Raw genomic sequence first — 115,343 nt, forward strand, 5'->3', positions numbered from 1 at the left:
CGGGCACGGGTTTGCCGTTATTTACCTGATCTCACATAAACTTGTGAAAAAGTCACTTGATGACGGTTATCTTGTAGGCTCCCGTGGTTCCGTAGGATCATCATTCGTCGCAACGATGACGGAAATTACGGAAGTGAATCCGCTGCCCCCGCATTATGTTTGTCCGACATGCAAAAAATCGGAGTTTTTTGATGATGGATCGGTAGGGTCCGGATTTGATCTGCCGGACAAAGACTGTCCGGACTGTGGCATCCCGTACAGAAAAGACGGACACGACATTCCATTTGAAACATTCCTTGGCTTTAAAGGAGATAAAGTACCGGATATTGATCTAAACTTTTCTGGCGAGTATCAGCCGCGGGCCCATAACTATACGAAAGAGCTGTTCGGCGAAGAGTATGTCTATAGAGCAGGAACGATCGGCACAGTGGCGGAAAAAACAGCGTATGGATACGTGAAAAAGTACGCAGAAGAGTATACAAAGCAATACCGAAGCGCTGAAGTGGATCGTTTAGTTTCGGGCTGTACGGGTGTCAAACGGACGACAGGCCAGCATCCCGGCGGTATTATTGTTGTTCCTGATTACATGGACATATATGACTTTTCTCCAATTCAGTATCCGGCTGATTCCGATAAATCAGAGTGGAAAACAACACACTTTGATTTTCATTCAATACATGACAACTTGTTGAAACTCGATATTCTTGGGCACGACGATCCAACGGTCATCCGCATGCTGCAGGATTTATCCGGCATTGATCCAAAAACAATTCCGACTGATGATCCGGAAGTAATGAAAATTTTTAGTGGGACGGAATCACTTGGTGTAACGGAAGAGCAGATTATGTGCAAAACAGGTACGCTTGGCATTCCGGAATTTGGCACTCGGTTCGTTCGTCAAATGCTTGAAGAAACAAAACCAACGACATTTTCAGAACTTGTTCAGATTTCCGGTCTGTCGCATGGAACGGACGTATGGCTGGGCAATGCCCAGGAATTAATTCAAAACGGCATCTGCGAATTGTCTGACGTAATCGGCTGCCGCGATGATATTATGGTGTATTTAATTTATCAGGGACTCGATCCGGCATTCGCCTTTAAAATCATGGAATCCGTCCGTAAAGGAAAAGGGTTGTCTGACGAAATGGAAGAAGAGATGCGTAAAAATGAAGTGCCGGAATGGTATATTGATTCATGTAAAAAAATCAAATACATGTTCCCGAAAGCCCATGCTGCCGCGTACGTGTTAATGGCTGTTCGTATTGCATACTTTAAAGTGCATTTGCCGTTATTATATTACGCTGCATACTTTACAGTACGGGCAGAAGACTTTGAAATTGACGTGATGTCGAGAGGATCTGCAGCGATTAAAGCATTATTGCAGGAAATTAATTCAAAAGGGCTTGATGCTTCACCAAAAGAAAAGAACTTAATGACTGTTCTCGAGCTAGCCTTGGAAATGGTAGAACGCGGCTTTACATTTAAAAAAGTCGATCTTTACCGGTCAAGTGCTGATGAATTCATCATTGACGGTGATTCACTTATCCCGCCGTTTAACGCTCTTCCTGGTTTAGGAACGAATGCGGCGAAAAATATTGTCGCAGCGCGGGGAAATGGTGAATTTTTATCAAAAGAAGACTTGCAGCAGCGTGGAAAAGTGTCGAAAACGATTATGGAATATTTGGAGAAAATGGGCTGCCTTGATGCGCTGCCTGACCAAAATCAGCTGTCGTTATTCTAATGTGCTGTTTGCAAAAAGGGCCTTATTATGGTAGCCTTAAAGATGGAAATTGCATGATAACTCTCTTCGAAAGAGTGGGCCGCCCCCACTCTTTCGTGTTTGTTGCGGGGATGTTCCGAAACAAATTTTTTCATGCGGGAGGATAACACATGAGTAAAATCATCGAGACGGTAGAAAAAATCGCTTTGCCAATCATTGACGAATTACATCTTGAACTCGTTGACATGGAGTACGTAAAAGAAGGAAAAAACTGGTTTTTGCGTTTGTACATTGACAAAGAAAACGGCATTGACATTGAAGAATGTGCGGTTGTAAGTGAACGATTAAGCGAGAAACTGGATGCGCTTGATCCGGACCCTATTCCACACAATTATTTTCTGGAAGTGTCCTCGCCTGGCGCGGAAAGACCACTGAAGAAAACACAGGATTTTGAACGCGCTGTCGGTAAGTATGTCAATATAAAGCTATATGAACCAATTGATGGAGAAAAAACGTATGAAGGCACACTGCTTTCATTTGATGGTGAAGAGTTAACAGTTGAATATGCGGTGAAAACACGCAAGAAACAATTAACTGTTGCACTTTCTAAAGTGGCAAAAGCGCGCTTAGCCGTCACATTTTAAAAAATTTAATAAGATATTTACGTAAGGAGGCTTTTGGCCAATGAGCTCAGAGCTATATGATGCCCTTCTTTATCTTGAAAAAGAAAAAGGAATTGAACGAAATTTATTAATTGATGCAATTGAAGCGGCACTTGTTTCCGCATATAAACGAAATTTTAACCAGGCGCAAAACGTTCGGGTAGATTTAAATCTTGAAGGCGGTTCGATGCGTGTGTTTGCCCGCAAAGAAGTTGTGGACGAAGTATTTGATTCACGCCTTGAAATTGCCGCACCAGATGCTGCGTTAATTAACCCGGCTTATGAAATCGGGGATATAGTTGAAATGGAAGTGACTCCGAAAGATTTCGGCCGTATTGCAGCGCAGGCGGCAAAGCAGGTTGTTACACAACGTGTACGCGAAGCGGAACGAGGTATTATTTATTCTGAATTTATCGACCGCGAAGAAGATATTATGACAGGCATTGTTCAGCGTCAGGATGCACGTTTTATATATGTGAGCCTTGGTAAAATTGAGGCGCTGCTGCCGCAGTCAGAGCAAATGCCAAACGAAACATATAAGCCTCATGACCGGATTAAAGTTTTTATTACGAAAGTGGAGCGGACGACAAAAGGGCCGCAAATTTTTGTATCTCGTACTCACCCAGGGTTATTAAAGCGTTTATTTGAAATTGAAGTTCCGGAAATTTTTGACGGTACGGTTGAAATTCGCTCTGTATCACGTGAAGCAGGGGACCGTTCGAAAATCTCGGTTCATGCGGAAAATCCGGAAGTGGATCCGGTCGGTGCATGTGTCGGTCCGAAAGGAAACCGCGTTCAGGCGATTGTGAACGAGTTAAAAGGTGAAAAAATTGATATCGTCAAATGGTCCGATGATCCAGTTGTTTTCGTTGCGAACGCACTCAGCCCGGCGAAAGTTGTCGAAGTAAGCGTGGATGAAGAAAATAAAGCCACTACCGTGATCGTTCCTGACTATCAATTATCCCTTGCAATTGGAAAACGCGGTCAAAATGCACGTCTTGCTGCAAAATTAACCGGCTGGAAAATCGACATTAAAAGTGAAACAGATGCACGCGCGGCAGGCATTTATCCATCTGAAAACAGCAAGCTGAATGACCAGGATGATGAGTTTGAGTCTACTAATGACAACCTTGAAGATTTCTTTTCAGAAGAAATCGAATAAGGAGGGACAGCGATGCCTGTACCGAAAAAAATCCCGCTCCGTAAATGTGCGGCAACGGGAGAAATGAAACCGAAAAAAGAAATGATCCGAATCGTACGTTCAAAAGAAGGCGAAGTATCTGTCGATCCGACTGGTAAAAAATCTGGGCGCGGAACATATGTCTCTAAAACGAGAGAAGCGGTGGAAACGGCAAAGAAAAAAAATGTTCTTGCCCGTCAGCTTAGCGCAGAAGTACCATCGTCTATTTACGATGAACTGCTGGAATTCATCACAAAGGACGAAAAATAAAATGGCTGGACCCAAATGGACATCCTTTTTAGGACTTGCAAACCGGGCCGGTAAAATTATTTCCGGTGAGGAATTAACCGTTAAAGAAATTCAGCGCGGCAATGCAAAACTCGTGATTTTATCAGAGGATGCATCGCGCAATACAGAAAAGAAAATTACCGATAAGGCTGCTTTTTACCGCGTACCGGTCAGGCGTATACAAGACCGGGAGGCACTGGGTCAGGCGATTGGCAAAGATGCCCGTGTCGTCGTGGCCGTAACGGATGCCGGATTCGCGAAAAAGTTGAAGGCACTTATCGACGGGGAATGACCAAAAAAAATGGTCATGACAAGGAGGCTATTCAAACTTGGATAATAAATCGAACAACCAACAATCAGCGAATAAATCATCAAGTAAGCCGGCACAAAACCGTGGACCGGCAAAACCGAAACCAACAGGTTCAAAACCAGGCGCACAGCAAAAGCAAGGAGGCGGCGCACGCGGCGGCTCGAAGCCTGGACAGCGCGGAATTAATGGCGGACCGCGTGGGAAAGGCCGTTCAGGCGGACAGCGTAAAGGAGCTCCAAAACCGCAGATGCCGGTGAAAAAGAAAGAAATCCCAGAAAAAATCGTATTCTCAGGTTCATTGACAGTAGCCGAACTGGCGAAAAAAATGAACGTTGAACCATCAGACGTTATTAAAAAGTTGTTCATGCTTGGTGTTATGGCGACAATCAATCAAGAGCTTGATAAAGACGCGATTGAACTAGTGGCAAGTGAGTTTAATGTCGAGGTAGAAGAAGAAATTTTAATTGATAAAGCGGACCTTGAAACGTATTTTGAAGATGAAGATGCAGAAGAAAATGCAGTTGAACGTCCGGCAGTCGTAACGATTATGGGTCACGTTGACCATGGGAAAACAACGCTTCTTGATTCGATTCGCAACACGAAAGTGACAGAAGGCGAAGCAGGCGGCATTACTCAGCATATCGGTGCTTACCAGGCTGAAACAAATGGCAAAAAAATTACGTTCCTTGATACACCGGGACATGCTGCATTTACAACGATGCGTGCAAGAGGCGCAAAAGTAACAGATATTACGATTCTTGTAGTCGCAGCGGATGATGGCGTTATGCCTCAGACAGTTGAAGCGATCAACCATGCGAAAGCAGCGGAAGTGCCCATTATTGTAGCTGTAAATAAAATCGATAAGCCGGCAGCAAATCCGGATCGTGTTATGCAAGAGTTGACAGAACACGGCCTTGTTCCTGAAGCGTGGGGCGGCGAAACGATTTTTGTTCCACTCTCGGCTAAGAACGGTGAAGGTATTGATACGTTGCTTGAAATGATTCTTCTCGTTGCAGAAGTAGAAGAGTTAAAAGCAGATCCGAAGCGCAAAGCAATGGGTACAGTAATTGAAGCTGAACTTGACAAAGGCCGTGGTTCCGTTGCGACTTTGCTCGTTCAAAATGGTACGCTGAATGTCGGCGATCCAATTGTTGTCGGCAATACATTTGGCCGCGTTCGCGCCATGGTCAATGATATTGGCCGCCGTGTCAAAACAGCTGGTCCATCGACGCCGGTTGAAATTACGGGTTTGAATGAAGTGCCACTTGCAGGCGACCGTTTCGTAGTATTTGAAGACGAAAAAACAGCGCGTCAAATCGGTGAGTCACGAGCGCAGGAAGCTTTGCTTGCACAGCGTTCAGAAAAAACAAAAGTAAGCCTTGATAATTTGTTTGAACACATGAAGCAGGGTGAAATGAAAGATTTGAACATCGTCTTAAAAGCTGACGTACAAGGTTCTGTCGAAGCTGTAGCGGCAGCTCTTCAAAAAATTGAAGTAGAAGGCGTCAACGTGAAAATCATCCATACAGGTGCTGGTGCAATTACTGAATCTGATATTATTCTAGCTTCTGCATCAAACGCAATTGTCATCGGATTTAATGTACGGCCTGATGTGAATGCGAAGCGTACGGCTGAAGCTGAGGAAGTAGAAGTGCGTCTTCACCGCATTATTTATAAAGTAATCGAAGAAATTGAAGCAGCGATGAAAGGTATGCTTGATCCGGAATTTGAAGAAAAAATTATCGGCCAGGCAGAAGTTCGTCAAACATTCAAAGTATCCAAAATCGGTACGATTGCCGGAAGCTATGTAACAGAAGGAAAAATTACACGCGATTCCGGCGTGCGGTTAATCCGCGACGGCATCGTCATTTTCGAAGGCGAAGTCGATGCTTTGAAGCGATTTAAAGACGATGCAAAAGAAGTAGCGCAAGGTTATGAGTGCGGAATTACAATTCGCGGTTTCAATGATGTAAAAGAAGGAGATATTATTGAAGCGTTTATCGAACAGGAAATCGAGCGCAAATAACCTTTCGTTTTAAGGGGTGGTATACATGACAATGCGTTCAAATCGTGTCGCAGAACAAATGAAAAAAGAATTGACGGATATTTTAAGCCGGAAAGTAAAAGATCCGCGTATCGGTTTTTTAACCGTAACGGATGTAGAAGTAACAGGTGACTTGCAGCAGGCAACGGTATATATAACGGTGCTTGGCGGTGAAGATGAGCGTGAAGGAACATTAAAAGCACTCGCAAAAGCGAAAGGCTTTATCCGTTCTGAACTTGGTCAGCGAATCCGACTTCGCAAGACGCCGGAGCTTATGTTTGAATTCGATGAATCCGTAGCATATGGAAACAGAATTGATTCTCTCTTAAGAGAAATTGGTGATTCAGACGATCCGTCCTAAAAAAATGAGATGCCATGACAGCAGCGGACCAGGTCTGCTGTTTGTCTGGCATCTTTTTTTATGAACAAGGAGGAGTAAAAATGAACGGAATTTTACCGCTCTGGAAAGAAAAAGGCATGACATCACACGACTGTGTTTTTAAAGTACGCAAAATATTGAAAACAAAAAAAGTCGGGCATACCGGCACGCTCGACCCCGATGTGGAAGGGGTATTGCCCCTTTGCATTGGAAAAGCGACTCGTCTCGCTGAATATATAACAGAGAGCGGAAAAATGTATGAAGCGGAAGTCACAATTGGCGTTTCAACAGAAACAGAAGATGCATCCGGTGCGGTTATTGAAATAAAAAAAGTGGAGACACCCATTACCGAAGAACAATTGCTGCCGGTATTTGACCAGTTAACAGGCCGAATTGAGCAAACACCGCCCATGTATTCTGCTGTAAAAGTGAATGGAAAGCGCCTTTATGAATATGCGCGTGCGGGCCAGACCGTAGAGCGCCCTTCTAGAATCGTAACCATTGATCATATTGAACTGGTCAGCAGCATTACACACGATGAAGACACTGCCCGTTTTACCATTCGCGTGGCGTGTGGAAAAGGGACATACATCCGAACGCTTGCGGTTATGATCGGTGAAGCTCTGGGCTATCCTGCTCATATGTCGAAACTTGTACGCACAAGTTCAGGCGGGTTTTATAAAAAAGACTGCGTGACATTGTCAGAGCTAGCTGAAAGAACACCGGAAGACGTGTTAAAACCGGTCGAAATTGCGGTTTCTCATTTGCCCAAGTGGGACGTAAATGATACAGTAGCAGTAATGATAAAAAATGGGGCAGTACTCCCGGTGCCTTCTGACTGGCCGGACGGGGAAAAAGAAACAGCGGTATTTTTGAATGGACAGCTGCTGGCGATTTATCAACTTCATCCGGAAAAAAGAGGGAAAATGAAGCCGGTTAAAGTAATGCCAGACTGAAAGAGAGACAGGTGTCAAATTATGGAGATAGTGATGCTGCGTCATCCGCATGAACAAAAGAGAGAGCGCTTTGAGCCAATGGCACTCGCGCTCGGTTTTTTTGACGGCGTGCACAAAGGACATCAAAAGGTTATTTCAACTGCCAAAAAAATCGCTGACCAACATGGATGGAAAAGTGGAGTCATGACGTTTGATCCGCATCCATCCGTCGTACTCGGCCGGAAACACAGGCATATTCGCCATATTACGCCCCTTGAGGAAAAGAAACGATTAATTGAGGAATTCGGTGTCGATTATTTGTTTATTGTCCGTTTTACATCGGATTTTGCCGCACTTGAGCCGCAGCAGTTTATAGATGAATACATTATTGGACTAAACGTTCAACATGTCATCGCTGGATTCGACTATACATATGGCCGGCTTGGAAAAGGGACAATGGAAACAATGCGATTCCATTCACGCGGGCAGTTCGAATATACAGCAGTGAATAAACTTGAATTTGAAGAAGAAAAAGTAAGTTCGACAAAGGTGCGTGACCGATTGTCAAACGGGTTAGTCCGTGATGCATCTGACCTGCTTGGCCGGCCATACAGAATGCGGGGGACGGTTATTCATGGCGATAAAAGAGGACGGAAATTAGGTTTTCCGACCGCCAACATTGAACCAGATGATTCGTACTTTTTGCCTTTGACAGGTGTATATGCGGTGAAAATGCGTGTACAGGATAAGTGGTTTGAAGGAGTGTGCAATGTTGGCTATAGGCCGACGTTTAAAAGCCCGGACAAGCCTGTTTTATCAATTGAAGTGCATATTTTTCAGTTTAATGGAGATATATATGGAGAAGAAGTAGATGTAGACTGGTACATTCGCCTTCGGGGAGAACAAAAATTTAACGGGATTGAAGAACTATCCGCTCAAATTGAAAAAGACAAGCAGTCTGCCATCCGTTTCTTCGACAAAACTCCTTGACCAAAGTAAATAAATTTCGTATAATGTACAGTGCTTAACATTTTGAACCGCTGCTTGGCATAGCGAGTCTCCAACGCATGCTCGGCTGACGGGGATGAAACAAATTAAAGGAGGAAGCAAAACAATGGCATTATCACAAGAACGCAAAAACGAACTAATACAGGAGTACAGAACGCATGAGTCCGATACTGGATCTCCAGAAGTGCAAATTGCTGTATTGACTGAACAAATCAACACTTTGAATGATCATTTACGCACGCATAAAAAAGACCATCATTCACGTCGTGGTCTTTTGAAAATGGTAGGTCGTCGCCGTAACTTGCTTACGTATCTTCGTAACAAGGACGTTGCACGCTACCGCGAGTTGATCCAAAAACTCGGTTTGCGCCGATAATTCACGATGAAGCGGGATTTTTCCCGCTTTTTTGTTAGGAAAAAAAACGTTTTTTAAATAAGAGAGGTGCAAATAAATGGAGCAGGGAAAACAAGTATTTTCCATGGATTGGGCAGGGCGTGAGCTGACTGTCGAAGTTGGACAAATCGCTAAGCAGGCCAATGGATCAGCGTTAATTCGCTACGGTGATACCGTTGTATTAAGCTCTGCAACTGCCTCAAAAGAAGCAAAAGCAGTAGATTTCTTTCCATTGACGGTTAACTATGAAGAACGCCTTTACGCGGTTGGGAAAATTCCCGGCGGATTTATTAAACGCGAAGGCCGTCCAAGTGAAAAAGCCACATTGGCGAGCCGCTTAATTGACCGGCCGATCCGTCCACTTTTTCCGGATGGTTTCCGTAATGAAATTCAAGTGATCAGCATGGTGATGAGTGTTGACCAAAACTGCTCATCTGAAGTCGCTGCGATGTTTGGTTCGTCTCTCGCACTTTCTGTTTCAGACATTCCGTTCGAAGGTCCGATTGCCGGTGTACAAGTAGGCCGGATTAACGGAAAATTCGTCATTAACCCAACTGTTGAACAGGCGGAACTAAGTGACATCGATTTGACGGTTGCCGGTACGAAAGAAGCGATTAACATGGTCGAAGCAGGTGCCAAAGAAGTTCCAGAAGAAGTGATGCTTGAAGCGATTATGTTTGGCCATGAGGAAATCCAACGATTAATTTCATTCCAAGAAGAAATTGTCGCAAAATGCGGAAAAGAAAAGCGCGAAGTTGAACTGTATGAAAATGACAAAGAACTCGAAGCGAAAATCCGTACAATGTGCGAACAGGACATGATTCAAGCAATTCAAACCGCTGAAAAGCATGCGCGAGAAGAAGCGATCAAAGAAGTAAAAGACGCTGTTAAAGCAGCACTTGAAGCAGAAGGTGCGGAAGAGGCACTCCGTGAAGCATCGGAAATTCTCGACAAAATTGTTAAAGAAGAAGTACGCCGTTTAATTACGGTGGAAAAAATTCGTCCGGATGGCCGTAAAATAAATGAAATCCGTCCGCTTGCATCGGAAACAACATTGCTTCCGCGCACACACGGTTCCGCTATGTTTACACGTGGACAGACACAGGTGCTGAGCATTGCGACTCTAGGTGCTTTAGGCGACGTTCAAATTTTGGACGGACTCGGTGTGGAAGAGTCTAAACGTTTTATGCACCATTACAATTTCCCGTCCTTCAGCGTAGGGGAAACACGTCCGCTTCGCGCGCCAGGACGCCGTGAAATCGGTCACGGTGCTCTAGGTGAACGTGCGCTTGAGCCAATAATCCCGGATGAAAAAGACTTCCCGTACACGATTCGTCTCGTGTCAGAAGTTCTTGAATCAAATGGTTCATCATCACAGGCAAGTATTTGTGCAAGTACGATGGCAATGATGGATGCGGGTGTGCCGATTAAAGCACCTGTTGCAGGTATCGCAATGGGTCTTGTGAAGTCAGGCGAACACTATACAGTCCTTAGCGATATTCAAGGCATGGAAGATCACTTGGGTGACATGGACTTTAAAGTAGCTGGTACAGCTAAAGGTGTTACAGCGCTTCAAATGGATATTAAAATTGATGGCTTAAGCCGAGAAATTTTAGAAGAAGCATTGCAGCAAGCAAAAGAAGGAAGAATGCATATTTTAGAGCATATGCTGTCTGTCATCGACACGCCGCGTGCTGAATTGTCTGCATATGCACCAAAAATAATGACAATGACGATCAATCCTGACAAAATTCGCGATGTCATCGGACCAAGCGGGAAACAGATCAACAAAATCATTGAAGAAACGGGCGTTAAAATCGACATTGAACAGGATGGAACAGTCTTTATTTCATCCATTAATCAAGAAGACAATGAGCGTGCTAAGAAAATCATTGAAGACATCGTTCGTGAAGTTCAAGTTGGCGAGCTTTACATGGGGAAAGTAAAACGAATTGAAAAATTTGGTGCATTCGTTGAATTGTTTAAAGGAAAAGACGGACTTGTACACATTTCTGAACTAGCTGAAGAGCGCGTCGGCAAAGTGGAAGACGTTGTGAAAATAGGCGATGAGTTCCTTGTAAAAGTCATCGCGATTGATAACCAGGGACGTGTAAACGTATCCCGTAAAGCGGTTTTGAAAGAGCAAAAAGAAAAAGAAGAAGCGGCAAAACAGTAATTTTTAAAAGCGTTGATCTCTTTTGCAGATCAGCGTTTTTTTCTGGCATAAATGTGCTACATATGCTATTGTTATTCATTGGTATAACGAAAATGACATCCTGGTGAAACAGAATTAGGGGGACTTGATTACCTTGATAAAACGATTTACATGTAATAATGGTGTTACTATAGTGACGGAAGAAATTTCAACTGTTCGCTCGGCAGCAATCGGTATTTGGATTGCGACCGGTTCACGGGACGAATCTCCGGAGCTAAATGGTATATCCCATTTCCTTGAACATATGTTCTTTAAAGGGACAGATACATTAAGTGCAAAGGAAATTGCTGAAAGTTTTGACAGCATCGGCGGTCAGGTTAATGCGTTTACGTCAAAAGAATATACGTGCTACTATGCAAAAGTGCTCGATAATCATGCCGATCATGCATTAAATGTACTGTCAGACATGTTTTTCCATTCTAAATTCGAAGAAGAAGAGATGGAGAAAGAAAAAAATGTCATTTATGAAGAAATTAAAATGTATGAAGATGCACCTGACGATATTGTCCATGACTTATTAAGCAGAGCAGCATTCGGGAATCATCCGCTTGGTCTGCCGATACTAGGAACAGAAGAAACACTCGCTTCGTTTACACGTGATACGTTAAAGGACTATATGTATAACATGTATACTCCGGACCGAATTGTTATTTCCATTGCCGGAAATATTGATGAAGAGATTGTCCGCAAAGCGGAAGCGCTTTTTGGTTCATACACAGGTGGAAAAGCGCAGTCTATGGCCGCACCGGTTCATTTTTTCCACGAGAAAAAGTCTCGCTCAAAAGAAACAGAGCAAGCACATTTGTGTCTAGGATTTGAAGGCATTCCAATTGGAGATAAAGACATTTACAACTTAATTGTTATGAACAATATTATCGGCGGCAGTATGTCGAGCCGTTTGTTCCAGGAAGTACGTGAAGAGCGGGGTCTTGCTTATTCTGTTTATTCCTATCATTCCTCATATAAGGATACCGGCTTAATTACATTTTACGGCGGAACCGGTGCCGGTCAGCTCGATGAATTGTACGAAACAATCGTCAATTCCATCAAGCTTGTGAAAGAAGAAGGCTTTACCGAAAAAGAACTGTATAATAGTAAAGAGCAGTTGAAAGGCAGCTTAATGCTGAGCCTGGAGAGTACAAACAGCCGGATGAGCAGAAACGGGAAAAATGAGCTGCTTTTAAAACGTCACCGTTCACTTGATGAAATTGTTTCACTTATTGACAGTGTAACGAAAGACAGCATTGATCAGCTGGGCAGACAATTATTCGATAAACCATTTTCGGCATCATTGATCAGTCCTGATGGCAAATGGCCGACATCAGCAACAATCTGAATCCGCTAATTGCGGGTTCTTTTTTTATAGCATAATAAAGGCACAGGGAAATAAACGTTTCATACAATAAAAAGAATACGTCGCAAATGGAGGAGATGAAGATGAACGCAGTTATATTTGGCGGGGATGCAAGGCAATTGGAAATCAGCCGTATACTGTCAAAAAACGGTTATCACGTTTGGATGATTGGATTTAATCATATTGAGAAAATAGACCATGCTGAACAGGTACATGTTGATAAACTGGAAAATCTTCCGATTGATCTATTCATTTTGCCTGTATCGGGTGTTAAAGAGGGCGGGGAGGTTGAATCACCATATGCCGGCGATCCGCTTCTATTTACGAAAGAGATCGCATCACTGCTGCCGGAGAGATGTATCATCATAAGCGGCATCCATACCCCAGAACTCACTGATATTGTTAAGCGTGAAATTCTCTATTTATTTGACCGTGAAGATGTCGCGATTCATAACTCAATTCCAACAGCAGAAGGGACGCTTTTGCTGGCGATAATGCACACACCGATTACGATCCATCGCTCAAATGTCGTCGTTGTCGGTTTAGGACGGGTTGGCTTGACAACAGCCCGGCTTTTCCAGCAAACGGGTGCTTTTGTCAAAACGGCAGTAAGAGAACCTGGGAAATTTGCCCGTGCAATTGAAATGGGGCTTGAGCCTTTTTATATGGAGGAACTCAATACTCATATTAAGAATGCGGATATTATCATCAATACGGTACCGTCACTTGTTTTAACAAAGGACGTCATTCAAAATATGAAAAAAAAGAGTTTGATCATTGATCTCGCTTCACAGCCTGGCGGCACAGATTTTGAAGCGGCGAAAAAAGCAGGTATTCAGGCCATTCATGCACTTGGTCTACCAGGGAAAACAGCGCCTGAAACGGCCGGGAAAATACTCGGTCATGTCATAGTCGATGCTGCACGTGAATGGAAAAGGGAAAGGGGATTATAAATAGTGGAACTGTCTTTAACAGGACGCCGAATTGGCTTTGGGTTGACAGGCTCTCATTGTACATTTGAGGAAGTGGTCCCAATCGTCTTAAGGTTAAAAGAACTCGGCGCGAATGTCGTTCCGGTTGCGACTGCAACCGTTCAAAAAGAGGCGAGCCGCTTTGGATCGGCTGGCGAGTGGCTGCAAAAAGTGGAAGAAGCAGCCGGGAAAAAATCGATCGTGACGATACAAGATGCAGAACCGCTCGGTCCAAAAGAACCGCTTGATTGTATGGTTATCGCGCCAATGACAGGAAGTTCACTCAGCCGTTTTGCCAATGCTAACACGGATTCTCCAGTTTTAATGGCGGCAAAAGCAACTCTCCGTAATGGCAGACCGGTTGTCCTTGCAGTATCGACAAATGATGGACTCGGGTTAAACAGCCATAACATTTTTAAACTGTTAAATACAAAGAACATTTTTTTCGTTCCTTTCGGACAGGACGATCCTTTCAAGAAACCGAATTCACTCGTTGCCAAAATGAACCTCATTCCAGAAACCGTTGCTGCCGCACTAAACTACCAGCAACTTCAGCCGCTGTTAAAAGAAAACTAACACAGCTCCCCTTAAATTCCGTCTTTTTTATCGAACGAATGATTTTCTTCTTTTATTCATCCTTTAATGTGTTAAAATAATGCTATTAATAGTATCGAGATACTTATTTTCACTATTAGCTATTATTCGACAACGTATCACATACGTAAAAATGAATCACTTATTCTGGAAGGGGAAGATTTACATGAGTAACAAAGGTTTTCACGTAGCCGTCGTAGGTGCGACGGGAGCGGTCGGGCAGCAAATGCTTAAAACACTGGAAGAGCGCAATTTTCCGATTAAGAAATTGACGCTTCTTTCTTCCGCCCGTTCAGCGGGAAAAACCGTTTCATTTAGAGGCGAAGACGTAACGGTACAGGAAGCAAAACCGGAAAGTTTTGAAGGGATTGACATCGCATTGTTCTCAGCCGGCGGCAGTGTATCAAAGGCACTTGCTCCTGAAGCAGCAAAGCGTGGTGCTGTGGTCATCGACAATACAAGTGCATTCCGCATGGATCCGGAAGTTCCGCTAGTTGTACCTGAAGTGAATAAAGAAGATTTGCGCAGCCATAAAGGCATCATTGCCAATCCAAACTGCTCAACGATTCAAATGCTCGTAGCACTAGAACCGATCCGTCAAGCTTATGGCTTGAAAAAAGTGATCGTGTCAACGTACCAGGCAGTGTCCGGTGCGGGTGCACAAGCAGTAGAAGAGCTTTACAATCAAACAAAAGCAATCATTAATAACGAATCATTCGAACCGAAAATTTTGCCGGTTGGAAGCGATAAAAAGCACTATCAAATCGCTTTCAATGCGATACCGCAAATCGATAAGTTTGAAGATAATGGTTTTACATTTGAAGAAATGAAAATGATTAACGAAACGAAAAAGATCATGCACATGGAAGATCTTCCTGTTGCAGCGACATGTGTGCGTTTGCCTGTTGCAACGGGTCACTCTGAATCACTTTATTTTGAAACAGAAAAAGGCGCTCTCACAGCTAGTGACATTCAAGGTCTGCTGAAAGATGCACCGGGTGTGGTCCTCCAAGACAACCCGGCAGAGCAAGTGTATCCAATGCCTGCGGACTGCGTTGGCAAGAATGACGTATTTGTCGGCCGCATTCGGAAAGATCTTGATACAGATAACGGTTTTCATATGTGGGTTGTTTCTGATAACTTGTTAAAAGGCGCAGCCTGGAATTCTGTACAGATCGCTGAAACATTGATCGAAATGGAGATTGTTACAGAAAAATAAACGGCTGCCATTCTTCTAAGAAGAGGTTAGGTGTTCAATGTGAAAATCATCATCCAGAAATTCGGCGGCACATCTGTTCGTGACGAACAGTCAAGGCTCAGTGCACTTGTCCACGTGCAGCGGGCCGTTCGTGAAGGTTATAAAGTAGTTGTTGTTGTCTCCGCTATGGGAAGAAAAGGGGATCCATATTCAACGGATACATTACTTTCTCTTACCGGAGGAGAAGAAAGCAAGCTGACAAGAAGAGAAAAAGACCTTCTAATGTCAGCTGGCGAACTGATCTCCAGTCTTGTTTTTTCAAACATGCTAAAAGAAAACGGGCTTGTATCAACAGCTTTAACCGGCGGGCAAGCAGGATTTGTAACGGATCATGAACACATGAACGCCAAAATAATTGAAATGAGGTGTACGCGCCTTCTCAAAGAACTGGAAACGAACGATGTAGTCGTTGTAGCCGGTTTTCAAGGGGCATCCAAGTCAGGTGAAATTACCACGCTTGGCCGGGGAGGCAGCGACACATCATCAGCAGCGATAGGCGCAGCGGTAGGCGCTGACTTTATTGATATTTTTACTGATGTGAACGGTATTATGACGGCGGACCCGCGCATCGTTCAGAATGCGCGTCCGCTTTCTATCGTGACATATACGGAAGTATGTAATATGGCGTATCAAGGGGCAAAAGTGATTCACCCGCGCGCAGTGGAAATTGCGATGCAGGCGAAAGTACCGCTCCGTATTCGTTCGACATATACAGAGGAAACAGGCACGCTTGTGACGTCTTCAACGGATGAAAATCACGGTTCTGACATGCGTGAACGTACGGTGACCGGGATTGCTCATGTAACCGGTATAACACGGATTAGAGTCCAGACGACTGAACAGGCACTTGTTTTTCAACTTATGGCGGCTGAGGGAATCAGCGTTGATTTTATAAATATTTCAGAGGATCGGATCACATATACCGTCCCGTCCGCCGATGCCCGCCGCGCGAAACAGAAACTAATGGACAACGGCTACACACCGATTATGGAATCGGACTGTGCAAAAGTTTCTGTTGTCGGCGCAGGCATGACAGGCGTGCCAGGTGTAACGTCTAAAATTGTTACCGCGCTCTCAGCTAAGGGTATTAACATTATGCAGTCAGCAGACAGTCATACGACAATCTGGATTCTTGTCAAAGAAAAACAGATGCCGGCTGCAGTCAACGCACTTCACGATGCATTTTTATTAGAAACAATAGACGAACAGGCTGAATTGAATGAGGAGGCCGAGACTACAGGAGGCGAATACAAATGATTTCTTTCGGCCGGTTGTCAACGGCAATGGTTACGCCGTTTGATTCAAAAGGAAACATTGATTTCGATAAAACAACCCAACTGATTGAACATTTAATTCAAACCGGAACGGACTCGCTCGTTGTGGCAGGTACGACCGGTGAATCACCGACACTTACTTCAGAAGAAAAAATAGCTCTTTTCCGTCATGCAGTAAAAGTGGCTGCAGGCCGTATCCCGGTTATTGCCGGAACGGGCAGCAACAATACAAGAGCATCAATTGAAATGACAAAAAAAGCGGAAGAAGCAGGTGTTGACGCGATTATGCTCGTCGCACCTTATTATAATAAACCGAATCAGGAGGGACTATTTCAGCATTTCAAAACGATCGCTGAATCGACTAGTCTTCCGATCATGATCTATAATATCCCTGGACGCACGTCCATCTTAATTGAACCGAAAACAACTATTCGTCTCGCAAATGAAGTACCTAATATAATAGCGACAAAAGAAGCGAGCGGCAACATCGATATCATCACAGAAATTTTGGCTAATACAGCTGATGACTTTCTTGTCTACAGCGGCGATGATGGCTTGACACTCCCTGTGTTGTCAGTTGGCGGCTCAGGTATCGTTTCAGTCGCATCTCACGTGGCTGGAAACGAAATGAGAAAAATGATTGATTCGTTTTTTGAAGGTGACGTACAAACAGCCGCAGTCATTCATCAAAAACTTCTCCCGCTATTCCGCGGACTATTTGCCGCGCCGAACCCGGTGCCGGTGAAAACAGCTCTTCAAATAAAAGGGCTGGATGTTGGCAGCGTCCGTCTTCCGCTTATTCCGCTAACAGAAGACGAACGAACAACATTGTCGACATTGCTTTAAACAAAAAGCCGGTTTTGCAGATTTTTTCTGTAAAACCGGCTTTTTTTTATTCATGTCAGATAGTATTGGCTTTACTTTTCTCCATCGATTATAATAGACGTAAGTGTATGGAACGGGTTTGTTAAATGTTTAGGAGGAAAATATTGTGAGCAAGAAAGTAAATGAACTGATTAGAATCATTCCGCTCGGTGGAGTCGGTGAAATTGGCAAAAACATGACGGTCGTGGAAGTGGATCGCGATATTTTCGTGATTGACACTGGACTCATGTTTCCAGAAAACGAAATGCTTGGCATTGATATCGTTATTCCGGATATCACATATTTAGAGGAAAACAAAGATCGGGTCAAAGGAATTTTTTTAACACACGGGCATGAAGATGCGCTCGGATCGCTAGGATATGTATTGAAAAAAGTAAAAGCGCCAGTATATGGAACGAAATTGACACTAGCGCTCGCGAAAATGCGTCTTCGGGAAGAAAACGTGAAGGAAGATGTGAAGTTTTATACGGTTCATTCTGATTCAAGGCTTCGTTTCGATCATTCAGAAGTCACGTTCTTCCGCACAACGCACAGCATTCCAGATTCTGTTGGGGTAGCCATTCATACGTCAGAAGGCGCCATCGTACATACGGGTGAATTTAAATTTGATCAGAGTGCAAAAGGACACTACGCGCCGGACATCAGCAAAATGGCCGCGCTTGGTAAAAATGGTGTGTTTGCTTTATTATCTGATTCCACTGAAGCAGAGCGCCCAGGACATACGACTTCTGAAGATGTGATTGCTGCGCAGCTATCTGATGCGTTTCACTCAGCGAGAGGACGCATTATTGTCTCATTATTTGCGTCCAACTTAATCCGTATGCAGCAAGTATTCGATGCCGCGCATGAAAACGGCCGAAAAGTGGCTGTAAGCGGCAAAAGCATTCAACGTGTAAACGACATTGCCATTCGGCTAGGTTACCTTCATGTTGAAGAAGACATTTTAATTAACTTAAATGAAATCAGCAAATACCCGGATCACGAAGTAGTTATTTTAGCAACTGGTGTACAGGGAGAACCGATTGAAGCACTGCAAAAAATGGCGAAAGGCACAAACCGTCATGTGAAAATTAAAGAGGGGGATACGGTTTTAATTACAGCGACCCCTTCAGCAGGGCTTGAATTGCTTCTAGCAAAAACAGTGAATTTACTGTACCGTGCAGGAGCAAATGTGTTGACTGGCAGCCGTCGTGTTCATGTTTCCGGCCATGGTTCCCAGGAAGATTTGAAATTTATGCTGAACTTGATGAAACCGAAATATTTCATACCGGTTCAAGGTGAATACCGGATGCTTAAAACCCATGCGAAACTTGCCGAAATGACAGGTGTGCCGAGTGAGAATATTTATATTCCGGAAAAAGGCGATGTCATTGAATTTAAAAATGGCGGAATGCGTCCGGCGGGCAGGGTTACAGCCGGAAATGTTTTGATTGATGGAATTGGTGTAGGGGATGTCGGAAACATTGTTCTTCGTGACCGGAAATTACTGTCACAGGATGGTATTTTTACCGTTGTCATTACATTGAGTAAAAAACAGAAAAAAATAGTAGCGGGTCCAGAAATTATTTCGCGTGGTTTTGTTTATGTTCGTGAGTCAGAAAAATTGATAGAGGATTCAGTGAAACTTGTTACAAATATTGTTGAAAAAAATCTTGCAGGGGAATCTTTTGAATGGTCAGGTATTAAACAAGATATTCGGGATCAATTAAATTCATTCCTGCATGAAAAAACGAAAAGACGCCCTATGATTTTACCAATCATCATGGAAGTGTAATGGATCGTGTGTTCGATTAGAATATGGTATAATTGGAAAGCAGCCAAGAGTAGGCTGCTTTCCATCTGTTTATAGATCAAAAAACAAGGGTGATTGAATTGGTACAAAAAAAACGCAAAAAAACGACACGGCGCCGAACAAATAAAGAAAAAGCCCGGATTGAATCGTTTAAGCTGCAAGGAGCAGGTGCTGTCATACTCGCTGTTTGTACGATTGGAATGATCGGTACAGGAATGGCAGGGAGAATGGTGAAACATGCTTCTTCATTTTTCTTTGGAAATCTCTATATGGCTGGATTAATCGGTATAGCAGGAATGGCTGTATACATGGTGATTAAACGGCGGCGCCCGCCCATATGGAAAAGAAGTATTTTTGGTTTATTGCTTATTATCGCAAGCATCCTTGTTTTCCTGCATATTCGCCTGTTTGAAAATCCAAACGAAGGAACCAACTACCTTTCAGAAACCTGGCTATTATATAAAGACAGCATTTCACAACAAGATGTAAACATTGGCGGCGGCATGATTGGCGGCTCACTGTTCTATTTATTTTACTTTTTATTCGGCCGTCCCGGTACATGGGTTTTTGCTGTTTTTCTTTTCTTGGCCGGTATTGTCATGATCGGCGGAAACCCGCTTATTGAAAAACTGTCTCACACTGCTGTTCTTATTGGTGAGAAGGTTAAAGACCAATTGCAGCAATGGAAACAGAGAATGAATGAAAGAAAAGAAGAGAAACAAAGGGTGAAGCCTGAAGAACAGAAAGAAGTTATTGAGCCGGAACGAGATCTTCCAATTGTCATGAATGAACCGGAGCCGGTCATCTCAAGTTTTTCTGAAAAAGCATACAATGATGAACCAATCGTGCAGCAAAAGCCAGAACCGGTAAAAGAATTGGAAGAAACCATTCTAGCGTTTGCAGAGGAAGAAAACACAGATTACAAGCTACCACCTGCCACCATCTTGAAAAAACCTCAGAAAACAGACCAGAGCAATGAAAAAAAACATATTCAAAAAAACGCACAAAAACTGGAGAAAACATTTCAAAGTTTTGGTGTCAAAGCGAAAGTTACTCAAGTCCATCTAGGTCCTGCTGTCACAAAATATGAAGTCCATCCTGATACAGGAGTAAAAGTAAGCAAAATTGTCGGCTTGACCGACGATCTTGCGCTTGCGCTTGCTGCGAAAGACATTCGGATGGAAGCGCCAATCCCAGGAAAATCAGCGATTGGTATTGAAGTGCCTAACGCTGAAGTGGCAATGGTTAGTTTTCGTGAAGTGATTGAAGCGAAGCAAAATGATAAACCAGATTCAAAACTTCTTGTTGCTTTAGGGCGGGACATTACAGGTGAAGCAATTACCGCTGAGATGAACAAAATGCCCCATTTACTAGTGGCAGGTGCGACTGGAAGCGGGAAAAGTGTGTGCATAAACGGCATTATTACAAGTATTTTAATGCGTGCAAAACCGCATGAAGTAAAAATGATGATGATCGATCCAAAAATGGTTGAATTAAATGTATATAACGGTGTCCCCCATTTGCTGGCGCCAGTTGTAACGGATGCGAAAAAAGCATCACAGGCTTTGAAAAAAGTCGTTGGTGAAATGGAACGGCGCTATGATTTATTTTCACATACCGGCACGAGAAATATTGAAGGCTATAACGGATATGTGACGAAGCATAATGCGGAGACAGGTGAAAAACAGCCCCATCTTCCATACATTGTGGTGATTGTTGATGAACTTGCTGATTTAATGATGGTTGCATCAAATGATGTAGAGGATTCCATTACCCGTTTGGCGCAAATGGCACGGGCAGCTGGAATTCATCTTATTATTGCAACTCAGCGCCCGTCTGTTGATGTCATTACCGGCGTAATCAAAGCGAATATTCCATCACGAATTGCCTTTGCGGTGTCTTCGGCGACCGACTCAAGAACAATACTTGACATGGGCGGAGCTGAAAAATTGCTCGGCCGCGGGGATATGCTTTTTTACCCTTCTGGAGCGGTTAAACCTGTCCGCGTTCAAGGTGCCTTTTTATCAGATGAGGAAGTTGAAGATATTGTTGACTTTGTGATTTCTCAACAAAAAGCTCAATATCAAGAAGAAATGATTCCTGAAGATATACCGGAAGCGACAGGGGAGTCAGAAGATGAACTTTATGATGATGCAGTTCAACTTATTTCTGAAATGCAGACAGCATCCGTTTCTATGCTTCAGCGGCGCTTTCGAATTGGCTACAGCCGAGCAGCCCGCTTAATTGATGAAATGGAAATGCGCGGCGTTATTGGTCCTTATGAAGGGAGTAAACCCCGCACTGTACTCGTTCCAAAACCAACTGAAGAAATAAAGTAAAAAGAACAGTCTAATGGCTGTTCTTTTTTTAAAAAAAAGCGGTTCCTGCTGGTGATTTGGGGGAACAATAGATTTTCCAATAAATTAAAAAAATTTCATTGGAAACTTTTGCTGTAAAAGAATACGTTTGCAAGTAAATTCTTTTTCATTTTATGAATGCTGCTGTATAGTGAAGATATACTAGTAAAAGCTATGTAGAAGTCCGGATTAGGGGAGGAATAATAATGGAAGCATCACAGGAACAATCGTTTAATCAACCGGGATGTACCGTCCATGTGATTGAAACGGAAAAATATAAAACGAATACAGTGATTGTTAAAATGAGATCGCGTCTAGACCGGGAAACAGTCACAATGCGCGCCCTATTGCCGCATGTTTTACAGTCCGGTACCGAGAACGCGCCTTCAGCGACGGCATTCCGTACCGCTCTCGATGAATTGTACGGGGCGCACTTCTTTGTTGATTCAGCGAAAAAAGGAGATGACCATGTTCTTACCTTTACGATTGAAGTCGCAAATGAAAAGTATTTACATGGGGCAAGTGACTTATTTGATCAGGCATTAAATGTCATGTCGGATGTACTATTCCGCCCATATCTTAAGGAAGCAGTATTTCCTGATTCGACTGTAAAACAGGAAAAAAGAAGTTTACAGCAGCGTATTCGGTCTATTTATGATGACAAAACCCGCTACGCATCGGTAAAACTTGTAGAAGAGATGTACAAAGAAGATCCATATGCACTGCCAGCAGGAGGTCTTTTAGAACAAGTAGAGCCCATTTCACCGCAGTCGCTTTATCATTATTACAAAAAGACACTGGCAGAAGATACGATTGACATTTTCGTAATTGGAAATGTTGATCCCCAGAATGCCGCAGCAAAAATTGAATCGTATTTTCCATTTGAAAAGCGGTCAAAATCCCTTAAACCGAAAAATACGTCAGTCCAGGTGGAAGACATCCGTGTAATTCATGAAAAACAGGATTTGAATCAAGGGAAATTAAATATTGGATGCCGGACGAGTATTCGATATGCCGATCCGCAGTTTGCAGCACTCCAAGTTTTCAACGGTGTTTTCGGCGGATTTGCCCATTCGAAATTGTTTATGAATGTCCGTGAAAAAGAAAGCTTGGCGTACTACGCGGCGAGCCGTCTTGACAGTCATAAAGGCTTTTTGATGATGCTTGCCGGCATTGATCAAAAAAATTACGATAAAACAGTCAAGATTATGAAAGAGCAGCTGAATGAAGTGAAAGAAGGGAACATTTCGGATCTTGAAATGGATCAGACAAAAGCACTATTAAAAAATCAATTGAAAGAATCCGCTGATACAGCAAGAGGGATGGTAGAACTTAAGTATCACAATATTGCAGCAGGTGTTGACCGTCCAATTGACGAATTGATCCAAGCCATTGATGCGGTAACGAAAGAAGAGACAGCAGCTGCAGCCAAAACGGTTGTTGTGGATACTGTGTACTTTTTGTCAGGCAAGGAGGAGCAGGGATGAATAAAACAGTCTTTGATCAAATGAATGAAACGGTGTACCATGAACAGCTTGAAAACGGGCTGAATGTCTATATATTGCCGAAAGCGGGTTTCAATAAAACGTACGTAACATTCACGACGAATTACGGTTCAATTGATAACGATTTTATACCGCAGGGCGAAAATGAATTTATCCATGTTCCGGACGGCATTGCTCACTTTTTAGAGCACAAAATGTTTGAAAAAGAACATGGCGATGTATTTCAGGAGTTCAGCAGCCAAGGGGCTTCTGCAAATGCATTCACCTCTTTTACCCGGACAGCTTATTTATTTTCGGCGACATCAAATATAAAAGAAAATACAGAGACATTGCTGAATTTCGTTCAGGCACCCTATTTTACAGAGCAGACGGTGGAAAAAGAAAAAGGCATTATTGGTCAGGAAATCCGCATGTACGATGATAACCCGGACTGGCGTGTATATTTTGGGTTAATTGAAAACCTATATAAACAGCATCCTGTGAAAATAGACATTGCAGGTACGGTCGAATCAATTGCGGATATCACAAAAGATCATTTATACACATGCTACGAAACATTTTATCATCCGGGGAACATGTCGTTGTTTATCGTTGGTCCTGTTGATCCGGATGACATGATGGAGCTTGTACGCCGCAACCAAGCAAGCAAGGAGTTTCCAGAGCCATTCCCGGTGGAGCGCCGTTTCCCGGATGAGCCTTCAGAAGCAGCAGAAAAACATCGTTCTCTTCATATGAGCGTAAATACGTCAAAATGTGAAGTTGGTCTGAAAATGCCTGTCTCGGATAAAACGGGAACAGAAAAATTAAAAGAAGAACTGGCGGCGGGGCTGCTGCTTGAAATTTTATTTGGAAAAAGCGCTAAATTTTACGAAAAATCCTATAATGAGGGACTTATTGATGATACGTTCGGCTTCGACTATACAGGTGAGAGGGGCGTCAGCTTTGCCATTGTCGGCGGCGATACAGATGAACCGGAAAAGCTGTCTGAACGTATTAAGGCGCAGCTGATGGAATCTAAAGAAGGACAGCACATTACAGAAGAATCATTTAGTCGAGCACGCAAGAAAAAAATCGGTGCCTTGCTCCGGGCCTTTAATTCACCGGAATTTATCGCTAACCAATTCACGCGGTATCAATTTAATGGGTTGAATTTATTTGAAACCGTACCGGTTCTTGAGGCAATGAAGATGGAAGATGTAATCAGCTTTGCACGAACAATGATTCAAGAAGAAGGGTTTTCTTCCTGTTTTATATTGCCAAAAGAGAGCGCATAATGAGCAAAAAAGCATTGATCACCGGGGCTTCAGGCGGAATCGGTTCAGCGATTGCGCTTAAACTGGCTAAGGATGGGTGGGACTTGATTCTTCATTACAGTCAAAATGAAGAATCGGCCCGCATTCTTGCCGCTCAAGTTATAGAAGCAGGGAGAGAGACGGTCCTCTTTAAAGCGAATTTAAAACAACAAGAAGAGATTGATGCCCTTGCCGAATCTGCAAATGATGTAACAGCAATCGTATTCGCTGCCGGAATGAGTCAATACGGAATGCTGCAAGACGTTACAGATGCAGAAATGGACGAACTCTGGTACGTACATATGAAAGCGCCCATGATGATTTCAAGAAAGTTGATCCCATCTTTATTAAAACAGGAAAACGCATCGATTACGTTTATTTCATCAATCTGGGGAGAAACAGGTGCCTCCTGTGAAACAGTATATTCTGCTGTGAAAGGTGCTCAAATTGCGTTCTCAAAAGCACTGGCCAAAGAACTTGGTCCATCCGGTGTTCGGGTTAATGCCATTTCACCCGGTGCGGTTCACACCTCTATGAACAGTGTTTTTTCAGCGGAAGAACAAGGGGAAATTGCCTTTGATATCCCACTCGGACGTTTCGCAGCGCCAGAAGAAATTGCGAATGCAGCGGCATTTCTAGTCTCGCCTGCCGCCAGTTACATTACCGGACATACCCTGTCAGTAAACGGTGGATGGTACGCATAAATGACGAAATACAGAACATACTATGAATGATTCCACTTTTAAAGGAGGATTTTCAAATGTCTGTACTCGATAACTGGCAAGACTGGAAACGATTTTTAGGCAATAAAATGAATAATGCTGAGCAGCGTGGAATGCCTGACGAAGCGATCAACAAACTTGCATATGAAATTGGCGACTACTTGCATGCAAATGTTGATCCAAAAAATGAGCAGGAACGTGTTTTGTCTGATTTATGGTCTGTAGCCAATGAAAATGAGCAAAAAGCACTGGCTGCATGCATGATGAAGCTCGTTCAAAAATGACATTATTGGGAACCCTTCTCGAACAATTACGTTCAAGAAGGGTTTTCTTTTCAGTTCTGCTTTTAAAAATACATAATATCCTTTATTATAGTAAACAGATGCTTAAGCATGCCGCAATGGAGGAGTTCGATGGTCAAAAAAGAATGGTACCTTGAATATAGAATAAAAAAGAACCGTCCGGGCCTGCTCGGTGATATTTCTTCTTTGCTTGGTATGCTGTCGATCAATATTGTAACGATTAACGGTGTCGATGATAAAAGCCGGGGCTTACTAATGAGGGCGGAAAGTGAAGACCAGATTAAGCGGCTGGACTCAATATTAATGACAATGGATACGATTGAAATCGTGAAACTGCGTGAGCCGAAATTACGCGACCGTATGGCTGTCCGCCATGGAAGATATATAGAGCGTGATGCAGACGACCGCAAAACATTCCGATTTATTCGGAGTGAACTTGGACTTCTTGTCGATTTTATGGCAGAATTGTATAAAATGGAAGGGCACCGTCTCATTGGCGTTCGAGGAATGCCACGGGTAGGGAAAACAGAATCAATAGTCGCTGCAAGTGTGTGTGCCAATAAAAAATGGCTGTTTATGTCATCAACGATGATTAAACAGACAGTGAGAGAGCAGCTTTTGCGTGACGAATACAGTTCGAATAACATTTTTATTTTTGATGGGGTAATGTCGGCAAAGAGAGCTGGTGAAAAGCACTGGCAGCTTGTCCGGGAAGTCATGCAGCTGCCGGCTGTAAAAGTCGTGGAGCACCCGGATGTGTTTGCAGAAAACAGTGATTATTCACTCGATGACTTTGACTATATTATTGAGCTCCGACATGAGCCGGATGAAGAAATTACGTATGAGGCAGTAGAAAAAAACAACCTGTTCCAGGATTCGAACTTCGGTGGTTTTAACTTTTAATATTGGAAGGTGTTACGGGTGACAGAATTAGGGAGAAAATTAAAGGAAGCGCGGGAGTCAAAAGGAATGTCATTATCAGACATTCAAGAATTAACAAAGATTCAAAAGCGTTATCTGGCCGGTATTGAAGAAGGCAACTACGATATTATGCCGGGCAAATTCTACGTGCGGGCTTTTATCAAGCAGTACGCGGAAGCTGTAGGGTTAAATGCGGAAGAATTGTTTGAAGAATTTAAAAGCGAAGTGCCGTCTTCTAAAGAAGACGAGGTGCCTCTTCGTCCAACCGGAGCTGCCGCATCAGAACAGAAAAAAGTGGCAGCGTCAAAACCGGTTCGGGATTCATCAAAATTTCTAGATTATTTGCCAAAAATTTTAGTAACTGCTTTTATTATTGGGGCACTTTTCCTTGTATGGATGCTCATTCCGAAAGGCGGATCAGAAAGTGAGCCTGCTGTTGATGAAAAAGTGCAGGTACAGGAAGACCCAGCAGTGGAAAATGAAACACCTGCTGTTGAAGAAGAGCCTGTAAAAGATGAACCAGCTGTTGAAGAACCGCCGGCAGCTCCCGCTCAAACATTAACAGCAGTATCTGCGAGCGGCCGTCAAACTGTGTACGAACTTGCAGGTGCAAAATCGTTTGAAGTATCCGTATCTTCAAAAGGTGAAACATGGGTCGAAATGGCTGATGGAAGCGGGAAAAAGTATTACAGTGGAATGCTGGCCAATGGACAGACACAAACACACAACTTAACAGGTCAGACTGAAGCGCAAATCGTTGTTGGATTTGCACCAGACACCGTTATTACTGTGAATGGCGAACCACTTGCTTATAAGCTTCCGGCTGCGGATGAAGTCCGGCAGGATATCGTCATTCGCATGAAAGCTCAATAACGGTTGTTTGTGGAGGGAACTGTCTTGAATTTACCAAATAAAATTACCATTTCACGCATTCTTATGATTCCGTTTTTCATTTTGGTTATGGTCGCTGATTTCGGATGGGGTACGGTGAGCGTGTTCGGTACCGAAATGCCGGTTGAGCATTTAGCCGGAGCTTTACTCTTTATTTTTGCTTCCACTACCGACTGGATTGACGGATATGTTGCACGAAAGTACAACCTTGTCACGAATCTGGGCAAGTTTTTAGACCCTCTTGCTGACAAATTGCTTGTTTCGGCGGCATTGATTATTTTAGTCGAATTGGGCTTTGCAGCGTCATGGATTGTCATTGCGATCATCAGCCGCGAGTTTGCGGTAACGGGTCTCCGTCTCATTTTGGCGGGTACCGGGGAAGTGGTTGCGGCGAACATGCTTGGGAAAATTAAAACGTGGGCGCAAATTGTGGCGATTGCTGTTCTATTGCTCCATAATGCGCCATTTGAAAGCTGGGGCATCCCGTTCGGTGACATTATGCTCTGGATCGCGCTATTTTTCACCATATGGTCCGGCTGGGATTACTTCAAATTAAATAAAGATGTTTTTAAAAACTCAAAATGACGAACAGGCACCTTTGGATGATTCCATAGGTGCCTTTCTTAAACATGGAGGAGAAATACATATGAATGCTGAGATTATTGCAGTTGGATCAGAATTATTACTCGGACAAATTACGAATACGAATGCGCGCTTTCTTTCCCAGCATCTTGCTGAAATCGGTGTTAATATTTACTATCATACTGTCGTTGGCGATAACAAACAGCGGCTTGAAGAAGCGGTCAAACTGGCTCAAAAAAGGGCAGATTTAATCATTTTCTCCGGGGGTCTTGGACCGACAAAAGATGACCTGACAAAAGAAACAATTGCACAGATGATCGGGACAACGCTGGAATACAATGAAGAAGCGCTTGAGGGCATTCAATCATATTTTGACAAAACCGGACGAATGATGACGGATAACAATAAAAAACAGGCTCTTGTGATCAAAGACAGTATCGTGCTTAAAAACGACAATGGAATGGCACCAGGCATGTTTGTTAAATCCAGTGATAAATATTATATGCTTTTACCTGGCCCGCCGCGTGAAATGCAGCCGATGTTTTTAAACTACGGACGACCGGAAATTTTAAATGTGATGGAAAAAGTCGAGCGGATTGAATCGCGTGTTCTGCGGTTTTTTGGCATCGGCGAATCGGCGCTTGAAACAGAAATCGATGATATTTTAATGAAACAGACGAATCCAACGATCGCCCCGCTTGCAGGCGACGGTGAAGTCACGCTGCGTATAACGGCCAAACATGAATCTCCTGAAGAAGCGGTTCGAATGATCCAGCAGGCGGAAGACGAGATATTAGAGCGGGTTGGCCATTATTTTTATGGCTATGATGAAACGACCATCGCGGCTGAGCTTGCAGGTAAATTAAAGGATAAACAGCTCACGATTGCAGCGGCAGAAAGTTTGACAGGCGGGCTGTTTCTCGGAGAATTAACTGCGATTCCCGGCATGAGTGCCCATGTTAAAGGGGGTGTTATCTGCTATACAAATGAAGTGAAAGAACTTGTTCTCGGCGTGAAAAAAGAAACTTTAACCGAATTTGGCGCAGTCAGCAAAGAGTGTGCGAAAGAGCTGGCTGAAAATGTCCGCAAGTTGTGTGGATCGCGTATCGGTATTAGTTTTACAGGTGCAGCGGGACCTGATTCGCTTGAAGGACATGAGCCGGGAACTGTTTTTTTAGCAATCGCCGCAGAAGGACAGGAAACGATCATTCATTCGTTAAAGATGGCTGGGAGCAGGGACGGTGTAAGGAAAAGAACAGTGAGGTACGGCTGTCATTATTTGCTTCAGTTATTTGACCATAAACAATAACATTTAATTTGCTATGAATTCAGCTGGAGGATAGGTGATGAGAGGTATATATAGCCTGAAACAATCCGTTGACCGGTGCATAGAGCCCCCTATCACCTCTCTTTTAACATAATATTGTATCGATTTTAAGTGTATCGGAGGTTCCGGTACGCTTTTTAATCGGGCTATGCTATAATATAAAAAGCAGATTCCAGGTCTGTTGTAAGACTGCTCATCATTGTCCTTCTGTATCCTCTCATATTCACTACCTATCTTGTTTACTCCTTTCTTCTGAAAGCAGGTGAAAAAAATCGAATAAACGTTCGTTTTTTGCTTGTAATTCTCTTTCGTATGAGGTATAGTTAAGTCAGGTTAATACACACTCGCGAAACAGCTGTTCCTAATATAGATATATATTTTTGAAGGAGGAATTTTATAGTGAACGATCGTCAAGCTGCCTTAGATATGGCACTAAAACAAATAGAAAAGCAATTTGGTAAAGGTTCTGTTATGAAACTTGGAGAGCAGGCAGAACGAAAAGTTTCGACAACACCAAGTGGCTCTCTCGCACTTGATGCAGCACTTGGGGTAGGCGGATATCCACGTGGCCGTGTGCTAGAAATTTACGGTCCGGAAAGTTCAGGTAAAACAACTGTTGCCCTTCATGCGATTGCAGAAGTACAGGCCACAGGTGGACAAGCTGCATTTATCGATGCGGAACATGCACTTGATCCTGTTTATGCGCAAAAGCTCGGTGTCAACATTGATGAATTACTTTTATCGCAGCCGGATACGGGAGAGCAGGCACTTGAAATTGCTGAAGCACTTGTACGAAGCGGTGCTGTTGACATTATTGTCGTTGACTCGGTTGCTGCCCTCGTACCGAAGGCGGAAATTGAAGGCGAAATGGGTGCTTCCCATGTAGGTTTACAGGCACGTTTGATGTCACAGGCGCTTCGCAAGCTGTCTGGTGCGATTAACAAATCAAACACAATCGCGATCTTTATCAACCAGATTCGTGAAAAAGTCGGGATTATGTTCGGCAATCCTGAGACAACGCCAGGAGGCCGCGCCCTCAAGTTTTACAGTTCAATTCGCCTTGAAGTAAGACGTGCCGAAGCACTGAAGCAAGGCAATGATATTGTCGGGAATAAAACGAAAATTAAAGTTGTCAAAAATAAGGTCGCGCCGCCATTCCGTGTAGCGGAAGTCGATATTATGTACGGAGAAGGCATTTCACGTGAAGGTGAAATTATCGATCTTGGTTCAGAAGAAGACATTATCGAAAAAAGCGGTGCATGGTATTCATACGATGGGGAACGTCTTGGTCAGGGCCGTGAAAATGCGAAACAGTTCTTGAAAGAAAATCCGGACGTTCGTCATGAAATTATGATGAAAATCCGGGAACGGTATGGACTTGATGATGCCGCATCCCTTCCAGTGGCGACAGAAAATGAAAACGCAAGTGACTCACTTTTTGATGATGAATGATCATAAAGCAGGAGACGGGACGACCCGATCTTCTGCTTTTTTTGTTAAAACCTTATGCAAAAAGGTCTTTCAAAGAGAAAACCTTGACAATGAATTTTTACACCGATAAAATTAAAATTGTATATTTGACATTTTTTATCTTGAAAATGGAAATGTAGCGCTGTTTGTTTTATTTATATTCATTGCAGCAGCCGACATGTTAAAAACATGACAATTATTTATAGCAAGAGGAGGTGAAATGATGGAACCCATTACGATCATCTCCATTTTGCTTGGCCTTATCATTGGTGTCGTTGTTGGCTATTTTGTACGAAAATCAATTGCCGAATCAAAAATAGCGGGTGCGAAAAACGCCGCGGATCAAATTGTGGATGACGCGAAACGTGAAGCGGAAGCGTCGAAAAAAGAAGCATTGCTCGAGGCAAAAGATGAGATTCATAAACTGAGAACGGAAACGGAACATGAACTCCGTGAACGAAGAAATGAATTGCAAAAACAGGAAAACCGCCTCCTTCAAAAAGAAGAAAATCTTGATCGAAAGGATGATTCCCTAAATAAGCGGGAAGAAACGCTCGAACATAAAGAGGCAGCGTTACAGACAAGACAACAACATATTGAAGAGATGGACAGCAAAGTGGATGAGATGGTGAAAAAGCAGCAGTCCGAACTTGAGCGGATTTCCGCTCTTACACGGGATGAAGCCCGCTCCATCATTTTAGAAAGAACAGAACAGGAATTGTCCCACGATATTGCCATCATGGTGAAAGAAAACGAGCACCGTGCGAAAGAAGAATCGGATAAAAAGGCGCGTGAAGTATTATCGCTTGCGATTCAACGTTGTGCCGCCGATCATGTCGCAGAAACGACGGTTTCGGTTGTTGCTTTGCCGAATGATGAAATGAAAGGGCGTATTATCGGGCGTGAAGGACGCAACATCCGTACACTTGAGACGCTGACAGGCATTGATTTAATCATCGATGACACGCCAGAAGCTGTCATTCTGTCCGGCTTTGATCCAATCCGTCGTGAAACGGCACGAATTGCACTCGAAAAATTGGTGCAGGACGGCCGCATCCACCCGGCACGTATTGAAGAAATGGTCGATAAAGCGAGACGTGAAGTGGACGAGCACATTCGGGAAATTGGTGAACAAACAACTTTTGAAGTCGGCGTTCACGGTTTGCATCCTGATTTGATCAAAATACTCGGTCGTTTGAAATACCGGACGAGCTACGGTCAAAACGTGCTGAAACATTCCATAGAAGTCGCGTATTTATCCGGTCTTCTGGCAGCCGAATTAGGGGAAGACGAGATGCTTGCCCGCCGTGCAGGTCTTCTGCATGATATCGGTAAAGCGGTCGATCATGAAGTGGAAGGAAGCCATGTTGAGATTGGCGTTGAGCTCGGCCAGAAATATAAAGAGCATCCTGTCGTCATTAACAGCATTGCCTCTCACCACGGAGATACAGAACCGACTTCCGTTATCGCTGTCCTTGTTGCTGCCGCTGATGCACTGTCAGCTGCACGTCCAGGTGCACGAAGCGAAACACTTGAAAACTACATTCGCCGTCTTGAGAAATTGGAAGATATTTCAGAATCATATGATGGTGTTGAAAAATCATTTGCCATTCAAGCCGGCCGTGAAGTACGGATTATGGTTAAACCGGAACAGATCGATGATTTGCAGGCTCATCGACTAGCGCGTGACATTCGAAAACGAATTGAAAGCGAACTCGATTATCCTGGTCATATTAAAGTGACGGTCATTCGTGAAACACGGGCTGTAGAATACGCAAAATAAGCGAAAGCGGTGTGCGCTGGTCACATCGCTTTCTTTTTGTCAAAAAAACGGGAAAGAAGGCCGTAATTATGGAATTATTATTTATTGGCGATGTCGTCGGTTCACCTGGCCGTGATATGGTAAGTGAGTTTTTGCCAAAGTTAAAACAAAAATATCGTCCGTCTATTACGATCGTAAACGGCGAAAACGCAGCAGGAGGAAGGGGGATCACAGAAAAAATTTATAAAGCATTTATGAATGACGGTGCCAATGTTGTGACACTTGGCAATCACGCCTGGGATAACCGTGAAATTTTTGAATTTATAGATGGGGCCAAATGGCTTGTGCGTCCTGCCAATTTTCCTGAGGGGGTTCCAGGAACAGGCATTGCGTTTGTCCCGGCTGGAGAATTTGAAGTAGCGGTCATTAATTTGCAGGGCCGCGTATTTATGAATGATCTGGACTGTCCATTCAAAAAAGCGGATTTGCTGGTGGAAGAAGCAAGAAAACGGACGCCATTTATTTTCGTTGACTTTCATGCGGAGACGACGAGTGAAAAGCAGGCGATGGGTTGGTATTTAGATGGCCGTGTCACAGCTGTTGTCGGTACACATACACATGTCCAGACGGCGGATAACCGAGTATTGCCGGGCGGCACCGCCTATTTAACAGATGCCGGGATGACAGGACCGTATGACGGTATTCTTGGCATGGAGAAAGAAGTGATTTTGAAAAAGTTTCTTAACGCATTGCCTGCCCGCTTCGAAGTACCTAAAGAAGGACGAACGCAGCTTTCCGGATGCATCGTGCAGGCGGATCGGAAAACGGGTCTCGCGAAATCGATCCGGCGCATCTTAATAAACGAAGACCATCCTTTCACCGATTATTAATTCATAGCCCCGTCTCATTTGAATATATATGAAAGACGAATGTAGGCTTTGGAAAGGGGATAACGGAATGGATGTCTTAAAAGTTTCATCGAAATCAAATCCGAATTCTGTAGCTGGTGCACTTGCCGGTGTGATGCGAGAAAGAGGAAGCGCTGAAATTCAAGCTGTCGGTGCCGGCGCGCTTAATCAGGCAGTGAAAGCAGTCGCCATCGCCCGCGGATTCGTCGCACCGGGTGGTATTGATTTAATCTGCATCCCTGCATTCACCAGTATCTTGATCGCTGGAGAAGCCCGAACAGCAATAAAATTAATTGTTCAATCCCGTTAAAAATTTCGGTCATCCGACCGGAATTTTTTTTTGTGAAAATTCCTTTTGATTTTTCCAGGTAAAAGGAGTAAACTATGAATATTATTTTTAATCCGATTAAGTTAGTAAGTTTTATCATAAGTAATTACGTATTCTTATCATAAGGTATTCGTATAGTGATTTCTCTACATAAATGATAAACTATAAAAAGTAAATAAAAATGATGGGTACGAATAAAGGAGTGTAACACAAAATGGCAGAACAGCTTTCTTGGAAAGTGGGAGGACAGCAAGGGGAAGGTATTGAAAGTACAGGGGAAATTTTCTCAATGGCGTTAAACCGCCTCGGATATTATCTATACGGCTACCGTCACTTTTCATCCCGTATTAAAGGCGGACATACGAACAACAAAATTCGTGTTAGTACACGAAAAGTAAGTGCTGTAGCAGATGACCTTGATATTCTCGTAGCATTTGATCAGGAAACGATTGACGTCAACTATCATGAACTTCACAAAGACGGCATTATTATCGCTGATACAAAATTTAACCCGGTGAAGCCGGAAGATACAGATGCGGCATTTTATGCTGTGCCATTTACGGACATCGCGACAGAACTTGGTACGTCACTAATGAAAAACATGGTGGCGGTTGGAGCGACTTGCGCGATTATTAACCTTGATGTGTCTGTTTTCCAAGGGGTCGTAGAGGAAATTTTCGGCCGCAAAGGAGAAACTGTTGTACAAAAGAATATGGAAGCGATTCAACAAGGCTATGACTATATGAAAGAAAACATGGCAAGCGGGAATAGCGCACTAGAATTGCCTCCTGCAGACGGGAACAAGCGTATGTTCATGATCGGAAACGATGCGATTGCCCTAGGTGCTCTCGCAGCGGGCGTACGATTAATGGCTGCATACCCGATTACACCTGCGTCTGAAATTATGGAATACTTAATTAAAAAATTACCGAAAGTCGGCGGTACAGTTATTCAAACAGAAGATGAAATTGCGGCCGTAACAATGGCAATCGGTGCCAACTATGGCGGTATACGCTCGTTTACTGCTTCAGCAGGACCGGGACTATCTCTTATGATGGAAGCGATCGGTCTTTCCGGAATGACAGAAACACCGCTTGTTATAGTAGATACACAGCGCGGAGGTCCATCTACCGGTCTTCCGACAAAGCAAGAGCAGTCTGACTTAATGGCGATGATTTATGGTACTCATGGCGAGATTCCGAAAGTAGTCATTGCGCCAGGGACAGCAGAAGAAGGCTTCTATGATACAATTGAAGCATTTAACATTGCAGAGGAATATCAAGTGCCGGTAATTGTTCTATCCGACTTGCAGCTGTCACTCGGTAAACATACAGTAGATCCGCTTGACTATAGTAAAATCAACATCCGCCGCGGAAAACTTGTAAAAGAAGGAATCCCGGAAGCGGAAAACAAAGCGTACTTTAAACGTTATGAAGTAACAGAAGACGGCGTATCGCCGCGGGTTATTCCGGGAGTCGCAAACGGCATTCACCACGTCACAGGCGTTGAACATGACGAAACCGGGAAACCGTCTGAATCACCGGCAAACCGAAAAGCACAAATGGACAAGCGTATGCGAAAGCTTGACAATCTTCATGCTGTGTTCCCTGAACCGGTTTACAAAAATGCAAAACATGATGACGCGGACTTGCTTCTCATCGGTTTTAACTCCACAGGCGGCGTCATTGAAGAAGCGATGGAGCGTTTAGAAGCAGACGGATTGAAAGTGAATCATGCACGTGTCCGACTTGTTCATCCGTTCCCGACAGACGAAATATTACCTTTAATTGAATCAGCGAAAAACGTGGCAGTAGTTGAAAACAACGCGACAGGTCAACTCGCAAGTATTGTAAAAATGAATGCAGGTTATCCGCAAAAAATTAAAAGCATTTTGAAATATGACGGCAATCCATTCCAGCCGCATCATATTGTCAACAGCAGTAAGGAGTTGATTTAATAATGGCGACATTTAAAGAATTCCGTAACAATGTAAAACCAAACTGGTGCCCTGGCTGTGGTGACTTCTCGGTGCAGGCAGCCATTCAGCGCGCCGCAGCGAACGTTGGTTTAACACCTGAAAAATTAGCCGTTATCTCCGGTATTGGCTGTTCCGGCCGTATTTCGGGCTATATTAACTCATACGGCCTTCACGGCATTCATGGCCGCGCTCTTCCTATTGCGCAAGGTGTAAAAATGGCGAACAAAGACTTAACCGTTATTGCATCAGGTGGTGACGGCGACGGTTTTGCGATCGGTATGGGACACACGATTCATGCCATGCGCCGTAACATCGACTTGACATACATTGTGATGGATAACCAAATTTACGGATTAACGAAAGGGCAGACGTCTCCACGCTCAGCAGCTGGATTCCAGACAAAATCCACGCCGCTTGGCTCAATCGAGCAGACGTTATCGCCAATGCAGCTAGCCGTAACAACTGGCGCAACATTTGTCGCTCAAAGTTTCTCAACGGATTTGAAAGATTTAACGGCGATCATTGAAGCAGGTATTAATCATAAAGGTTTTTCATTAATTAACGTTTTCAGCCCATGTGTGACTTACAATAAAGTAAACACATACGACTGGTTTAAAGAAAACTTAACAAAGCTTGCAGACATTGAAGGCTATGATCCATCAAGCCGTGAAATCGCCATGAATACATTAATGAAGCACGACGATTTAGTCACAGGCATCATTTATCAAGATAAAGAGCGCCCGTCATACCAGGAGTTAGTAAAAGGTTATTCTGAAACTCCACTGTCTGAGGCAGAACTCAATCTGGACGAAGCAGCGTTTGATCAGCTTGTAAAAGAGTTTATGTAAGATGTTGACGCAGAGATTTCAAATCTCTGTGTCTTTTTTTTCTGTTTGCTTGAGCCGTTTCTTTTTCCGGTATATACTTAATGAATGTGCACGATAGTTTTGATAGATCGGAAAGGGGATTCACAATGAACGAAGAACAAAGAAGAGACGGTGAACAGGCAGTTAATCCATCGGACAAAAAATCCGCTAAGGACTACAGCCAGTATTTTGAAACCGTCTATACACCTCCGTCATTAAAAGACGCGAAAAAGCGCGGAAAAGAAGAAGTCGCGTACCATCATGACTTTAAAATTGATGAACGTTTTAAGGAAATGGGCAATGGGCGCAGTTTTTACATTCGCACGTATGGATGCCAGATGAATGCACATGACACGGAAGTCATGGCGGGGATTTTTATGGCACTTGGCTATAATGCGGTTGAAACACCGGAAGAAGCAGATGTTATTTTGCTAAACACATGCGCAATCCGTGAAAATGCCGAAAATAAAGTGTTTGGCGAAATCGGCTTTTTAAAGCATTTAAAACGGGACAATCCTAATTTGCTGCTCGGTGTTTGCGGCTGTATGTCACAAGAGGAGTCCGTCGTAAACAAAATATTAAAATCATACCCACACGTCGATATGATTTTTGGTACACATAACATTCACCGTTTGCCTGAAATTTTAAACGAAGCGTACCTTTCAAAAGAAATGGTCGTGGAAGTATGGTCCAAAGAAGGCGACGTGATTGAAAACCTCCCGAAAGTACGCAAGGGCAATATTAAAGCATGGGTAAATATCATGTATGGCTGTGACAAGTTTTGCACGTACTGCATCGTCCCGTATACGCGTGGAAAAGAGCGGAGCCGCCGGCCGGAAGAAATTATACAGGAAGTGCGGCAGCTGGCAGCTCAAGGCTACCAGGAAGTCATGCTTCTCGGTCAAAATGTCAATGCGTACGGGAAGGACTTTTCAGATATGGAATACCGTCTCGGTGATTTAATGGATGAAATCCGTCAAATCGGGATTCCGCGTGTTCGTTTCACAACGAGCCATCCGCGTGATTTCGATGATCACTTAATTGAAGTCCTCGCAAAGGGCGGCAACTTAATGGATCACATTCATTTACCGGTACAGAGCGGCTCAACGGATGTGCTGAAAATAATGGCGCGCAAATATACCCGTGAACAATTTTTAGAGCTTGTCAGAAAAATTAAAACGGCGATGCCAGATGTTGCATTAACGACGGATATTATCGTCGGCTATCCAAATGAAACGGAAGAACAGTTTGAAGAAACGATGTCACTGTACCGAGAAGTCGGCTTTGAGATGGCATATACGTATATTTATTCACCGCGCGAAGGAACACCAGCTGCGAAAATGAACGATAACGTGCCGATGGATGTGAAAAAAGATCGTCTGCAGCGGTTGAATGCACTTGTCAATGAACTATCTGCCGAATCAATGAAGCGTTATAAGGGCCAGATCGTGGATGTGCTCATTGAAGGGGAAAGCAAGAAAAACCCTGATGTTCTGGCAGGCTACACATCGAAAAACAAGCTTGTGAACGTGAAAGCGCCGAAATCCGCAATCGGAAAAATTATTCCGGTAAAAATCATCGAAACGAAATCATGGTCGATGGACGGAGAAGCGGTAGAAACACAAACTATGGCCGGGGTGAACTAAAATGGAAAAAACAATCTACACAAAAGATGATATTATTGCAAAAGCAAAAGAAATTGCAGATATGATTTCCGCGACGGAAGAAGTAGAATTTTTCAAGCAGGCAGAAGCAAAAATTCATGAAAACCAGAAAATCCGTGAAAAAATGGCCGGTTTAAAAAGCTTGCAAAAACAAGCGGTCAACTTTCAGCATTACGGGAAAGAGTCGGCGCTTAAAATGGTGGAAGAAAAAATCGAAAAAATTGAGACAGAACTTGATGAAATGCCAATCGTGCAGCAATTCAAGCAGTCACAGACCGATGTAAACGAAATTTTGCAAATGGTCGCCACAGCGATTTCAAATAAAGTTACTGACAACATTATTGAAACAACAGGCGGTGATTTGCTGAGAGGCGAAACCGGCGCACAAGTTCAAAACAGCACACCAGGCAGCTGCTAATTATTTTTTCTCCCGTTACGTTCATCGTGGCGGGATTTTTTGAGCCTTCACACGTGGGAATTAGGGTTCGTCTATCGAAATGATGTATCGTCTGAATAAATTTATGGGCACACCACTCACACACGCTGCATACAATACAGAGACTAACAAAGGGGAGGGACATACAGCTTGAGCCAATTCCGCGAAATCATCACGAAGTCCGTCGTCGCCAAAGGCCGGAAGTATACACAGACACACCACACTATATTGCCGCCGAATAAGCCGTCTGGTATTCTTGGCTGCTGGATTATTAACCACGAATACAAAGCGAAAAAAGCTGGAGATAAAACAGAAGTATTCGGCTCATATGAAATAAATGTCTGGTATTCATTCCATGATCATACGAAAACAGCGGTCGTAACGGAAAAAGTGGAGTACAAGGATAACATTAGACTTTCGTATCGTGATGATGACAGCCAGGGCGATGACGATGTATGGGTGAAAGTCCTTCAGCAGCCAAACTGCCAGGAAGCAGTAATCAGTGATTGTGGAACAAAAATTAATGTGCAGGCGGAGCGTGAGTTGTCCGTTGAAGTGACGGGAGAAACGAAAATATGCGTGACAGTCAATCCGTATGAAGACGAGTGGGACATTGAGCGGGAAACCGCGGAAGAACACGACTCCAAATAAAAACACCGCGGGAAACAGACTGTTTTCCCGCCTTTTTTCTGTGTGCTATACTAGCATAAGAAGACTGACAGAGAGGAATTAAACATGGCACAATATACTCCAATGATTCAGCAATATTTGCGTGTAAAGGCAGACTATGAAGATGCCTTTTTATTTTTTCGTCTAGGCGATTTTTATGAAATGTTTTTTGACGATGCGTTAAAGGCAAGTCAAATTCTTGAAATAACATTAACATCACGCGACGGAGGAAGCGAAGACCGTATTCCGATGTGCGGTGTACCGTTTCATTCGGCGAAAGGGTACATAGAAAGACTGATTGCTGCGGGCCATAAAGTGGCGATTTGTGAGCAGCGGGAAGACCCGAAACAAGCTAAGGGCGTCATTAAACGCGAAGTGGTTCAGGTGATCACGCCGGGGACGATGATGGAAGGTGCCGGCATTCAGGAAAAAGAGAATCATTATCTTGCGTCATTTGAGATATCCGGTAATGAATATGCGGTTGCTGCAGCAGATTTGACGACTGGCGAATGCCGCTCAGCCGTTTTTCAATCCTTCGACAGTGCACTTCATGAACTAGCGTCATTCGGCGTAAAAGAAGTGATTACAAACGGTAAATGGACGCTGGAAGAAACAAAGCAAATAAACGGCCGGCTTGGGGCGGTTGTTTCCATTGAAGAGCAGGAGAGTGAAATTGAATTTGAACCGCTCATAAAAGAGCTAACCCATTCATTAGTGAGAAGAGCAGCTGCCCGTCTCTATCATTATCTTCACCGTACACAAAAAAGAAACCTCGATCATTTACAGCCGGCGGAGCAGTATGAAATCCGCGATTACATGAATATTGATTATTTTTCAAAGCGGAATCTGGAACTAACGGAAACGATTCGTTCCAAAGGGCGAAAAGGATCACTTTTATGGCTGCTCGATGAAACAAAAACCGCTATGGGCGGGCGGCTGTTAAAACAATGGATTGACCGGCCGCTTATTAATGAACCGGATATAAACAGGCGCCTCGAAATTGTTGAAACGTTGATCGGTTCCTATTTCGAACGGGAAGAACTGCGTGAACAATTAAAAGAAGTCTATGACCTTGAACGGCTTGCAGGGCGTGTTGCCTTCGGGAATGTGAATGCGCGTGACCTCGTCCAGCTGAAAAAATCGATCGGTCAAATACCGGCGTTAACGGAAGTATTAAAGAAAATTAGCGGAAAAGAAGTCAATCAGTTAGCGGATAAACTTGATCCGTGTACCGAACTCTATGACGTTCTTGACCGGGCGCTTATCAATGAACCGCCCATTTCGGTGAAGGAAGGCGGAATGATCCGGGACGGGTTCCATGAGCGGCTTGATGACTATCGTGATGCTGCCCGCAACGGGAAGCAGTGGATTGCAGCGCTTGAAAAAGAGGAGCGGGAAAAAACAGGCATTAAATCGCTGAAAATCGGCTACAATCGTATTTTTGGCTATTACATTGAAGTGACGAAAGCAAATCTTGGACTGCTTGAGGAAGGGCGATATGAAAGGAAGCAGACACTCGCAAACTGCGAGAGGTTTGTCACGCCGGAATTAAAAGAAAAAGAGGCGCTCATTTTGGAAGCGAATGAAAAAATGATCGATCTCGAATATGAACTTTTCTCGCAGCTTCGTGGAAATGTGAAAGAGTTCATTCCGCGTCTTCAAGAGCTAGCGCGGAAAGTTAGTGAAATTGATGTCCTGCAATGCTTTGCGGCGGTCAGTGAATCCCGCCGGTTCGTTCGTCCAAAATTTTCAAAAGACCGGACCATGATCATTGAGGAAGGACGCCACCCGGTTGTTGAAAAAGTATTGGACGCACAGCTTTTTGTACCGAATAACTGTCTAATGGGGCCAGAGCGGGACATGCTGCTGATAACAGGCCCGAATATGTCCGGAAAGAGCACATTTATGAGGCAGACGGCTCTAATTTCGGTTCTTGCGCAAATAGGCTGCTACGTACCAGCATCGAAAGCCGTTCTTCCAATATTTGATCAAATTTTCACCCGCATTGGAGCCGCCGATGATTTAGTTTCCGGCCAGAGCACATTTATGGTTGAGATGTTAGAGGCAAAACATGCGATCATGAATGCAACTGACCGCTCGCTTATTTTATTTGATGAAATAGGACGCGGAACTTCCACATACGATGGAATGGCGCTCGCGCAAGCCATGATCGAATACATTCATACAAACATAAAAGCAAAAACATTATTCTCTACCCACTATCATGAATTGACCGTATTGGATCAAACGCTTGAACATTTACAAAATGTCCACGTAACGGCTGCAGAACAAAACGGGAAAGTGGTCTTTTTGCATAAAGTAAAAGATGGTGCCGCAGATAAAAGTTACGGGATACACGTCGCACAGCTGGCTGGACTGCCGGCTGATCTCATTACCCGGGCGGATGAACTGCTGCATTCCTTCGAAAACAAAGAGGAAAAACCACTCGTAGTAAACGAAGGCCAGCTTTCGTTTTTTGACGAATCCGTGCCGGTGAAAGAGCCTGCACCGAAAGAGGATAAATCACTCATTTCAACATTATTAAGCTACGATATTATGGAAATGACGCCGATGGAAGCGATGAATACATTATATGCGCTGCAAAAATCAGCGAAGAAAACCGGAAATTGAATTAGGACTACATGGAGTAACAAAGAGAGGTGATACAATGGGCATCATTATGCAGCTGGACGAATCGCTGTCAAATAAAATTGCCGCAGGTGAAGTGGTGGAGCGACCGGCGTCTGTCGTGAAAGAATTAACCGAAAATGCGCTCGATGCATGCAGCACGGTTATTGAAATTGACGTCGAAGAAGCGGGCCTTTCCTCCATCCGTATCTCAGATAATGGCAACGGCATCACAGCAGACGATGTTGAGGCCGCTTTTTACCGTCATGCAACTAGCAAAATAAAAGATGAAAATGATTTGTTTCGCATTCGAACACTCGGCTTTCGCGGTGAAGCACTGCCAAGTATCGCTTCCGTCTCGGAATTAACCATGACAACGTCGACCGGTGAGGAAGCAGGTACAGAAATGGTTCTTTCCGGCGGTGTTATTCAGTTAAAAAAACCGGGACCAATGCGAAAAGGAACCGAAATCGTTGTATCTAATTTATTTTTCAACACACCGGCCCGTTTAAAATATATGAAAAGCGTTCATACCGAACTCGGAAATATTACAGACGTCGTCAACCGGATGGCGCTTAGCCGGCCGGATGTCTCTTTTCGTCTCCGGCATAACGGCCGTGAGCTGCTGAAAACAAACGGAAATGGGGATGCGAGACAAGTGCTGGCGGCCATATATGGGATCAATATCGCCAAGAAGATGATTCCAATAACGGCCGCATCCCTTGACTTTGAGCTGTCCGGTTTTATCTCTCTTCCGGAAGTAACCCGTGCATCACGCAATTATATGTCGATGATGGTGAACGGGCGGTTCATTAAAAATTTCAAAGTATCGAACGCTATTTTAGAAGGGTACCACACCTTTTTGCCGGTCGGCCGCTACCCGATCGTTTTAGTCAACATGAAAATGGATCCGATTTTAGTCGACGTGAATGTCCATCCGTCGAAGCTGGAAGTTCGTTTCAGCAAAGAAATAGAACTTTGTTCGCTTTTATCCTCGGCGATTAAAGAAGCTCTCCGAAAAGAAACGCTTATTCCAGATGCTTTGCCGACATTAAAAAAACGGAAAGATTTTAGCGAGCAGCCAGCGTTTCAATTCGATGCACCGCGGATTGAAAAACCAGCAATGCCTCCGGCAGAAGAAGTAAAAAAACTGTATGACCCCGTGTTTTACAACGAACCGGTGAAAGAGCCGCCTGCAGAAGAAATCATTGAATCTCCGACAGCGCCTGAACCAGAAAAACCAGCAGCAGAAAGAATGCCGCCGCTTTATCCAATCGGACAAATGCATGGAACGTACATTTTCGCGCAAAACGAAAATGGCTTATACATGATTGACCAGCATGCTGCCCAGGAGCGGTTAAAATATGAATACTTTCGAGAAAAAGTCGGACAGATTGAAAATGAACTGCAGGAACTGCTTATGCCGATGACGTTTGAATTTTCAGCGGATGAATATGTGAAAATTGAGGAGAACCGGGCATTCCTTGAAGAAGTCGGTGTGTTTTTAGAACCATTCGGCGACAAATCATACATCGTCCGCGCACATCCGTCGTGGTTTCCGAAGGGAGAAGAACGGGAAGTCATTGAAGAAATGATTGAAGAAGTGCTGCAGATGAAAAAGCCGGATGTGAAAAAAATTCGCGAGGAAGCGGCGATTTTAATGAGCTGTAAAGGATCGATTAAAGCGAATCGTCACTTGCGAAATGACGAAATTGAACAGCTCCTAAATGATCTTCGTGAAAGTGAGGATCCGTTCACATGTCCGCATGGCCGCCCGATTGTCATTCATCTATCGACCTATGATATTGAGAAAATGTTTAAACGAATTATGTAAAGAGGTGTACTATGTCATTTCACGGGCAAAAGATTTTGCCGGCGATCCGGTCGATGAAAGATTTTGAAAAAATGCTTTCGATGAATTATGAGTACGGCGTGTTTTTGGATTTGCATATCGGCATGGTGAAAAGTGTCATGGATTTGGCCCGGCAAAATGAAAAGAACATGTTCGTCCATCTCGATTTAATCAGCGGATTGGCAGGGGATGAACACGGCGTGGAGTTTATTGCGCGGTATGCGAAGCCGTTCGGCATCATTTCTACAAAAGGATCGGCGCTTGTTAAAGCGAAGCAAAAAGGGCTTATTGCCACGCAGCGGGCATTTATTCTTGATTCGAATGCGTTAAGCCGGAGTGTCAAGCTCGCAGGAAAAGCGAATCCGGATTTTATTGAAGTGCTGCCGGGTGTAGCGCCGAAAATAATTGAGGCGATTCGCCGCGAAACCGGCAAGCCCATTTTTGCAGGGGGATTAATTGAAACGAAAGAAGAAGTGACCGCAGCACTCGAAGCCGGTGCATCCGCCGTGACCACTTCCGATGTAGCACTTTGGAAAGAATTCGAAGGGAAATAAGTGCTGCGTGATTTCCAAAAGGGAATCACGCAGCGTTTAAATATGACTTCAGATTCCTTATTAACGGAAACATCCCGCTGAAAACCATTTGACAACGCTTCCATTAGCGTGTACGATAGATTACAAGTTAATAAAACTGTGAAAGAGAACATGGAGACTCACATTGACACCCGCAGAGGGAGCAGTGTGAGTTTTTTGTTGTTCCGCCTTTTTTACAATACAAGGGTACAGAGGCAGTGAAATAGAAAGGGATGAGGATATGACACCATTTATGGGAGAGTTAATAGGAACGGCATTGTTAATTATTTTTGGTGCCGGAGTATGTGCGAATGTAAGCTTGAAAAAGTCGTTTGCTGCAGGTGCCGGCTGGGTGGTGATTGCGTTTGGCTGGGGATTTGCCGTCACGATGGCGGTTTATGCGGTCGGAAGTGTAAGCGGTGCCCATTTAAATCCGGCTGTTACGCTGGCACTTGCTGTCATTGGTACCTTTTCATGGTCAGATGTTGTATTATATGTAACAGCGCAAATGATCGGCGCGATGATCGGTTCAGCTGTGATCTACCTGCACTTTTTGCCGCACTGGGAAGAAACAAGCGACGCCGGTACAAAACTTGGTGTGTTCGCCACATCACCGGCAATTGATCGTCCGTACGCAAACATGATAAGTGAAATGATCGGGACGTTTATTTTAATTACAGGAATTTTAACCATTGGTGCGAATCAATTTACAGATGGGCTGAACCCATTGATCGTCGGCTTTTTAATTACCGCAATTGGATTGTCGCTTGGCGGGACGACAGGATACGCGATCAATCCGGCCCGTGACCTCGGTCCCCGTATTGCCCATTTTTTACTGCCGATTCCGGGCAAGGGGCATTCGAACTGGAAGTATGCATGGGTGCCTGTTTTCGGTCCGGTCGCTGGTTCCATTTTAGCCGCTTTTTTTTACAAAGGCTTTTTCTTGCATGAAGGAACAGGTGCCTTCTATATTGCGTTAGCCTCATCTGCTCTTCTCATTTTGTTAATTAAGTACATGTCAGCCGGTTCAGCTGTTCAAGTGTATATACAGAAATAGGGGGATTTATTTATGGAAAAATATATTCTATCAATTGACCAGGGAACAACAAGCTCCAGAGCCATTTTATTTAATAAAGATGGTGACATTGTTCATACAGCGCAAAAAGAATTCACACAGCATTTTCCGAATCCAGGCTGGGTCGAGCACGACGCAAACGAAATTTGGGGGTCTGTCTTGTCTTGCATAGCATCTGTTTTAAGTGAAAAAGGCATTCAAGCGAACCAGATTGAAGCCATCGGGATTACGAATCAGCGTGAAACGACCGTCGTTTGGGATAAGGAGACAGGACGTCCGATTTATCATGCGATTGTATGGCAGTCACGTCAAACAGCTGATGTTTGTTCTGAATTAAAACAAAATGGACATGACCAGATATTCCGCGAAAAAACAGGGTTGCTGATTGATCCTTATTTTTCTGGTACGAAAGTGAAATGGATACTCGATCACGTGGAAGGGGCCCGCGAGAAGGCGGAGCAGGGAAAATTGTTATTCGGAACAATTGATACGTGGCTCATCTGGAAACTGACTGGCGGTGCGGCACATGTAACGGATTACTCAAATGCGTCCCGAACACTCCTATTTAATATTCACACGCTGGAATGGGATCAGGAGCTTCTTGACATTTTAGATGTGCCATCGTCCATTCTGCCGGAAGTTCGGCCTTCCTCCGACGTGTATGGGACAACAGCGCCTTTCCACTTTTTCGGCCAGGAAATTCCGGTTGCAGGTGCAGCGGGCGATCAGCAGGCGGCTTTGTTTGGACAAGCCTGCTTCGATGAAGGAATGGCCAAAAATACGTACGGCACCGGCTGTTTCATGCTCATGAACACGGGTGAAAAAGCGGTGAAGTCTGAACACGGATTATTAACAACCATTGCATGGGGCATCGATGGGAAAGTCGAGTATGCACTTGAAGGCAGTATTTTTGTGGCAGGTTCTGCGATACAATGGCTTCGTGACGGGCTTCGCATGTTTAAAAATGCCGGTGACAGCGAGAGATATGCAGAACGTGTTGCATCAACTGACGGTGTGTATGTTGTACCAGCATTTGTCGGGCTTGGTACGCCGTACTGGGAAAGTGATGTGCGCGGTGCAGTGTTCGGCTTAACCCGTGGAACGGAAAAAGAACATTTTATCCGGGCGGTGCTTGAATCACTTGCTTATCAAACGAAAGATGTATTGGAAGCAATGGAAGCTGATTCAGGGATATCATTAAAAACACTCCGCGTCGACGGAGGAGCGGTTATGAATGCATTCTTAATGCAATTCCAGAGTGATCTTCTTCATGTGCCGGTTGAACGGACAACCGTCAATGAAACGACCGCACTTGGCGCAGCATACTTGGCCGGTCTTGCTGTCGGCTTTTGGAGCGATCGTTCCGAAATTGCCCGCAACTGGAAGGTAGAGCGCACATTTGCGCCCAATATGGAGGCGGATGTCCGGAATGAATTATACAGCGGATGGAAAAAAGCGGTGAAGGCAGCTATTGCATTCCAATAAACAACTATGCTAGAATGAAAATAAGTTAATACATTGTCCGGAGAATTGGAGAGACCTGAAAGCAAAACAGCGCTTACTGTTTTGCATATTCAGGTCTCTTTTTGTCTTTTTACGGGTAAATGACAATCAAGGGGATGACGAAATGAACTTTTCAAATAAAAACCGAAAACAAAACATAGACAGATTAAAAAGTGATACGTTTGATGTGCTTGTCATCGGAGGCGGCATAACAGGTGCTGGAATTGCACTTGATGCAGCGATGCGCGGCATGAAAACTGCGCTTATTGATATGCAGGATTTTGCGGCAGGGACATCAAGCCGGTCAACAAAGCTTGTTCATGGCGGCCTCCGCTATTTAAAACAGTTCGAAGTAAAAATGGTAGCAGAAGTCGGAAAAGAGCGGGCGATCGTGTATGAAAACGGTCCACATGTGACAACGCCAGAATGGATGCTGCTGCCGCTTCATGAAGGAGGCACATTCGGCAAATTTACGACGTCTGCCGCCCTTCGTGTATATGATTTTCTGGCAGGTGTAAAACGATCTGAACGGCGCTCGATGCTGACGGTATCCGAAACATTACAGAAAGAACCGCTTGTCAAAACGGAAGGGCTGAAAGGCGGCGGCTACTACGTAGAATATCGGACAGACGATGCACGCTTAACACTTGAAGTAATGAAAAAAGCAGTGGAAAAAGGGGCGCTTTGTCTGAACTATGTGAAAGCGGACCAATTCCGGTATGAAAACGGGCGAGTTGCCGGCATTGAAGCAGTGGACCAGATCGATGGCTCCCGCTTTGCCATTTCCGCAAAAAAAGTCGTCAATGCATCGGGACCTTGGGTTGATTCCGTCCGCAAAAAAGACGGCGGTGAAAATGGAAAGCAGCTCCGCCTCACAAAAGGGGTCCACATTGTCATAGATGAGTCGGTATTCCCGCTTCATCAAGCCGTTTACTTTGATACACCGGATAAACGAATGGTGTTTGCCATTCCGAGGGATGGAAAAACATACGTCGGCACGACCGACACGTTTTATACGAAGGACCCTATCCGGCCGGATGTGACGGCCGAGGACCGGGCCTATTTGCTTGAAGCAATTCGCTTCATGTTCCCAACTGTCGATGTAAAAGAATCCGACATTGAATCATCCTGGTCCGGTGTGCGGCCGCTCATTTATGAACAAGGAAAAGATCCATCAGACATTTCACGGAAAGATGAAATTTGGGAATCGGAGACAGGGCTGCTGACGATAGCGGGTGGAAAATTAACCGGTTACCGGAAAATGGCGGAAATGATTGTGGATCTTGTGGCGAAACGGCTAAAAGAAGAGGTCGGCATTTTATACAGTCCGTCAGAAACAAAAAATTTGCCGATGTCAGGCGGCGAAGTGGGCGGTTCAGCGAAGTTCCCGTCGTTTATTAAAGTAAAAACAGCTGATGGCATAGAGAAAGGATTTTCAGAAGACGAAGCCCGCTTTTTAGCCAAAATGTACGGGTCAAACGTTGACAATCTTTTTGCACATAAAAACACAACAAGTACCTTGCCGGATGTCTTGTATGCACAGCTTATGTACGCCATCGAAGAAGAAATGGCTTATACGCCGGCTGACTTTTTCATCCGCCGCACGGGCGCATTGTTATTTGACATTCAAACGGTCCGCAAATACAAAGACGAATGTACAAACCTTCTCGCTGAACAGTTCGGCTGGACGGAAACAGAAAAAGAAGCACATATACGTGAATTGGAAGAGGAAATCGCCGCCTGTTCTTAAAAGTGTGAATCCGCTATAATAGGGATACTGACAATGAAGAAGGCTGTGAGACATGTTGACGAAAGAAAAAGTAGCGGTCATTATCGGACCGACTGCTTCGGGCAAAACGGACTTGAGTATTTTTGCGGCGAAGCAGTTAAATGGAGAAGTGATCAGCGGAGATTCTATGCAAATTTACCGCGGGCTTGATATTGGCACAGCGAAAGTGACAACATCGGAAATGGATGGTGTGCCGCATCATTTAATCGATATTAAAAACGTAGATGAATCGTTTTCAGCAGCTGAATTTCAACAGCTTGCACGTGAAAAAATAACGGATATAAACGCCAGAGGCAAATTGCCGATCATATGCGGCGGGACAGGGCTTTATATTCAATCGGTCCTGTATGATTACCAATTTGCGCAAAACGGCAATGATGAGACAATCCGGAAACAGTTGGAGGAAGAAGCGGAATCCCTCGGTGCGGATGCACTTCACGAAAAATTGCGGAAAGTGGATCCGGCATCGGCGGACGCCATTCATCCGAATAATGTGCGCCGTACGATCCGAGCCCTCGAAGTATATAGTACGACAGGCCGTCCGGCATCCGAACAGCAAAGCACAGAAAAACCCGATGAAAAATACGACAGTGCCATTGCCGGCTTAACAATGGACCGGAGCGTTTTGTATGAACGAATTAACAAACGTGTCGACATCATGATGGAAGCCGGACTTTTAGCGGAAGCAAAAATGCTGTATGAGCTCGGACTAAAGGATGTCCCGGCCGTTCAGGCGATCGGCTATAAGGAATTATTCGGGTATTTAAAAGGTGAGCAGCCATTAGAAGAAGCGGTCGAGCTGCTAAAACAAAATTCCCGCCGATACGCGAAGCGGCAGCTGACATGGTTCCGTAATAAGATGGATCTTGAATGGGTGGATGTGACAGATGAGGCGCTTCGCCATGAAAAAAAACAACAAATATGCGAATGGCTGGCAGGAAAGCTGAATCTAAGATAGAATAAATAATAATGCATATAGATAGAAAGAGGAGGACGAAGCATGAAACAGCCAATTAACATTCAAGATCAATTTTTAAACCAGCTGCGTAAAGATAACACAATGGTCACAGTGTTTTTACTAAATGGATTCCAACTCCGCGGCCATATTAGAGGATTCGATAATTTTACGGTTCTGGTCGAAACAGAAGGCAAGCAGCAGCTTGTATTCAAACATGCCATTTCTACATTTGCTCCTCAACGAAGTGTAAGCTTAAATTTTGAAGAACAAGAATAAAGAACGGAGACCCGCCAAAACGCGCGGGTCTTTTTTTATGCCGTCCGCATATGATTTTAGGAAGAGGAGGGCGAGTCATGAAACAGATGAATCAACCGGGCCGCATTCATGTCGTCCTGCAGCCGAAAGAAAAAGCGGCGCCGGCAGCGGAACCGGACTGGCGCCGTCACCCTGACCATGAAACACTTCTTGATATTGAAAAAGAGATGGAGCATTTAATCGGACTCGCCGATTTAAAAATACTCGTCCGTGAACTGTATGCAGCGGCGTACATTAACAAAAAACGAATGGAAGCCGGCATTGAAACGAAAGGGCAAATGCTTCATATGCTCTTTACCGGGAATCCGGGCACCGGGAAAACGACCGCGGCACGTTTAATCGCAACGATGTTTAAACGGCTGCGCATTTTAGAAAAAGGGCATTTTATTGAAGCGGAGCGGGCGGATCTGGTCGGTGAATACATCGGCCATACAGCACAAAAAACGCGTGACCTTGTTAAAAAAGCAATGGGCGGTGTGCTGTTTATTGACGAAGCCTATTCGCTGGCCCGCGGCGGCGAAAAAGATTTCGGAAAAGAAGCGATCGATACACTTGTAAAACAAATGGAGGATCATCAAAGCGATTTCATTTTAATTTTAGCCGGCTATCCAAGGGAAATGGCGCACTTTTTAACACTCAATCCGGGATTGCAGTCCCGTTTCCCGATCACGCATCATTTTAAAGATTATGACGTGGAGGACCTTTATCAAATAGCGGAAATGATCGCGCGTGAAAAATGCTATGATATTGATGCTGCAGCGAAAACAATTCTCATGAATAAAATAACGGAAGAAAAGAGAAAAGAAGGATTCCGCTTCGCCAACGGGCGCAACATCCGTACGATGATTGAAAAAGCGGCCAGAAATCATGCACTTCGTTTAATGAAGCAGACGTCTTTTTCCAAAAAAGAACTGAGATTATTAAAAGGAGAAGACTTTTAAATTGTCACAAATATGACACATATGATAGAATATCGAAAAGGATGTTGATGATGAAAAAGAAACCTGTTAAAGAACGAATCATTGAAACTGCCTTAGTTATGTTTGAAAAGCACGGCTACCACGGAGTCACGGTCGACCAGATCGTTGATGAATGCGGTACGTCAAAAGGCGGCTTTTATCACAATTTCAAGTCAAAAGATGAGCTCCTTTATCATATCCACGATGTGTTTATCTCGTATTTGCTCAATAAAGCAAAAGAAACATATGATAAAGAATCCGATCCTGTTTCAAGGCTGTGTGCAATCATTACGTCATTTACGAAAATATTTGACCTGTATAAACCTCATATTACGGTATTTTATCAGGAAAGTACGTATTTAAAAGGGGATTTCGAACAGCAGATTAATGAAAAGCGGGATGAATACCGTAAACTGCTTTTTCAAGCAATTCGGGAAGGTCAGTCTTCCGGTGATTTCCGGCCTGAAGTGCCCGCGGAAATTTCCACGATGGCCATTATGGGCATGATCAACTGGATGTATAAATGGTTTAAAAAAGAAGGCGAGCTGTCAATCGAAACGATTGCCCGCATTTTCAACGATATGATGCTCCATTCCCTTTTGACAGAAGAAGCGTTGAAATCGGGAAAAGGGGAACAATTTTTATTGAAAACAGAGCCTGCATAAGCTGGCTCTTTTATTTTTATGTAAAAAAGCACCTGCCCCATGTATGGCAAGTGCTTTTTTTCATAGTTTCACTGTGCGTTTTGGCAGGTGCCAGCTAAATTTATACGAAAGAACTCGCAGCGTCGTAATCAACAAGAATAAAAGAATAAGATGTACAGGTGATTGTGAATCGCTGAGCGCAATAAACACACCAGCGAGCGCCGCCCATACACCGTATACTTCGTCCCGCAAAAGAGCCGGTTTTCTTTGAGCTAGCACGTCCCGCACTAAGCCGCCGCCGCTTCCGGTTAATACAGCTGCCACGACTACCGCACTTAGCGGATGCCCCATGCCTGCTGCGTACAGCGCTCCTTGAATGGCAAACGCCGACAGTCCAATCGCATCAAAAAAGTTTCCCCAAACCGGCCAGTGGCGAAGCAGGTTTTGTGGAAATAAGATGACAGCTGTAATGGATAAAATCGCAATGGTAAAAAATTCGCCCTGTTCCCATAATGCGGAGACAGGAACGCCGATTAATAAATTTCGAATCGCTCCACCGCCAAAAGCGGTAATCATGCCTAGTATATATATGCCAAACAAATCGTATTCTTCTTCCATGGCAACGATTGCCCCTGAAATGGCAAAGGCAATCGTTCCGATCACCGTAAACACTTCCCATGTAATGTCCATTCCGAACCTTCTTTCATTCAAAATGTAAAATATTCGGATTTATTATAATACATCATTCGACTTCCGGCTACTTTTTCTTTTAAGAAAAGAGCGATTTTGCTATGATGAAACAAGTGAACAAGAAAGAAGGATGCCAACGATGACTAGTATGTTTGATTTATTAAAAAATGGCACGCTGATTCGTGATAAAGCAGAAGAAGCCGAGCAAAAAATTGCCGCTGTCCACCAACAAGCAGAACAGACAGCTGAATATAACCAATTTCGTGTACTGAAAAGCTTTCAAAAAAACCAGGTGAGTGATTTTCATTTCAATCCATCCACCGGCTACGGCTACGATGATTCAGGCCGTGAAACACTTGAGCAGGTGTATGCCGACGTATTCGGGGGCGAGAGTGCACTCGTCCGTCCGCAAATTATTTCCGGCACACATGCCATTACGATTTCGTTGTTTGGCATTTTACGGCCGGGTGACGAACTTTTATATATTACCGGAAAACCTTACGATACGCTCGATGACATTATTGGCATCAACCGGCCTTCAAATGGATCACTGCGGGAATTCGGCATTACCTACCGCCATGTTGATCTTGATGAAACAGGCCGTCCGGATTTCGAGAAAATTCGTGAAAGCATCAACAGCAGCACAAAAATGGTGGCTATCCAGCGTTCAAAAGGGTACGCCGTCAGACCGTCTTTTACAATAGAAGAAATCGGTGAAATGTGCCGTTTTGTGAAAGAGATCAAACCGGATGCAGTGCTGTTTGTAGACAACTGCTACGGTGAATTTGTTGAAAAGACAGAACCGCTCCATGCAGGCGCAGATTTAATCGCCGGTTCTTTAATCAAAAATCCAGGTGGAGGACTCGCCAAAACGGGCGGCTACATCGCCGGAAAAAAAGAGTATGTGGAAAGCTGTTCTTATCGTATGACATCCCCGGGAATTGGTGCGGAGGCAGGCGCGAGTCTTTACAGCCTCCAGGAAATGTATCAAGGGCTGTTTCTCGCACCTCACGTCGTGGCTGAAAGTTTAAAAGGCGCGATTTTTACAGCCGCCATGCTTGAACTGTTTGGCATGAAAACAACCCCGTCATGGAACGAACCGCGCACGGATTTAATTCAAGCCGTCCAATTTGACGACCGTGACAAAATGGTGGCGTTCTGCCAGGCAATTCAATTTGCTTCTCCTGTTAATTCGCATGTCACGCCATTTCCTGCCTATATGCCGGGCTATGAAGATGATGTGATTATGGCAGCCGGCACATTTGTGCAGGGGGCGAGCATTGAATTGACAGCGGACGGTCCATTGCGGCCTCCATACGCTGCGTACGTACAGGGCGGGCTTACCTATGCCCACGTAAAGATTGCCGTCACGAGTGCGATCGATCATTTAATCGAAAAGAATCATTTATAAAAAATTCTCGTTTAAAGAGAAAAGATCCTAGACAAATCAACGTTCAAATCTTTCATTTGAAGGCTGGTTTGTCTTTCTTTTTTTCGAAGTGTAAACTTCATAATCAATGGGCAAAATCAATAAAGGTTCCAGTAATAAAACAATCCTCTTAAAAAGAAATTTTTTAATGTAATAAAACATAACATGTTATTGACAACATAAATAACATGTTATATAGTAAGTGTATCAGAGAAAGAGGAGGGGAAAACATGAGCAGCCATATTCGCCGGACAATGCCGCTTTTTCCAATGGGAACCGTTATGAAACTAACAGATTTAACAGCCAGGCAGATTCGCTATTATGAGCAGCATCATTTAATTACCCCGGATCGTTCTGATGGAAACCGGCGTCTTTATTCATTGAACGACATTGACCGCCTGCTCGAGATCAAAGACTTGCTCGATCAGGGAATCAACATGGCCGGTATTAAAAAAATTTTGCTGAAAGATGAATCGCAAGACTTACAATCAGTTACAAAAGAAAGTGGTGCAAAGCCGAAAAAAGAGTTCACCGATGAAGAACTGCGGAAGCTGCTCCGGAAAGAATTAATCAATGCCGGACGTTTCAACCGCTCTTCGGGAATCGACAGACGGTTTTTCCACTAATTCTTTTGCCATATAAGGTTTTACATATTTGAGGAGGAATGAACGAACATGGGCAAGTACACTCGCGAAGATATTAAACGATTAGCTGAAGAAGAAAACGTAAAATTTATCCGTCTTCAATTCACGGATATTCTTGGTACAATCAAAAACGTTGAAATTCCTGTAAGCCAGCTTGATAAAGCACTTGATAACGATATGATGTTTGACGGTTCTTCCATCGAAGGGTTCGTCCGCATTGAAGAATCAGATATGAAGCTTTATCCGGATCTTGACACATGGGTTGTATTCCCTTGGACAGCTGAAAAAGGCAAAGTAGCACGCTTAATCTGCGACATTTACACGCCAGATGGCACACCATTCTCTGGTGACCCTCGTGCAAACTTGAAACGCATTCTGAAAGAAATGGAAGAGCTTGGCTTCACTGATTTCAATCTTGGGCCTGAACCGGAATTCTTCCTCTTCAAATTGGACCAAAACGGTGAACCTACACTTGAACTAAACGATAACGGAGGCTACTTCGACCTTGCACCGACGGATCTTGGTGAAAACTGCCGCCGCGACATCGTTCTTGAGCTTGAAGAAATGGGCTTTGAAATTGAAGCATCTCACCATGAAGTGGCACCAGGCCAGCACGAAATTGACTTTAAATATGCGGACGCTATTTCAGCATGCGATGATATCCAAACATTTAAACTTGTGGTGAAAACAATCGCACGCAAGCACGGCTTGCACGCAACATTCATGCCAAAACCATTGTTCGGCGTAAACGGTTCAGGCATGCACATGAACTTGTCTTTATTTAAAAACGGCAAAAACGCATTCTACAAAGAAGACGGCGAGCTTCAATTGAGCGAAACAGCGTATCAATTTATCGCGGGTATCGTGAAAAATGCTGAAGCATTCACAGCGATTTGCAACCCGACAGTTAACTCATACAAGCGTCTTGTACCTGGCTATGAAGCACCTTGCTACGTAGCATGGTCTGGCCAAAACCGCAGCCCGTTAATCCGTATCCCGGCTTCACGCGGCATGAGCACACGCGTAGAAGTGCGCAGCGTTGACCCGGCAGCTAACCCGTACCTTGCAATGGCTGTTCTATTGAAAGCCGGCCTTGACGGAATCAAAAACAACTTGACGCCGCCGCCAGCAGTAGACCGCAACATCTATGCAATGGACAAAGAAGAGCGCGAAGCAGAAGGCGTACGCGACCTTCCAGCAACACTTGCCGCTGCACTTGATGCCCTTAAAAAGAACGACGCCATCAAAGACGCACTTGGCGAACACATCCTTGAGCACTTCATCGAAGCAAAAGAAATCGAATGGGATATGTTCCGCACACAAGTACACCCTTGGGAGCGCGAGCAATACATGTCAATGTACTAAGTGACTCAACCCCTTGAGCCGTATGGCTTCAAGGGGTTTTTCTATGTTTTAAATTGTGGGTGAAACACTAAAAAAAAGAGTGCGGAAAACCCCGCACCCACAAAACACCCACAAGATGTTATTCTCTTTTAAAAAGCTGCTCTGAATAATCCTCGTACCTTTTTAGATTCCCCTGTTCCAGCTTTTTTGAAATGTGTGAGTACACATCTGCCGTAATACCCATACTCCCGTGACCGAGGCGTTCCTGGATATACTTCATATCGGCGCCGGATTCCAGTAAAAGGACTGCATGGGTATGTCGCAGTGAATGGATAGAAAGCTGGGGGAGACCTGCTTTTTTCAATATTCGGGCAAAGGAATTAAAGAGAGTGGATTTAGGCATGACATTTCCATCATTACGACACAAAACAAGATTTAAATCATGGTTGTAGAAATCCTTCAGCGCCAGCTTATTTTGATTCTGGTATTTCAAATGAAATTGAAGAGTATTGGTTAAAGACTGGCTGATGGTGATGATTCGTTTCGACTTATGTGTTTTTGTATCTCCAAACAACTCTTCATCTTCTTTCGGATCAAAGTCCAGTGTCTTATTAATGGAGATTGTTTTCCTTTTTAAATCAATATCTGTCCATTGGAGGGCAGCGGCTTCTCCTTTACGCATCCCAGTTTCAATAAGCAACATAAAAAAGAGCCAGTAAAGATAGTTATCCTGGTAAGCTGCCTGTAGAAAGACCGGAATATCAGCAGAATCAATGAACTCGATTTCTTTTTTCTTTTCCGTACCTTTAACAGTTGCACCTAAGCAAGGGTTTTTTTGTAGAATGTCCAGAATAACTGCTTTACTCATGGCGTTGTACATTGTTCCATGGACGATTTCCACAGTTCGTTTGCTGTAGCCTTTATCAGTTAGGTGATTTAAAAACTTTTGGTACATAATGGGCTTTAAATCTTTTAACAGGAGATTTTGAAAATATGGAACAATGTGATTTTGGATATTCCTTTCATGTACGAGGTAAGTATTTTTACGGACTGAACCATGCTTGTATTCCATCAGCCAATTAGTTAAAAACGATTGCAGGGTATATACTTTTTCATTGACTTCAAAGCCTTCTAGAATTCTTTTTTCTTCTTCTGCAGCAGCAATTTGGGCCTCGATTGATGATATAAAACCTCTTTTGGATTTTTCTTTATATTCATGTGTTATAGGATCTTTATAGCGAATCCGGTATTCATAATACGCTTTTTTTTCACCATTTTTTTTATACTTTCGAATACTAGCCATTTGCATTCTCCTTTCCTTCTTTATTTGAGCGTAAAGGTAATAATGTACTTTTTCCAGACAGCTGTAGGTACAATATTAGTGCATCTTTACACGAAGAAGAGGATTTATTGCAAAGGTTGTATTTTAATCATCAAAAAGAATTATGGTAGTACCTATTCTTATTAGAACTGGCCATTTTAGGACATAGCAATTGTACGTCTATTTATTTTGAGAAATTTTTATGTTGTTTATTTATTTTTTTGAAATGTAACAGGAAAAATAGGACACTATGAAGTATAGTGTCCTAAAAAAGTAACCTATCATCAATTATTGGGGGAGGGAACGCCTTTTGCATCATAGTATAACGTATCCGCGGCCATCAGGGCCTCGATCATGGCGTCAGGCCAGCCCGCGGTGTCGTAGTCTTTGTTCGGGTCAAAGACAAAGTCCGCCCCCAGTTCGTTTTCCACCAGATGTTCTAAGTCCTCTCTTTGCTCTATGGTCAAAGCGTATGGGCTGTTAGGATTACCTACAAGGTCACCTTCTGGTCTAAGATTGGTGGGAAAGCTAGGACTATCCGCCACGACTTCATTCATTGTGTTCATATTCTCTTCAGAATCCAAACCCTCTGTTTTTTGTGTTTCTATTTTCTCCTCATCATCGTATTCAGGCATTTCCTCTACCTTTTCTGGCTCATCCATCGCTTCTTCGGTGTCCAGTTCATCTTCTCCACTGACACCATCCATAGTCAGGGATTTTTGTGATGCCAGCCAAAGGATAGAGGTCGCTTTGTCCAAATCTTCATACAGTCCATCCATGATGGACGAGGCGAACTGTGTATCGCCAAGGATAAACTGTTCATTCATCAGCCCGTATTTGACAAAAAGGCGTGCCACATAATTCACTAATGCCTGTTCTGATTCGGTGTACCCATGTTCTTTAGGACTTGAATCCTCGTCAAGGAGCACACTATACTTATTCATATAATCCATGACCGCCTCATAGTCTTCGTTAGGCATGATCCCCCGTTTGCTTCTAATCGGAGCCCCGTTCCGGATGCCGTCTGTAGCTTTCGCGATGATGTTTATAACATCCATGCTTTCCTGATCTAATTTGGACAGTGAGAGGCGGTCTTCTGTGAAATGATCATAGAGGATATAGCCCACTATGCCGTTAGCCCCCAATAAAAAAAGGAATAAGAAGCCCAATAGTGATTTTTTTAACATGATGTATTCAACTCCTCGATCTTGTGACGCCTTGATGTTCCAATTACAAATTGTCTATAAAACTTGTTATCTCTAAATATATCGGATGGTTTCCCTTGTTTTTTTATGTCTTCTGCATTCAAGACATAAAAGGAGAGTTTGGTGAAGTTGTTTTTTAGAAAGATCTCCAGCTGCTCTTTTATTTTTATCTGATTTTCACGAACGAGCTCTTCTATTACAGGATAAAAAAAGAAACGGATGCATAAAGATTTTGGCGCACAGGAACATGATATTTATAACCGTATTATTTATACGTCTTTTACCTGTCAAATACCGGTCCGTGTAGAGGTTCAGGCTTTTAATGAATCGACTTTTTATGGGATTGTCCAGAGCTTAAATTCGTTTCGCGGGCGATTGGAACTGGAAGGTGGATCATACTGCATTAAAGATATTGTCTCATTGAGCTTGGATTGGGATGCGGCAGCTTTAAAATTTGATTATCGAAATCAAATTTTAAAGCTGCCGCTGTGTGGTTCCGTTGTATTCTTCCTTTCGTCGTTTCATCCTAGCATGTCAACGGCGCTCGTCAAGGTCCGTCAAAGCAGTACATAACAATTTCTCACAAGCTCCAAATTGTTATAAGCCGCTTTTCCTTTTCGCTTTGACAAGCACTTTTCTGACAGGCTGTTCTTTGGTCGTCGATGAAAGGAGATGACATAGATCTGATCCTTCAGGATCGCAACGATTGCCAGCTGCACCAGCGCGGTTTACGCGATCCGGATACTTTAACCGAGCGCACAAGAAGCCGAAGAGCAAGCACTGCAAGTAGAAGAAGCCAAAACTTTCATCCCGGCTTCTTTTCGCTGTTCCAAGTATTTTATCTGTTGCTATTAAACTATAACTAGAAGGAATATATTTCTGGTAGTTCAAGATATTCTGGAGTATAGTCATAATTGGATAGAATTTATTTACATAATAGGAAATCCGAATGTTAAGCATGGAGTGTAACAATAAATGAACATAGGCGACATTGAGGAAATTGTAGATAAAGACTTTGAGAGTATGGAACTCTGGAAGTGGCAACGTGACTTTGCTTTAATGGCAGTTTGTACGGAATATGAGAGGGGAGTTCATCATTTACACCGATCGTTGACACAAGCTAAAACTTTTGCAGAGAAAAACCTGTTATTAATCCAGCTCAACATGTTTTTTGATATTCTAGATTGGCTAATAATCCAACGCTCCACTTTAGTATTTTAAAAATTTAAGGGGATTTAGCGGTAACTTGTTTTATGCTCTGTCACCTTGTGTGCATAGACGAATACATAAACTCATTTCAGAGTATATGACTATAGTTTCATTTGAGTCAAAATATAGCGTATGCTATATTGTTGATAAAGAGGGGGATAGAGTAATGGAACTGCATGAATTAATTAAAAAGGTACGTTTTCAAATGCAAATGACTCAAAGTGAATTCGCTACTGCAATGCATGTAAGTTTTTCTACTATAAATAGGTGGGAAAATCAGAAAGCTGTCCCTAATAAAATTGCCAGGATTTTATTATTGAAACTTTGTGAGGAGAAAAAGATTGACCCATTGCTAATACGAGAGTTTAAGGAATACCAATAACATTCTAGAAGGTTGGAAATAGATTATATACTAAATTTATTTAGATGTTATTGTAATAATAAGCTTTAATTTTTATAGCTAATTTAGGAGAGTATAATGATATGGAAAAAAATGATTTAAAAATAAATAATAAGAATTCAGCAGATATAGGATTCGAAAAACAAATTTGGAATGCTGCTCGTATTTTAAGAGGAAATATGGATTCTGCAGAATATAAGCAAGTAGTTCTTGGACTAATCTTTTTAAAATATATTTCTGATGAATTCGAAAGAAAATATATGAACCTTGTCGAAGAAGGTGCAGGATTTGAGGAAGATATTGATGAGTATATATCTGAGGGTATTTTCTTTGTACCGCCACAGGCGCGCTGGAAGTTAATAGCGGAAAAAGCACACACCCCCGAAATTGGGACAATTATTGATGAGGCCATGCGTGCAATTGAAAAAGAGAATAAACGTTTAAAGGACATTCTGCCAAAAAATTTCGCACGCCCGGAATTGGATAAGCGCCGTCTAGGTGATGTTGTTGATTTGTTTACGAACATTAGGATGATTGAGCATGGAAATGAAAAAGATATCCTTGGACGAACGTATGAATATTGTCTAGCAAAATTTGCTGAGCAGGAAGGGAAACTAGCAGGCGAGTTCTACACTCCATCTTGTGTAGTTAAAACTTTAGTCGAAGTTTTAAAGCCTTTTAATGGTAGGGTATACGATCCTTGTTGTGGAAGCGGAGGCATGTTTGTTCAGTCAGCAAATTTTATTGAAAATCATAGCGGTAACATTAATAACATTTCTGTTTACGGACAAGATTCCAATCCAACAACCTGGAAATTGGCTAATATGAATTTAGCAATCCAAGGAATTGAGGCTGATTTAGGAGGATTTAATGGAGATACGTTTACTAACGATAGACATCCCTTTCTAAAAGCAGATTATATTTTAGCAAACCCACCATTTAATTTGTCGAATTGGGGAGAGGCTAGGCTTAAAGATGATCCTAGATGGAAATACGGTGTTCCACCAGCCAATAATGCCAACTTTGCTTGGCTTCAACATATGATTTATCATTTATCTCCAAATGGAAAAATAGGGATGGTTTTAGCAAACACCGCATTATCTGTTTCTAGTGGTTCGGAGTATGAAATAAGAAAAAATATAATTGAGGATGATTTAGTAGAGTGTATCGTCTCTTTACCAGCTCACTTGTTTTATACAACAAAAATTAAAGTATCAATATGGTTTTTGAATAAAAATAAAAAACAAAAAGGGAAAATTCTGTTTATTGACAGTAGAAATTTAGGGCACATGGCTAGTAGAACTCTCAAAGAGTTTTCCCAGAGTGAAATCGAAAAGATAGCCAATACTGTTTCTAAGTTTCAAAATAATGAGGGGTATGAAAATATCTCTGGTTTCTGTCAAGTTGCTGATTTAGAAGAAATTCAAAAGAAAAACTACAATATCTCTCCATCAAAATACGTTTCAGGGGTTATAGATGTAGCAGATATAGGTGAAATAACAGACACATTTGAAGCGGACATAAACAATCTTACTATGTTGAAAAACAATACGAAAAATTCTTTTGAAAATATTTCTTCAATATTAAATACAGTTTCACTCGGTGGTCCTAAAAAAGATTATGATTTGTTTAGTAATTTAAATGCAAGAGATTTAACTTCACTCGAAGGTAACAATGCAATTCAATTGCTCAAAGAAGTTGAACGGCATTCTTCATATACAGAAAAAATAGAAGTATTGGTAAATGACATATCAGAAAGGTTATTCAAATATTGGTTTATAGATTTTAACTTCCCTAATGAAAGTGGTTATCCTTATCAAGAAAGCGGAGGAAAACTCCATAAAACAGCTTATGGAGATATCCCTATTACATGGCAGTGTATAACAATGGGAAGCTTTTTAACCCCTAAAAATATAAAAGTTGGGGAAAGAGAAGGAATTAGTGAGTACTCAACAACAAATTCAGGAGTTCATCCAAGAGCACAAAAATTCAATAAAAAATTATCGTCAAATTTTAAAAAGAATAAAATTGTTGAGAAAGGTGACATCGTTTTTGGAATGAGTAGAGAGATTTTTAACTTTGGAATTATGAAGGATGAGATAGGGAGTGTAAGCCCCGCATATCATGTTTACGAAATAGACACTGATGTAATAAATGCAGAATTTTTAGAAGTTTATATGAGATTATGTTCTGATTACTTTTTATCCTTAATAAAGCCAGGAGCACGGGAAGGACAAGTCTTAGATAAAGAGGAGTTACAGCATAAGCTTATTGTTTGTCCTCCGTTAGATATTCAAAGCAAATATATGTTAATTAGAAAACTTTTTCCGCTTCAATTGTTTAGAGGATTATAAGGAGATGATGCCATGACAGGGTATTATGCCGAGTCACATTTTGAAAATGCTGTTCTTGAGTTATTGAGTGATGGTCTAGGATACACTTATTTGTATGGTCCAGATATAAAAAGAGACTACCGAGATCCGCTTTTTGAAGATGTTCTATTACCTGCTCTTCAGCAGATCAATTCAGAACTTTCTTTAGATGCTATCAATGAGGCTATTTATAAACTGAAAAATTTTGAAAATGGTGACTTGGTGCAAAAAAATGTTACCTTTATGGATTATCTTCAGAATGGTGTACCGGTAAAATATTTTATTAACGGTGAAGAACATTCATCCCTTGTTTATCTGGTGGATTACAAACACCCTGAAAAAAATACATTTCACGTTATTAATCAATGGACTTACGTAGAATATAGTGAGAAACGACCAGATGTCATTTTATTTATCAATGGCCTGCCTTTAGTCGTGGTAGAATTAAAGTCTCCATCCAGAGAGGAAACGGATGTGTCTGAGGCTTATAGGCAGCTTCGCAATTATACACGTGAGATTCCTTCATTGTTTGTCTATAATGCAATTTGTGTATTGAGTGACCAAGCAATATCAAAGGCTGGCACAATCACATCAGGTGAAGACCGTTTTATGGAATGGAAAACCACAGATGGAAGTTATGAAAATACCGCTTTTGCTGCCTTTGATACTTTTTTTGAAGGGATATTTGAGAAAAGGCGATTCCTAGACATAATTAAAAATTTTACTTGTTTCTCTTTTGATGGTGCTGAAAATATTAAGATACTCGCTGGATATCATCAATATTATGCTGTCCAAAAGGCTATAGCCTCTACTGTTAATGCTACAAAAACTGACGGTAAGGGTGGTGTTTTTTGGCATACTCAAGGGAGTGGCAAATCTCTTTCTATGGTTTTTTATGCGCATCTTTTGCAAGAGACTCTAAAAAGTCCCACTATTGTGGTAATTACAGATCGAAACGATCTAGACGATCAACTTTATAGCCAATTTGTTAAATGTAAAGATTTTCTTCGTCAGATTCCACAACAAGCGAGTAGTAGAGAAAATCTAAAGGAATTGCTGGAAAATAGAAAAGCCAATGGTATTATATTTACTACTATGCAGAAGTTCGAAGAGTCTCATGAACCACTGTCAGAACGCCACAATATTGTTGTAATGGCAGATGAGGCACATCGGGGACAATACGGCCTTGAAGAGAAAATTAAATACGTGAAGAATGAACAAGGGGAACTGGAGGCTAAGCTGGCTATCGGGACTGCTCGTATAATTCGAAATTCCTTGCCAAACGCGACCTATATTGGCTTTACTGGTACACCTATCTCGTCTAAAGATCGAAGCACTAGAGAAGTATTTGGTAATTATATTGATATTTATGATATGACGCAAGCCGTTGAAGATGGTGCTACGAGACCCGTTTATTATGAAAGTAGGGTAATTCAACTTAAATTAGACGATGTAACCCTTAAACTAATTGATAAAGAATACGATATTATGGAGCAAAATGCAGAGACAATTGTTATTGAAAAGAGTAAACATGAACTAGGAAAAATGGAGGCTATTTTAGGATCTGACCAGACCATTGATTCTCTGGTCAATGATATTATAGACCATTATGAGAACTACCGAGCTAATTTGCTTACAGGTAAAGCTATGATAGTTGCTTATTCACGGCCTATTGCAATGAAGATACATAAGAAAATTTTGGAATTGCGACCGGATTGGCATGAAAAAGTCGCAGTGGTTATGACTTCAAGCAATAATGATCCAGAAGAATGGCGTGACGTAATTGGCAATAAAAAACATAAGGATGAGCTAGCAAAAAGATTTAAAGACAATAACGATAGCTTAAAAATTGCAATCGTGGTTGATATGTGGTTGACGGGCTTTGACGTGCCATCACTTGCTACAATGTATATTTATAAACCTATGACAGGGCATAATTTGATGCAGGCAATTGCAAGGGTTAATAGAGTATTCAAAAATAAAGAAGGGGGATTGGTGGTTGACTATGTAGGTATTGCCCAGGCTCTAAAACAGGCTATGAGTGACTATACCAGCAGGGATAAAAAGAATTATGGTGATCCAGACATTAGCAAAGCAGCTTATCCAAAATTTTTAGAAAAATTATCTGTGTGCAAGGATATTTTCTACGGATATGATTACAGTAAATTCTTTAGTGGAACAGATCTAGAGAGGGCAAGAATTATTAGTGGCGGTGTCAATTTTATAATTGATCCTAGAAAAGAAGTGGAAAAGGAGAATTTTATTAAAGATGCTTTGCTGCTCCACCAAGCTTTATCTTTATGTAGTAGTATGGTTGAAGAAACTATGCGATTTGAGGCAGCATTTTTTGAATCAGTCCGTACGTTGATAGTTCGGTTGACTAGCGCTGGCAGTGGAGGAAATAAATTTTCTCTTCTTGAAGTGAATGAGCGGATCAATCATCTCCTTAAACAAAGTATTAAAAGTGAGGGTGTTATTAATCTGTTTTCAGATGTAAAACAAGAGTTTTCCTTATTTGATCCGGACTTCCTTAATGAGATTGCTAGAATGAAGGAAAAAAACTTGGCTGTAGAATTACTTAAGAAACTTATTGCAGAGCAAGTATCTATTTATAAGCGAACAAATCTAGTTAAGTCGGAAAAGTTCTCTGATATTATTCAGCGCTCAATGAATGCCTATTTTAATGGAATGCTTACTAATGAAGAAGTTATTGCTGAGCTTTTAAAACTGGCCAAAGAAATGGCGCGAGCTAATGAAGAGGGACAGAAAATGGGACTTAATACTGATGAGTTAGCTTTCTATGATGCTCTTACGAAACCGCAGGCTATTAAAGATTTTTTTGAAAATGATGAGCTTGTGGCCATTACTAAAGAGTTAACAGCCATGCTCCGAAAAAATCGAACTATTGACTGGCAAAAAAAAGAAACTGCTAGAGCTGGAATGAGAAGACTTGTTAAAAGACTTTTAAAAATTTATAAATATCCTCCAGAAGGTATGGAGGATGCCGTAAAAACAGTTATGCAGCAGTGTGAGATGTGGGCGGACAACGTTATGCTGGAAGAAGATAAAACCTTTTATCCTTTTGAAGAAAAAAGAATTAATTAATTCCGCAGAAATTATTCCGGCTAACGAATTTAAGACAATAAATATAAGAATGTTAAACAAAGCTATTTATGATGCCGATGGATGTTTGAAAGAAGCAGCAGTGAATTTAAACAGTGAAATGTATTATCCTAAGCTGGATAAAGATTTTAAAATTACAAAAGTTACTAGAAGTGCGGGAGGCGTAGAAGTTCATGCAGAAGCAATACGGCATCTGAAGGAATTTAGTTTAAGCATTCATTGACTTTTTAACCACTTCATTTATGAAGTGGTTTTTTTGTTCAATAAGGGTATAAGCTATTTAAACATTCTTGTCTACAGTAAAATTAAGGTATTAAGATTGTTCACACAGGATTGTTCAACTCTATAATAATCCACTTTTTATGCTCTTCATTAATCTTTTAACATGAGGTTAAGAAGAGCTTTAATTTTGCCCGATCTTTTTCAGATAAAATTTTCTTATATTTCCAAATAGTGATTCAATGAAAAGAAGCACTCTGCAAATTCTTCTAATTATTGACCATTAAATGTTAAATTAAAAATAAGAAAACTGATTAGGAAATATCGTATTCTCAGCCAAGTTTCTATTTTGGGTTATCGAATAAATATATAGGAATCCCGTTTTAAAAGGAGTGATCTATTTAAAATGAAAAAAAACGGTGAAGAACGATTCCTGCTTAGAAATACCGAGACAGATATGCGACTTTTGGAGTTTTGGCAGTGGAACCAATCAGATCTTCTAAGTAATGCGCTTCGTGGAATGCTTGCGGAGTTTATTGTAGCAAAAGCTGTAACTGCAACCAACAAAATGAGAATTGAGTGGGATGCATTTGACCTTGTAACACCATCAGGTATTAAAATTGAAGTAAAGTCGGCCGCTTATGTGCAATCATGGCAGCAAGCAAAAAATTCGGCCATCAGCTTTGGGATTGCTCCTGCAAAGGGATGGGAAGCTGGTACGAATACATATGCTACAGAAATAAAGAGAAGTGCAGATGTGTATGTTTTCTGTTTGCTGAATGAAAAGGACCGAAGCACTGTAAATCCGCTGAATCTAGACCAGTGGGAATTTTTTGTTCTTTCAACTGAGCAGATTAATCAAGAAAAAGGAAATCAAAAGACAATTAGCTTAAACAGCCTTTTAAAAATGAAACCGGTCAGAACAGAGTTTCTTGGACTTGCGGAAGCAGTGCAAGCGGTAATGATGAAATAAACGAGCATGATGCTCCAACAAAAAGATATAGCCTTCTCTTCTTGGTCTGGTCGATTAGATCGGTAATATTTTTATCAGTCTACTAAAAAAGAGTGTCTAGAATTTAAAAGTTTTAGACGCTCTTCTTTATTTTCAAAAAAGAGCTCATCTTATAGGTAATTAACGTCTAGAATTTAGTCTAAAATCAGTGTCTAGAATATAATAAAATTGTAGACGTTCTATGGTACAATATGGATAGAAAATAAAATAAGAGGTGAAGGTTTAAAATGTTAAGACAAAAAAGTTTCACCATAAAAAAATCAAAAAGTGTATTAGTTCATTTTGATGAATAAAAAGAATTTAGATACTGTACTGGGTGATAGGTTAAGGATGGCTAGAATAAGAAAGGGATGGTCACAAACTGAAGTAGCCAAGAAAATCGGTCTTTCTTTTTCCAGTTTATCGGGATATGAACGCAACTATCGAAAGCCTCCAACAGAAACACTTGCGCATTTAGCAGAAATGTATGAAGTATCCATTAGCTGGTTGCTTGGGATTGGGGAAAGTGGATATCAAACACAAGATAGAGAAGAAGTAGTTATTAAAGATCCAGAACTTGATTATTGGTATAAGCAGCTTCCAAATTTGAGTAAAAAAGATCTCCGTAAGCTTCGGAAAGTCTGGGAGTTGATTAAAGAGGAAAATCTTTAATTTTTGTGATTCCAATATGAAAGGATGATATTGTATGAAACTGGGTTATGCGAGAGTTAGTACGATTGGTCAGGATTTAGAGACACAGATTGAGAGACTAGAACTAGCCGGTGTAAAAAAAGATCAATTATTTATTGAAAAAGTAACCGGCACGAAAATGGCAGCTAGGGAACAGATAAAAGCACTTCAAAAACATGTTCGTCCCGGCGATCACATTTATGTAACAAAAATTGATCGTTTAGCCAGGAGCATTCTAGATTTAAATAAAATTGTTAGTGAGTTAATGGAAAAGGGGATCAGTATAACGTTTATCGATCATAATATGACGTTTAATGCTGATGCAAAAGATGATCCATTTCAGATGCTGCTCTTTAATACGCTTGGTAGCTTTGCGCAATTTGAACGGGATATGATTGTTTCACGAACAGGTGAAGGGCGAAAGAGGGCTATGAAAAATGGTAAGAAGATGGGGCGTAAAGGGCAGCCTGAACAAAACGTTAAACAAGCGATAAAATTATTTGAGACAAGAGAAGACAAAGGTATGACTATCTCTGATATCTCAAAGTTAACGGGTGTTCCGAGGTCGACTATTTATGCTGAGTACAAAAAAATGAAAGAAGCCTTGATTAATTAGGAAGGTCAAAGGGGATCAGTGCACAGTGCAAAATAAAAAAGGTTTTATTATAAAGGAACGACCAGACCTAGTTGAAGAGTGGCATAGCATTGGAAATGCGGGCAATACACCTGACAATGTAAAAGCTGGTTCCGACAAAAAAATTCTTTGGTGTTGTAAAAAGTGTAATTATGTATGGAAGTCAACAGCAAAAAACAGAGCACTAAAAAATACCGGCTGTCCTAAATGTAATGAAAGGTACAACGTTGGATTTCCTGAGCTGGCTATCTATTTTTATTTAAAGCAGGTTTTCAAGGACGCAAAATTAAATCACCCTATTGCAACTATCGACAAAGAAAAAAAGGTAGATATTTTTATTCCTTCCCTCAGCCTTATTATTGAATATGATGGTGGACATACTCATCGAGGAAGGGAGAGGATTGATAAAGAAAAAAGTTATCTACTTTTAGAAAGTGGATATTATCTTATACGGGTACGTGATAATGGTTTACCTTCATTAAAATTAAAAAGCTTACAAGAATATTTTTATGAGCGAACTACTAATAGAACCGTTGGAAAAATGATTACGGAAGTGTTAGAAATAATTAATAAAAATTTTAAAGGTTTTACAGAAAAGATAAAAGCATTAAGCGCTAGAATCAATATTGATATCGATACAATTCCTATACTTGCTCAAATTCCAGCGATTATAGAAAAAGATAATTTACTTAAGAAGTGTCCCAGTATTACAAAGATATGGGATTATGAAAGAAACTACCCATTATTACCTGAAAACTTTAAGCCATTTTCTAATCTTAAGGTCTGGTTTATCTGTGATAAAAAACATCCTACATTGTCTCAGATTGGAAGTAAAGCCGCAGGGCATGGTTGCCAAGTTTGTGCTGGGCAAGTAGCAACCGAAGAACATAATTTAGAAATACTATTCCCGAAAATTGCGAAAGAATGGAATTTTGAAAAAAACACTGACAATTTTCCTTATGAGTACTTACCTTTTTCTAATAAGTTAGTATTTTGGAAATGCCCACGCTGTCAAAGCTCTTATGATAAAAAAATTAATGAAAGAACAGCTGGTAATGAAGGGTGTCCTTATTGTGCAGGTAAAAGAGTTAATGAAACAAATTGCCTTGCATTTACACATCCAGACATAGCAGCTGAATGGGATTATAATAAAAATAAAGGCTTGGTCCCAGAACTTGTTACAAAAGGGAGTCATAAAAAAGTATGGTGGATTTGCAAGAAAAGCCATAGCTATGAAGCGTTTATTTATAGTAGAACAGGTGGTCGAGGGTGTCCTGATTGTCATAAACTTGATGGACGACACTTACGTAAAAAAATAAAGAAAGAAAATTCTTTAGCAGTTAAGAAACCACTTATTGCTAAACAATGGCATCCTATGAAAAACGACAGTGTTACTCCAGAAGAGATAGGGGCATTTTCAAGAAAAGAATACTGGTGGCAATGCGAGAAAGGTCATGAGTGGAAGAAGGCTCCTAACAGTAGGAGGAGTCACAAATGCGAAGACTGCCAAAAAACTAATATATAAATGAGTGTATTAGTATCCATAAAAAACTCATACTTTTTCTCATAGTATACTTCATTTGCGTTCAATACTATTTAAAAACAAATTTGAAAAATGTTGTTTTAAAGCCATTCTTTAGACTTATTTCTTCTTATTCTATAGGCGGCATGATGGGCGGCATGATGTAATATCTGCCTCATGAATCCCAGCAAAAGTGGGGTTTATAGACCTTTATATACTCTAAAATAATCAAAGGGTAACGAAAGATTAACATTTTCTTCAATAAAGGTCTAAATTAGAGGCTTTCCGTGAGTTCTTTGAACTTCTGGGAGAAGCCTCTTTTTTCATTTCTTTTGTTACATGCAAATATACATTTTTCGTCGTGTCTTCATCTTTGTGACCTAGCCGCTCCATTATTTGTGGAAGACTTACACCTGCTTCAGCTAGAAGAGAAGTATGAGTATGTCGTAAAGAGTGTGGTGTAAGATTTGAATTTAATTTAGCTATCTTTAATAAGCGTCTCATACGATTCTCAATCTTTTTAATGTAGAGCGGGTAACCGGGCAGCACCTCATCAATGTTTGCAAAAGCAAAATCTTCATTATGATATCTATCCCGGTATTTCATCATTGTTTCTTTTTGGGCCAAGTTATGCTTATTTAACTCATTAATCACCGCTTCATCAATATCAATTATGCGCACCGCTGTCGGTGTTTTAGGTGTTAATAACTTGTATTCTTTTCTATTGTTAGTGGGGTTGTAGTATGTTTTTGAAATGTTAAGTGTTTGTTCTTCAAAATTAATATCGCGCCATTTTAAGGCACATAATTCACCTACCCGCAAGCCAGTATAAGCCAGTAATAAAAAGATTAAGTAATCTTGATCCAAACCAAATTTTTTTGCCGTCTGGAGGAAGTACTTAAGTTCCTGCTTTTCTAAGTAGTTGGGTAAACTTTTTCGGCCTTCTAAATCTTCAATGGTGATTTGTTGTTTAGGAACTTGAGTGTATTCAGTTGGATCTTTCTTTAGTATTTCTAATTCTACAGCCTTTTTAAAAATCATTTTGCCTGTTCGATGTGCACCATCTATAGTGTTCTGAGCATACCCTCTTTTCTTTAAATCATTTAAAGCGTTTTGGTATTGTCTCCTAGTAATATCTTTTAATTTTAGCTTGGCGAAATAATCCGTTAGCCGTTTAATTTCATGTTTGCGAATCCGTACAGTACTTTCTTTTACGTTTCCAGTTCCTTCATAAAGTGCTAGCCACTCTTTAGCAAAATCCTCAAATATTACATCGGACTCCTCTACATAAACACCTTGATTTATTTCATTTTTAAGGGCCTAAATGATAAAGAAAAGGAATTTTTCGAATTTGTACTATCCAAGTACGTAGAGACTGGTTTTGAAGAGCTTGATTAAGAAAAATTACCACAATTACTTGAATTGAAATATCATTCAATTTCAGATGCATTGGCAGTACTTGGCGACGTCAGTAGGATCCAAGAAACATTTACTTCTTTTCAAAAAGCTTTGTATCAACAAGAGGTATCTTAATTTTCCTAGTCAAATATCATGTTTTAGGTATTTAAAGAACGTGAGAAACACGTTCTAAAGGTATCTATCTTTTATCTGGGTTCTCAAAAAATTAATTAACAACGTTTCTGAGGCTCTCAACTAATTTGGGAGTCTTTTTTATTTTTAATTAATAGTGTGACCACATTTGGCCTCAAACTATTAATTAAAAATAAATTGTAACGTGGGGTACTTTTATAGATAACTGTTTAATCGACCAATTTACTGAGTAGTAATAGATTGATACAATATCTTACGAATAGATTTAAATGCTTTTTACTTTAGTAGAGAGACAAAACATGAAAGCATTTTTGTCCATTGATAGCTAATTAATTATATAATGCTAAATACTACTGATACATAGAAAATTGCTGGAGCATAGGAGTGGGGATAATGAATTGGACAAACTTTAAAACACATAACCAGGCACCAACTCAAGCGTTTGAAACCTTCTGTATACAACTTTTTGAAAGATGGGCAAGGAGAACCTATAAAGACAACTTAAAAAACTTCTATGTTGTTAATGGAGCAGGAGGAGATGGAGGAGTCGAGGCCTACGCAGAATTACAGAGTGACGAAATTGTTGCAGTCCAGGCTAAATGGTTTCCTAGCAAAATAGAGGACCAACAAATAAGACAGATAAAATCCTCCATTGAAACTGCAATGAGCGTTCGCTCTAACATTATATCATACACAGTATGTATACCAAGAGACCTTGGTAATGAAACTGGTAGGGGAGGAAACAGTGAACAAAGCCGATGGGATAGTATGGAGAGTGATATTCTCGATACTTACACTAATTTAGAATTAGTGCTTTGGAATGAAAGTAGTCTCACTACCGAGTTACAACAATCTGGTAATGAAGGTATAAGGAAATTTTGGTTTGAAAGCGAAGAATTTGATTTTGATTTTTTGAAAAGACGTTTTGATTTAATGATGGCTGGCTGGTTAAAAGAACGTTATATTCCAAGTTTGCATGCTCAGGGAAGGATAGAACAAACCCTTGAAGGGTTATTAATTTCAGCTGACTTTAGAGATGGCTCTCTTTTTTACATAAAGGATATAAAAAGCAAAATGGAAATTGCTAAACAGGAGTTAGAAATAGCTTTAAATGATATAGAAATTATTCCTGTTGAGAAGCAAAACGTTGGAAGATCCACATTAGAGTCGATAGAAAAATATATTTTATTATTATATAAGTTAGAAGATGCTTTAATAAAAGGCTTGTATATAGATGAATATATTGAACCAGAGTCAATAAATTTTTCTGGGTTTAAACAGATATTAGAAGAATCTCCTCGTTCAAGTAGAGAAATTGCACGCTTGCAGTTAACTAAAGCAATGAATGAATTAGATGTAGGACCTTTGGTGTTTGACCAGATATGGCAAATAGGTAAAGCGTTAGAAAGGCACAATACCATAATTACAGGTCAACCTGGAACAGGAAAGACGCATGGTATTACGGATATTGTAAATAAAAGGCTGTCTAATAGTTATCCTAGTATCCTTATAAGAGCAAAAGATGTTAGGGCAAGTGAAGGGTGGGGTTCAATACTTAGACAGGCATTAGGACTTTCAAGTGCTTGGTCTGAAGAGGAGCTTTTCTCCGCTTTGGAGGCAACGGCAATTAGAGCACATATAAATAGAATATATAATGAAGATAAAAAGCATGATTTGGAAATTGAAGAGACCACTTTCCTAATAGCTGTAGACGGTATAGAAGAATCAGTTGAATTAGATGCCTGGAAGAATCGTTTAGGGGAACTAGATCAGATCTTAATAACTAACCAGAAAATTAGGTTCTGTATAATGGCTAGACCATACGTTTTTGAGAACAAGCCCTTGCCACTAAGTAAAGTAAACCTTGTTAAGATTAGGGATGAGGGTGACGTTCCAGTTAGTTATATTTTTGATGAGTATATATCAACTTATAATATCGATGTAACAGAAGTACCTTGGGTTCGTTTTACTCTAAAGACCCCATTGGCTTTAAGACTTTTTTGTGAAATTTACGCTGGAAAAACTTTAAGAGAAAATGATTCGATTAAGACAACTGTTGCTCATTTATTATTAGCTAAAATAATGAAAATTGATAATGAGGTGAAGGGAGCAATAAACGGTAGGTGGGATCAGTCAGATAAAGTTATATTAAAGGGATTAACAAAATTAGTGAAAATATTGTCAACGAGTAGCAGTATTCCTCGTACGAAGGTTATTAAGGTATTACATGATGCGCAAAGTCCAGAAGGTTTAATAACCTTAAGTGAAGCCGCTCAGATTTTAGATTATCTAGTTAAGTATGGATTGATTTATGAATCTATAAATTACGATGAAAGTGACCCTTTAAGTGAACATGAAGCAGATTATAATGCAGCTATCCAACCTTTAATGGACTTCCTAATAGCAAGGGAAGCTATTATTGAATGTGAAGCGGAAGGGTTTAAATATTTACCTGAATATCTTAAAGAGTTACCTGCAGCACTCAATATGGCTGCTTTACAGCTTTTTATGGATTACAACTTATTTATTGGCAAAGAGCTAAACTTTGAAGATGGACTCGAGGATGAACTATTAGACCAGATACGTTGGTTTGTTCTTGCAAATTCTCCGATAAATCTAACAGAGGAATATAAGGATTGGATTAAAGAGTGTTTAACAACATCCACGGCTAGAAGTAGAAGTGCTATAAAATCACTTATTATTCCGGTAGCGAGTGTACCCAATCACCCGGTTGGACCACTGCTCTTACATGAAACTCTAATGGAGTATCCATCTCCTGCTGAACGAGATATTATTTGGTCAGTACCCGATGACATACCTAGCGCTGGAGGAGAGAGGCATCCTATTAGTGAGATACTTAGACTTCTACCATCGCAACAAAGCGATGGGTTACCTTTAATTGTTGCTTGGAGTTTAACATCTGTGGAAGAAATGGTTATAGAAGATAGTAAAATCCAATTAACAGAATGGGGCTCTAAAAATGTTAATGAATTATTAAAGCTATTAGATAGAGTTTTCCAATCAAATGACCCCCAAATGCTACAGGAATTAGCGAATGTTATTTATGGTGTTTCTTGTCTTATAAGGGATATTCCCGAGCTCAAGAAGTTAGCAAACTGGGTTCATGAAAATATATTCTCTAGGATTCAATATTATAAAAATGCAATAATTCGTCAAAGTGCAAGAGGAGTTATCGAAAGAGCCGTGCTATTCGGAGCGGTAGAAGAAAATCTACTAACTTCTTCACGCCCACCTTATTCACATGACGATGAACTCTTGCCTATAGATGAATCTGCAACATTAAAGGTAACCCAAGAGCAAGGTAGAGGGTGGGGGGTAACTCCTATTACATCTGATTTAGCTTGGTATGTAATTAAAAAAGGCTATGAACCGTTCTTCGAGAATAACCCGATAACAAGCTCCAAATCTTCTGAAGCTATAGAGCATTTATCAAAATATGATATAGAAAATTTAACACCGCATGCGTGGGCAATTGGGGCTGCTATTGAGATAATAAAGGGTTATGGTTGGAGTGAGACTAGATTTCTAAGTCCAGAAGACGGAATTGACACTACAATCATAAGAAAATATCAAAGGGCAACTCACGGGAGTAAAAGTACAATTACAACAATTGCTGAAAAGTATGTTTGGATTGCTGTTTTTGAACTATTAGGATATTTATCAGATAGATTACCAATATTAGATCAATTTTCAGAGACTATATCTTTCAAGGTAGTTGACGATTATTCCATTCTAATTAATACAAACAATTCAGCATATAATTTAATTGTTCAGAAAGAAGAACCTTATAAACAATGGTTCTTACCAAATAGTTTAACACCAACAGTCCATTTCACTGATTCTGACCCGATTACCCAAATCAATGAATGGGTAGAAAATGCTGAGACACCAAATATAATTGAGTGGATTTTACCTACAGACGAAAATCTCCCAATATTAAAAAGTGATGAGTTAGCTGGTGAATGGATCTCTCTAAATGGTTTTACGGCACTTACCGAAAGAGAATCTGGTGGGGAATCCTTGTTTTGGATAAATACATTTTTAATAAAAAATGAGGATAAAAGTGAACTGAACAAGATTAAAAAGGGATTAGAAACTATGGATAGTTTAGATGGGTTTTATGGAAGTATAGCTAGCGAAACATATATGTCACCTGCTGATGTCATATGGATACCTTGGTTACAAGAGGTATACAACTTGAACAGAGTGGATATACAAGATAGTGAAAATGGGGGTGGATTTTTAGGAATAAAGGCAGGGATAGTAAGCGTTACGGATTCTACGCTTGCTGGTGAGGTGAGTATAAGTATGCCCTCTAAGGATATTCGCCAAGCGTTATCAATTACAGATTTATTAGGTTATAAATATATTGATGAAAAAAATAAAGTAAAAGGGTTTTATACTTCTACAGGAATACCATATCAAGATGAGCAGAAAATGCTTTTTGTTAGGAGAGAAGTATTAGACGAAATTATCCCGCTTGGATATAGTATCATTTGGGGTGTAAGGCTTCTACGCAAACCTAGTGCAAGAACGCTAGAGAAGCATAGAGATATGGCATTAAAACAAATTGATAAATACTGGATTGTAAACCGTGAAGAAGACTGGAAGGTTCATGAAATAATTTGATGATCAGTGAGAAGTTTTTATTAGGATAAATAAAAAAGGTGACAAATTAAATAATTGTCACCTTTTTTATCTTTATTGATTTCTAGTTAACCCTATATTAAGCGTTATACTCGTATCCTAATAAGGGGTAACAAAAGGGTAACATAATCCTATATTAAGTAGTTAATTTACGTTAAAAATGTTACACCTATGATTTGAAAAAAGCTTTTGCTGACGCGAAATAATTAACTTACATTAATTCACATTAAACATGTTGCATACCACTGGACTAATGGGCGGTATGATGTAATATCATCCCCCGAAAAAGCGTCAAACCTTGATTTATAAGGGTTTGACACTTTTTTATTTTCTGTTCATTAAAAAAACTCTTAATGGTTAATACTTAAATGGAATTTTCAAGGCGTTAGCTATGATTCATTTTAATTGAGGTGTTTTAAAAGCGGGTGTATCAAAAAATTCCCTTAAAGAAATGTTGCATCCTTGGCAATATTGAAAAATGGTCGATACTTTGGGATGTTTGGATCTACCATTCAGGATTTCAGAAATAGTTGATTGCCTAATACCACCTAACTTAGCTGTTTGGGCAACAGTCATATTTCTTTCATCAGCTAGCTCCTGGATTCTTTTTATAATGGCAGCATGTAGTTCTAATGTTGAAGAATCATTAGAAGATGTATGATCCTCTTTACCAGTTTTAGCTTGATAGATATATGCCATAGTTGTTTATGCTCCTCTTTAATCCTCTAACATTAGGTTAAGCAGGATTTTGATTTTATCACGATCTTTTTTTGATAAAATTTTACCTTGGTAATAAACATTTCCATCTCTTTCTAGTAGGTGGTTCAAGGAAAAGAAGCGTTCCGTTAATTCTTCTTTTGGAACAGTTCGGGTCACTTTTTCACCTGTAGGACCCGTATATTCTTCTCTATTAAAAACATGGAAGGAGATCTCAGTGAAATTGGTTTTTAAAAAATGAATCAGATTCTTTCTTATTTTTATCCGATCTAACTGTTCGAGATCTTCTATCATAACGTCTGCATGATCAAGGAACCAATTGTAAATATCTTCTAGATTCAAAGCGTGAAACAACGAATATAAATGTTCATCTGTAGGATAAGTCTTTGCATCCTCAAAATCCTGAATATATTGAGCATCAAGGCCACTTCTTTTGCTAATTTCATCAATAGATATTTTTTTATAAGATCGTATAGATTTAAACAATTTTTCTTTAGGAAAGCTTCCTTGTAGTAGGAGCCCAATAGGATCTTTTCTATAAGATGGTCCTGGATCATAGACACTATCTGCTGCCTGTTGATTATACTCAGGCTCTCTTTTGGGAGGGAGAGGATCGTAGCTAGTGAAATCAGCTCGAAAATCGAACGTATCCATGTAGCCTGCTAGTCTCATTAACTCAAAGTAATCTACTTCAAGAGCACTGGACAATTTTTTAATAATCTCTGGAGAAGGAGGCTTATCCTTTCGACCATTTTCTAATTGTGAAAGATAGCTTTGAGAAACACCTATAAGAGCAGCAAGTTTATACGTACTCAAACCTTTCATAGTCCGCTTGTCTTTTATATATTTAATAAATTTCTTCATTCTAAATCCCCCTGTGCTAAGCCTATTCCTTGAGTAATATTATACTTGAATCGAATATAAAAAGAATGATTTACCATTAATTACTTTACAAATTATTTGAGTATTCATATAATTAACTTGAGTTTTATTAAACTTAATGAAAGGGAGTGAAAAAATGATTGAAATCTCGATTGATGAAAAGCGTGTTGAAGAGCTGTATAAAAAGGCAGTAGAAGAGAAGCTTGAGAAAATTGAGCATGACCGATTGTTAATGAGTAGCAAGGATTTGCAAAAATATTTAGGGTTAAGCTATCCCACATTAAGCGAACTGTTTTTTCATGATCCTGACTTCCCAATTATTCGTGTTGGAACAAGAATGCTGTTTTATAAGCCAGAAATTGATGTATTTATAGACGGATGGGTGGATGAGGTGAGAAATAATTATAATGGGCAGGCTAAAAATATGAAAATATCAGTTAACAAGGTTAGCAAAGCTAGAAAGGAAAGAAGTATCAGTTAAGGGGGAGGAACCTGATGAATTTGATCATTCAGGAGTCAAAAGCGATTTATCATATTGCTGGAGAAAAGGGCCTTAATTATGATTTAAATATAAAAAGGACGGGACGAGCATTTTGGATCTGTATGACATCCAAAAATAAAATAGAGAAAATAACATGCAAAAAAGCTTATTTAGTTCAAACGGAAGAAGAGGCAGAAAAAGAATTTATTACTTTTTCCTATGCTGTAGAAAAAGTAAGCAGCAACATGAGTGAACCTTTGTCCTTAAAAGAAGCCCGTGTTCTGGCAGGGATTTCACGCATTGATATGGCTGCTATTATTGGAGCCAGTCTGAAAAGATGGATTGCCCTAGAGTCACTAACAGCAAAACAGCCCATGACTGCAGAAGAAGCTATTCGTTTTTCAGAAGCAACGGATTATAGCTTAACGGAGTATCCTGAAGTATTGAGCCTTGAAAATTCAACAGCATATAAAAAATGAGCGGTTGCTGCGAACAACCACTCGGATGTAACAACTTATTTCATCCTGTATTGTAGCATAAAGCAGGGAATCAAGGAAGTGAGCGTATGAGTGTCTATCGAAAAAGGAAAGACCGGGAAAATCCTTATGTGCAGCTTCATAAAGGATTTATATATGATAAAACTCTTTCTTTTAAAGCAAAAGGCATTCTCGTCTATTTATTAAGCCGTCCAGATGATTGGCAAGTGTATGAATCAGAGATCATTAAGCATAGCAGAGATGGCAAGGACAGCGTTAGAAATGGCATCAAAGAGCTTATTGAACAGGGGTATATTTCAAGGTCTAATCACCGGACGGATAACGGCAAATTTGCTGGTTATATTTATGATGTATACGAGGAAAAGCAGGAGGTTTTACCGGAGCGGGAAATCCGCTCCGGCTTAACCGCCCCGGCAGAACCGTCTTCGGAAAAACCGTTTTCGGATAATCCGCCACTACTAAAGAATAAAGAAACTAATCAATATAATGAACTAAAGAATGATAGGACTAATAATGGTGCAGGTCCCTCACACATTCCGTTTGAAGAGATCATTGCTTACTTAAACACCATAGCTGAAAAAGATTATAAGGCAAACACGAAGCATACAAAACAGCTGATTACCGAAAGATATGAAGAAGGATTTACACTGGAAGACTTTAAGAAAGTTATCCGAATCAAAACAGCAGAATGGCTGGACCATGAACAGTTTAAACATTATTTGCGGCCCAAAACATTGTTTGGAGAAAACTTTGAAATGTATCTTCAGCAGGAAAAGCCGATTAAAAAAATGGATTATCAAAAGCAGGGAAGAATTAGAAAGGAAAAATTGCCACAGTGGTTTATTGACGGTAAAGACGGCAAAGAGGAACAAGGTTTAATTGCTGATGATGAAGAATTTCAGCGTAAAAAAGCAGAACTTGAAGCAAAACTTAGAAAAGAAACAAGGTGTTAATTACTTGCCCCGATTATCGTCTTGGGGCTTTTTCTTATTCATAGACTTAGTCGGTTGTTTTTTAATCTTCTTCTTTTTTTCTTGCTCGGCTTTAACTAATATCATGAAATCACCAAAAGACATGCGTGAGCCCTCCTTTATTTGTTAGAAATATTTGGCGTTATATTTATTTTAACATATTTGGAGTTAACTAGAAGTGATATGATAATGGTTACATACAACTACAAATAGAAGAGGTGCTGAAATATCATTTATAAAAATCAGGATCACTTAGTCGTGGTTTTACATGAAATATATGGTATTAACAAGCATATAAAAGACTATTGTCAGTTCCTAAGAAAACAAGGATTTAAGGTTCTTTGTCCGAATCTCTTAGGAAAAGAAAAGCACTATGACTATTCCCAGGAAGAAATTGCTTATAGAAACTTCATGGAAAACATTAATGTTGAGATCGAAGCAAATAAGCTTAAAGATCAATTAAAAGTTATTCGCTCTGATTACAAAAAAATATTTATCATTGGGTTCAGTATGGGAGCAACTATTGCCTGGCTATGTGCTGAAGCAGATTTTATTGACGGAGTAGTGGCATACTATGGATCGCGAATCAGAGATTCTGTTGACGTGACACCCAACTGTCCAGTAGTGTTATTCTTCCCACAAAAAGAACGTTCTTTTAACGTAGATCGTTTAATCACTTTTTTAAATAAGAAAAATGTAGAGAGTTATAAATTTAATGGTGAACACGGATTTAGCGATCCATATTCAGCAAAATATAATTCATTAGCTGATGAAGAGGCGAGAAAAATTTCTTTGAAATTTCTTGAAAAAGTTTAGAAGTAATAAAGATTATGAAATTATCGAATCAAAAGGAGCCACTTTGGTGAACAAATAACGATTATTCCGAAGAGTTGTGGGCTGATTATTTCCGATATACGAAGAGAGGAGATAAAAAATGAACTTTAAAAGAGTAGATGTTGTATACGCACTAATATTCGATGAAAGTATAAGAAAAATCTTAATGGTATTTAACAAGAATGGTACTTGGTCTTTGCCAGGAGGGGCAGTTGAATTGGGAGAAACCTTGCGAGAAGCAGCGATAAGAGAAGTTAAAGAAGAGACGGGATATGACGTAAATGTTGGCAATATTGTTGCTTTAAACGAGGCTTTTATCGAACAAAATCATGTTTATTTTATTACATACCACGGGCAGATTACAAAACGTCCTAAAGAAATTCCTCAAGAAGAAAACATTATAAAAGTTGATTGGATGAGTTTAGAAGAAGCTGATCGACTAATGCCGTATTATCCAGACGGAATTTCAAAACTACTCAGCGAATCGGGTGCAAAATATACCTTGCAAATGACAGAATAAAAAAGAGGTACGAACATGGAAAGTCAGCTCTCTTTAAAAAAGCACTTGCTACATCTTGAACAAAAATTGTTAAAGCCTGAGATACGTACATCGCGACAAGAACTTACAAAGCTACTGGCAGATGAATTTTTCGAATTTGGCAGCTCAGGTCATATTTGGTACAGAAAAGACGGTATTAGTGAAGAAGGTATTGGTGTAGTAAAGATGACCTTATATGATTTTGATATACACCAGTTATCAAGCGATTCAGTATTAGCTACATATCGAACGTTTAATGAGGAAACAATGCAGCATACCTTACGTAGTTCGATCTGGAAATTTAAAGACGAAAGGTGGCAAATGTTTTTTCATCAAGGTACGAAAACAAAAGATAGACAGCGGTTTTAATCTACTTAATAACAGATTTAGAGTATTGAGGGGTGATGGCTAAAAAGCCTATCGTGTGAATCTTTTTCACAGTGTTTTACGTATCTGTTAGTATTAGGAACTGGAAAACAGATGCGGTTTGAGCAACTCTAATTTTTGCGATCACTGCTCAAAAATTTGATGAAAAATGAAGGGGTGTCACTATGTCAGCCCTAATATTCGTGTTCATTCATCTTGCAATCGGATTATTTTTAATATTCAAGTCCAAAGAATTACCAAAACCGCTATTTACATTTATAAGCGTTTTTTCTGTCATGAGCTTGATTTACTGGTTAACGATCGTGATAAAGACATTTTTTGCGTAAGGTTTACTTGGCGGTTTAGACGTACTGTTGATAGCACCACCTTGATAAGAGGCGGTGCGGTTATTCGTTTCTGCTTATCAACCAAAAAACCATTTCTTTATTTACTAGCAATTTTTGCAGCTGCATATTTGTATATAGCCATCTTGCCAGCCCCTCCAGCAACGCCTACAGCCACTTTACCAGCACCGGAGGAGTAGAGGAATTGACGAATATACTTAGGGCCTTTTAGCAAGATAATCATTAGCCCAATGGCCATCATGTAATCCTGCAACTGTTCTGTTCCGGTGATCATATTCAGGATCATCCATAAAAGAGATACTTGAAATGCTTGCGAGAATACCACGCTGATGGCTTCTCTCCACCAAACAGACCAAATGTCAAAGTTCTCCGTTACAATGCTTTGTGCGGCAATGGGAGACGTAACCAGTAATACAATGAACTCGCCAAGGCGTTGGATATATTGCATCCCGAGCAAAACAAACAGGATGACAATGATCAAGGCGCCGAGAAAAATAGACAGGTTAGCTGTAGGTGGAATTAACGCAAACTTTTCAAGCATTTTCGTGTCCAATCCTTTGTCCAAAAAGAATTGAACGATGCTGTTGTTGAGCTTCAATAAAACATCATTTAAAAGCCAGGGGGCAGTTGCAGCAAGGATAAACGCCAGAATAGACTTAGATACTACTTCTGCAACACTGCGGCTTTGTACTCCAGCTAGATGATTAAACATAATCCCTATCAATGACCAGGCGACAAATACAATACAAAGGGAAGAAGCAAGCGAAAAGACAAAGTCATAAACGGTTGCGACTTTCGGATACTTGGACAAATCCGTTGGGGCAAGCATAAAAATTTCCAGCCAGTCAAAAGCCATATTAGCAAAATCTCGAACCAGCTCTTGAATCATTTCCTTTAGCCATTCAATCGGGCTTTTGAATACATTCATCTGAAAGCCTCCAATCATTTTATTCATAAAACAGTATATTGGATTATTTAAAATTTAAAGCTGTTCATAAGATCATCTAGCTCGCCTTGATCTTTTGTTTGTTTTGTATTTGAATCATTTTGCTCGATTTCTAATTCTTCATCTGTTTGGGCCTGCTCCGTTTCTTCCAAGACAATATCATCAATGATGTATGGAGAATCAGAAGTGGAACTTGTAGAGTTAGAACAAAATACAGCATAATCACTTCGATCAGTAACAGGATAGTCGTCTCTTGACACTTCCTGCTGCAGCATAACTTTAAAGTGCTTAAATCGGTCAAACCAAGCTTTTTCGATCCGCATTGGGTATTGACCAGATAAAAATAGTAAAGCTTCGTCTTTATTTAACCGTGTAATTTCATCAGCTGTGATCAGGTCACGTCCCATGTAATGAGCTGATTCACTTTTGGATGAAGAGGTACTGTTGCTTGAATTAGACTGGTTTTTAACTCGAATCGTTGTTTTTCCGGCTAACTGGCTGAAGTACTTGGCTGTTTCATGTTCACCGGCTTTTAGCAGCAAGCGAATGTCACAGTTGTTCATAACCTCTTTGGCGATTTCTTTTCCATATACTCGCTCTAGCTGACTGGTGTCCTGCAACACGATTGTTACTTCAATACCAAGGCTTCGTGTCGTAGAAAGTCGTTCTTCAAAGTTGGGTATTTTACCGATATTCGCAAATTCATCAAGCTGCAGTAATACATTGTTTGGCAGCGTTCCATAATGCTGATCTGCCAGTCGATAGAGCTCTGAAAACATTTGAGTGAAGAAGGTAGTAATCAAAGGGCGGAACTCATTATCAGCAATTGGCATGATGATATAAACGATCATTTTCTTTTTGCCCAAGTCCTCAAATAAAAAGTCATTGGCTGCGGTGAATTGACATACGTCTTCGTACTGCCACGGATTGAGCGTCTGCATAAGCGTAATAAAAACATCACCCATTGTTTTTTCTTTTAAATTCTCAACCGCTGTCTGATAGGCTTTTCTAACAACATGCCCCGGTTCAAATTCGTGAAATGCTTTCTTTAGTTCTTCTTCTGGCAATTGTCCTACAGCTATAACGCTTCCCATATGCTGCTCTTGAGGAGAGAGAGCGTACTTAACATATAAAATAAGCGCCTGAAGAACAGAAGTCTGAGCCTGATTCCAAAAATCTTTTCTCAGCTTTGATTCGTCACCAGCATTATTGACCAGTGTATCAGCAACTTTAAATGCATCTGAATCTTTTCTAATGTATTCAAATAGATTATATCGGTCGGAAACATCCCGGTTTTTAAAATTAACAAGCCGTACATCATAGCCTTGTTCACGCTTGGCCTGTGATGTTTTTTCATAAAGCTCGCCTTTTGGGTCCACAGCGACAATGGATTTACTTGTATTGTTCAAAATGTTCGGGATGATCACAGAGCGCGTTTTGCCAGCGCCAGATCCTCCGACGAGAAAAACATTGCGGTTTAAATGGCTTTTTGTATGCTGAATAATTGGTTTCCGTTTGTACATACCTAAAATGGTTCCGTCTCCCTGAAAGGTTGTCGTAATGGAATTGGTTTTGAAAATTTCCGAATCCGTTGCCCATCGTGAAGTGCCATATGCACCGTATTGGGAAGCTTCTTCATACTTATTCGACTTTTGAAAAAAAGCTTTTCCGGACAAAAGCAGTGTTCCAGCAAGAAGAATAGGCTGCATTTGCATAAACAAGTCATTTGAAAATGCTTCTGACATTGTCTGAACTGGATGTAAAAGATTATATTGAAACGCCTCATAGAATGGATTGAATTGATAATTCTTAAATAAAGAAAAATTAATCATTGCTGCAGCACTGATATACTCGGCTACGCTTCCAGTGATTCCAAACGCTAGCAGTGATTGTTTCCATTTGTCTTTAGCTACTACCATTATCATCGCGTCCTTTCCTGATTTTGAGCTTTTTTACGGGCCTGTTCTCGTTCCCATTCTTCCTGTTCTAACTCCCGATTAATTTGGTAAAACAAGTTGTCAATAAATGAAGTATCAATCACCAACCTGGGTTCTCGCTCGTATTGATACGCCAATTCACGGGGCGGGGGATCGAAAGAGCGTATTCTCTCTTTTGTTAATTGGAATTGTTCGCGAAAAAACTTCCGGTCTTCATTTGAAATCTTGAGTTTGTGTTCGACTCCATCCCGGTCGTGGTAAGAGGCACGAATAGCTACATGGCAATGGGGATGGTCTGGATTCCGATGTTCAGCTGCTACCCATTGAAGCCTGTATCCTTTTTGGATTTCCCACTCTTTCATGACATCCCGTATCATCGCTTGATAATCCCCAGGTTCAAATCCAGATCTCGTCCATTCATCTCCAGACATTGAAAACAAAACGGTATGAATATGTGGAACGTCAGGATGAGAGAAACGTTTTTCTTTTAAAGAATCAATAAATCCTCCTGCATCGGCAGCATTGTGGCACTCAGAAAAAAGTCCGAGTGACTCGGATCGATCTTCTCTTTCTCTAAAACCGATATATCGGATATGAGAACGGGCATCTTCGAAGGATTTAATATACTTATGAGAAGCATATGCACCAATTTCAACCCACTCCTTTTACTGCATATCAGATTAAAAATTAGATAATTTTACATACTCATTTGATCATTTGGTCTTTCTTTCTTTTGTTCCTGATGATCGGTGAGTGCCATTTTTCGCAAGTTCTTTACTGCTTGTTTTCCGTTAGAAGAGATCGAGTATTGGTCACTAATTCGAATACGATTTTGATTTAAGATCCGTGCATCCAAAAACATCTCCAGAACATCTTCAACGCCTTTTACAATTTGATTATGGAAAACAGGCGTAGCATACAAAGCAGCGGTTGACTCAATTTGCGTTTTGTAAATCATTTTTGCCAGCCGATTAATCTGGTCATCGACTGCCTGCTTAACGCTGTGAGCGATTCGTGGAGCATATAAATCGTCAAACAAAAGCTGTCCATCTCTAGCAATGTACTGCTTCATTAATTCTTCAATTTCAGCGTTATGATGCTGCTTTTTTCGATTAGCAATTTTCTCGAATTCAGCAAGTACACCTTGGTCAATCCGAATATTCTTTTGCTGCTTCCTGGCCATTGTGTTCCTCCTTTAAAGCCATTAAATTAAGGTGCTTGTTTTCTACTAAAATACAGGTGCTAGCACCCTAATAGCTTTCATAATACAGTATATCAGATTAAATATAGCTAGTCAAAAATAGGAGGTAGCTGTTTCAGCCCATGCGAAGCATGGCTTTTAATCCCCTGGCTAGGGGATTTATCTCCGCCACCCCTTCCCAATGCCCTGCATTTGGTTTGAGGGGAGGGGGTCGCTTGCGGAGGGCGTGGCCCTTGCTGCGCGATTTTTGTAGCAGGGCCATGTTTAGATTTTAATCTTAGTGAAGTATAATAGATTGAAGAAGGGGCTGATAAAATGCCAAAATTAAATAAAGGAAAAACCATAAAATTAAGCATTCGATTATCCGCCAGTGCAAGAGAGCAGATCGAAATCGCCGCAAAAAATTTAGGCGTTTCTTTAGCAGGAATCATTTTATTTGAATTAACAAAGCTGCTGAAAAATCCTCCATCACAAACGGAAATCACTGATCTTGAAGATGCCATCACGCTTGAGCGTGAACATTTCGTTTTAACGGTAAACGAAAACCTGATGAATCAGATCAATCATTTAGCTGAAGACTATGGAATGAAAAAGAACCGATTGATTGGATACATTGTATCGAATCACTTTGAACACGTAGTGAATACAGGTGCAGAAAAAGACATCGAAGCGAAGAAGTTAATGGTCCAAGTGAATGAAACATTAAAAAAAAAGATGATGGAATACAGTGAAAAGCATTATATTCCATTGAACGCTCTAGTTTCATACTCCGTTTTGCAAGGGCCCTCTGAGCAACTACCTTCATATGAAGACGGAGAAATGGTTACTTTCTTTACAAACGTTCCGGCTTATATTGGAGAATTAATAAAGGAAAGAGCTGAAGAAGAAAATATTCGGGAACATTTTTACACTTCTTTGTGTTTGTATAAGCAATTTATGACTCCGGGAGGTAGATTTTATTGAAATATTGAGGCTGGTTGAGTAAAAACATAGAGGTGCCATGGAATGAAAGAACAGCGAAAGTCTGTAGTTAGCATTGATATAACTAAGATAAAAACAGTAAAAGAGTTGCACTTGCTTCTTAAAGAAAGGCTTGAGTTCCCTGATTATTACGGAGAAAACTGGGACGCTTTTTGGGACTGTATACTAGATCCTAATGCGATGCCAGAGGAGTTAATGCTCGTTGGCTGGTCTGAGTTGGAAAAAACCTTACCCTCTGATGGAGAAAGTATGAAAGAGTGCTTACTAGAATACAATGAAGAGCTTCCAGAATGGAAATGCAAATTCTTCTTTAATTAAAGTCTGTTTTAGTTGAAAGAGACACTCGTGAAAAAAACAGAAATGTTAATGTATAACAAAGCTGTATAACTTTATGTGGAATTACTATATACTATCTATTCTATAATTGATTATTTGCGACTTAAATTGTCGAAACAAAGGCTGTATAAATGGAAGAGGTTAAGGATGTGAAGCAATGCTTAATTGGGAAGGTAATTTAGAAACAATAGAACATGTACATGAATGGTTAAACCTTTGTTCGCATGTTTATTATGGAAGTGATTCAGACCAAACTATAAGAGTCGATCTTTCAGACCTAGGGAAATTATCGCCGGCAGGATGTACAGTGTTATCTTCTACTTTGGATTACTTGAATTTATTTTTCTATCTAGATATTACGATACCTAAAAACCGTAAAATTATTAGCTATATGGAGAGAATGAACTTCTTTAGAGTATGTAGCCCTGAAATAAAGAACAAATTTGAAAGACAGACTAATATGGATTTATTTTATAACCGCCATCGAAATAATAAAGAAAACAAATTGTTTGAGATAACAAAATGTGAAAATCCTGATGATGTAGGGACTTTGCATAATTCAATAACAAAGATTTTAAAAAAGACATCTAAACTCCCTAAAGACAGAATCGCCGATATTGCCAATATCGTATCTGAACTAGGCAATAACGCATTGGAACATGCTGAATGTCCCCCATTTTCTTGTATTCAGTATTACGATTATAATAATGTCGTTAAAATTGCTATTTGCGACACGGGTAAGGGTATTTATAATAGCTTAAAGAAAGCTGTTAACTCAAATAAACCAGATCATGTGATTAGAGAGGCTATTCTAACGACAGCTTCAAGGCATGTCAATGACAATAGAGGAAAAGGTCTAGTGGACGTTAAATCTAGAGCTTACAATTTTAGTAACGTTAATTTTTATTTAAGATCGCATAATTGTGCATACACAATAGAAGAAGATGATTTGGTGGTTTTAGCAAAAGGAGATTATTTCTTTGGGACATACTTTTATTTAACAATTGAAGTATAATTGCTATTGACATTATGTACTTATTGAATTAATCTATAAATAGATTCCGATTTCAAAAATAAATTTGAAACCGGAGAAAGCGGTGAATTTTTAAATGAAACGTATTTTCCTTCAAGACGAAGGATACAAAAGCAGAAATTTCTTGCATCGCCCATCACTACAACCCTTAAATAGTAGGATAATGTCCGAAGTTATCGGTTCGCCTAAAGGCACAGTATTTTACTATGATATGACCGAAGTGGATGGAATAAATGTTTCAGGAGTGCATGAAATAATAACGAAAATTGTTAGCTGGATGCGAGAAAGCGTTCAATCTCATGATAAGTATCTCTATTTGGACAGTCTTAACGAAGAATATGATCATGAATATAACATCAGCAGTTCTTTGGCCGGTCTCAAGGACTGCATAGTAGCAAGGACGGAAGAAGGTCATTTACTTCTTGGTCATCTTGGAAAAACACTAACAGAAATTTTAAATATTGTTTACGAAAAGAAAAAGATAACGGCAAGGGAACTTTCCGATGAATATGGTAAAAAATTAACTTTAGCAAGTACTCAATTATCTGATCTTTATAACCTTCGGTTAATTACCCGCGATGAAATCATACTCGAGGAAGGCGGAAGGCAATTTTTATATCAAAGTCTTTTTTAATGAGCCAAATGCGGCTCATTAAAAAAAAGGGATTTCAAAAAAAAAAATTGAAATCAAATGGGGTTAATCACCCTCATTTTAAATAGATGGATTTCAAAAAAAAAATTGAAAGCGAGAAGGGAGAAGGGATTTAAAGTGACTATAAAAAATCAACATGTGACACCGCATCCTAGTGGGGGTTGGCAAATAAAAGGAGCTGGAAACTCAAGGGCTACATTAAAAACGGCTACACAATTGGAGGCTGTAAACAGAGCAACACAGATTGCACAAAATCAAAAATCGGAATTGATTATACACCGAAAAAACGGACAAATCAGAGAAAAAAATAGTTACGGGAATGACAAGTTCCCACCACGTGGATAGATTACTATATTACAAGAAAAGGAATGATTACATTGACGAAAAATAAAGATTTAAATTTAACCGTCGTAAATATTGAGGAACATTCAAAGGAAGGTAAACCAGTACCTAAGCATAATGTAAATTATAAGTTCCGAGTTGATAAAATCATGGTAGTGTCAGAAACTCGTTTCTTAACAGGCAGAAACATTTTAATAAAAGCTGGTTTAGTACCACCAGATAATTATCGACTAGATATGAAACTAAAAGGCGGTAGTACACGTAAAATCGAACTTGATGAAGAAGTGGACTTTGCTACTCCTGGTCTAGAAAGATTTCTGACACTTCCATTAGATCAAACGGAGGGAACTTGTAATGGAACAATTGCGTAAAGAATTCTACTTAGAAGAGGATGAAGTTGCTTACTTAGATTCGTTGGGAATTACTTGGGAAACTATTGCTGAAGGTTCAGGTTATTGGCTTTTACTTCATCATTTCCCTATACCAACTGGTTATAATATCCAAACCGCTATAGCAGCTATACAATTACAAAGCAATTATCTTGTTGCTGGGTTGGATATGGTTTATTTCACTCCTAGCCTGTATAGGATTGATAATGTTCCAATTAGAGCTACTGAATATACACAAATGATAGATCAAAAACAATTTCAGCGATGGTCTCGCCATAGAACTGGGACGAATCCATGGAGACCCGGTGTTGATAATCTTAGTACACATATAGGATTAATCGAGGAATGGCTTCTTCGCGAATTCAAAACGGTGTCAACCTCATGTTAAACCGAGTAAAGTTGCGCTTAACGGGTCGTCAGCATTCATCACTTTATAATCATCTTTTTCCCGGAGATGGCTTGGAAGCAGTAGCCTTTGCTTTATGTGGAATTACAGAAAGACAGGTAGAAACTAGTACTCAGAGGGTACTAAGTATTCATCGTATCTACAAAATTCCACATGAAGAGTGTAGCATCAGAACTGAATCGCGGGTTAAGTGGCCGACTGAGTACATTATTCCTCTAATTGATGAAGCCATTCGTAAAAAAATGGTTTTACTAAAAATCCATAGCCATCCTAATGGATTAATGCAATTCTCAAAGTACGATGACCTATCTGATAAAGAACTTTTTCCAAGAATCGCAGACCGGTTAGAAACAGAGTTTCCCGGTGTTAGTGCAATTATGGTTTCTGATGGTACAATTTTAGCTAGATCATGGGATGCTATTGGAAATACCCAACCAGTTCATTCTATCTCTATAGCTGGGGATGATATTAAAATTTGGCCTGCAATTCAAAAAGAGCCAGCAACAATTCCTGCTTTTATGAAAAGAACTGGACAAGCTTTTGGAAAAGGAACTACAGAAATTCTAAAAACACTATCTATAGGTGTTGTTGGAGTATCAGGAACAGGTAGCCCTACAGCGGAAATGCTTTATCGACTAGGTGTAGGAGAACTAGTACTGGTTGATGATGATATAGTAAAAGACATTAATGTTGGCCGGATTTATAACTCCACAATTGCTGATGCAGAAGCCAAACGTTATAAAGTGGAATTAATGGCAGATGCACTTGAGAGGATAGGGTTGCCAACCAAAATAGTTCCGATTTGTAAAAATTTGTATTATCCAGAAGTAATACAACTTCTAGCTCAGTGCGACATTATTTTCGGTTGTATGGACTCCGTAGAAGGTAGGGACACTCTTAATCGTTTATGTGTTTACTATAACATCCCTTACTTTGATCTGGGTGTAAAGATCAAAGCAAATGGATACGGGGGCGTTGACCAAGTATGTGGAACAGTGCATTATTTACAGCCAGATGGTTCTAGTCTTAGCAGTCGTAAAGTATATACGCCGGATAAGCTTAGGACGGAGAATATGAAGCGTAAAAACCCAGATCTGTATTTGCAACTTCTGGAAGATAAGTATATTGAGGGAGCAAATGAAGAAAGTCCAGCTGTAATTAGTGTAAATACACTAGTATCCAGTTTAGCAGTTAACGAGTTACTATGCAGGATACACCCTATTCGAGATGATCCCAACGACAACAAGAAAATCACCTCAATTACAGTCAGTCTTACACAAACTCGTTTGGTAACCGATAATGAAAAGGAACCCTGTCCAGTATTATCTCATTATGCCGGGCGGGGTAATATATTACCACTATTAGGTCTACAGGAATTAGCCGAAAGGAATAATACTTAATGAGGCTCGTTAATTTATTTGAGAAAATTACCAATTTAATCAAAAGAATTTTTAGCACTTCTAAATCAAAAATTTACCGCTCCATTTATTTAACGGAGTTACCGGATAATCTGTCAAAGGATACAATCTATATTCTTGGGGAGGGTAAATACCTTTGGTCTGCTGCATTAATATGTCCATGTGGGTGTCAGGAACTTCTTCAGATTAGTTTACACAAAGATGGAAGACCTAAATGGGAAATTGCTCAACATAATGATGGAACTGTTTCCCTCCATCCTTCTATCTGGAGACAAAAAGGCTGTAGGAGTCATTTTTGGTTGAAGAAGGGACAAATCCATTGGTGTGAAGATTAGGAATTTATCTGTCAAATTAACTCTCTCTCAATAGGCTTCGTTACCCATACATGTTATGATTAATGGAGAGAGAGGACATCTAATAGATTTTTGCTAGCACATTTTTAAACGGATAAAAGGTCTCGGAGACTTTTATTTATTGAAATATGAGGTTTTGCGATACATTTTTAATCAAACTTTTTTATAACCTTTTTTCAAAACATGCTCTTTCTGTTTGTTCATTTATCAAAGTTATTAGTATTAATTTGATCAAACTTTATTTCACTTTAAATGTTTCTATTTTTTTGATGAAATTTGATTTTAACATTGTAGAGTAGCAACTCTGCCGCTTAAACGAATTGTAGAAAAACACACTAGAGGTAAAGAAGCCTTTCACATTAAAATAAAAATATTTTTCGTTCTTCCTTTGTATTCCTCTTCTTTTTCTTGCAGCCTGTACACCTGATAATCGAACTCAAAATGGAAAAGAATCTGCTCCTGCAAATCAACCGCCTTCTGTAACCGGGAACAACGGCGAAGAGGAAAGTGCTGTTGTACAAGGTTATATCGTTAGGAAAAGTGAAAATTCAATACGAGTTATGCCTGAAATCACTAAAGAAGAAATCATGGGCAAGAACCCAGATGGATTAGAGGCATATTTAAGAAAAAGTTATGATGGCGAAGCTTATGCTATTCACTTATCTGAAGTTGATGAGATTATTAAATCATCGTTACACATTGGACAGAAAGTAATAGTTACGTATGATTGGATATACATTACGGGACCACCAAGTGGTACTGCTTTGAAAATGAGAATTGTAGAGGAATAAAATTAATATGACCTTAAATAGTTCTCCAGACTATTTAGGGTTTTTCGGCAATCTCAAACAACCATATTGGTATTCAAAGTGGTTAATTTATCCTATTTATATTTAATCTAATATACTGTATTATGAATAAATGAAATAGTGAAAGATTGAATGAAGGATCAAATTAAGAAAGGTGGTGGACATTTTTGGGGGAGAAGAAGGTGATTGTTCGACTAAATGTAGATGTGCCAATGAAGCTTAAAAGACGTATTAAGATCTATTGTGCACAAGAGGATGTAGATATAAAAGAAGTTGTGATTCTGGCTATTGAAGGCTTTTTAGATGAAATGGAGAAGGACTCACTTCACTCGCGGGTGCAAGGATAATAAATTATCTTGGTTAATTTTTAATCTAATATACTGTAATTTGAATCTCGAATATAAAACGAAAACAAGGAGAGGTTTGCACATGAAAAAAGATAGGAAAGCTTTCTTCGCCAAACTATATGCAGCCACTATAGTTACACTGCTAGTTCTTGTCCCAACGTCTACAAGCGCCACAGCTCCATCTTCTTATGTGAACAAAATATCTGATGGATTGTTTGCAGAAATATTGAAAGTAGCTCCAAAGATTGCGCTTGTTGTGATCGGGTTCTCTTTCTTGATGTACATTGTGGCTGGTGATGAGCATAAGAAAAGCAAACATAAAAGCACAGCTTATATCGCGATTGTTGCTTACTTGATTTTGCTTGTGTTGCAGCCGTTATTAGGGTGGCTGGATGGTTTGATTTAATTACGACAAGAAAAGCACTCTTTGATTTCAGAGGGTGCTTTCTTTATAAGAATAGGAGTTGAGATTGTGAGGGAAAAAAAGCAATTTTTCATTCCGAAAAACTATGACAAAAAATTCGAATGGATTCCGGGCATTTCAGGATGGCAGCATGTAGCCTTCCTGCCGATTATTGCATTGGATTTCATCATTCTGCAACACACACCTTTTAGCTTTTCAAACAAAGTAACGTTCATTGCGATTTCGCTTGGCCTACCGTGGATTCTCATGGGCACACATCCCATCAGGGAAAACGTTCCATTGTATAAGCATCTTCAGTGGAAACTAAAGTTTCTGAACCGACAACGCTTATTTCAATACAGGAAAGAAGGTTATATGAATGAAGTGGATCAATCGCAAGACAAAGGCGAAAGAGGCAAAACAGCAGGAGAAAGCACTGAAATCCGTTCAGCAGTTGATTCCAATCAAGGAGATCGAGCAAGGAAAGTTAATCACGCCAGGTCACAAAATGGTCCAATGCTTGAAAGTGTCAGCCATAAATCTGGAACTGACAAGCAACGCGGAGTGCAATGAACTTTTTGAGTTGTTTGAAGGGTTTTTAATGACACTCACATACCCGGTCCAGCTTACAAATGTCTCCATGCCAGTTGATCTGAAAAGCTATATTGCAGATCAGGAGAGGACACATTTTTTAACCAAAAATCCGTATAAACGACAGCTACAAGAAAGTTACATTGAGTATGCCAAAGAGATTGAAATCAGTCAGGACATTATGCAGCGACAGCGCTACGTCATTTTCTGTGAGCAAATGAAGGAAGATACGCCGGAGATCCGATACGAAACGATGCTGGAACTGGAAGAGAAGAAAGATGAAATTGTTACCTCTCTTTTGGAGTTGGAACTTATAGCTGAGGAGGTAACAGATCTTGAATTAATACGTTACCTTCATACATTGTTTGACTATAACGAAGCGCAAAACAGGCCCATTGAAAGTGAAACCATTTCACAGATCATTCAGGGAGGGAAAGAAGATGTTCAAACAATCGGAAATGATTGAACCAACTCAGGCCATGACATTGAAAGATATGATTGCTCCAGCACCTGTTTTTCAAGAAGAAATGTCGCATATTCGATTAGGTGACAACTTTGCACGAACCTTTTTAGTTATTGATTTTCCCCGGCAGCCTAAAGGGAATTTTCTTTCGAAACTGTATCGTTTTAAAGGCAATCTAACGGTTTCTACTCATTTGGTTCCGAAGCCTTCTGACGAATATATTAAGCAAACGGAACGATCGATCAGTGAGTTGAACACAGAGCTACATGGCAAAAAGGTTGTAAAGATGAAGCCAGCACGCAAATTAGCGCTTGAACAAAAACTGAAAGCAGCTGAAGATACGCTGGAAAAACTAATGAGCGGCGATAATAAAAGTATTTTTCATGTTCATATGTATCTTCACCTTCAAGCACCATCATTAGACGAACTGGACAGAGCCACTAAACGGTTGAAAGTAAATGCTTTTAAAAGAGGACTGCGGATCGCTCAAGCAGATACAAATATGATTGAAGCATTCAAATCGATACTACCTACGTTATCTAATACAATTCCGGAAATGACTTATCGTAATTTTGATACGGAAGCAGCAAGCAGCCTGTTTCCTTTTGATGAATCAGAGCTCTTTCATAACAGAGGAATCATCAAAGGAATCAATTTGACAACAGACAGCCTAGTATTGATCGACCAAAAAGCATTGGCTTCTCATAATGAATTTATTGTAGGGCAGACAGGTATGGGAAAAACTTTTTATTTAATAAAAGATCTGCTGCGGAAATGGATGACTGGAGATCGCGTGTTTGTGATCGATCCAGAGGGCGAAATTTCAAAGGTATGTGAAAAGGTGGGCGGGCAGGTGATCAAAATGTCACCAATGTCTAAATCAGTTGTGAACATTTTAGAAATTAAAGCGTCAATGGATTCAACTGATCTAGAAGCAGACGAGCAAGATGAATCGGAAGTGCTGCCGCTACTGTTTCAAAAAATTCAGCGCTTAAAAATCTTCTTTAAGCTGATCAAAAAGAATATGGAGATTGTGGAGATGGCTCAGCTCGAAAAAGCGATCATTGCCACGTATGAGCAAAAAGGGATTGGTTTTGTAACGGACTTCAGAAGACTGAAAGCAACAGATTTTCCGATATTGGAAGACTTGTATAACGAAATTGAAAACAAGGAACGGTACTCTCATTTACAAGATTTTCGTGAAATTCTTTATATGTACGTAAAAGGATCAAACAGCCGGATGTTTAACGGCCATACCAACGTTGACCTTAGTAATGATTTTATTTCTTTTAACCTAAAAGAGCTTGAAGAAGAATCAGATTCGCAAGCAGCGGCGATGTATAACGCTTTAAGCTTTTTATGGGATGAGATTACGCAAAAGAAAGAACAATTCACCTGGCTGAATGTCGATGAAGCTCATACGATTGCCGATCCCGACAATCCAAGGGCTATGAAATTTCTATATCAAATTTACAAGCGTATTCGGAAGTATAGCGGCGGTGCGACAGTAGCTACTCAGCAAATAGCCGATTTCTTATCAGCCCAAGAAGGACACAGAAACTATGGACAAGCTATTATCGGCAACTCCATTTCTCAGCTGATCCTTCCATTGAAAGAAAAAGACATTGCCGATTTGAAAAACCACGAAATTCTCAAGCTGTCAGAGGAAGAAGAGCTTATCATAAGCAAATTCCGACAGGGTGAAGGCATTTATGTTGTAGGGAATAACCGTGTTCACATGAAGGTAGATCATACACCGGAGGAAATGAGGCTGATCCATCCGGAGAAATATGAAAAGATTTACGGACAGAAAGTGATGTTGCAGCATGCACATTAAGCTGACTATAATCGTCATTCAAAACTGGAAGAAGCTCCTTATTCTACTGATTACGATCTTCATGATTATGTTTATGTTTTTCTTTGGCGGACAAGAGCAACAACAGGAGAATGGCTACACAGGAGACGGCACTGGCGGTGATGCTCAAGTATCGGAACTTGTTCAACGATATGAACCGTTAGTAGCCAAATATGCCACTCAATATGGTGTTTCTGATTATGTTCAGATGCTGCTTGCAAAAATGATGCAGGAATCAGGAGGAAGGCTGCCGGATGTCATGCAGTCTTCCGAATCAATTGGATTGCCGAGGAACTCGATTACCGATCCAGAACAGTCTATTGATGTTGGCGTGAAGTACTTTGCAGGTGTACTAAAAAAAGCTGGAGGCGATGTAAAGTTAGCTTTGCAGTCGTATAACTTTGGAACAGGTTTTATTGACTATGCAAAAGCACGAGGCGGCTATTCAAAAGAAGTAGCACAATCCTTTTCTAATATGATGGCGGCAAAAATGGGATGGAGCCGATACGGAGATATAAATTACGTTGACAACGTCTTGCGCTATTACACAGGTGCAACATATGGAGTAAGTGCGGCGGAAATAGGAAACCCGAATGCAATGGGATTTGTTCAACCACTGGATACTAAGGTTACTTCACCTTTTGGAGTGAGAATTCATCCAATAACCGGAGTTGCTAAGTTGCACGCAGGGATTGATTATAGCTGCAATCAGTCGCCAATACCAATTCGGACTGTCAAAAAAGGTACAGTCACTAAAGCTGGTTGGCAAAATCCAAGTAATCATAACGCTGGATATGGACAGCGTGTTTATGTGGATCATGGGGGCGGGCTGGTTACGGTGTATGCGCATCTGTCGAAGATTCAAGTGAAGGTTGACCAGCCGATAGAGCAAGGCCAGTCTATCGGATTGTGTGGCACAACAGGAGCCAGTACAGGCATGCATTTTCATTTTGAAACCATTGTTGATGGCAAGAAGATTGATCCAAAACCACTTGTAGGAGGGAGATCATGAACAAAAAATATCTTTCAATTATTTTAAGTGTATTATTGATTTTCTCACTGGTGAGTAATTTTGCTTTATATGATCTATGGCAGCAAGAAAAAGACAAAGCAATTGAATTAAAACAAGAATTAAATGAGGCTAACAAGCAAATTGGAGCATTGAATAGCAACCATGAACAAGAAATTAATAAAGTCGCATCTGATTTCGTTGAAAGGCTATTTACTTATGATCCACGTGTTTATGAGAATGGTAGAGAAGCAGCACTTAAAATGACGATTGGCGGAGCAAAGGAAAAGCTGATAAAAGAACAGACTAGGGATCAATATGAAGAGTTTGGAGATCAAGGTGAGACCACTATTTCATTAGTAAATATAACGGATTCGGTTTATAACAAGACAGGAAATGAGACCGCTGAGGTAATCGTTCAGTTTGAACAGGAACTGGTATTGAAGGGAATTCGAACAAAAACAATGAATGAAATGAAGTTATGGATGTATTACACAAGCGACGGGTGGAAGATAAAAAACTATGAAATAATGCAGGTTATATAAGTTACACATGCACTTTACTAGACCAGATTAAATACAAAAGGCAAAAGGAGGAACGATAATGATTTCTGTATCAATTGATGAAGAAGTGCTTTTAGAGATTTACCGTGAAGAAGTGCAAAAAAAACTAGAAGCAGCTGATAAAGAACTTGTTTATTGGGACACACCAGAATTAAAGCGCCGTGTTTGTATGAGTTGGAACACCATTCAAGAAACATTTTTTCATGATCCGCGTTTTCCGAAACATAAGATTGGTTCCAAGTGGTATTATCCAGCGAAAGAGACAGAAGAGTTTTTATTGGTATGGTTTGAAGAACAATATTTAGCCGGCAAGAAAAGGAGGAGTTTGGTATGACAATCGGTAAAAAAATCGCCGAAGCAAGGAAACGGACGGGGCATTCACAGCGTTCACTTTCAGAAGAAGAAGAAATGACTATTTCTAAAGAATCGATAGCAAAATATGAGGGAGGAACACGAAACCTTCCAAAAGATATGTATCCACGAGTAGCGCAGGCATTGGATGATCCGCAATTTTACTTTGAAGCATGGGAAGAAACAACAGGGTTGGTTAGTATTCCTTATCTAGACGGATCTTATATCGATCATAGGGCAGCTTCCCTCGTTCATTTAGTAAAGATGGAAACCGAAAAAGCGATGAAGAGTATTGAGAAAATATGCTGGTTCAAATCAGCAGACCAGCATTCTGAGCTTGAAAAGGAAGAGATTCAGCAATTGATGAAAGAGCTGCTTGATATGGCGGCCAGCATTCTGAATTTGGTCGCGGCGCTTTGTAAGGAGCATCAATTTTCAATGAAGATGATATTTCGTCAATGGAGAGTTAGTATGAAGGTGAACCAGTATAATAAATGATAAATGAAATAAAAAACGAAAACTCTTTTGGGAAAAAGGTTTCAGTGTAAAAGGTCACTTCTTTAGGAGTGATCTTTTGTATGTTTTTAAGCAAAAAATTCTAGAAACTCATAAAAGTTACTCGAAATAATGAGTTGTTTAGTTCTAAGACATATAACTAAGTAGAAATCGTTGGTTTAGGTCCTTTTTCACGAGTTTTCAGACACTCTCACTTCCAGTATTTATGAGGTGGTATATAATAGATTTATAATGGAGGGGAAATAATGTCTAAATTGTCTACAAAATCGATACAATCGGAGCTATGTAAGATAGGACAGGAGCTCGGTTTGCATGTGAAACAAGAATACTCGTTTAAAAAAGTGCAAGGCATGTATGCTCCAAGGTATGATGTCGTTTGGCTGTTAGATGTGTCAGAATTTGCTGTGCATGAGATTCTCAGCACTTCGTTAATTGACGGTCAATACATTCCATTCACAGCATTCGAAATTGAAGGTTCAACAACTTCTTCAAAAAATCAGTTGGGTAATGTCGGGAATCTAAAGCTGTCGCCTTGTTTTTTTAACTTTTTGGTTGTTGATAATGCAGCCGCAGGAAAAGAAAATGACACATATAGACGTGCTATGAAAATTGTCCGTACTATACAACGAGTGATGGGAGAGCGTCCATTATTTTTACTTGATGCTTGTATGCTGGAGAATTTACCTAAATTTGAAAAAACTTTCAGTAGGGTGAATGCAGAAAAGAAAGCGCGATTAAAAGGATCAGGCGGGGAAAAAGGCTCTATTCCAGTAGCAGAGAAGCTATTCTATACGCTTGGCCAATCAAATCTGCAAATTGACTACGATTTTACACCAGACTATTTTAAGTGGGCTTTCCACTTAGATAAAAAATACATGCCTTCAAAGCAGTTCACCTTTGATCCTGTTTCATTCGAGCAAAAAGATGTGAAACAGGACAGCCAATATTATTATAAACCAAAAATTGATATAGTAGCTGGTTTTTATATCGGCGGTGGCTTTGTCGATTTCTTAAAAGAAATCGCATTGCGTTTAAAAAGTGATGCAGTTCACTTCCCACTGCTGCAGTACGCATTAGATAAACAATTAGAAGAACTGTATTTCCCGTTGCTAGGCATTGAAATTGAAATGAAAGAGTCAAAGCATGCATTAGGTGGACTTATGAATTTAACGAACTTTCATCAATTTGGCTGGGTGGTAGCACCCGCAGAGATGGGACCCTACATTGAAACATACAAGCATCATTTAGGTATGCAAAACATTGAGCATATTCAGGTAGAGGAGCTATAAATATGGAAATTTTATTGGTGCAGCCTTACGAAGATTATCAATATAGCTACCAAAAACTTTATAACGAAATAAAGGATATTCTTACACAGCAGCAAGTGGATTTAGTAGTATTTCCTGAAGCTTTTATTCAACTAGATGATGGAGACGACGCATGGACAGCTGTTGAGTATATAGCAGATTTATTAAATAAGCCAATATTAGCCGGCTTATCGATGCCAGATGGTTCAGAAAGAGCTTATTATGTAAACTGGGACCCAAAAGAGGGCGAAACAGAAGATAAATACTTTATAAAACATTCAACGGCTATGACGACAATATTTGATTATGAGTTTACAAATGCAGAACTAGAGTCGATATACGCACCGATTATTTTAAATAACGAGCGTATTCAGGTATATATTTGCCATGATATGTTTTTTCCCTTAGTAACAGAACGCCTGGAGCAAGAAGGTGTGGATATACTCATTAATTTGTCGGGTGGCAATGTAAAGATGTCTAAATGGTGCAACCTGTTAAAGGGACGATCAATTGAGCTGAACTCTTATGTTTTCTGTACAATGGGCAACCGAGTAAATATGAGTCAGCCGTCTGATCGTATTGGTTATTATCAGGGAAATAAACTACAACCTTCTTACATAAAAGGATATGGGGAAAAGGAACATGCTTTTAGCATTTTCTCCACAATAGAGGAGCAATATTACTTAGAAGAAACATCGCCTTATTATAGCAATAAAGTCTATGATCAATTTACGGTAGGCACAAATGAACAATCTGACTATGTAATTGACTTTTCTTCTTGCACGATCAAATCGTCTTTACCAGACAATTCAAATGAGATGGAGCATTCTTTACATCTCACTAAAGGGAGAGAGAATGTGCAAGTGCATATAGCAAATTATGAGGATTTGTATGATCGCATATATTTGTATAAACAGCCCCAGCATATAGGTACCCATCAAATCATTGTTTATGTAACGGACCAAGAGGTAGATTTAGGAAAGACGATTGCTTTGTTAAAACTTAGAGTTATAGAAAGCCGGTTTGCTGCTGTAGTGGCAGCACCTAACCTTTTAATAGGTGCAAAAACAAATCGTTACAAAGATGTGCAGCTATTCAAGAGCACGGCCAATCAAATCGGTTATGACCTTCAGCATATGTACGGTATTACAAGTATTTACCAAAAGGGTGAAAATAATATGCTCGGTATTGCATTAAAGCATAGAAAGAAATATGAAGAGCTAGTAGGCTTATAAGCCATAATGTTTATTAATTATATTAAAACATGGCCAATTGTTTAGACTACACTTTTATTGACCATGCAAAATTACGATGTAGATCCCTTAATTATTTGAGATCATATATACGGATTTTTCTGTTCAGATGGTGTAGTCAAACGAAAGAAGACTTAAAAAGATTGGTACGATCATATCAAAAGTAAATTCTTAAATACTTGTGAAATATCATTATTGTAATTTGGCATTGGGAATCAGCCTTTTAAGCGGTATGTTTATACTGATAATATATGGAATAATTAATAATATAGCAGGAATATACACAATAATTATTAATTTATTTGTTTAATAGCGTGAATTTATCAAATATCTTCAGGAGGAAGCGATCAAGTGAGTGAAATTAGACTAGAAGTGTTTAAGGCTAACCGAGGGGACTGTATACTTGTTTCATGTGAAGGGGAAACAACGACAAATATTTTGATAGATCTTGGAGTAAAAGATACTTATGTAGATTGCGTGCAGAAGCGATTGGAAGAAATTCAAAGTCGAGGAGAGCATTTGGATTTGCTCGTTTTGACACATGTTGATGATGACCATATTGGTGGTGCTCTTCCATTTTTAAAAGACAACGGCAGTCATGCTTTATCAAATAAAATAAGCGTTAGGGATATATGGTTAAATAGTTACCGGCATCTTTCTCACAAACGCACTGCAGAAGATATTAACGAAAGAGTTAGGAATTCAATGGCTCGGCAAATCGTCATTTCAGATACTAATGAAGAAACAAAGATTAGTGCAACAGATGGTACAACGGTCGCAGGTATGCTATATAAACATCATTACCCTTGGAATTGTGCTTTTGATGGTCAGGCAGTCATAGAGAGAAAAAAGCCTATTATCATTAACCAAGAAGTGAAAATCACGGTTTTAACTCCTACCGTTGAACAAATCGCCGCATTACAAAGAGTTTGGCTTGAAGAATTAAAAAGAAAGTTCCCTGAGATCATATTTAATGATGATGAGATTTTAGACGATGCCATCTTCTACGCCTCCCATTATCTAGAGGACGAGTACGTTTTTGATGATGTAGAGTCAATTTCAAGAGGATCCTTAGATATTAATGAAGGGAGATTTTCTGAGGATCCTTCTGTCATTAATGCATCATCTATAACTTTTATTTTGGAATTTCTTAATAAACGAATATTGTTCCTTGCTGACTCGCCACCATCAGTATTACTACACCAGCTTCAAGCACTATACCCAGAAATGAGCCCAGAACATCCGTTATACTTCGATGCAGTGAAAGTTTCGCATCATGGAAGTAAGCGAAATACATGTAGTGAACTTGTGAAGCAAATCTCTTCAGAACGGTTTATTTTCTCGGCTTCCGGAAAGTATGGGCATCCACATATGGAAACAGTTTCACGTATTTTACTCCATTCTCCGTATGAAACCATCAGAAAATTATATTTTAATTATGAGACACATACCTCTAAAAGCCTGCTTCGGGATGATTGGATGGATAAATACAAGTACTTGTGTCGCTTTGGCGAAATAATTCGGATACCGATAGAAGATGCTGACAATGAAGGAGAAAAAAATGGACGCTAAAATAAAGAAGGCTACAGCACACGTAGAATGTGGAGGGAAATTCGGTACCGCTTTTTTAATTAGTCCTGTACTTGCAATAACTGCTTATCATGTTGTTTCTAGATATGTTGAAGGTTCATCTATATTTCTTGAATTTTCATTACCTGGTGAAACAGGTAATAGAAGTGCCAAATTACTAAATTCAAGAAACGAAATTGATACAGGCATTGATTTGGCTATTCTTCAATTAGATAAGCCTTTAGAAGAGATAGAACCGCTACAGTTGACCGCAAAAGAATTACCCTATGACCTTCCTTGGAAGGCATTTGGCTTTCCGGCCACAAAAGATACACCCGGGCAAACTTTCGTTGGTGAGGTTTCGATGTTTGTGGAACAGCATATCTCCAAATATGATCTTGACTTAGATTGTCGGAAACCGGATATTACTGATCCTAAATATGTTGTTTTCGGTGCATCTGGCTCAGCTGTTATTGTAGATAAAGAAGTGGTTGCAGTGCTTTCCGATAAAATGCCAGGAGGGACACTAGGTGCGGTTAGCATAAAGTTCGCTCGAGAATTGCTAACGGAGCTTAATATAACTTTTACAGACAACACTTCTCTGGTAGCTGAATCTCCGAGTAACGAACTTGAAGAGATGCTTAAAATGTATCATATAAAAGTTCGGTTTTATCTTGAAAATAGTATGACTTTACCTTTTCCTTCTGAATTAAATAATGATTTGATAAAATACTCGTACTTTAGTGAATTTTTTGAAATAAGCACGTGGAAATCAAAAATAATAGATCATATCAATACTATCTCAAAGGAATTTAATAGTAACGCCTTTTTAAGAGAGAGTATTATTAAATTACAAGAGCTATACGAATTAGATCTGCCCTATGAAGAATTTCAGAGTAGTATGCGCAAAACGGTTGATTTGATTTTAGAAGAAATACCTGATGACAAAAGAACTAAGGGCTTCAGACAATTATTATTTCACTTATATAATCTTTTAAAGAGAAGGTATAACAAAGTCTTGGTGCTTACTGGTGAATCAGGATCAGGGAAAACCCATTTGCTAAAAACAATACTATCGTCCTACCAAAGTGAGAAAGGTTTAGAATACTATTCTATTAGAATTCCGATAAGCATTAATGAAATAAAAGATAAAGGATTTGGAGAAGCAATAAAATTTAGCCTTAATCATTTCCTAAATTCTAATTTTAATGATATATCTGATGTTAATCACTTTGTTAACAATCTTAAAAAAGTAGGAATTACTTTTAAAGTAATCTTTATCATTGATGATCTACAGAATTTATGTAATTCTAGTGCAAAACATTATGACGATATAAAACAAACTATTGTGATGTATACAAAATTTGATTGGGTTAGCTGGTGTTTATCTATAAATGAATTTGATCAGTATTTGATTATGGACAATAGTAGATTTTTGGAAAAATATTGCTTTTCTAATAATTTCGATGATGCTAATTTATTTGTGAGTATGAGTAAAATAAATAGTGAAAATAAAGTGTGTCATAGAATATTAAATAATTATGGTATTGATACAAAAGTGATAGAAAAGTTTCCGCAAAATATTACTAATATAAAAATGCTTTTGAATAACCCTTTAATTTCTTATGTCTACGCTAATACTGTTAATGAAAATGAAAAAGAATTGCATAATATATGTTATTTTAACTTTATTAAAAGGTACTCTGATATTAAGAAAAAACAAATGGTCGAGTATTCTGAAAGAGATTTGCCGTTTCAAGAAAAAGATGTACAAATTAATAATGAAATTAACCAAGTAGTAAATTTTGTAATAAAAAATAAAAAGTTAACTTATTCAGAAAGTGAATTAAATGATCTATTTAAGAGCTTAGCCCATTGTTATTTTGAATTGCGTTCTGTGCATCTTGTTAGTAAAGCAATTGTAGAGTTTGAGGATGATATTGAAAGCCGTAAAGATATAATTGTTAAATTCGTTTTTAAACTATACTGGGCATATAAGATACTTTTAGAGTTTAGATCAAGAGATAACTGGTCGGAGTTTTCGTTACTGCGAGATTCATTTGTAGAGTTAAAAGATGATTTGCTTATTTATGAAATTCTTTACCTAGACACAGATTTTGAAAAAAATTCTGAAATTCTTAATCAAGAAATTACAGATGTATTAAATAGTACTAGTGAAAAAGGATTATTATTTTTTGTTGGAATAAAGACAAGTTTTAATTGCCAAGAAATAATTTTTCTCGAATTGTTAGAAAAGGGGGAGTTAATTTTAAACAAACAGGAAACTTTCGGTTTGATGTATTTTTTACTGCATACTAATGCAAGAAATGCAAAAATTCCTCAAAAGTGTATAGTACTAAGCAAATACTTAAATAAAGTTTCAGAACATGAATTAGGTGGTTATCTTAATGGTATATGTAAAAGCATATTTGGTAAGCTAAATAATCTGACAAAATTTAAAAGGTGTATGGCTGAGTTTATTTGCAGTTCGGATACTAATATAAGTAAAATGATTGGAAAAATTGCAGCAGAAAATTTTATTCGGATCGTTACCGAAAAACAATATAGCTTGGAAGAGATTGTGAAAAATCATCTAATTATTTTCTTAGGCGACAACTTAGAAAAGATAAAGGAAAGCATGAATACTGGGTCGGAAAAAGGTAAAAATTCGAATGCAACTTTTATTGAATATTTTTTGCGCTTTTTATTTAGATTATTAATTGAAAATAATGAAGACAATAGACTTTTATTACATGAAATATTGTTAAAGGAAAATTTTTATTATTTAGAAAGGGTTAAAGCTGATAATAAATTTAAAATCATCGGACATATATTAAGAAGTAATAGTGCTATTGCATATGGAGCTTATTATAAACATTTAAATCACTCAAAGAAAAAAAACTTCAAGAAACAATATATTGAGTGCATTACAAAACTTTTAGACTCAGAATTAATTGAACAGAGGATTTTAGCGTTCCATTTTATATCCAATACTTTAATTGATGAGGACCCTAAGTCTACTTTGGATATTGATTTCTTTCCGCTATTAAAAGTAATACATGAAGATAATCGACTTGAAATGTTTAATGATGGCCGAAAGGACTTTTACGAAAGAAATTTTTATCCATATCTTAAATAATGTTGAAGAAGGAAAGAGACTAATTTATATATCTCTATTAGAGTTAAGGGATGTTATGAAAGGTATGTTCATTTATCCTCAAACGGATCAAGAAGTAGATATGGCTTTTGAAATGAATGGATGCAAAAATATTGTTCTGATAGTTAATTTAAATCAAAACTGATCTGAAATTAGAAAGCAACCCTTACAAGCACTTTAACAGGAAAAATGCTGTTCATTCCTCGTCTGTAAGACTAATAAAAAGTAATAATTTATTGTGGGTGAAAATAAAAAATAGCAATAACACCCACGAAGTACCCACATAAAAAGAAAAAGGTATGAAAAGGAATGAATTTGTAGAGAAGAAAAACACTGATTTTTCAAGGGATTTTTAAGCTGTTTTAAAGCTATAAAAGAAGAAGTATATTCCGCACACAAGTTCACCCTTGGGAGCGCGAGCAATACATGTCAATGTACTAAGAAATCCAACCCCTTGAGCCGTATGGCTTCAAGGGGTTTTTCTTTGATGGGCAAATGACGGAGATAAGCAGTCTATTTACGGCTTGCCCATCATTTGCCCATCTTTTTTTAAGAGTGTTTTTGACCGAAAATGTCCTTTGTATATTCTTCAAACCTGCCCATTTGCTGTTCCTCTAATTTCTTTGAAATATGGGCATAAACATCAGCGGTTATTTCAATTCCTCCATGACTCAATCGTTTCTGGTAATACTTTAGATCTGCGCCAGCTTCCTCAAAAGGAAATGTACTTCGTCTAAAGAGAGAGTGGCTTGATGAGGCTATAGATATCTCCGCATTTCCCCATGAAACACAAGAAATATTGGAAGCAGCAAGTTTTATATTGCGAAACAGTTAGAAGCCAAAAGCCCTTAAAACAAGGGCTTTTTTTTATTATACACATAAATTTAAAATAGTTTTTTGATTAAAGTAGTTATTTATTAAGCCCTCGCTTCTTAATTACCTCCCAGATCTGTCTCATTTCCTCCAGCTGATCTTCGGGGGCTTCTTTCATCTCTTTAAAGAAAAGGTTTAGCTCGGGGTTTTTGAAAAATTCCAACATTTCTTTTTTATCCTCGGCAAGGCTGATTGCATTATCAATATTTCCTTTAATTATATAGTCAGTCGTAACATCGTAGAAAGCAGCTATTTTTTCAGGCGTTTCAAAATCTGGCTGAGTTTTACTTAGTTCGTACCGAGCATACGTGGAGCGGTTAATACTTAATCTGTCTGCAACTTCTTGTGAGAAAGATCTCTAATGCCCTTCGGTATAGGAATCTTTTGCTTCAACCGCAATGATTAAGGCCTGCATGGTTTTCGTATATAGGCTATTTTTCTTCTCTTCGTTCGCCATGATAACCGTTGCATAGTGGAGCAGGATTAAATAAACCAAAAAAAATAATAAGTTGGAAGATGATGTCCACAATGTAAAATGTCATTTCTGGATGGAGCCATATGACCAGCAAATAGCAGAGCACGGTCGTTATGTACGAATACAAAAAATAGGCTATCTTCTTAAACAACATGCCAAAAATCGGTGGGATGAAAAATAAGGAAAAACCTAAAACAGGGGCACTGTAATAAATCAATGCAATAATAACTGTAATGCTTAATCCGAAAAACCGCGCATTTCTTCGTTTAAAAAGTGCTGAAAAACGGTATAAGGTACCAAGCCGAATAGTAAGGTGGATAGAAGCAGTAGCAGATTAAAGAAGGGCTCCTTTCCAAAAAACAGGGCCAGTAATAGTATCACTCCCGCACAGCTACCCAATAGTCTACACGTAACGCGCAGAATTTTTTTCGTCGCCGTAAAATAACTTCAACTCCAGTTAACCCTAGTCTGTATAATGATTTTTTCGACAAACATTGACAAAGTTTTATAGTGTTTAATAAAATTCTATAAATCTCGTGGATATAATGGATCAAGTTAGTTGAAGGAGGGTTATTGTAGTAATGTGGGAGGTGTAAGGAAGTGATTCGTTATGAGAATTAGAAAATCACACAAGAATGTTAGCAAGTTAACAGAGTGTCTAAATGGAAAGATAGAGAGTTATGTAAGGAATTTTTTTATCGATAACATAAATGTTTGTATGTATAATAACACTTAAAAAAATTATTTTATATCACTTTGGAGGAAAAACTTATGGGGAAAACTCCTTACATCCTTTTTCCATTTATATTAGCTTACATTTTTGGTTATTATTTATGGTTAACGCTTTTTCAAAACAATGAATATTTTAAAATGGTTGCAAGCTTTTTTTCAATTGGTGCACCACTACTAGGCGCTATTTGTTTATATATGGCTTTCTATAAATCCAATGGTCATAACAAACTGTTCTGGTTCTTTTTATTCGCAGGTGCTCAAAGTTATTTAATTGCGCAATTAACCTGGTTCTACAACGAATTATTTCTAAAAAAAGAAGTGATCTTTCCGAGTTGGTCCGATTTGTTTTATCTGCTCGCGATGCTGTTTCAGTTGATTGCTGTGTTGATTAAAGTCAACCAGAATAAAAGAAATACGAATTTCATTCGTTTTGTATTTGATATTCTAATTATCATGACTGTGGCCATCACGTTAAGCTGGTACTTTATTATTCAGCCTGTACTAGAACGGGAAGGGATTTTAAGTATATTTGTATTAGTTTATGTTGGCTATCCTATTTTGGATTTACTGCTTTTATCTATAATGACGAGCCTTATATTCAGTTCTAAATTTAGCAGTGTGCTCCCAAGTAAAATTCTTTTTTTAATTTTACTTGCCTTCGGTGTGCTCATTTTAGCTGATACAGCCTATATGATTGAAGTGACCTTAAACACCTATTCTTCAGGGAACCTGATAGATCCATTATGGGCCTTAACATATCTGTTATTAGGATCAGCAAGTTTTCTTTTTGTAATTGAAAAAGAAGCGGACGGATCGATGAACTCTACAGATAGTGAAACAATTAAGTTTGAGTATATTTCTTTTCGCAGAATACTCCCTTATTTAGCGGTTATCATGTTGTTAAGTATCCAACTCGTCCATAATAATATGAATAGTCTCTCTGTTGGATTTTCGGTTGCAATTATCCTGATTATCATCAGACAACTTGTCATCCTATGGGAGAATGATTCCTTGGTAAAAAAATTAAATAAATCAAACGTTGTTCTAGAAGAAAAGGTACTTCTTAGAACGGCTGAACTAACGGCTAAAAATGAGGAATTAGGAAGAATGGTTAACCATATCGAACATATGGCAAATTATGATGCTTTGTGTGATATACCGAACAGAAGATACTTTGAAGCGAAATTAAATCAATTGCTTGATAAGGCCCGTTCAGAAGATAGCTCCTTAGCGTTGCTTTTCTTTGACTTGGACCGCTTTAAATCCATTAATGACACGTATGGCCACTCTGTTGCCGATTTGTTATTAAAAGAAATCGGAGAACGGTTAAAAGTATTTGCGAAAGAGCAATATTTCATTTCAAGATTAGGTGGAGATGAGTTTACTGTTCTTATAGAGGATGCCGAAGATAAAAAAGAGCTGGCAAGGATTGCAGAAGAATTACAACATTCCCTGGCTAAACCATTTTATAAAGAAGATACCCAAATAGGTTTCTCCATCAGCATAGGTATAGCGCGATTTCCTTCTGATGCTTCAAATGCTGAACAGCTGCTCCAGCATGCAGACACAGCCATGTATCAGGCAAAAGAGTCTGGCAGAAATAATTATCAATTATTCAGAGCAGAATACACCCAAAACTGATTCATTAAAACTGAGGGGTTATGAAGCAAACGGGTGCTACAGCTAAATAAATAAGTAAGTAATATATATATTTAGCTCTGTTAAAGAACAATGTTGATTTCTTATTTAACTAATGGAGCAGTTTAGTTGAAATAAAATATGCTAAAATTAAAACAAATTATTCGTGAACGGTGGATTAAGAAATGCTGAATTTGTCGGAGAAGGTGGCTGCATATCAACTTGGATTGGGAATAGGGTATTTTAAACTGCCTAAAGTAGTTGAATGGGTTGATTTAACGATATTACTATTGGAATCTTCTGGAATTCCTTATCAATTGTACGAGGTTTCGTTATCGAGTAATAAAAAAATAGATGACGTTATCAGCCTTTTAAATGAAATAACAAGAGGAAATCACATAGATATTGCATCGAGAGTTATATTAGGTCTCCTGCACAAATCATTTGCGAAAAAAACTCGAAATTCATCAAGTGATTACCTTGATTTATAGATTAGCTTTACACCATTTTAGCAATAGAGCGTTCAAGGAAAAAGAATGACTGAAAGAGCAACGATTCATCCCCCCACTTGGCAAGCTTGAAGTGGGGGGTGTTCTCGCCGAAGATGATAAATAAAAGAGAGAACAAGAATCAAGTATCCTGTTCTCCGCTCCGTAGAATTGGGCTGTTTGCTTTTCTTTTAATGCTTTGTGAACCTGTCTTTACTACAAGACCTTTAAAAGGGATCGCATAAATGCGGTGTGCAGCACACCACTGACCACTGCTTCACAAAAGTCAACTTCCTTCATTCACAAATAATAGTTTTTAATCATTCTGCTCCTATGTTTAGTTGTGTAAACATATACAATAGCTTGCCGAAGAAACGGGTTTCATGTTATGAAAGCATGTGTTACAGGGATATCTTTTAAACTAAACTGTTTTTTTGATTATTTTCTGGCTGGTTGATTTGGCTTGTACCGAACTGTTTTTAATAAATAATACTAATACGAAGCCAATCAGGAGCATGGCGCTAAGGAATATAAGTCCTGCACCTGTAGAGCCGGTTGAGTCCTTCATCAACCCTACAGCATAAGGTCCAAGAAAACCGCCCAGATTTCCAATAGAGTTAATGACAGCAATACCTACAACTGTTGTGGATGGAGTTAATAACATGGACGGAAGTGCGAAAAATGGTCCTTTAAAGCAATACATTCCAGCAAGAGACAGAGTAAGGAAGAACATTGAAAGAAATGGATTGCTTGTTAATCCAGCTCCAATTAGAGCAAGAGCTCCAATGACCAGTGGAATAGCCGAATGCATTTTTCTTTCGCCAGTTCGATCAGAGCGTACTGCCCAGTAGTTCATCGCAATTGTAGCCACAATAAAAGGAATCGTGGATATAAGACCGATTTGAGTATTGCTTAAAAAGCTTGATAGTTCTTTTATAATTTGAGGCATCCAATAGCCAACACCAAGGCTTCCTGAAATATAAACAAAATAAATGATCGCCAAATGCCACACCTTTTTATCAGTAAGCGCTTTTTTATGATCTTTTTCTTGCACTTCTTTCTTTCCTTCATGCTCTTCTTTATCCTTACGAAGTTCTTCAATCAGCCAGGTTTTTTCTTCTTTAGAAAGCCATTTTGCTTCTTCAGGTTTATTTGTTAAATAAAAATATGTAACAATTCCTAGAATGACTGCTGGAGAGCCTTCTAAAATAAACATCCAGCGCCAGCCTGAAACACCAAGCCACTCAATGTTATCCATAATCCATGTCGATAATGGCCCGCCGATAATATAAGATACGGGAATAGCAGTCATAAACATAGCGATGGTACGGGCGAGTTCTTTTTTTCTAAACCAGAAGTTTAAATAAAGAATAATTCCAGGGAAAAAGCCGGCTTCAGCGACACCAAGCAGGAAGCGGATAATATAAAGGTGAGAAGCCTCTTGTGCAAAGGCCGTAGCGACAGAGACGATCCCCCAGGTAATCAAAATCCGTGCAATCCACACTCTTGAACCGTAACGCTGCAGTAAGATATTGCTTGGCACTTCAAACAAGAAATAACCAATAAAGAAAATACCAGAAATAAATCCAAATACTTCACTTGTGATGCCAAGATCCGCATTCATGTCCAAGGCCGCATATCCAATGTTCGCTCTGTCCAGATAAGATATGATGTACAGAATAAAAAGGAATGGGATGAGACGCATAGTTACTTTTTTGATGGTTCGTTTTTCTACATCTTTTGAATAATCTTTCACTCTGATTCCCCCTAATGTTCATAATGAAAAGACCGTGAATTCCTGCTTAAAATAAGTACACAAAACAAAAACAATCTCATTTATCTATAACGGATTCCACCTGCTATGTAAGGGTTTACAAAAAAGGGTAGAAATTTTTCAAAGTCCAATGGTAATACAGTTCATAGAAGAATAACTTTATGAAAAAATTTGTATGAATAATGTATGGAACTTCGATAATTTGTTATACAAATTTAATGGATTATATTGTTTTGCTTACTATTTTTATTTATTATAGAGCCTATATAAAGCTTTGTAAATCAATTTTTAGAAAAATTAAAATATAAATGTATAACAAATTACTTGAAATTTGTTATACAAATTTGTTATAAATAAAGCAATATTTCTTGTTGCAATGAAGAGAGAGGAAGGAACAAAACATGTCAAAAAAGGAAAAGATCTCGCAAGTCATCTCTCGTGAATTATTGAACCAGATTGAATCCGGAACATTTCCCCCCGGATCAAAGCTGCCCACTGAGATGGAGTTGTCTACCCAGTTTGGTGTTAGCAGAGTGCCTATACGCGAAGCATTGAGTATGCTCCGGGCTGCAGGTATGGTCTCTTCACGGCAGGGCGGGGGGACTTATGTAGAGGAGGCAACTAATTCAACATTGCTGCAGCGCGTACGAATAGAAAGTGATGATGTCGAAAGTATTAAGCATCTTTTTGAAATGAGAAAAATCTTGGAGCCTGAAGGAGCCTACTTAGCAGCACTCAGACGTACACCAGAACAGCTTGAACGAATGAAAGAAATATTAAAAAGAATGGAAGATGAGTCGCTTCAAAAAGGTACGAGTGCAATCGATGCAGATATCGATTTTCATCGTTCTGTTATTTTGGCGACACACAATCCCATTATGATTCAAACGTTGGAAAACTTGTCTTCTTTATATAAAAGATCTTTAGACATTACCCTGCGTCCAAATGTAGAACTCAGACAAAGACGTGAGGCTGTTTATAAAGAACACTATAATATTTTGCTGGCCATTGAAGCAGAAGAACCGGAACTGGCCAAGATTCAATGCGTGATTCATCTTAAAAATGCGGAAAAGAAATTAAGCTTATTATTGAGAGACTATACAGTATAGACAAAAGGGGAGACGGAAAATGAAAGCGGTTAAACAGAAGCACATTGAAGAAATTCAAAACATCGTGAAAGAAGGAAGAGTCCTAATAGATAAAAGTGATCGTTTTAGTTATTCATTTGACGGCTCTTTCGGCACGTTTTTGCCGGATGCGGTCATTCAGACCAAAAGTGTGGAAGAACTCGCTGCTCTCGTGAAACTGGCAAACCGCGAGCAGATTCCGGTTTATCCCCGTGGCCAGTCCACTTCTTTGAGCGGGGGGCCTCTTCCGGTAAAAGGAGGGCTTGTGTTTGATTTATCTGTTATGAACGATGTGCTTGAAATTTATGAAGAAGATTTGGTTGCCGTTGTTTCTCCAGGTGTACTGACATCCGCTGTCCATCAAGCCGCAGAACAAAGAGGGCTTATGTATCCGCCGGATCCAAGCAGTTCTCATGTATCTACCATTGGAGGCAATCTGGCTGAAAATTCAGGCGGGCCCAGAGGATTAAAGTACGGAGTAACCAAAGATTATGTGATTGGGTTGGAAGTGATCACGCCGGAAGGGGAGATTATTAAAACAGGTGGAAAAACAGTAAAAAACGTAACCGGCTATGATTTAACAAAACTGATTGTCGGATCAGAGGGAACGCTGGGTATTATTACAAAAGCGATACTTCGGCTTATTCCAAAACCCGTTGCTTCTGCGACGGTTATGGCGGTGTTCAACAGCCTTGTTGATGCAGGAAGTGCCATTTCAAAAATCTTATCGGCAGGGATTTTGCCTTCAAAAATGGAGCTGATGGATCAGTCTTCTATTACAGCGGTTGAAAATTACGAACCGTTAGGCCTGCCAACAGAGGCTGAAGCCATTATCTTAATTGAACTGGATGGGCACCCTCTGGCTTTGGAAGACGAAGTAAAAAAGATAAATGAACTATGCCATTCGGTTGGTGCTGAGGAAATTCGTATTCCAAAAAACAAAGCTGAAGAAGCAGAAATCTGGAGGGCCCGTAAGCTGGTGTCGCCAGCTATCGTCCGTATAAAACCAACTAAAATTTCAGAAGATGCCACGGTGCCAAGAAGCAAAATTCCGCAAATGTGCCAAAGGCTTCAAGAAATTCGTGATAAGTACAACATACACCTTGTTGTATTTGGTCATGCAGGGGATGGAAATTTACACCCTAACATTATTTGCGACAAAAACGACAAGGAAGAAATGCGCCGTGTTGAGCAGGCGGTTGCTGAGATCTTTACAACAGCAGTGGAACTCGGCGGAACACTTTCGGGGGAACACGGTATTGGCTTAATGAAAGCCCCATTCATGGAAATGGAACTGGGTACAGCCGGTCTGGAGATGATGAAGCGCATAAAAAAAGTGTGGGACCCAAACAACATCATGAACCCCGGAAAAATATTCCCTGAACCGGGGCAGAAATTGGAGTTGAGTTAAGATGAAGCAAACGCTCGAACAACTAAAAGAAGAATTACAGTATGAAAAAACAAATGCCTGTGTACAATGCGGCTATTGTCTGCCGGTTTGTCCGACATATATGACAATGGGGAAAGAAACACATTCTCCGCGCGGCCGAATTAACCTGATCAAAATGGTCGGGGAAGGAAAAATAACAGATTTATCTGTTCTGGAAGAGCCAATGAATATGTGCCTTGGCTGTCGCGCTTGTGAAACAGCATGTCCAACTGGAGTTCAATATGGGTCTCTTTTAGAAGCAGCGCGGGCAGCGATTGTGAAACGAAAGACATTTTCTGTTCCTGTCCGGCTGCTGAGAAACGCCATGTTTAAAAAAGTATTTCCAAGCAGGCAGGCTATGACATTAACGGGTAATGCCGTTTGGCTTTATGAAAAAAGCGGAGTACGAAAAGCAGCCCATAAATCTGGTATGACAAACAAGCTGCCCTATCATTTAGGGGCATTCGAAGCGGTCATGCCACAGGCCGTTTCGCCGAAAGAGCGCAAAAAAACGCCTGACAGAATAAAAGCAAAAGGAGAAAAGAAATACACGGTTGCCTTTTTTACTGGCTGTATTATGGATGCTATGTTTCAGCGTATCAACCGGTTATCGATTGAGCTGCTAGCTGAAGCGGGCTGTGACGTTGTCGTTATACAAAAACAAACATGCTGCGGGGCGCTGCACGCGCATTCTGGAGAAATGGAAGAAGCCAAGCGTCTGGCTAAGCAAAACATTGCAGCGTTTGAAGAAGAGAACGTTGATTTTGTTGTGAATAATGCAGGAGGATGTGGTGCTATGCTGTATGAATATGGTCATTTACTTGCAAGTGATCAGGAATGGGCAGCTAGAGCTTCGGCATTCTCTGAAAAATCCAAAGACATCAGCGAAGTACTGATTTCTTGTGGCGGTTTGCCAAATCTGCGATCAAAACGGAAAGAACGGGTAACGTATCAACGTTCCTGTCACATGACAAACGTGCAAAAAGTGACTAAACAGCCTGTAGAACTTTTAAAAAGTATTTCAGGAGTTCAATTGATAGAGATGGAGCGGGCAGACATGTGCTGCGGTTCAGCAGGAATTTATAACATCGTTAACTATGATGCATCTATGGAGATTCTCGATGAAAAAATGAAAGATACGAAAGCGACCGGAGCATCCGTCGTAGTTACGACCAATCCGGGATGTCTGCTGCAGATGAAGCTGGGTATTGAGCGTGAAAATCTTTCTCAGTCTGTGAGAGCACTGCACTTAATCGAGTATCTTGCTGAAACAGCTGGAATTTCATGAATTGTATTTTTAACCTGTTTGAAACTCCCGCGGCTTTCGGCTGTAGCCGTGGGAGTGTCAACAACGAGGTAATTATGAGCCTTTTTCTACTTATTCAATTATTGTTCGACAATAAAAAGAGGCCTTAAACT

107 protein-coding genes and 2 pseudogenes (1 of these 109 cut by a window edge) are annotated in these 115,343 nt (G+C 40.1%); 94 read left to right on the forward strand and 15 right to left on the reverse strand.

The window, feature by feature from the left end; all coding sequences use genetic code 11:
* The 46 genes from BTO28_RS00890 to BTO28_RS01115 all read left to right on the forward strand — a co-directional run.
* A protein-coding gene (locus BTO28_RS00890) for a PolC-type DNA polymerase III (RefSeq protein ID WP_076763068.1) crosses the window boundary here: on the forward strand, window positions 1-1,741 show its 3' end. It extends 2,576 nt beyond the left edge of the window; 1,741 of the gene's 4,317 nt are visible here — the last part of the coding sequence; its start codon lies off the left edge, out of view; it ends in the stop codon at window positions 1,739-1,741.
* Between the two features lie 149 nt (window positions 1,742-1,890).
* The gene (gene rimP / locus BTO28_RS00895; RefSeq protein ID WP_076763070.1) at window positions 1,891-2,364 is read left to right on the forward strand and encodes a ribosome maturation factor RimP; all 474 of its coding nucleotides are present in this window, start codon (window positions 1,891-1,893) and stop codon (window positions 2,362-2,364) included.
* A 40-nt stretch (window positions 2,365-2,404) separates the two neighbouring features.
* A complete protein-coding gene (gene nusA / locus BTO28_RS00900; RefSeq protein ID WP_076763072.1) occupies window positions 2,405-3,544 on the forward strand; it encodes a transcription termination factor NusA in 1,140 nt (379 codons plus the stop codon).
* Window positions 3,545-3,556: 12 nt separating this feature from the next.
* Complete coding sequence (gene rnpM, locus BTO28_RS00905) at window positions 3,557-3,832, forward strand: RNase P modulator RnpM (protein WP_076763074.1); 276 nt, start codon at window positions 3,557-3,559, stop codon at window positions 3,830-3,832.
* Window position 3,833: 1 nt separating this feature from the next.
* The gene (locus tag BTO28_RS00910) at window positions 3,834-4,142 is read left to right on the forward strand and encodes a YlxQ family RNA-binding protein (protein ID WP_076763076.1); all 309 of its coding nucleotides are present in this window, start codon (window positions 3,834-3,836) and stop codon (window positions 4,140-4,142) included.
* A gap of 37 nt (window positions 4,143-4,179) precedes the next feature.
* Window positions 4,180-6,186 carry a translation initiation factor IF-2 gene (gene infB, locus BTO28_RS00915; protein ID WP_076763079.1) on the forward strand — a complete coding sequence of 669 codons (2,007 nt, stop codon included), beginning with the start codon at window positions 4,180-4,182 and terminating at the stop codon, window positions 6,184-6,186.
* Between the two features lie 25 nt (window positions 6,187-6,211).
* Window positions 6,212-6,565: a 30S ribosome-binding factor RbfA gene (rbfA, locus tag BTO28_RS00920; RefSeq protein ID WP_076763081.1), complete on the forward strand. Its 354-nt coding sequence runs from the start codon at window positions 6,212-6,214 to the stop codon at window positions 6,563-6,565.
* 80 nt (window positions 6,566-6,645) lie between these two features.
* The gene (gene truB / locus BTO28_RS00925) at window positions 6,646-7,539 is read left to right on the forward strand and encodes a tRNA pseudouridine(55) synthase TruB (RefSeq protein WP_076763083.1); all 894 of its coding nucleotides are present in this window, start codon (window positions 6,646-6,648) and stop codon (window positions 7,537-7,539) included.
* A gap of 21 nt (window positions 7,540-7,560) precedes the next feature.
* On the forward strand, window positions 7,561-8,508 hold the full coding sequence (ribF, locus tag BTO28_RS00930) for a bifunctional riboflavin kinase/FAD synthetase (RefSeq protein WP_076763084.1): 948 nt from the start codon (window positions 7,561-7,563) through the stop codon (window positions 8,506-8,508).
* A gap of 124 nt (window positions 8,509-8,632) precedes the next feature.
* Window positions 8,633-8,902: a 30S ribosomal protein S15 gene (gene rpsO / locus BTO28_RS00935; RefSeq protein ID WP_076763086.1), complete on the forward strand. Its 270-nt coding sequence runs from the start codon at window positions 8,633-8,635 to the stop codon at window positions 8,900-8,902.
* A 76-nt stretch (window positions 8,903-8,978) separates the two neighbouring features.
* Window positions 8,979-11,096 carry a polyribonucleotide nucleotidyltransferase gene (pnp, locus tag BTO28_RS00940; protein WP_076763089.1) on the forward strand — a complete coding sequence of 706 codons (2,118 nt, stop codon included), beginning with the start codon at window positions 8,979-8,981 and terminating at the stop codon, window positions 11,094-11,096.
* Between the two features lie 133 nt (window positions 11,097-11,229).
* Window positions 11,230-12,471: a M16 family metallopeptidase gene (locus BTO28_RS00945; RefSeq protein ID WP_076763091.1), complete on the forward strand. Its 1,242-nt coding sequence runs from the start codon at window positions 11,230-11,232 to the stop codon at window positions 12,469-12,471.
* A gap of 101 nt (window positions 12,472-12,572) precedes the next feature.
* Window positions 12,573-13,442 carry a dipicolinate synthase subunit DpsA gene (gene dpsA / locus BTO28_RS00950; RefSeq protein ID WP_158068769.1) on the forward strand — a complete coding sequence of 290 codons (870 nt, stop codon included), beginning with the start codon at window positions 12,573-12,575 and terminating at the stop codon, window positions 13,440-13,442.
* Between the two features lie 9 nt (window positions 13,443-13,451).
* Complete coding sequence (locus BTO28_RS00955) at window positions 13,452-14,036, forward strand: dipicolinate synthase subunit B (protein ID WP_076763417.1); 585 nt, start codon at window positions 13,452-13,454, stop codon at window positions 14,034-14,036.
* 184 nt (window positions 14,037-14,220) lie between these two features.
* A complete protein-coding gene (gene asd / locus BTO28_RS00960) occupies window positions 14,221-15,273 on the forward strand; it encodes an aspartate-semialdehyde dehydrogenase (RefSeq protein WP_076763096.1) in 1,053 nt (350 codons plus the stop codon).
* A gap of 39 nt (window positions 15,274-15,312) precedes the next feature.
* Window positions 15,313-16,569 carry an aspartate kinase gene (dapG, locus tag BTO28_RS00965; protein ID WP_076763419.1) on the forward strand — a complete coding sequence of 419 codons (1,257 nt, stop codon included), beginning with the start codon at window positions 15,313-15,315 and terminating at the stop codon, window positions 16,567-16,569.
* Window positions 16,566-17,432, forward strand: coding sequence for a 4-hydroxy-tetrahydrodipicolinate synthase (gene dapA / locus BTO28_RS00970; RefSeq protein WP_076763100.1), 867 nt, complete (start codon window positions 16,566-16,568; stop codon window positions 17,430-17,432). The genes dapG and dapA overlap by 4 nt, the downstream gene beginning before the upstream one ends.
* A gap of 145 nt (window positions 17,433-17,577) precedes the next feature.
* Complete coding sequence (locus BTO28_RS00975) at window positions 17,578-19,245, forward strand: ribonuclease J (protein WP_076763103.1); 1,668 nt, start codon at window positions 17,578-17,580, stop codon at window positions 19,243-19,245.
* A gap of 98 nt (window positions 19,246-19,343) precedes the next feature.
* Window positions 19,344-21,602, forward strand: coding sequence for an FtsK/SpoIIIE family DNA translocase (locus BTO28_RS00980; protein WP_076763107.1), 2,259 nt, complete (start codon window positions 19,344-19,346; stop codon window positions 21,600-21,602).
* 224 nt (window positions 21,603-21,826) lie between these two features.
* Window positions 21,827-23,107 carry an EF-P 5-aminopentanol modification-associated protein YfmF gene (gene yfmF, locus BTO28_RS00985; protein ID WP_076763110.1) on the forward strand — a complete coding sequence of 427 codons (1,281 nt, stop codon included), beginning with the start codon at window positions 21,827-21,829 and terminating at the stop codon, window positions 23,105-23,107.
* Window positions 23,104-24,399 carry an EF-P 5-aminopentanol modification-associated protein YfmH gene (yfmH, locus tag BTO28_RS00990; RefSeq protein ID WP_076763113.1) on the forward strand — a complete coding sequence of 432 codons (1,296 nt, stop codon included), beginning with the start codon at window positions 23,104-23,106 and terminating at the stop codon, window positions 24,397-24,399. Before yfmF ends, yfmH begins: the two co-directional genes overlap by 4 nt.
* Entirely contained in the window at window positions 24,399-25,121 is a 723-nt protein-coding gene (gene ymfI, locus BTO28_RS00995; RefSeq protein ID WP_076763116.1) for an elongation factor P 5-aminopentanone reductase, read from the forward strand. Before yfmH ends, ymfI begins: the two co-directional genes overlap by 1 nt.
* Before the next feature lie 56 nt (window positions 25,122-25,177).
* Window positions 25,178-25,423, forward strand: a complete 246-nt coding sequence (locus BTO28_RS01000) for a DUF3243 domain-containing protein (protein ID WP_076763119.1) — start codon at window positions 25,178-25,180, stop codon at window positions 25,421-25,423.
* 129 nt (window positions 25,424-25,552) lie between these two features.
* The gene (locus tag BTO28_RS01005) at window positions 25,553-26,344 is read left to right on the forward strand and encodes a YmfK family protein (protein ID WP_076763120.1); all 792 of its coding nucleotides are present in this window, start codon (window positions 25,553-25,555) and stop codon (window positions 26,342-26,344) included.
* A gap of 18 nt (window positions 26,345-26,362) precedes the next feature.
* Window positions 26,363-27,235: a helix-turn-helix domain-containing protein gene (locus BTO28_RS01010; RefSeq protein ID WP_076763126.1), complete on the forward strand. Its 873-nt coding sequence runs from the start codon at window positions 26,363-26,365 to the stop codon at window positions 27,233-27,235.
* 24 nt (window positions 27,236-27,259) lie between these two features.
* Window positions 27,260-27,838: a CDP-diacylglycerol--glycerol-3-phosphate 3-phosphatidyltransferase gene (gene pgsA / locus BTO28_RS01015; protein ID WP_076763135.1), complete on the forward strand. Its 579-nt coding sequence runs from the start codon at window positions 27,260-27,262 to the stop codon at window positions 27,836-27,838.
* Window positions 27,839-27,899: 61 nt separating this feature from the next.
* Window positions 27,900-29,144: a competence/damage-inducible protein A gene (locus BTO28_RS01020; RefSeq protein WP_076763138.1), complete on the forward strand. Its 1,245-nt coding sequence runs from the start codon at window positions 27,900-27,902 to the stop codon at window positions 29,142-29,144.
* Between the two features lie 417 nt (window positions 29,145-29,561).
* Window positions 29,562-30,614: a recombinase RecA gene (gene recA / locus BTO28_RS01025; protein WP_076763140.1), complete on the forward strand. Its 1,053-nt coding sequence runs from the start codon at window positions 29,562-29,564 to the stop codon at window positions 30,612-30,614.
* A 241-nt stretch (window positions 30,615-30,855) separates the two neighbouring features.
* Window positions 30,856-32,415 (forward strand): ribonuclease Y, encoded by a 1,560-nt coding sequence (rny, locus tag BTO28_RS01030; RefSeq protein ID WP_076763142.1) that lies wholly within the window; start codon window positions 30,856-30,858, stop codon window positions 32,413-32,415.
* A 68-nt stretch (window positions 32,416-32,483) separates the two neighbouring features.
* Window positions 32,484-33,284, forward strand: a complete 801-nt coding sequence (locus BTO28_RS01035; protein ID WP_076763144.1) for a TIGR00282 family metallophosphoesterase — start codon at window positions 32,484-32,486, stop codon at window positions 33,282-33,284.
* A gap of 67 nt (window positions 33,285-33,351) precedes the next feature.
* Entirely contained in the window at window positions 33,352-33,612 is a 261-nt protein-coding gene (locus BTO28_RS01040) for a stage V sporulation protein S (protein WP_076763146.1), read from the forward strand.
* A 232-nt stretch (window positions 33,613-33,844) separates the two neighbouring features.
* Complete coding sequence (locus BTO28_RS01045; protein WP_076763148.1) at window positions 33,845-35,587, forward strand: 2-oxoacid:acceptor oxidoreductase subunit alpha; 1,743 nt, start codon at window positions 33,845-33,847, stop codon at window positions 35,585-35,587.
* A gap of 2 nt (window positions 35,588-35,589) precedes the next feature.
* Window positions 35,590-36,456: a 2-oxoacid:ferredoxin oxidoreductase subunit beta gene (locus BTO28_RS01050; protein ID WP_076763151.1), complete on the forward strand. Its 867-nt coding sequence runs from the start codon at window positions 35,590-35,592 to the stop codon at window positions 36,454-36,456.
* A gap of 125 nt (window positions 36,457-36,581) precedes the next feature.
* On the forward strand, window positions 36,582-38,120 hold the full coding sequence (gene miaB / locus BTO28_RS01055) for a tRNA (N6-isopentenyl adenosine(37)-C2)-methylthiotransferase MiaB (protein WP_076763153.1): 1,539 nt from the start codon (window positions 36,582-36,584) through the stop codon (window positions 38,118-38,120).
* Between the two features lies 1 nt (window position 38,121).
* Window positions 38,122-38,556: a RicAFT regulatory complex protein RicA family protein gene (locus BTO28_RS01060; RefSeq protein WP_076763156.1), complete on the forward strand. Its 435-nt coding sequence runs from the start codon at window positions 38,122-38,124 to the stop codon at window positions 38,554-38,556.
* A 168-nt stretch (window positions 38,557-38,724) separates the two neighbouring features.
* A complete protein-coding gene (gene cotE, locus BTO28_RS01065; protein WP_076763159.1) occupies window positions 38,725-39,225 on the forward strand; it encodes an outer spore coat protein CotE in 501 nt (166 codons plus the stop codon).
* Between the two features lie 84 nt (window positions 39,226-39,309).
* Complete coding sequence (mutS, locus tag BTO28_RS01070; RefSeq protein WP_076763160.1) at window positions 39,310-41,874, forward strand: DNA mismatch repair protein MutS; 2,565 nt, start codon at window positions 39,310-39,312, stop codon at window positions 41,872-41,874.
* Window positions 41,875-41,911: 37 nt separating this feature from the next.
* Window positions 41,912-43,705, forward strand: a complete 1,794-nt coding sequence (mutL, locus tag BTO28_RS01075; protein WP_076763163.1) for a DNA mismatch repair endonuclease MutL — start codon at window positions 41,912-41,914, stop codon at window positions 43,703-43,705.
* Between the two features lie 11 nt (window positions 43,706-43,716).
* Window positions 43,717-44,277, forward strand: a complete 561-nt coding sequence (locus BTO28_RS01080) for a glycerol-3-phosphate responsive antiterminator (protein ID WP_076763165.1) — start codon at window positions 43,717-43,719, stop codon at window positions 44,275-44,277.
* A gap of 259 nt (window positions 44,278-44,536) precedes the next feature.
* A complete protein-coding gene (locus BTO28_RS01085) occupies window positions 44,537-45,352 on the forward strand; it encodes an MIP/aquaporin family protein (protein WP_076763168.1) in 816 nt (271 codons plus the stop codon).
* 12 nt (window positions 45,353-45,364) lie between these two features.
* Window positions 45,365-46,855, forward strand: a complete 1,491-nt coding sequence (gene glpK, locus BTO28_RS01090) for a glycerol kinase GlpK (RefSeq protein ID WP_076763170.1) — start codon at window positions 45,365-45,367, stop codon at window positions 46,853-46,855.
* A 142-nt stretch (window positions 46,856-46,997) separates the two neighbouring features.
* Complete coding sequence (locus BTO28_RS01095) at window positions 46,998-48,623, forward strand: glycerol-3-phosphate dehydrogenase/oxidase (protein WP_076763173.1); 1,626 nt, start codon at window positions 46,998-47,000, stop codon at window positions 48,621-48,623.
* 52 nt (window positions 48,624-48,675) lie between these two features.
* Window positions 48,676-49,620, forward strand: coding sequence for a tRNA (adenosine(37)-N6)-dimethylallyltransferase MiaA (miaA, locus tag BTO28_RS01100; RefSeq protein WP_076763176.1), 945 nt, complete (start codon window positions 48,676-48,678; stop codon window positions 49,618-49,620).
* 42 nt (window positions 49,621-49,662) lie between these two features.
* The gene (gene hfq, locus BTO28_RS01105; protein WP_076763179.1) at window positions 49,663-49,896 is read left to right on the forward strand and encodes an RNA chaperone Hfq; all 234 of its coding nucleotides are present in this window, start codon (window positions 49,663-49,665) and stop codon (window positions 49,894-49,896) included.
* A 77-nt stretch (window positions 49,897-49,973) separates the two neighbouring features.
* Window positions 49,974-50,876 carry an AAA family ATPase gene (locus BTO28_RS01110; RefSeq protein WP_198936725.1) on the forward strand — a complete coding sequence of 301 codons (903 nt, stop codon included), beginning with the start codon at window positions 49,974-49,976 and terminating at the stop codon, window positions 50,874-50,876.
* A 50-nt stretch (window positions 50,877-50,926) separates the two neighbouring features.
* Complete coding sequence (locus BTO28_RS01115; RefSeq protein ID WP_076763181.1) at window positions 50,927-51,559, forward strand: TetR/AcrR family transcriptional regulator; 633 nt, start codon at window positions 50,927-50,929, stop codon at window positions 51,557-51,559.
* Between the two features lie 60 nt (window positions 51,560-51,619).
* On the opposite strand, the gene BTO28_RS01120 is transcribed toward BTO28_RS01115, so the two are convergent.
* Window positions 51,620-52,222 (reverse strand): trimeric intracellular cation channel family protein, encoded by a 603-nt coding sequence (locus tag BTO28_RS01120; RefSeq protein ID WP_076763422.1) that lies wholly within the window; start codon window positions 52,220-52,222, stop codon window positions 51,620-51,622.
* A gap of 154 nt (window positions 52,223-52,376) precedes the next feature.
* On the opposite strand from BTO28_RS01120, the gene BTO28_RS01125 reads away from it, so the two are divergent.
* The 3 genes from BTO28_RS01125 to glnA all read left to right on the forward strand — a co-directional run bounded on the left by BTO28_RS01125 (window position 52,377) and on the right by glnA (window position 55,666).
* A complete protein-coding gene (locus BTO28_RS01125; protein WP_076763424.1) occupies window positions 52,377-53,639 on the forward strand; it encodes a methionine gamma-lyase family protein in 1,263 nt (420 codons plus the stop codon).
* 248 nt (window positions 53,640-53,887) lie between these two features.
* Window positions 53,888-54,283: a MerR family transcriptional regulator gene (locus BTO28_RS01130; protein WP_076763184.1), complete on the forward strand. Its 396-nt coding sequence runs from the start codon at window positions 53,888-53,890 to the stop codon at window positions 54,281-54,283.
* Between the two features lie 48 nt (window positions 54,284-54,331).
* On the forward strand, window positions 54,332-55,666 hold the full coding sequence (gene glnA / locus BTO28_RS01135; protein WP_076763187.1) for a type I glutamate--ammonia ligase: 1,335 nt from the start codon (window positions 54,332-54,334) through the stop codon (window positions 55,664-55,666).
* Window positions 55,667-55,784: 118 nt separating this feature from the next.
* Here glnA and BTO28_RS01140 read toward each other — a convergent pair whose 3' ends face one another.
* A complete protein-coding gene (locus BTO28_RS01140; RefSeq protein ID WP_076763188.1) occupies window positions 55,785-56,948 on the reverse strand; it encodes a site-specific integrase in 1,164 nt (387 codons plus the stop codon).
* Window positions 56,949-57,250: 302 nt separating this feature from the next.
* Entirely contained in the window at window positions 57,251-58,153 is a 903-nt protein-coding gene (locus BTO28_RS01145) for a hypothetical protein (RefSeq protein ID WP_076763190.1), read from the reverse strand.
* Window positions 58,154-58,390: 237 nt separating this feature from the next.
* On the opposite strand from BTO28_RS01145, the gene BTO28_RS01150 reads away from it, so the two are divergent.
* Entirely contained in the window at window positions 58,391-58,744 is a 354-nt protein-coding gene (locus BTO28_RS01150; protein ID WP_076763192.1) for a hypothetical protein, read from the forward strand.
* Window positions 58,745-58,768: 24 nt separating this feature from the next.
* Here the strand turns inward: BTO28_RS01150 and BTO28_RS17035 are convergent, their stop codons facing one another.
* Entirely contained in the window at window positions 58,769-59,062 is a 294-nt protein-coding gene (locus BTO28_RS17035; protein WP_158068770.1) for a hypothetical protein, read from the reverse strand.
* A gap of 84 nt (window positions 59,063-59,146) precedes the next feature.
* Between BTO28_RS17035 and BTO28_RS01155 the strand changes: the two genes are divergently transcribed.
* The 9 genes from BTO28_RS01155 (at window position 59,147) to BTO28_RS01195 (ending at window position 69,334) form a co-directional block, all read left to right on the forward strand.
* Window positions 59,147-59,392 (forward strand): hypothetical protein, encoded by a 246-nt coding sequence (locus BTO28_RS01155; RefSeq protein WP_076763194.1) that lies wholly within the window; start codon window positions 59,147-59,149, stop codon window positions 59,390-59,392.
* Window positions 59,393-59,546: 154 nt separating this feature from the next.
* On the forward strand, window positions 59,547-59,762 hold the full coding sequence (locus BTO28_RS01160) for a helix-turn-helix domain-containing protein (RefSeq protein WP_076763196.1): 216 nt from the start codon (window positions 59,547-59,549) through the stop codon (window positions 59,760-59,762).
* A 101-nt stretch (window positions 59,763-59,863) separates the two neighbouring features.
* On the forward strand, window positions 59,864-62,134 hold the full coding sequence (locus BTO28_RS17800; protein ID WP_083711215.1) for an N-6 DNA methylase: 2,271 nt from the start codon (window positions 59,864-59,866) through the stop codon (window positions 62,132-62,134).
* 12 nt (window positions 62,135-62,146) lie between these two features.
* Complete coding sequence (locus BTO28_RS01170; RefSeq protein ID WP_076763198.1) at window positions 62,147-65,257, forward strand: type I restriction endonuclease subunit R; 3,111 nt, start codon at window positions 62,147-62,149, stop codon at window positions 65,255-65,257.
* A complete protein-coding gene (locus BTO28_RS01175) occupies window positions 65,235-65,498 on the forward strand; it encodes a hypothetical protein (RefSeq protein WP_076763199.1) in 264 nt (87 codons plus the stop codon). The genes BTO28_RS01170 and BTO28_RS01175 overlap by 23 nt, the downstream gene beginning before the upstream one ends.
* Before the next feature lie 402 nt (window positions 65,499-65,900).
* Entirely contained in the window at window positions 65,901-66,467 is a 567-nt protein-coding gene (locus BTO28_RS01180) for a hypothetical protein (protein WP_076763202.1), read from the forward strand.
* Window positions 66,468-66,791: 324 nt separating this feature from the next.
* On the forward strand, window positions 66,792-67,157 hold the full coding sequence (locus BTO28_RS01185; RefSeq protein WP_076763426.1) for a helix-turn-helix domain-containing protein: 366 nt from the start codon (window positions 66,792-66,794) through the stop codon (window positions 67,155-67,157).
* Window positions 67,158-67,191: 34 nt separating this feature from the next.
* Window positions 67,192-67,791, forward strand: a complete 600-nt coding sequence (locus BTO28_RS01190) for a recombinase family protein (protein WP_076763205.1) — start codon at window positions 67,192-67,194, stop codon at window positions 67,789-67,791.
* A 25-nt stretch (window positions 67,792-67,816) separates the two neighbouring features.
* Window positions 67,817-69,334 carry a zinc-ribbon domain-containing protein gene (locus BTO28_RS01195; protein ID WP_076763208.1) on the forward strand — a complete coding sequence of 506 codons (1,518 nt, stop codon included), beginning with the start codon at window positions 67,817-67,819 and terminating at the stop codon, window positions 69,332-69,334.
* Window positions 69,335-69,589: 255 nt separating this feature from the next.
* Here the strand turns inward: BTO28_RS01195 and BTO28_RS01200 are convergent, their stop codons facing one another.
* Window positions 69,590-70,372, reverse strand: a complete 783-nt coding sequence (locus BTO28_RS01200) for a tyrosine-type recombinase/integrase (RefSeq protein WP_233129794.1) — start codon at window positions 70,370-70,372, stop codon at window positions 69,590-69,592.
* Window positions 70,373-70,378: 6 nt separating this feature from the next.
* Window positions 70,379-70,636 (reverse strand): annotated as a pseudogene (locus BTO28_RS17805) (N-terminal phage integrase SAM-like domain-containing protein); the annotation flags it as partial.
* Between the two features lie 639 nt (window positions 70,637-71,275).
* Between BTO28_RS17805 and BTO28_RS01205 the strand changes: the two are divergent.
* Entirely contained in the window at window positions 71,276-75,532 is a 4,257-nt protein-coding gene (locus BTO28_RS01205) for a restriction endonuclease (RefSeq protein ID WP_076763213.1), read from the forward strand.
* A gap of 414 nt (window positions 75,533-75,946) precedes the next feature.
* On the opposite strand, the gene BTO28_RS16715 is transcribed toward BTO28_RS01205, so the two are convergent.
* The gene (locus BTO28_RS16715; RefSeq protein WP_083711217.1) at window positions 75,947-76,249 is read right to left on the reverse strand and encodes a helix-turn-helix domain-containing protein; all 303 of its coding nucleotides are present in this window, start codon (window positions 76,247-76,249) and stop codon (window positions 75,947-75,949) included.
* Window positions 76,250-76,267: 18 nt separating this feature from the next.
* On the reverse strand, window positions 76,268-77,131 hold the full coding sequence (locus BTO28_RS01215) for a helix-turn-helix domain-containing protein (RefSeq protein WP_076763215.1): 864 nt from the start codon (window positions 77,129-77,131) through the stop codon (window positions 76,268-76,270).
* A 154-nt stretch (window positions 77,132-77,285) separates the two neighbouring features.
* On the opposite strand from BTO28_RS01215, the gene BTO28_RS01220 reads away from it, so the two are divergent.
* From BTO28_RS01220 to BTO28_RS01230, 3 genes are all read left to right on the forward strand, one after another.
* Window positions 77,286-77,630, forward strand: a complete 345-nt coding sequence (locus tag BTO28_RS01220) for a hypothetical protein (RefSeq protein ID WP_076763217.1) — start codon at window positions 77,286-77,288, stop codon at window positions 77,628-77,630.
* A gap of 14 nt (window positions 77,631-77,644) precedes the next feature.
* Complete coding sequence (locus BTO28_RS01225; RefSeq protein ID WP_076763219.1) at window positions 77,645-78,109, forward strand: hypothetical protein; 465 nt, start codon at window positions 77,645-77,647, stop codon at window positions 78,107-78,109.
* Between the two features lie 86 nt (window positions 78,110-78,195).
* Entirely contained in the window at window positions 78,196-79,080 is an 885-nt protein-coding gene (locus BTO28_RS01230; protein WP_076763222.1) for a conserved phage C-terminal domain-containing protein, read from the forward strand.
* Here the strand turns inward: BTO28_RS01230 and BTO28_RS17615 are convergent, their stop codons facing one another.
* Window positions 79,081-79,203, reverse strand: a complete 123-nt coding sequence (locus tag BTO28_RS17615; RefSeq protein ID WP_269843826.1) for a hypothetical protein — start codon at window positions 79,201-79,203, stop codon at window positions 79,081-79,083.
* A 153-nt stretch (window positions 79,204-79,356) separates the two neighbouring features.
* Between BTO28_RS17615 and BTO28_RS01235 the strand changes: the two genes are divergently transcribed.
* The 3 genes from BTO28_RS01235 (at window position 79,357) to BTO28_RS01245 (ending at window position 80,839) form a co-directional block, all read left to right on the forward strand.
* The gene (locus BTO28_RS01235) at window positions 79,357-79,914 is read left to right on the forward strand and encodes a dienelactone hydrolase family protein (protein WP_233129795.1); all 558 of its coding nucleotides are present in this window, start codon (window positions 79,357-79,359) and stop codon (window positions 79,912-79,914) included.
* Window positions 79,915-80,032: 118 nt separating this feature from the next.
* Window positions 80,033-80,452 carry an NUDIX hydrolase gene (locus BTO28_RS01240; protein ID WP_076763228.1) on the forward strand — a complete coding sequence of 140 codons (420 nt, stop codon included), beginning with the start codon at window positions 80,033-80,035 and terminating at the stop codon, window positions 80,450-80,452.
* A gap of 15 nt (window positions 80,453-80,467) precedes the next feature.
* Window positions 80,468-80,839 (forward strand): nuclear transport factor 2 family protein, encoded by a 372-nt coding sequence (locus BTO28_RS01245; RefSeq protein ID WP_076763230.1) that lies wholly within the window; start codon window positions 80,468-80,470, stop codon window positions 80,837-80,839.
* A gap of 441 nt (window positions 80,840-81,280) precedes the next feature.
* Here the strand turns inward: BTO28_RS01245 and BTO28_RS01250 are convergent, their stop codons facing one another.
* The 4 genes from BTO28_RS01250 to BTO28_RS01265 form a co-directional block, all read right to left on the reverse strand.
* Window positions 81,281-82,129 carry a conjugal transfer protein TrbL family protein gene (locus BTO28_RS01250; protein ID WP_076763233.1) on the reverse strand — a complete coding sequence of 283 codons (849 nt, stop codon included), beginning with the start codon at window positions 82,127-82,129 and terminating at the stop codon, window positions 81,281-81,283.
* A 47-nt stretch (window positions 82,130-82,176) separates the two neighbouring features.
* On the reverse strand, window positions 82,177-84,072 hold the full coding sequence (locus BTO28_RS01255) for a VirD4-like conjugal transfer protein, CD1115 family (RefSeq protein ID WP_083711219.1): 1,896 nt from the start codon (window positions 84,070-84,072) through the stop codon (window positions 82,177-82,179).
* Complete coding sequence (locus BTO28_RS01260; RefSeq protein WP_076763237.1) at window positions 84,069-84,461, reverse strand: hypothetical protein; 393 nt, start codon at window positions 84,459-84,461, stop codon at window positions 84,069-84,071. The genes BTO28_RS01255 and BTO28_RS01260 overlap by 4 nt, the downstream gene beginning before the upstream one ends.
* A 320-nt stretch (window positions 84,462-84,781) precedes the next feature.
* Window positions 84,782-85,267, reverse strand: coding sequence for a hypothetical protein (locus tag BTO28_RS01265; RefSeq protein WP_076763239.1), 486 nt, complete (start codon window positions 85,265-85,267; stop codon window positions 84,782-84,784).
* A gap of 333 nt (window positions 85,268-85,600) precedes the next feature.
* Between BTO28_RS01265 and BTO28_RS01270 the strand changes: the two genes are divergently transcribed.
* The 23 genes from BTO28_RS01270 to BTO28_RS01380 all read left to right on the forward strand — a co-directional run bounded on the left by BTO28_RS01270 (window position 85,601) and on the right by BTO28_RS01380 (window position 105,370).
* Complete coding sequence (locus tag BTO28_RS01270; RefSeq protein WP_076763241.1) at window positions 85,601-86,248, forward strand: hypothetical protein; 648 nt, start codon at window positions 85,601-85,603, stop codon at window positions 86,246-86,248.
* Between the two features lie 42 nt (window positions 86,249-86,290).
* Complete coding sequence (locus tag BTO28_RS01275) at window positions 86,291-86,584, forward strand: barstar family protein (RefSeq protein WP_076763243.1); 294 nt, start codon at window positions 86,291-86,293, stop codon at window positions 86,582-86,584.
* Window positions 86,585-86,759: 175 nt separating this feature from the next.
* Entirely contained in the window at window positions 86,760-87,617 is an 858-nt protein-coding gene (locus BTO28_RS01280) for a hypothetical protein (RefSeq protein WP_076763245.1), read from the forward strand.
* Window positions 87,618-87,711: 94 nt separating this feature from the next.
* Window positions 87,712-88,269 (forward strand): hypothetical protein, encoded by a 558-nt coding sequence (locus BTO28_RS01285; protein ID WP_144289421.1) that lies wholly within the window; start codon window positions 87,712-87,714, stop codon window positions 88,267-88,269.
* 57 nt (window positions 88,270-88,326) lie between these two features.
* Window positions 88,327-88,632 carry a DUF2188 domain-containing protein gene (locus BTO28_RS01290; RefSeq protein ID WP_083711221.1) on the forward strand — a complete coding sequence of 102 codons (306 nt, stop codon included), beginning with the start codon at window positions 88,327-88,329 and terminating at the stop codon, window positions 88,630-88,632.
* A 32-nt stretch (window positions 88,633-88,664) separates the two neighbouring features.
* Entirely contained in the window at window positions 88,665-89,000 is a 336-nt protein-coding gene (locus BTO28_RS01295; RefSeq protein ID WP_233129796.1) for a multiubiquitin domain-containing protein, read from the forward strand.
* Window positions 88,984-89,406, forward strand: a complete 423-nt coding sequence (locus BTO28_RS01300) for an E2/UBC family protein (RefSeq protein WP_076763256.1) — start codon at window positions 88,984-88,986, stop codon at window positions 89,404-89,406. Before BTO28_RS01295 ends, BTO28_RS01300 begins: the two co-directional genes overlap by 17 nt.
* Window positions 89,400-90,824 (forward strand): HesA/MoeB/ThiF family protein, encoded by a 1,425-nt coding sequence (locus BTO28_RS01305; protein ID WP_076763259.1) that lies wholly within the window; start codon window positions 89,400-89,402, stop codon window positions 90,822-90,824. The genes BTO28_RS01300 and BTO28_RS01305 overlap by 7 nt, the downstream gene beginning before the upstream one ends.
* A complete protein-coding gene (locus BTO28_RS17345) occupies window positions 90,824-91,177 on the forward strand; it encodes a DUF6527 family protein (protein WP_076763261.1) in 354 nt (117 codons plus the stop codon). The genes BTO28_RS01305 and BTO28_RS17345 overlap by 1 nt, the downstream gene beginning before the upstream one ends.
* Window positions 91,178-91,722: 545 nt before the next feature.
* Window positions 91,723-91,986, forward strand: a complete 264-nt coding sequence (locus BTO28_RS17040) for a DUF3221 domain-containing protein (RefSeq protein WP_269843836.1) — start codon at window positions 91,723-91,725, stop codon at window positions 91,984-91,986.
* 200 nt (window positions 91,987-92,186) lie between these two features.
* Complete coding sequence (locus BTO28_RS17045; protein WP_158068771.1) at window positions 92,187-92,351, forward strand: hypothetical protein; 165 nt, start codon at window positions 92,187-92,189, stop codon at window positions 92,349-92,351.
* A gap of 82 nt (window positions 92,352-92,433) precedes the next feature.
* Entirely contained in the window at window positions 92,434-92,757 is a 324-nt protein-coding gene (locus tag BTO28_RS01325) for a hypothetical protein (RefSeq protein WP_076763269.1), read from the forward strand.
* Window positions 92,758-92,823: 66 nt separating this feature from the next.
* The gene (locus tag BTO28_RS01330) at window positions 92,824-93,327 is read left to right on the forward strand and encodes a hypothetical protein (RefSeq protein ID WP_076763272.1); all 504 of its coding nucleotides are present in this window, start codon (window positions 92,824-92,826) and stop codon (window positions 93,325-93,327) included.
* Window positions 93,328-93,355: 28 nt separating this feature from the next.
* Window positions 93,356-93,811 carry a hypothetical protein gene (locus BTO28_RS01335; RefSeq protein ID WP_076763275.1) on the forward strand — a complete coding sequence of 152 codons (456 nt, stop codon included), beginning with the start codon at window positions 93,356-93,358 and terminating at the stop codon, window positions 93,809-93,811.
* Complete coding sequence (locus BTO28_RS01340) at window positions 93,786-95,645, forward strand: VirB4 family type IV secretion system protein (protein ID WP_076763277.1); 1,860 nt, start codon at window positions 93,786-93,788, stop codon at window positions 95,643-95,645. Before BTO28_RS01335 ends, BTO28_RS01340 begins: the two co-directional genes overlap by 26 nt.
* The gene (locus BTO28_RS17050; RefSeq protein WP_076763280.1) at window positions 95,635-96,675 is read left to right on the forward strand and encodes a lysozyme family protein; all 1,041 of its coding nucleotides are present in this window, start codon (window positions 95,635-95,637) and stop codon (window positions 96,673-96,675) included. The genes BTO28_RS01340 and BTO28_RS17050 overlap by 11 nt, the downstream gene beginning before the upstream one ends.
* Window positions 96,672-97,217 (forward strand): hypothetical protein, encoded by a 546-nt coding sequence (locus tag BTO28_RS01350; protein WP_076763283.1) that lies wholly within the window; start codon window positions 96,672-96,674, stop codon window positions 97,215-97,217. Before BTO28_RS17050 ends, BTO28_RS01350 begins: the two co-directional genes overlap by 4 nt.
* Window positions 97,218-97,275: 58 nt before the next feature.
* Window positions 97,276-97,569 (forward strand): group-specific protein, encoded by a 294-nt coding sequence (locus BTO28_RS01355; protein WP_076763286.1) that lies wholly within the window; start codon window positions 97,276-97,278, stop codon window positions 97,567-97,569.
* Window positions 97,566-98,084, forward strand: coding sequence for a helix-turn-helix domain-containing protein (locus tag BTO28_RS01360; RefSeq protein ID WP_076763288.1), 519 nt, complete (start codon window positions 97,566-97,568; stop codon window positions 98,082-98,084). Before BTO28_RS01355 ends, BTO28_RS01360 begins: the two co-directional genes overlap by 4 nt.
* A gap of 263 nt (window positions 98,085-98,347) precedes the next feature.
* Complete coding sequence (locus BTO28_RS01365) at window positions 98,348-99,391, forward strand: hypothetical protein (protein WP_076763291.1); 1,044 nt, start codon at window positions 98,348-98,350, stop codon at window positions 99,389-99,391.
* A 2-nt stretch (window positions 99,392-99,393) separates the two neighbouring features.
* A complete protein-coding gene (locus BTO28_RS01370) occupies window positions 99,394-100,644 on the forward strand; it encodes a nitrilase-related carbon-nitrogen hydrolase (RefSeq protein WP_076763294.1) in 1,251 nt (416 codons plus the stop codon).
* A gap of 369 nt (window positions 100,645-101,013) precedes the next feature.
* Window positions 101,014-102,234 carry an MBL fold metallo-hydrolase gene (locus BTO28_RS01375; RefSeq protein WP_076763297.1) on the forward strand — a complete coding sequence of 407 codons (1,221 nt, stop codon included), beginning with the start codon at window positions 101,014-101,016 and terminating at the stop codon, window positions 102,232-102,234.
* The gene (locus BTO28_RS01380; protein WP_158068772.1) at window positions 102,224-105,370 is read left to right on the forward strand and encodes a serine protease; all 3,147 of its coding nucleotides are present in this window, start codon (window positions 102,224-102,226) and stop codon (window positions 105,368-105,370) included. Before BTO28_RS01375 ends, BTO28_RS01380 begins: the two co-directional genes overlap by 11 nt.
* A 928-nt stretch (window positions 105,371-106,298) precedes the next feature.
* Here the strand turns inward: BTO28_RS01380 and BTO28_RS17810 are convergent.
* A pseudogene (locus BTO28_RS17810) lies at window positions 106,299-106,598 on the reverse strand (helix-turn-helix domain-containing protein); the annotation flags it as partial.
* 909 nt (window positions 106,599-107,507) lie between these two features.
* Here BTO28_RS17810 and BTO28_RS01390 point away from each other — a divergent pair.
* Together BTO28_RS01390 and BTO28_RS01395 are read left to right on the forward strand one after the other, a co-directional pair.
* Window positions 107,508-109,109, forward strand: a complete 1,602-nt coding sequence (locus BTO28_RS01390; RefSeq protein WP_076763303.1) for a DUF4084 domain-containing protein — start codon at window positions 107,508-107,510, stop codon at window positions 109,107-109,109.
* Between the two features lie 182 nt (window positions 109,110-109,291).
* Complete coding sequence (locus BTO28_RS01395) at window positions 109,292-109,597, forward strand: hypothetical protein (protein WP_076763306.1); 306 nt, start codon at window positions 109,292-109,294, stop codon at window positions 109,595-109,597.
* A gap of 418 nt (window positions 109,598-110,015) precedes the next feature.
* On the opposite strand, the gene BTO28_RS01400 is transcribed toward BTO28_RS01395, so the two are convergent.
* On the reverse strand, window positions 110,016-111,350 hold the full coding sequence (locus BTO28_RS01400; protein WP_233129797.1) for an MFS transporter: 1,335 nt from the start codon (window positions 111,348-111,350) through the stop codon (window positions 110,016-110,018).
* 419 nt (window positions 111,351-111,769) lie between these two features.
* On the opposite strand from BTO28_RS01400, the gene BTO28_RS01405 reads away from it, so the two are divergent.
* Genes BTO28_RS01405 through BTO28_RS01415 form a run of 3 tightly spaced genes read left to right on the forward strand, consistent with a single transcriptional unit; the run spans window position 111,770 to window position 115,212 of the window.
* Window positions 111,770-112,477: a FadR/GntR family transcriptional regulator gene (locus tag BTO28_RS01405; RefSeq protein ID WP_076763309.1), complete on the forward strand. Its 708-nt coding sequence runs from the start codon at window positions 111,770-111,772 to the stop codon at window positions 112,475-112,477.
* 19 nt (window positions 112,478-112,496) lie between these two features.
* Complete coding sequence (locus BTO28_RS01410) at window positions 112,497-113,906, forward strand: FAD-binding oxidoreductase (RefSeq protein ID WP_076763310.1); 1,410 nt, start codon at window positions 112,497-112,499, stop codon at window positions 113,904-113,906.
* Window position 113,907: 1 nt separating this feature from the next.
* Window positions 113,908-115,212 carry a (Fe-S)-binding protein gene (locus BTO28_RS01415; protein ID WP_076763312.1) on the forward strand — a complete coding sequence of 435 codons (1,305 nt, stop codon included), beginning with the start codon at window positions 113,908-113,910 and terminating at the stop codon, window positions 115,210-115,212.
* Window positions 115,213-115,343: the final 131 nt, after the last annotated feature.

The sequence above is a fragment of the Domibacillus epiphyticus genome (assembly GCF_001975785.1).
Lineage (GTDB): Bacteria > Bacillota > Bacilli > Bacillales > Domibacillaceae > Domibacillus > Domibacillus epiphyticus.

What these genes read in the sequence shown, in the direction of transcription:
- BTO28_RS01130 (WP_076763184.1), top strand. Translation starts at nt 53,888, where the DNA reads ATGAGCAGCCATATTCGCCGGACAATGCCGCTTTTTCCAATGGGAACC.
- BTO28_RS01300 (WP_076763256.1), top strand. Translation starts at nt 88,984, where the DNA reads ATGGAACAATTGCGTAAAGAATTCTACTTAGAAGAGGATGAAGTTGCT.
- BTO28_RS01115 (WP_076763181.1), top strand. Translation starts at nt 50,927, where the DNA reads ATGAAAAAGAAACCTGTTAAAGAACGAATCATTGAAACTGCCTTAGTT.
- glnA (WP_076763187.1), top strand. Translation starts at nt 54,332, where the DNA reads ATGGGCAAGTACACTCGCGAAGATATTAAACGATTAGCTGAAGAAGAA.
- glpK (WP_076763170.1), top strand. Translation starts at nt 45,365, where the DNA reads ATGGAAAAATATATTCTATCAATTGACCAGGGAACAACAAGCTCCAGA.
- BTO28_RS01230 (WP_076763222.1), top strand. Translation starts at nt 78,196, where the DNA reads ATGAGTGTCTATCGAAAAAGGAAAGACCGGGAAAATCCTTATGTGCAG.
- BTO28_RS17345 (WP_076763261.1), top strand. Translation starts at nt 90,824, where the DNA reads ATGAGGCTCGTTAATTTATTTGAGAAAATTACCAATTTAATCAAAAGA.
- asd (WP_076763096.1), top strand. Translation starts at nt 14,221, where the DNA reads ATGAGTAACAAAGGTTTTCACGTAGCCGTCGTAGGTGCGACGGGAGCG.
- BTO28_RS01390 (WP_076763303.1), top strand. Translation starts at nt 107,508, where the DNA reads ATGGGGAAAACTCCTTACATCCTTTTTCCATTTATATTAGCTTACATT.
- BTO28_RS01340 (WP_076763277.1), top strand. Translation starts at nt 93,786, where the DNA reads ATGTTCAAACAATCGGAAATGATTGAACCAACTCAGGCCATGACATTG.
- BTO28_RS01060 (WP_076763156.1), top strand. Translation starts at nt 38,122, where the DNA reads ATGGAAAAAACAATCTACACAAAAGATGATATTATTGCAAAAGCAAAA.
- ribF (WP_076763084.1), top strand. Translation starts at nt 7,561, where the DNA reads ATGGAGATAGTGATGCTGCGTCATCCGCATGAACAAAAGAGAGAGCGC.
- BTO28_RS01255 (WP_083711219.1), bottom strand. Translation starts at nt 84,072, where the DNA reads ATGATAATGGTAGTAGCTAAAGACAAATGGAAACAATCACTGCTAGCG.
- rbfA (WP_076763081.1), top strand. Translation starts at nt 6,212, where the DNA reads ATGACAATGCGTTCAAATCGTGTCGCAGAACAAATGAAAAAAGAATTG.
- BTO28_RS17615 (WP_269843826.1), bottom strand. Translation starts at nt 79,203, where the DNA reads ATGTCTTTTGGTGATTTCATGATATTAGTTAAAGCCGAGCAAGAAAAA.
- BTO28_RS16715 (WP_083711217.1), bottom strand. Translation starts at nt 76,249, where the DNA reads ATGGCATATATCTATCAAGCTAAAACTGGTAAAGAGGATCATACATCT.
- BTO28_RS01005 (WP_076763120.1), top strand. Translation starts at nt 25,553, where the DNA reads ATGGTCAAAAAAGAATGGTACCTTGAATATAGAATAAAAAAGAACCGT.
- BTO28_RS01125 (WP_076763424.1), top strand. Translation starts at nt 52,377, where the DNA reads ATGTTTGATTTATTAAAAAATGGCACGCTGATTCGTGATAAAGCAGAA.
- BTO28_RS01305 (WP_076763259.1), top strand. Translation starts at nt 89,400, where the DNA reads ATGTTAAACCGAGTAAAGTTGCGCTTAACGGGTCGTCAGCATTCATCA.
- BTO28_RS01050 (WP_076763151.1), top strand. Translation starts at nt 35,590, where the DNA reads ATGGCGACATTTAAAGAATTCCGTAACAATGTAAAACCAAACTGGTGC.
- BTO28_RS01190 (WP_076763205.1), top strand. Translation starts at nt 67,192, where the DNA reads ATGAAACTGGGTTATGCGAGAGTTAGTACGATTGGTCAGGATTTAGAG.
- BTO28_RS01325 (WP_076763269.1), top strand. Translation starts at nt 92,434, where the DNA reads ATGAAAAAAGATAGGAAAGCTTTCTTCGCCAAACTATATGCAGCCACT.
- pnp (WP_076763089.1), top strand. Translation starts at nt 8,979, where the DNA reads ATGGAGCAGGGAAAACAAGTATTTTCCATGGATTGGGCAGGGCGTGAG.
- BTO28_RS01140 (WP_076763188.1), bottom strand. Translation starts at nt 56,948, where the DNA reads ATGGCTAGTATTCGAAAGTATAAAAAAAATGGTGAAAAAAAAGCGTAT.
- BTO28_RS01110 (WP_198936725.1), top strand. Translation starts at nt 49,974, where the DNA reads ATGAAACAGATGAATCAACCGGGCCGCATTCATGTCGTCCTGCAGCCG.
- yfmH (WP_076763113.1), top strand. Translation starts at nt 23,104, where the DNA reads ATGAATAAAACAGTCTTTGATCAAATGAATGAAACGGTGTACCATGAA.
- rpsO (WP_076763086.1), top strand. Translation starts at nt 8,633, where the DNA reads ATGGCATTATCACAAGAACGCAAAAACGAACTAATACAGGAGTACAGA.
- BTO28_RS01045 (WP_076763148.1), top strand. Translation starts at nt 33,845, where the DNA reads ATGGCAGAACAGCTTTCTTGGAAAGTGGGAGGACAGCAAGGGGAAGGT.
- BTO28_RS01250 (WP_076763233.1), bottom strand. Translation starts at nt 82,129, where the DNA reads ATGAATGTATTCAAAAGCCCGATTGAATGGCTAAAGGAAATGATTCAA.
- hfq (WP_076763179.1), top strand. Translation starts at nt 49,663, where the DNA reads ATGAAACAGCCAATTAACATTCAAGATCAATTTTTAAACCAGCTGCGT.
- BTO28_RS01335 (WP_076763275.1), top strand. Translation starts at nt 93,356, where the DNA reads ATGACACTCACATACCCGGTCCAGCTTACAAATGTCTCCATGCCAGTT.
- BTO28_RS01095 (WP_076763173.1), top strand. Translation starts at nt 46,998, where the DNA reads ATGAACTTTTCAAATAAAAACCGAAAACAAAACATAGACAGATTAAAA.
- BTO28_RS17050 (WP_076763280.1), top strand. Translation starts at nt 95,635, where the DNA reads ATGCACATTAAGCTGACTATAATCGTCATTCAAAACTGGAAGAAGCTC.
- BTO28_RS01290 (WP_083711221.1), top strand. Translation starts at nt 88,327, where the DNA reads ATGGGGTTAATCACCCTCATTTTAAATAGATGGATTTCAAAAAAAAAA.
- rnpM (WP_076763074.1), top strand. Translation starts at nt 3,557, where the DNA reads ATGCCTGTACCGAAAAAAATCCCGCTCCGTAAATGTGCGGCAACGGGA.
- mutS (WP_076763160.1), top strand. Translation starts at nt 39,310, where the DNA reads ATGGCACAATATACTCCAATGATTCAGCAATATTTGCGTGTAAAGGCA.
- BTO28_RS01000 (WP_076763119.1), top strand. Translation starts at nt 25,178, where the DNA reads ATGTCTGTACTCGATAACTGGCAAGACTGGAAACGATTTTTAGGCAAT.
- BTO28_RS00910 (WP_076763076.1), top strand. Translation starts at nt 3,834, where the DNA reads ATGGCTGGACCCAAATGGACATCCTTTTTAGGACTTGCAAACCGGGCC.
- BTO28_RS01155 (WP_076763194.1), top strand. Translation starts at nt 59,147, where the DNA reads ATGAACATAGGCGACATTGAGGAAATTGTAGATAAAGACTTTGAGAGT.
- dapA (WP_076763100.1), top strand. Translation starts at nt 16,566, where the DNA reads ATGATTTCTTTCGGCCGGTTGTCAACGGCAATGGTTACGCCGTTTGAT.
- BTO28_RS01220 (WP_076763217.1), top strand. Translation starts at nt 77,286, where the DNA reads ATGATTGAAATCTCGATTGATGAAAAGCGTGTTGAAGAGCTGTATAAA.
- BTO28_RS01170 (WP_076763198.1), top strand. Translation starts at nt 62,147, where the DNA reads ATGACAGGGTATTATGCCGAGTCACATTTTGAAAATGCTGTTCTTGAG.
- truB (WP_076763083.1), top strand. Translation starts at nt 6,646, where the DNA reads ATGAACGGAATTTTACCGCTCTGGAAAGAAAAAGGCATGACATCACAC.
- BTO28_RS01360 (WP_076763288.1), top strand. Translation starts at nt 97,566, where the DNA reads ATGACAATCGGTAAAAAAATCGCCGAAGCAAGGAAACGGACGGGGCAT.
- BTO28_RS01205 (WP_076763213.1), top strand. Translation starts at nt 71,276, where the DNA reads ATGAATTGGACAAACTTTAAAACACATAACCAGGCACCAACTCAAGCG.
- BTO28_RS01040 (WP_076763146.1), top strand. Translation starts at nt 33,352, where the DNA reads ATGGATGTCTTAAAAGTTTCATCGAAATCAAATCCGAATTCTGTAGCT.
- BTO28_RS01395 (WP_076763306.1), top strand. Translation starts at nt 109,292, where the DNA reads ATGCTGAATTTGTCGGAGAAGGTGGCTGCATATCAACTTGGATTGGGA.
- BTO28_RS01200 (WP_233129794.1), bottom strand. Translation starts at nt 70,372, where the DNA reads ATGATTTTTAAAAAGGCTGTAGAATTAGAAATACTAAAGAAAGATCCA.
- BTO28_RS01185 (WP_076763426.1), top strand. Translation starts at nt 66,792, where the DNA reads ATGAATAAAAAGAATTTAGATACTGTACTGGGTGATAGGTTAAGGATG.
- BTO28_RS01150 (WP_076763192.1), top strand. Translation starts at nt 58,391, where the DNA reads ATGCATAAAGATTTTGGCGCACAGGAACATGATATTTATAACCGTATT.
- rimP (WP_076763070.1), top strand. Translation starts at nt 1,891, where the DNA reads ATGAGTAAAATCATCGAGACGGTAGAAAAAATCGCTTTGCCAATCATT.
- BTO28_RS01180 (WP_076763202.1), top strand. Translation starts at nt 65,901, where the DNA reads ATGAAAAAAAACGGTGAAGAACGATTCCTGCTTAGAAATACCGAGACA.
- BTO28_RS01410 (WP_076763310.1), top strand. Translation starts at nt 112,497, where the DNA reads ATGAAAGCGGTTAAACAGAAGCACATTGAAGAAATTCAAAACATCGTG.
- BTO28_RS01350 (WP_076763283.1), top strand. Translation starts at nt 96,672, where the DNA reads ATGAACAAAAAATATCTTTCAATTATTTTAAGTGTATTATTGATTTTC.
- BTO28_RS01145 (WP_076763190.1), bottom strand. Translation starts at nt 58,153, where the DNA reads ATGTTAAAAAAATCACTATTGGGCTTCTTATTCCTTTTTTTATTGGGG.
- BTO28_RS01370 (WP_076763294.1), top strand. Translation starts at nt 99,394, where the DNA reads ATGGAAATTTTATTGGTGCAGCCTTACGAAGATTATCAATATAGCTAC.
- BTO28_RS01215 (WP_076763215.1), bottom strand. Translation starts at nt 77,131, where the DNA reads ATGAAGAAATTTATTAAATATATAAAAGACAAGCGGACTATGAAAGGT.
- BTO28_RS01240 (WP_076763228.1), top strand. Translation starts at nt 80,033, where the DNA reads ATGAACTTTAAAAGAGTAGATGTTGTATACGCACTAATATTCGATGAA.
- BTO28_RS01020 (WP_076763138.1), top strand. Translation starts at nt 27,900, where the DNA reads ATGAATGCTGAGATTATTGCAGTTGGATCAGAATTATTACTCGGACAA.
- BTO28_RS01285 (WP_144289421.1), top strand. Translation starts at nt 87,712, where the DNA reads ATGAAACGTATTTTCCTTCAAGACGAAGGATACAAAAGCAGAAATTTC.
- rny (WP_076763142.1), top strand. Translation starts at nt 30,856, where the DNA reads ATGGAACCCATTACGATCATCTCCATTTTGCTTGGCCTTATCATTGGT.
- BTO28_RS01080 (WP_076763165.1), top strand. Translation starts at nt 43,717, where the DNA reads ATGTCATTTCACGGGCAAAAGATTTTGCCGGCGATCCGGTCGATGAAA.
- BTO28_RS01405 (WP_076763309.1), top strand. Translation starts at nt 111,770, where the DNA reads ATGTCAAAAAAGGAAAAGATCTCGCAAGTCATCTCTCGTGAATTATTG.
- BTO28_RS01355 (WP_076763286.1), top strand. Translation starts at nt 97,276, where the DNA reads ATGATTTCTGTATCAATTGATGAAGAAGTGCTTTTAGAGATTTACCGT.
- BTO28_RS01380 (WP_158068772.1), top strand. Translation starts at nt 102,224, where the DNA reads ATGGACGCTAAAATAAAGAAGGCTACAGCACACGTAGAATGTGGAGGG.
- BTO28_RS01225 (WP_076763219.1), top strand. Translation starts at nt 77,645, where the DNA reads ATGAATTTGATCATTCAGGAGTCAAAAGCGATTTATCATATTGCTGGA.
- BTO28_RS01275 (WP_076763243.1), top strand. Translation starts at nt 86,291, where the DNA reads ATGAAAGAACAGCGAAAGTCTGTAGTTAGCATTGATATAACTAAGATA.
- BTO28_RS17800 (WP_083711215.1), top strand. Translation starts at nt 59,864, where the DNA reads ATGGAAAAAAATGATTTAAAAATAAATAATAAGAATTCAGCAGATATA.
- mutL (WP_076763163.1), top strand. Translation starts at nt 41,912, where the DNA reads ATGGGCATCATTATGCAGCTGGACGAATCGCTGTCAAATAAAATTGCC.
- miaB (WP_076763153.1), top strand. Translation starts at nt 36,582, where the DNA reads ATGAACGAAGAACAAAGAAGAGACGGTGAACAGGCAGTTAATCCATCG.
- dpsA (WP_158068769.1), top strand. Translation starts at nt 12,573, where the DNA reads ATGAACGCAGTTATATTTGGCGGGGATGCAAGGCAATTGGAAATCAGC.
- BTO28_RS01035 (WP_076763144.1), top strand. Translation starts at nt 32,484, where the DNA reads ATGGAATTATTATTTATTGGCGATGTCGTCGGTTCACCTGGCCGTGAT.
- yfmF (WP_076763110.1), top strand. Translation starts at nt 21,827, where the DNA reads ATGGAAGCATCACAGGAACAATCGTTTAATCAACCGGGATGTACCGTC.
- BTO28_RS01260 (WP_076763237.1), bottom strand. Translation starts at nt 84,461, where the DNA reads ATGATACGGGATGTCATGAAAGAGTGGGAAATCCAAAAAGGATACAGG.
- BTO28_RS01265 (WP_076763239.1), bottom strand. Translation starts at nt 85,267, where the DNA reads ATGGCCAGGAAGCAGCAAAAGAATATTCGGATTGACCAAGGTGTACTT.
- BTO28_RS01270 (WP_076763241.1), top strand. Translation starts at nt 85,601, where the DNA reads ATGCCAAAATTAAATAAAGGAAAAACCATAAAATTAAGCATTCGATTA.
- BTO28_RS01160 (WP_076763196.1), top strand. Translation starts at nt 59,547, where the DNA reads ATGGAACTGCATGAATTAATTAAAAAGGTACGTTTTCAAATGCAAATG.
- BTO28_RS01365 (WP_076763291.1), top strand. Translation starts at nt 98,348, where the DNA reads ATGTCTAAATTGTCTACAAAATCGATACAATCGGAGCTATGTAAGATA.
- BTO28_RS01415 (WP_076763312.1), top strand. Translation starts at nt 113,908, where the DNA reads ATGAAGCAAACGCTCGAACAACTAAAAGAAGAATTACAGTATGAAAAA.
- miaA (WP_076763176.1), top strand. Translation starts at nt 48,676, where the DNA reads ATGTTGACGAAAGAAAAAGTAGCGGTCATTATCGGACCGACTGCTTCG.
- nusA (WP_076763072.1), top strand. Translation starts at nt 2,405, where the DNA reads ATGAGCTCAGAGCTATATGATGCCCTTCTTTATCTTGAAAAAGAAAAA.
- BTO28_RS01280 (WP_076763245.1), top strand. Translation starts at nt 86,760, where the DNA reads ATGCTTAATTGGGAAGGTAATTTAGAAACAATAGAACATGTACATGAA.
- BTO28_RS01085 (WP_076763168.1), top strand. Translation starts at nt 44,537, where the DNA reads ATGACACCATTTATGGGAGAGTTAATAGGAACGGCATTGTTAATTATT.
- ymfI (WP_076763116.1), top strand. Translation starts at nt 24,399, where the DNA reads ATGAGCAAAAAAGCATTGATCACCGGGGCTTCAGGCGGAATCGGTTCA.
- BTO28_RS01245 (WP_076763230.1), top strand. Translation starts at nt 80,468, where the DNA reads ATGGAAAGTCAGCTCTCTTTAAAAAAGCACTTGCTACATCTTGAACAA.